Genomic DNA, 97,054 nt, shown 5'->3' with positions numbered 1-97,054 from the left:
CAGGGGTTGACTACAAAGACTAATGCAGGGAAAGGGGAAGCGTCCCCTTCCCCTGCACCCCATCCCCTCAACCTAGTGGAAGAGAAAGTGTCAGGTATGTGCCCGGTCTAAAGTGTCAGGGATCTGCCCGGCTGTTCAATCGCGCGAAATCGCCGTGATCGGAAACCGAAACCCACCGCCGAGGGCGGCGGCACATGAGCAGGATGGAATGCACACCCCATGGTGGGACACACTGGTGTGTTACACTGTTCGGCCTGTACGCCCCCATGCGAGTCCGGAGTCTTGCCATGAAACCGCAAAAGCCCTGGGACGGCCCGAAACGCAAGAAGAAAAGCAAGACCGGAGACATCTCCAAGCGCTATACCCTGCCTGCCGCCGCAGTGGAGGCGATACGGGAAGCCGCGGCGGAATATCGCTCACGCGGGCGCGTAGTGCAGGTGGCGGCCGAGCTGCTCACGCGCATGGACCCTCCACCCAGCCCGGAACCAGCGCTTGGAGAGATGCAGCGCATGACCTATCGCATTCCCCAGCGGACAGTTGACCTCATTGAAGAACTGGCCCGGACTAGCTACAACAACGACCGGGCGCAGGTGTTTGCCGCCGGCATAAAGGCCATCAAGATGAAGAAGATTAAGTGATCGGTAAAATCTTTGTAAACTTCAGGATGCGCGAAAGCCGCCGGATGGAATAAACTCTGGTGTCGGGGCCGCCGGCTTCCCTCTGAAACCTGCAACTTTCTGGTTGCCAAGGGGTTTACAGGGATGTGAGCAGCGTGGCCTTAAAGTCGGGTTTGTTCATGCCCACAGTTACCGGCAGGATGCAGGGTATTGCGGAGATGGCAGCAAGCCACGTTCCTTATGATTCGCTGACTGATGCGGAGGTGATGCTCCGCGCCGGGACGGACGATAATGCGGCCTACGAATATCTCGTAACCAAATATCACCGGCCCATGATCGCTTTCATGTACCGCATGTGCCATAACCAGGCACTGGCGGAAGAACTGGCGCAGGAAGTGTTTTTGCGCGTATATCGTTCGCGCAAGACCTATGCGGCGGAAGCCAAGTTCACGACGTGGCTCTACCGCATCGCAACCAACCTGGCGGTGAACCACGCGCGCGACCACAAGGTTGAGCGCAGCGGAAAAGTAGTAAGCCTGGATGAGCCGGATGAAGAATCCGGCACCACGATGGATGTTGCCGATCCGACGCTGAATGCGGAACAAAACATTCTGCGGCGAGAGAGGCTCCAGGCCATCAAGAAACACGTGATGGCGCTGCCGGAAAAACAGCGCGCCGCCGTGCTAATGCATAAATATCAAGGGATGGATTATCGGGAAATTGCGGGAGTTTTGAAATTAAGTGAGTCCGCCACCAAGTCTCTGCTGTTCCGCGCCTATGAAGTGCTGCGCGACCGGCTGAAGGAATTTGTATGAACTGCAACGATGTTCGGGAAAATTTGATCGAGCTTCTCACTGACGGTCCGGCCGACCCGCAGGTGAAGGCTCACGTAAGCCAGTGCAGCGCCTGCACAGAGGAGCTTGGCTCCATGCGCAAGACCATGGCGCTGCTGGATGAATGGGAATCGCCGGAGCCTTCTCCGTACTTTCTTACGCGCCTGCGGGCGCACGTGAAGGAAGAACGGCAGAAGGCGCCGGCCAGCATGTTTGGGTGGCTGCGCCGCCCAATGCTGGCTGCCGCGCTGGCCACGGTATTGGCAGCGGGAGGAGTAGTCTATCGGCTCGTTGTGGCAACGCCGCCACCGGATAATGGCGCATTGGCCGATATTGAATCTCTGGACAAGAACCACGACTTGATTATCGATACGGACCTGGTAAACGAACTTACCGGAGCTCCGTCAGACGATGTGGCTGAGCCTTAAACTTTGTGCTCGGGGGAGCGAATGGTGATTGGGGCCAAGGTTGTTTCGGCGGTTTTGCTCTCAGGGTTGATCACCCTGAATGTACCTTCGCGCGTAACCACTTCGGCCCATCGACCGGCGCCCGTACTGCTGTTACAAGCCACGCCGCAGAAAAGCCCGAATAGCGCCAATCATACTGCACAAAGAAATGGATACAAGATGGGCGCATGGCTCCAGGCCCACAAAGATCTTCCGCTGGACCAGCAACTCAAACTCCTGGAAAGCGAACCAGGATTCAAGAAACTCCCGGCCGATCGGCAAGCGGCATTGCGCGAGCGGCTGAAAAAATTCAATAGCCTAACGCCCGCGCAGCGCGACCAAGCCGTGAAACGCATGGAGTTCCTGTCAAAGCTGACGCCACAGCAGCGGCAGCAACTTCGTGACGCCAACCAGCAACTTAAGGGCTTGCCACCGGAGCGGCAGGTTGCAGTCCACACGGCGCTGCGACACCTTCGGCAGATGCCTCCGGCTGAGCGACAGCAGGTGATCCAGTCAGACCGTTTCCGCAGCACTTTCTCAGATCAGGAACAGAAGCTCATCAGCCAGCTGGCGGAGATGTCGCCTGAAGCGAGCGCAGCCCAGAGTTCGCAGCCAAAATAGATGCGCTGAAAATAATGCATGGGGCGCATGCAAGACGCAGTTCCTTCGCGGCTTCCCCCATCGATGAAACAAGGGTAACTGCCGCGCGCTTGCGCTATCATAATCACATCCGGCTTCGCCGCAGACGCCGATGGCTGCCGTTGGTCCACTGGGAATTTCGGCTGCGTGCACTGGTGGTCGAGAGGGAGTGACGATGAAAGGCTTTCCGCGCTTGCTTCGCGCCGCAGTTTTTTCCTGCTTCCTTATCATTTTTTTCAGCCTCGTTATGCTGATGGCTGGATGCTCTCCCAGCAGCGTCACCAGAGGCGGCCCAACGCCAACTCCATCGCCCGGCAATGCTTTTGTCTATACGGCAAACGCGGGCGGAAACAGTGTCTCCGGCTTTGCCAATGACGGCACCGGAGCACTAACAGCGGTTCCCGGTTCGCCTTTTGCCGTCGCCGGAGAGCCTTTTGGACTTGCCGCCACGCCGAACAACCAGTTTCTTTACGTAACGTCATTCCAGAATAACCAGGTGAGCAGCTTTTCCATTAGTCCTACCAGCGGAGTGCTTACGCCGCTGACCTGCCCGACCGTTGCCACTACTGACGTACAGCCATTGAAAATTACTATCAATCCCGCAGGCACGCTGCTTTATACGGCAAACCAGGTGGGAAGCGTTACCGGATTCACCATCAACACAACCACCGGCTGCCTGACGGCTATCTCAACCACGCTAACCGATGCCACGGCGCGCGGAATCACCATCGACCAAAGCGGCCAGTTCGTTTATGTGGTAACAGCCGGTGGAGGCATTGACGCATTCCAGATTGGAGCCACCGGCACGCTCACGCGGCTGGCGGTTGGCGCCTTTGATTCCGGAACCACCACCATGCTGGCCGTAAAAGCCGTGCCCACGTTTGAAGTGCTTGTGGCCACTGACGGCGGCAGCACCAATAATCTACGCACTTTCGTCATCAACACCGACGGCTCACTGACGCCCATCATCGTGACGCCCACAGGATCGTCACCGCCCAACCCCAGCGCCATTGCTTTTAACACGCCGCTGAATGCCACCACGCCACTGGTTTACATTGCCAATACGGCTTCCAACAATCTGACTGTCAACACCGTGAACAACGCCGGAACCACCGGCACAGCCAGCCTTACGGTGCCCGCAGGCACAGGTCCCATTGATCTGGCCGTGGATCCCTCCGGCAAATTTCTTTATGTGGCAAACAATGGATCGAGCACCGTGTCAGTGTTGAACGCGAACATTACCGCCGCGAATACCACTACGGCCCTGATCTCCACTTCGCCGACCGGCGGCGGGCCGGAGTCGATTGTGGTGGTCGGGCATCCGTGAGGAAGAGCGCGCAAAAACCTCACCACGGATGAACACGGATAACACGGATTAAGGAAGATCGGGTGATCGCGCGTGATCTGGTGATCAGGAAAACCTACCACAGAGACACAGAGAACAGGGACTCAGGCCAAATTACTAATTACAAATTTCACAGGCCTGCGTCTTTCGCAGAAAGTTTAGAAATCGCCGACCAGTCAAGCTCTCCCATGCCCTGACCCAGCGCGGCGAGAAAACGGTCACGAACGAGGCTCGCCATCGGCATGGGGACAGCGTTTTCTTCGGCGGCAGCCAGCAGCAGCCGATTGTCTTTGAGGCCGAGCGGCAATTTGAATCCAGCAGGCTCAAACTTCTGTGAGTTGATCAGCGCGCCGTATGTCTTATAGATCGGCGCGTTGAAGAGCGAGTTGGTCAGAATCTCATGGAACAGGTTCGCATCGAGTCCGGCTTTGCGCACCAGGGCAAAGCTTTCCGCCAGACCTTCAATCACGGCTGTGATCAGGAAATTTCCCGCGAGCTTCATCAGGTTCGCGCCGAAAGCGTCATTGCCCGCAAGAAAAGTTTTCTGGCCCATGGCGTCAAAGAGCGGACGGCAGCGCTCGATCTGCTCCGCAGGTCCGGCGGCAACGATAAATAGTTTTGCGGCGGCCGCGGCTTCCGGGCGACCAAAGACCGGAGCGGAGACGTAATGCTGTTTGCGCTCAGCATGCGCAGAGGCCAGCCGTCGCGAGAGCGCAACGCTGATGGTGCTCATGGAAATGTGGATAGCATTGGGCGGCAGCGAATCGAGAAGACTTCGCTTTTCAAATAGGACAGATTCAAGGGCGTGATCGTCGGCCAGCATGGTGATGGCGACTTCAGCGCCGACAGCGGCTTCTCCCGGAGTGGCGGCGACGCGCGCGCCTTGCGATTGCAATGCTTCGGCGCGACTGTGAGTACGGTTGTAGACGGTGAGTTTGTGTCTGGCTTTGATTAAGTTTGCAGCCATGGGAGAACCCATGTTGCCCAGGCCGATGAATGCGATGTTCATAATTTTATTGATGCGGAAGCGGGCATGAGGGATACAGATTGACGGATCAGGAAAGAGCCGGAGGGGTTACCACTGATTCACACTGATGACACTGATCAGGACGAAGCTCTGGTGATCGCGCGTGCTCGGGTGATCGGCAAAGGCTCTACCGCTGATAAACGCGGATGGTCGCGGATCAGGAAAGATCAAAACCTTACCACGGAACAACACGGATGGAACGGATCAGGAAGGAGCAAAATCGTCACCACGCAGGCACGGGAAAAAATTGCCAAACGCGCGTCTCTGCGCTCTACTCTTGCTGCTGTGCCCCTGCGGGGTTGTAGCCTGCCGGGATTTCAAACCGGGCTGGGTCTGGCTCTGAGCGATTTATACCTGTCACGGTCATGGTGACTCCGCCGGTGCGTGGATCGTTATGTTTCAGCACCAGGTTGATGCGAAGGTCTTCGGAGTACCAGTATTCGTCGGTGATCACCACGCCTTGGCCGCCGTTGTCAGCGGGAATGGTCTGGCTTTGACGAACGCCGTGCACGGGCAATCCTTCAATCAACTTGTTGCCTAAATCCTCTTCTTTGGTGAACTGGTTCTGGGGAAGAGTGTTCAGGCCGGAGGAAGCCGACAGAAAGGACGGTGGCACTGCTTCCGGCGGGCGATTCACGGTGCCTTTGCGGAAGGTATGCAGGCGATCATTCACCATGATGGTGACCCGCGTTTCCGGATCATAGATATGGACGCCCACAATTTCCGGCGACTGATTGCTTGAGGCGGGCACCAGCGTGCGCATCTCATTGAAGATGCGGCCGTGGCTGTCACGCCCAATCTCACGGGCGGTTTTGGACTTCACGATCTGGCCATCCTTCTGCACGAAGGACCGCTGCACGTTTACCGTGCCGGTGAAAGGATTGGCGGGAGTGGGCGTTACAAAGATGTCAGGGTTCTGCGCCTGCGCGGAAACCGCGGCGATGACGAACAACAGAACAGGAAGAGAGATAAGCTTGCGCATCGTGCCTCCAGCAGCTCTCGTTATGCGATACAGATTATTCCCATGAGCCGGGAATGGCAAGAGCGGGAGGAAGATCGGGGGATCTGGTGATCGCGCGTGATCGGGTGATCGGCAAGAGCTCTACCGCGGATTTGCGCGGATGATCGCGGATCAGGAAAGGAGCAAAAACCTTACCAGGATAGAGACTGATTACACGGATCGGCAAACAGCCAAATCTTCACCGCGGAGACGCGGAGGCGCGGAGAAAGCAGGAAAAACTGGCAATTGATAGAACACGATATACGGCTGACAGACAGGAAATAAGCCGGAATATGGAAATCCGTAGAAAGCCACCAGTTGGCCGAATACTATTGGCAAAAGGCCAAGAGCTGAAAACCAAGAGCTAATTGCCAAGTGCTAATTGCTAACTGCTAACTGCTGCTGCTCAGGCAACCAAAGTTCCGGGAAAAGGCTTCAATGTTTAGTCACGTGGGATTGGCAGCGGGGCTGGACGGGCAGAGAGCGCGACGTTATCTATAATGGAGCCGGAGAAGTTGGGATCTGGCAGAACGATCCCGACGGGGCCCAGGATATAGCCCGGAATGGGGTTCGGAGTCGGGACGGGCAAGGCCGGCGACCAAGGGAACTGAGCCGGAATTACAAGAAATCGGGCCAAAAAAGCAGGGGCAGAATCAAGCGGGATCAAGGCCAGAATCAGATAGATACGGGCACGGTGGGCCAATTATGGCGTCCGGGGCAACCCAGGCGGACAACGAAGCAGCTACACTGCCGCATCCAAAGGAAGAGCGGCCTCAAAAGGTCAAATTGACACAAGCAAAAAAAGTAATCGCATCCGGAATGACCGAAGCCGAAGCGATTGACAGAGCCAAGGCCGGTGATGCGGAGGCGTTTTCCGGGCTCTACGGGCTCCACAAACGCCGTGTGTACTCACTTTGCCTGCGCATGACGGGCAATACGGCCGAAGCGGAAGACCTGACGCAGGAAGCGTTCTTGCAGCTGTATCGCAAGATTGCGACGTTCAGGGGCGAGTCAGCGTTTTCAACGTGGCTGCATCGGCTGGCGGTGAACGTGGTGCTGATGCACCTGAGAAAGAAAGGCCTTCCGGAGATTTCTCTGGATGAAGCGCTGGAACCGCAGCATGAAGATGGGCCGAAGAAAGACATCGGCGCACGGGACAATGTGCTGGCGGGGTCAATTGATCGGGTGAACCTGGAGCGGGCAATAGAAAGCCTGCCGCCGGGATACAGAATTATCTTCGTCCTGCATGACGTTGAAGGCTATGAGCACAATGAGATTGCGGAGATGATGGGATGTTCGATAGGAAACAGCAAGTCGCAATTACACAAGGCGCGCATGAAGCTGCGCGACCTGCTGAAACTCAGTAGAGCCGAAAAGGCCGCCCGCAGGTAAGCAGAAGCGGCTGAGAGCAAGACCGAGTCCATAACGCGGCGAAATTGATTCGGGCAAGAAAAAGAATGCGCTGCGCGGTAAGCCCGACGAAAAACGCGTTTTGCGATTCCCTGAAAGCGAGTGGGAGAGGATGAAGAAAATGAATTGCCAGCAGTTCCAGGAAACACTGCCTTTTATCATAGAGAGCGGCGGCGGGGGCGAGGACGAATCGCACCTCCAGGAGTGTGAGTCTTGCGCAGCTTTGGTGCAGGACCTGCGCTACATCGCCGAGCAAGCCAAATTGCTTTTACCCATGCACGATCCGAATCCCCGTGTATGGAACAATATTGAACAATCTCTCCAGAGAGAGGGATTGTTGCCGGAGGGTCGAATGCCCCGGCTGGGGCACACACAGAAAAACTCGACCTCCCAAACACAAGCGAAAAACTGGACGCCCCTAGGCTGGGTGATGGCCCTTACGGCGCTGATCATCTTTGCCGTTGTACTTACCAACTACAAGCCCAGGCCCTTGCAGCAAACGGCATTGTCGGCGCAAAATAGCGCCACGGATTCAACACAATTTAATTCTGACGATCAGCAGTTGATCAGCCAGGTTTCGCAGCAGTCGCCGGAAGCGCAGCGCGCCTATGAAGCCAGCCTGCGGGACGTGAACGCATATATCGCGGACGCGGAGCAGGCGGCCAAGAGCGACCCCGGTGATGCATCCGCGCAAGCGCTGTTGCAGGATGCGTACGAGCAAAAAGAAATGGTGTACCAGATGGCGACCGCCCGTTCGTTACCCTGAGCGGATGAGGAGGCAGTAAACGGCCATGAAGTTTCGCACCGCAACACGCGCTCTGCTGTTTACAGCAAGCCTCGGCATTGGTCTCTGCGCGGCGCACGCCGCCGATTCTCGCAAGGAAGCCCGCATTGATATCGCTCCGGGCGGCACTCTGAACATCGTAAGCGGTGGCGGCTCGATCACTCTGCATTCTGGCGCCGGACACCAGCTTCTCGTCTCATACACAGTCCACTCGGCAAAAGTTGAAGTTGATCAGAGCAGCAGCGCCAACAATCAGCGCGTGGAGCTTCTCACTCACGCCCTCCCCGGTGAGAAGCCCACGGCTGATGAAGCCAAAGTTGATTACGATGTGACCGTCCCGGCCGGGATTTCCGTAGATGTAAGCACAACTTCTGCGCCCATCACAGCCGATGGCATCAGTTCAGAAATTGGCTTGTCGTCTGAGACTGGCCAGATCACGGTTCACAACATTGCCAGGTCGCATGTGCATGTTCGCAGCATGGCGGCCCCGGTTACGCTGCAGGATGTCACTATGAGCCGCGTTGATGTTCAATCCACGGGCGGCGCTGTGCAGCTAAAAAACGTCAACGGACAGCGCATTGCCGTGGGCACCGCCAGTGGAAATATTGATTACGAAGGTGATTGTTCCGGCGGCGGCAGCTACATTCTTACCACGCACAGCGGCGCTATCAACGTCACTCTGCCCGCCACGGCATCCGTTGATCTAACGGCCCGTTCCACCACCGGCGCGGTTGAAAATGATTTTCCTCTACAGCAAAAACCTCATACGTCTTTCGTCCCCCAGCAAGGACGTTCCTTCGCAGGTACCTCTAATTCCGGCTCATCTTCCGTTGAGCTCCAGTCTTTCAGTGGTAAAATCCGCGTGAAGAAGCAATAAATTCAGCAGCGCGTAAAAATATGATGGCCGTACCCCACGCCCGCCAGTCCGGCGCATGCCGCGATTCCCGCAACTGAATGCGATGCGTGGTCCTTATCGGGTTTATGGGCGCGGGAAAAACCACCGTCGGGCGTGCGCTGGCCAAAAGCCTGCGCTGGAATTTTCTGGACCTGGACGACGTGATCGAGCAGCGCGAGCGTAAAAGCGTAGCTGAGATTTTTGCTGCTTCCGGTGAGCCCGCGTTTCGACAAGCAGAAAGCGCGGCGCTCGCGGCTTTGCTGCAAGATCACCAGGCCGGCAGCGATCTTATATTGGCGTTGGGCGGCGGGGCGTTCGTGCAAAAGCAAAATCGTGACGCGCTGAATTCCGCCGGCGCAATCACCGTTCTGCTGGAAGCGCCGATTGAGGAACTGCGGCGGCGCTGCCAGGGTGAGCACAAAGTGCGTCCGCTGGCGCAGCAGGATGCAAGGTTTAACGAGCTGTTTGCCGCGCGTCGCGCAGATTACGCTCTGGCCCGCTTCACCGTGCAAACGCTCGATAAGTCGGTCGAGCAGGTCACGGCGGAAATCGAACGACTGCTGCAATCGGCAGACGTGCGAACAGAAAAGTAGAAGTAGAATTTCGGAGGTAGAAAAGTGAAAGCAGTAAAGCTCGCCATTCTTTTAAGCGCGGTGCTCGCCACATCCATCTCTCTTAACGCGGCAGACCAGACCAAGGACAAAGGAAAGAGCAGCTCCAAAGTGGCTGATTCCGGCAGCTTCGGCATCTTTATGAATGGCAAGCGCGTGGGCACAGAGACGTTCAACATCACGGAAACCCCGAACGCCGACCATGCCCGCTCTTATTCCACCGCCTCCTCTGAAATCAAGTTTGATGACGGCCACTTCAAGGCCACCCAGACCGCTGAAATGCAGGTCACGTCCAAGGGCGAGCTGCGCTCCTACAACTGGCACGCCACCGTTCCGCAGAAAGAAGAATCTTCCGTGGAGCCCAAGGACGAGATGCTGGTGGAGCACATCACGCCCGCCGACCAGAAAAAGCTCGATGTCCCCCACATGCTGCCGCTTTCCACCATGATTCTCGACGATAATTTTTTCTCGCAGCGTGAAGTTTTGTTGTGGTGGTATCTGGCCAACGGCTGTCGCCGCCAGGATAACGCTCTGGTCTGCGGCACCGGCAAGTTCGTGATTCTTGTTCCCCGCCAGCATCTTTCCGGCAACGCAACTCTTGAACTCATGGGCCCCGGCAAGGTGATGATCAAAGGCGTGGAGCGCGAACTCAACAAAGTGAAGCTCGATATGACCGGCCCGCAATCGCTCACCTGGCTCAGCGACCAGGGCCGCGACTCCGACTCCGCGCAATGGGTCCTCTGGGTTGACGATCAATACCGCGTCATCAAGATGACCGTCGCCGGCAGCAACGTGGAAGTGGTTAGAGACTAAAACGGAAAAAACTACCGCGGATCAACGCGGATCAACGCGGATCAACGCGGATTAGAAAAGAACAGAAAAATCTAACCACTGATTTGCACTGATGACACTGATAAGCAGCGTCAGAATTATCTTGTTGCAATTAGGCTCTTCGCAAACCCCTCGCGCCGATCCGCGTTCATCCGCGTTCATCCGCGTTGATCTGCGGTAAAGGTGTTTGAATTCCCGTTAGGCTCGACACAAAAATCGAATCGTCCCTACCACCCCGCACATCTAGCGTCATAAATGAAAATCATCGGCATGATCGGCGGTATTGGGCCTGAATCGACCATTGACTATTACAGGCGCTTGCTGGATGGCGCACAGAAGCGCAACCCCGGCGGCCCCGCGCTGCAGATCGTCATCAACAGCATTGACCTGCAAAAAGGATTGGACCTTCTAGAACGCAATCAACTGAACGAACTGACTGAATACATCGCTCCGGAAGTCGTGCGCCTGCAACATGCGGGGGCAGAATTTGGCTTTCTGGCGGCCAACTCTCCGCACATTGTTTTCGGCGATATCGCCCGGCGCTCTCCTATTCCTCTTGTCAGCATTGTTGAAGCCACCTGCGCGGAAGCCAAACGCCAGCAGCTCACACATCTGGGCGTGTTTGGAACGCGCTTCACCATGCATGGCCGCTTTTATCCTGATGTTTTTACCCGTGAAGGGCTTCAACTTACCGTGCCCACAGCCGAAGAACAGGATTACATTCACGACAAATACATCAATGAACTGATCCCTGGAAAGTTCCTGCCAGAAACGCGCGACGGCCTGCTGGCCATCGCCACGCGCATGAAGAAACAAGATGGCATCCAGGCCCTGGTCCTGGGCGGGACTGAATTGCCGCTAATCCTCACAGACAGCTCATTGCTTGGAATTCCCTTCCTGGACACAACGCAAATTCACGTAGATGCAATTCTGGAACGAGCGATGGTGTAAGCAGCGCGGCACGCTCTATTGGTAGCTATTCGTGTGGGTGCTTTTGCCGTTTGAAGAATGCGACCCACACATCGACTCCGCTGCGGTCTGTCGTCAGCACCACGCTGACGAGTTCCCACGCCTGCGTACCCAGACTCGTGGCTGCAGATTCAAGATCCTGCTCTGTCCTGGCCTTTTCCACGCGGTACTCCCACTGCGCCACAGGCATAGGCTTTACGTTCAGGGTAAAGTTCTGGGACTGCGGGTTGTTGCCGGACCTGGGTGGGTCAAAGCCGCTGGCAACGGCCGTCAACACGACGCTAAAGGAACCCGTGGCCGCCGTGGGCAGAGCGGTAAGAACAATCGTGGTGGAACCGGCGCGTCCGGTGGGCACCTGGGCGATGACGCCCGCGGGCAGGCCTGACAGGCTAAATTCAAAGCTGGGCCGCTCATTGATGGCGATATGCACGTTCAATGACGCTGAGCTTCCCTGCGTGACGGTGACGATGGAGGGACTGAGGCTTATTACAAACTCAGGATCTGTCTGGGCAGGCAGGCGGGATGCAAACCCGGTAATGAACAGCAACAACAGAGCTGCGCGGACGGCAGGTTGCGGCATAACAATTCCTCCACGTTATCTAGAACGTCCTAAATTGACCTTTATGCTGCTTATTAGGATACGGCTGGCGGGGCAGTTGTTCTAGCGTGATCGAAAAAAACTGCGGAATTGCACACTCCTGGACCCGTTGGGTTGGTGCATGCAGCCGCCAACGAGAAAAGAGGAGGCGCATGCTGCATACTGTACTATGTGTTATAGTACAGTAGTGATTCCATTTCGAGTCCAATTCCGGCCAGGCATATCGCTTTATGAGCAGGCAGTCTACGCCGCAAAGAAAGCGATTGTCTCCGGGGCGATGCAGCCGGGCGATACTTTCCCTTCCGTCAGGACATTGAGCAAAGAACTAAAGATCAATCCCAATACAGCCCACAAGATTGTGATGAAACTGGTGAATGATGGACTGCTGGAGACGCTGCCCGGCATTGGAAATGTTGTGGCGCATTTGCCGGAATCCAGCAAACTGGAGCGGACGGAGCTGCTGGGCAGTGAAATTGAGCAGCTCATGGTTGAGGCCAGAAAGTTGGGAATTGAATTCACGGAGATTGTGCAGGCAATGGAAGCGCATTGGAAACGGCTGGGGCAACCGAGGCGCCGCAAGGAGCACGGCAAGGAGGACCCAAGCAGTGAGTAGCACAATTCGAACAGAGAACCTGAGCAAACGCTTTCTAACTGTGCAGGCCCTGCGGCAGTTAAATCTGGAGATCCCACAAGGCGCGATCTATTCACTGGTGGGGCCTAACGGCGCCGGCAAGACAACAATGATCAAAGTGCTGATGAATATTTTGCAACCCACTCAGGGAACCGCCGAGGTATTGGGAACAGACTCCACCAAACTGAGGGGCGATTGGTTCGCGCAAATCGGCTACGTTTCTGAAAATCAGGAACAGCCTGAGTGGATGCGAGTTGACGAGTTCTTTGATTATCTGCGTCCGTTCTACCCCAGTTGGGACCGCGAGCTGGAAAGCGCGCTGGTCCGGCAGATGGCGCTGCCAATGGACAGGAAACTTCGGCATCTTTCGCGAGGAATGAAGATGAAGGCCGCTCTGGCAAGTTCACTGGCGTATCGGCCAAAGCTAATTGTGCTGGACGAACCGTTCTCAGGCCTGGATCCGCTGGTACGGGATGAGTTGGTGGAAAGCCTGCTGGAGCGCGCCAGTGAAGCCACGATCCTGATTTCGTCGCACGATCTGGCGGAGATAGAAAGCTTCAGCAGCCATGTGGGCTACATGGAAGAAGGGCGCCTTAAATTTTCCGAGGAGATGAGCAGCTTAACGAGCCGATTCCGTGACGTGCAAGTCACACTGAATGCGCCGGCTGGACCGCCACCCAACATGCCAGCCGCATGGCTGCAACCGGCAAGCTCCGGTACAACGTTTCAATTTATTGACAGCCAGTTCGAGCAGGAACGCACACGGGCGGCTATTCACTCTGCCTTCAGCAATGTGCGCGACATAACTTTTACTCCAATGAGTCTACGGGCAATTTTTGTGGCGATGGCCAAAATCGGACGCAAAGCGGTTTGAGGATTGAGAACGTTATGAGCCAGATCATCCACATTTTCAAAAAAGACCTGAAGCGGTTTTCATGGGAAATTGTGTTATCGATCCTCCTGCTGGCGTTATATGCATGGTGCCAGCCGGTGCTGTGGAAGCCCGTTGACCGTCTGAGCTATGACGGCGGAACAGTAACTGCATTGCGCTACGCCGGGGCATCCATTCTGGGCGTACTGCTGGTGCTGGGATGGATGGTGGTCCTCGTGCGCGTGATTTACGAAGAGTCACTTACAGGCGACCGCCAATTCTGGGTCACCCGGCCTTACCACTGGCAAAGTTTGCTGGCTGCCAAAATTTTATTCGTTTTCATTGTGATCAATGTGCCGCTGTTTGTGGCCCAACTCTGCCTGGTTGCAGCCGCTGGCTTCGCTCCCTTTCAGCATGTTTCCAGAGTGCTGGACCTGAACCTGACGCTGGCCGTTCTGCTGTTGCCGCTGGCAACACTCGCGGTGGTAACGGGAGGGAAAAGACAGATGACACGGGCCATCATTATGGTGTTGATATTTGTGCTGGCATCGGTGTGGCTGGCACAAAGCTTTTTCGGCTTCTTCTTCGTCTTCGATGTGCGAGGCGCTGGGTCCGGGAGGACGGGGAGCTGGCAATGGCTAGTATGGGCGGTGATGGTTGGCGTGGCGATTGTGGTTATTGTGCGGCAATACGCATTGCGCAAGACGGCCCAAGCCAGATGGATCCTGATAGGCGCTGGACTGGCACTCATTCTTATGGCCGCAGCCGAGCCCAAATATCGGTTTCCTGAAGCTGAATACCCGCTGCTGGGCGCCGGCGCGGACGGCTACTTTGAAATAAAGATGCCAGCACCGGAAAAGCCGCATGCAGGACACCTTTATGTGGGCCGTGGACCGGAACAGGGAAAAAAGACTGTCTGGATCACTCTTAAGTTCACCGGCGGCGAAGTGGCTGAAGGCCTGGTTGCACAGGCAGAAGCAATCAAACTGACTTTCCAGGCTCCGGACGGCGCACAGTGGAACTCAGATTGGCAGGCAGTAAGCGCGGTGCTCAGCCACAATGATAATGGCACGATCGATGCCTCGGGGCTGCAATCGCGCAGTCTTGGCACGTTCATCCAGGTAGACGGGACGTTCTTCGACAAATTCAAGGATGTCCCCATCAATCTTCAAGTGGAAGTCGCCTCCACGCTCTACCGTGACAATCGTAGTGTGGCATTCAATCCGAAGCAAGATGAGTTCAAGATCCAAAACGTGGGAACCTGTGTTGTTTCACAACTTTCTGAAATCTTATTATCGTGCCGCTCACCTCTGGCCGGTATCCCAATGGTTGGCGTGAGCGTTCGCCTATTCAAGAATTGCAGTGCAGAAGACGATTCGAATGCGCCCATCTATCAGAGCTACGCATGGTGGCCGGAATCCGAGCAATGGAGCGGTGAATTCGGACTCAACCCTTTGAGGCAATTTGAGCTTTCTGTGCCGCACGAAGCTAATGGACAGGCTTTAACCATCTGCGCCGGCTCCGCTTTTACGGTGCATCAGCCTGAGAAAATTCGCCGCTTCCACATACAAAAAGACTTCAGCGGTGTAAAGCTTGCAGAGCTAGTCCTGCAGCAGTAACTTTGCGGGTTGAGCACAACCATGGTTTGCACATTTGCACCAAAGTTCTGGCATTCCCCTTCCGAGATTTTTCAAGCAAAATGATGTGAAGCGTTCATGACCACTCTCAGCGACTTTAAGGAAACGGTGCGGCAGCAGGCGGACATTGTCCGCGTGATTGGCGACTACATCCAGCTCAAGAAAGCCGGCGGACAGAATTTTGTTGGCCTGTGCCCGTTTCACGGAGAAAAGACGCCGTCATTTTCTGTCCACGCCACGAGGCAGTTCTTCCATTGCTTTGGGTGCGGCAAGTCCGGCGACGTTTTTAAATTTGTGCAGGAGCGGGAACAGATCAGCTTTCCTGAAGCGGTGCGGCTGGTGGCGGAGAAGATGGGCATCCCGCTGCCCAAAATGCAATACAGCTCTGAGAGCGAAGCCGAGGACGCGGGCAAGCGCGGACGGCTGATCGAAATGCATGAACGGGCTTGCAAGTTCTTTGAAGAACAGCTGCGGAGGCCCGAAGGAGCGCAGGCGCGCGAATACCTTACGAGTCGCGGGTTGAAGGAAGAGACGATCAAGACATTCAGAATCGGGTTTGCGCCGGATTCAGGCTTTACGCTCAAAGACCGGTTGAAGGCCGACTTCAGTGAAGAGATGATGCGGGCATCGGGCCTGTTTTCTTTTAAAGAAGGGTCCGAGGGCAATACGGCAGCGATGTATTCCAAGTTCCGCAACCGGATCATGTTCCCGATCGCCAATGAAAACGGAAAGATCATTGCGTTCACGGGGCGGACGCTGGCGAAGGACGAAAAGTCCGGGCCGAAGTATTTGAATTCACCAGAGACGCCGATCTATTCCAAGAGCCGCGTGCTGTACAACCTTGACCGCGCGAAAGAGGCGGTCCGCAAGCTGGGCTACGTGATACTTGTGGAAGGGCAGATGGATTGTATTGCCGTGTATTCCGCGGGCTTTCACAACGTGGCGGCGAGTTCCGGCACGGCGTTTACAGAGACGCAGGTGCGGCTGCTGGGAAGGTTCAGCAAAGATATTGTGGTGAATTTTGATCCCGATACGGCGGGCGCGGCGGCCACGGACAAATCTCTGGGCATGCTGCTGGAAGAAGAATTCAATATCCGCGTGCTGCGGCTGGAGGCGGGATTCGATCCTGATTTGTTTATCCGGAAGAACGGCGCTGAAGCGTATGCGAAGGCGCTGAAGGGCTCGGCAAAATATTTTGACTATCTGGTTGAGCGCGCGTTGAAGCTGTTTCCAACGCGGAGCCCGGAGGGAAAAAAGAACGCGGTGAACTTTCTGCTGCCGCACATCCATCGCGTGCCCAGCAGGATTGTGCGCGACGAACTGGCCAATGATATAGCGCAGAAGCTGAACATCGATACAACGGTGCTGCGGCAGGAATTTAAAGCAGCAGCGGTGAGCAGGGCCGCCGGCAATCTGCGAAATGAGCCGGATGCCGACGTGACGCCGGCGGAGAAAGTGCTGGTGCGGGCCGCGACTTCCGTGGTCGGTGACGAAGCGGAGCTGCGTCACATGGCGCTGGATGCGCTGGCGGAAGAGCGCCTGCACTCTGGGCTGACGACGGAGACGTTGCTGGAGGCGATCCTGCAGAATGCGCTGGCAGTGGAGCGCGGCGAAGGCGCCGAAGACGTGATGGCGCTGCCGCTGAGCGATGCGGACCGGCAGAGGCTGGCGAAGATTGTGATGCGTGAAGATGATCCGCTTACGGCGGACCTGTTGGCCGGAGCGCTGAATGCGTTGCGGCATCGGCGGCAGATAAGCCAGCGTGAAGGCGAGATTAAGCGCGGAATTGTGGAGGCCGAGCGCAAGAATGACGTGGCGGCACTGCTGCGGCTGAAACAGGAAAAGCTGGAGCTGGATAGAAAGCTGGCCGGATTTTAGGAATCGCCGGGATCCGAACCCACTCCCCGCCAAAAAGCGGCACGGTCCTGGGCCCCCGTATCAGTGAGACCGCCGTCATCGGTAGCGGACCTAAAGCGCATTTCTTTTTTTGTTGCTAGAGATGCTCGTGTATTTCCCGCCACTCCGTCGCTGTTCTCTTTCGCCGCTGAACTCAGAGATTTATTCGCGTTTTCGCGTCCATCCGCGGCTGAAAAGACTTTGCTTCGATCTGCGTGTCCGCATAAATCTGCGGCGAGAGATTCCCCTGCACAAAATAACAAACCTCTCCTGAAAGACCATTGGTCCTTTCAAGGAGAGGCTGTGAGATCAGACCCTGAATGAGCGAGTTAAGCGACCTGCGTCTGGTGGGACCGCAGATATTCCTGCTCAATCATTTGCATCTGGTCTTTTAAACGAAGTTTAACCTTCTTGATACGCACTTCTTCCAGCTTTTCATCTTCCGTCAAGTATCTTTTTTCAATCAGGGAGTGAAGCCGCTGGGAGTGTTGAGTGTGTTCCTGGGCCAGCCTACGAAACTCTTCGTGACTGGCGAGAAGCTGTTCGCGAACGGAATCCACCATTCTTGAAGAACCTCCTGCGTGTTCTTTAACGGAACGTTAACACACGGTCAGGGCTGGTTCAATCAAAAAGGCCTCTTTTATGGAAATATAAATTTTAAGATCAGGGCATCCTCTGCCGGGTTTTGATAGTACATTTTTCTGCGTCCAACCTCGAGAAATGCCCATTTCTCATAAAGAGACCGTGCCGCGCGATTGGACTCCCGCACTTCAAGAAAAACACTCTTTCCGCCACGACTGCGCACCAGATCAAGCAGCTCACCCACCAGTCGTGAACCCAGGCCGCACCGCCGCGCCGTAGCCGTAACCGCAATGTTTTCAATCTCCCATTCGTCTGCAACCTGGTGGCCGACGATGAAACCCACGACGCTGCCCGACTGCTCCACAACCAAGGCAATTCGAGAGGCCTGGCTTTGGGGATCAATGATCTTCAGGTTAGCGACCTTCTGATTAACGATCTGCGGATCGACTTCGGGCTGGGACCTAGGCTCGTCAGGCGAAAACAGCTTCAGGTATTCAGCTTGGTTCCATTGCGCGGCGGTGGCTGAGTGCGACGCGATTTCCACAAGCCGAGGAAGATCGGCGGGCTCCGCAGGACGGACCCGGACGTTGCTCACGCGAACGTTACTCCGGTAATGCTTGTGCGGTGAATCAAGCTTAGCGGTTTCCTTTGAAGAAAATTTCAGCATCAGACCGGCGCAGATAGTTGGCATCCAGCGTTTCCACAGAGACTGTTTCACCCGCAAGCAGTTTTCCTGCGCCGATGCGCGCAATCAATTCACTGCCGGGCGCGGTAACGACTACGACGGCAGAGTGAGAGCTTGAAGCGAGTTCGGCCAGAGCAGGATCACTGGTGATGATCACCGCAGGACGTTCCGTGCCAAGCGTGGCCAGAAAATCCTGCTGCGTCAATAATTCTTCGCGCTGCATTAGTAATGTGGGATCAGAGTTTTGTCCGGATGCCTGATACAAGCCGAGAAAAACTTCTTTCCTGCCCGCGTCTATCGCTGCGGCAATTTTTCCGTCGCGATCCGCCAGAGAGGCCAGCGCCTCCAGCACGGAGACGGTGGCAATCGGCTTGTGCAAGGTTTCTGCCAGGCCTTTGATTGCGCTCAGTCCCACGCGCAGTCCGGTAAATGATCCCGGCCCTGACGCTGCCGCAAAACCGCCGAGGTCTTTCACGCCGTATCCATGTTTCTTGAGAAGCGCCGCCAGCGTGGGAATGAGCTGCGCGGAAAACGTCCCGCCGGCAATCGCCGCGGACTCTATTATGCGGAACGACCCTGCGTCCGCTTGGGCCAGCGTGATGCCGCCGGATTGGCCTGATGTGTCGATGGCGAGAAGGAGCATTGGTTTTTCTTTTTTAGTCCCGAGCGCAGCGAGGGAACCTATATCAAGAATAACGTATGGGCAGGTCCACAATTGCGATCAGTTGTTGGCTTCGGTCCATTTGCCCGGATGCTGTTCGTCATATTTCATGTCGTGCCAGCGTTCTTTCCAGAAACCAACCAGGCGCACCATGCCATTGCGATGGTCCACGGCGATTGTGCCGATCCCGCCTTTGCCTGTTTTGAGAACAGTGGCGACGGCCAAAGGCTGCATTTTCAGCAGGACAATCTCGCTCCCCCAGTCGCGGTCTGTATCCACCAGCACCCACGCCACGCGCGTCCTCGCCACAGCCGCGATTTCTCCATCCCTTGAGATTTCCTTTCCATCGACATAGAACCAATCCGGCACCACCGGCCGGAGCAGATTTGGAAAATAGGGAAGAGTAACCTGTTTTTGTAACCGTCCCGTCGGGTCAAGCAAGGCAACCTTCTGGATTGAACGCTGTCCCAGGATGCTAAGCAGTCCATTGTTGTCCGGCAAGAACGCGGGGCCTGTGGCAACGTCGGCTGGCAAGTTCAAAAAGCCAGCTTCCTGCGCTCCGGAAATTTTTATTTTTTTGTAACACGGCGAAGCGCATCTTCCGGGGACCCACACCAGGCCAAGTCCATTTGCAAAGATAGGGTGCCGTCCGCCCACACCGAAACCAAGATCTCCAAGGTCCAGCTCAGACAGCATTTCGCCTTCAATACTCCAGCGTTGCAGGTGCAAGTCGATATGTGAAGCATCGACAGGGTCTGCAACCGCCCGAGGAACGTATCGCCACACGATAAGGGAATCATCGGGAAGGAATCCACCTAAAAAGGAAGACTCATAGCTCCACTCAATAGGCTGATGAGCGACTTGCCGCCATTCCGAAGAAAACTGCTTGTGTATGCTCCCGGTCTTGCTGTCATGGATTACAACCGTAAGTTCACTGCCGGACACCACGGTCGCCAGCCACTTTCCGTCGTTGCTGAATGTTTCCTCGCAGCTTCTGGAATTGGGAACCGAGGTATGTGTGGTTACAACAGGCGCATCAGACACCTTCAATTTGATCTCAACTTCGTCTGTCTTGACTGTGCCTGTGGCCAGGGCCCCATCCGGAGCAAAAGCCACGCACGTGCGCGTTCGCATCCGTTGCCCGTGAGATTGTTCGCACAATGCGAGACTGAGCAGGAGAAAAAATAGAACACACGTCCGGCGGGAATGCATAGCGGAAGCCTACTTGCGCATCAGCGGCCCGTCAATCAGTCGTTCTGCTATGTTGCTCCATAGTCCCCCCGACGAGAATTCTAGGGCACGATGGAAACTTCCGGATGATTGGGCTTCACGCACACAATAAAGTGCGTAGCCGGAGGCAGATCACGAATATAAATCTCAGCGTTACTGGAGAACCAAAAAGGCTTTTTATCCATGCCTGAGTACGGCTCGCCATTCGAGCGATATGTATAAACAACTTCAGTCAGATGGCAGCTGGAAGTCTTATCATACCTGGCACTTACTACGATTGCTTTCGTCAATCGCGGCTACGGCGTCTCTTGATCGCGCGGCTCGTCACTCGAATCAGGTACTCCACAAGGATGTAAAGAAAAAATCCGCCCATGTGAGGCAAGATTGTAATAGGTGGAGCGTCATTCGATGTAGGAAATCACAGCCAGAATAAATTGCTGGGTCAAAGCCTGCTTGATGTGAACATGGCAATGTTTGGCCAGCCAGGGTGACAAAGCTGACCGTAGACAACATTGACGAATGATGACTACTGTTTCTTGAACCTCAGCTCATACTCTGCACCGTCGACTGAGCTGGTCCGCATGAGATACAGTACATCGGCCCAGGTTCGGCCTTCGTCCTTGCTTTCCTGTTCCACGCGGAAGAAGCCGTGATCGGTCCTGTTGTCATCCTGCGTTAATGTGATTGCGTTGCCCCGCAGAGTGTAGCTGCCGTTGCCGAAGTACGCTTGCGTTGTAGTGATCAGCTCATTCGTCCCGAGATGATGCTGCTGGGCCGCGGCGGCGTTGGCAAAGCGGCCATTGCCAGCGAAGGTAATCTTGTCGCCGGCCGTGGCGGTGGCGGCGATCCACTCTCCGGCCAGAAGCTTGCGCATGGTCTGAGTTTGATCGCCCGGCTGCCAGTTCCTGAAGCTGAGACTGTAAAAAAACTTGGGCCAGTTGGTGGTCCCTCTGTTCTCTCCCATGCAGGCGCTCACCAGAGGATCTTTGGAGAGACCGGAGATGACGGCGAGGCGGTTGTCCAGCTTGGCAACCATGACAAAGCCGAGGCGACTTTCCTGCGGATTATTAGGCTGAGCGATGCCGCGCCGGATGATGACGTACTCCCAGCCCTGTCCGGAATAGCCGTGAATGATCGATTCCGGAAAGGCGAAGCCGGCGGGTGTCTGGTTGCGCAGCACGAAATTGCGCAGCCATACGTCGCGAAAGGCGTTGGTGGCGTCCTGGAGCAGGTTGGCGCTGGCGGGGCGCATTGGCAGCAGGTAGAGCAGGCACTTTTCATTCGTCTCCGACGGAGGTGAAGAGATCATGATGGCATCGGAGAGCTTCTGCGCGGCCCATCCCGCTGGCGCGGTGAAAACATATTCATCGAGCGTGGCCAGACCGACTGCGCCGGGTCTGCCGGATGCGTTGCCGGCAGGCGCATTTCCATTTGGCGCATTTGAGACCGCAGGTGGCGCGGATGCGCCTTTCAGAGAGGCGCGAGCCAGCATGGCGTTGACAGCCGGAAAATTCCGGGCAAGCAGGTCAGGGCTTGTTGTTTCCAGGCCAACAGCCACGTATGTCGATCCAGTTTTAGCGCTGTACCAGACCATGGTTTCCGGCGGATTGTTTGGCATTTGCACGTCAATTTTTGACCAGATGAAGTTGCCGCTCACGCCGTTTTGCGGCGACGTGCCGGGCTTCATGATGCCGGCAAGGTTTCCTATGATCGTGGAATGACGCTGAGCCACGCTCTGCGTTGTCTCTTCCGCAGGAAGAAACTGGATCCGCAAAAACTGTTGCGGCGTGGAGCCCGGAGAATAATACTTGACGGTCCCGAAGAATTCCTGCTTGGTCCAACCCGGGGGGATGGTGACCGTGAGCGGCCCAACCGTCAGCGGGGCCTGCGGGAAAACAGCGGCGCTACTTGCCAGGAAAAAAGCGAAAAAACAGAGCCCGTGTCGCAGATGCCGTCTCGTCATATCTGGTGCTCCCGGGTGGGGATTTTACTGCCTAATCAATAGTGAATGCCAGACACAATCGTCACTTGTTGATGGACGAATTTGAGGGGTTTGCCCCGTTCTTGCAATGCCTTCATGTTCACGGGAGCAAAAGCCGAAGAGTTGGTGTCAAAACAATCCTACGGCCCGAAGTATAAGGCCCATCGCGACTGCCGCAGTTCGAGTGAATTTCAGCGGGAGTCCACCGGAGGATTGTCACTTATGCTTGTCGTTCATCTCGCCAGCTCCATCTTCGTAAAAGTGCCTATGGCCGCTCTGATACTGTTTCAATCCACCAGCGGCGGCGCACAGCGCTTTAGCTTGTGGGAAATGTGGCTGCACATGCAATGGCCGGCGCGCTCCATCGCAATTATCCTGCTTGGCATGTCAGCGTGGTCCATGGGCGTGATGATGGACCGCTGGCTCGCGTTTCAGGCGGCGCGGAAGCAGTCGCGGCAGTTTGCCCCGATTGTCGCCGGTGCGTTGCGTGAAGGCAAACTCGATGAAGCTATCCGCGTGGCGGAGCGCAACAAGAAAAGTCATCTGGCCAAGGTGGTGAACGCGGGGCTGTTGGAGTTTCGCATGCATGAGCAATCTGAAGAAATTCCGGGCGAAAAGATTGAAGCCAGCCGGCGGGCGCTGGAGCGGGCTGCAGCCATCGTCCACGCTGAACTAGAGCGCGGCCTGAGCGGACTCGCCACTATCGGATCAACCGCGCCGTTCGTAGGGCTGCTGGGCACGGTGATCGGCATTATCGATGCCTTCCGCGAAATCCAGGGCGAGAACGCCACAGGCATCAGCGCCGTGGCAGGCGGAATTTCTGAAGCGCTGGTGACGACCGCGCTCGGACTGACCGTCGCCATTCCCGCGGTGATGATGTTCAATTACTTCACCACCAAGATCAAAGCGTTTGACGTGGAGATGGACAACTCGTCGAGCGAGCTGGTGGATTATTTTCTGAAACGCGCGGTTGTGGTGAAGCGTTAACAGCGGTTGTGGTCGGCAAGGAGCGATATGGCAATTGTCTTACGCAATGACGGCGCAAAAATCAATTCCAACATCAACGTAACGCCCATGGTGGACGTGATGCTGGTTCTGCTGATTATTTTTATGGTGATTACGCCGATGCTGCATCCGGGTGTTCCTGTGGATTTGGTCAAGACCTTGAACCCCGCTACTATGTCCGATGCCGACAGAGCGGATGCTCTTATTCTCTCGATTATGCGCGATGGGCAAATGTTCCTGGGAAGCGAGAAGGTCACCTGCGAAATCCTGACGCAAGAACTCAGAGACCGGCTGAGTAATCGCGCCAACAAGATTGTTTATGTACGCGCGGACGCGCGCGCCAGGTATGGTTCTTTAGTTGAGGCAGTGAATGATCTGCGCTCGTCGGGAGTGGACCAGTTGGGGCTGCTGACGGAGCAGCGGCTGAAATGATGGTCATTTAGAGTTACGAATATCTTTCAGTCGGCTCTGCAAATACTCCTGAATTGGTTTGGCAAGACTATATTCACGCGTCGGTCCCAGCAGCTTTTCTTTCACTTTTTGCAGCATTGTCTCGGGGCGCACAGGTTTGAATTGGAAATATTTATTGCCTGCAATCTCTTGCGGCCACATCGCATGCGAATCCCATTCGGTTGAGCCGATGAGCTTAAGCTCAAATGTCGAACCCAAAAGTTTCTTAAGAGCTGCAAGGGTTTCATCTCTGCTGGCAGCATAAAATGAAGCAGTGTGAAAATAAAACATATCCTCTATAGTTATAAAAACCAGGAAATAATCATCGAACAGAGGGCCTTCGTTCGTGGTGTACTCGGCTATCAGGGCAATCGATGGGATCGGCAGAGACCAGAATACTCTGCCATCTTCGCCGGAATACTCCAGGTCAGAATCCTTGACTTGTAATTGGCTCTTCATCAAAGGTCTTTTGGTTTTCAATTGCCAATTTTGGGAGTCTCGGCGATTTTGGCAATTCCTCAGACCCCTTCTGGCACATCCTGCACCAGTTCCAGCAGCACGCCGCCGGTGCTGGAGGGATGAACAAAGACATAAAGATGTCCACCGGCGCCGATCTTGATTTCCTCCGACACAAAGCGCGTTCCGGTCTTCTTGAGGTTCTCAACCGCCTGCGTGAGATCAGGGACATGGATGGCGACGTGGTGCAGCCCTTCGCCCCGCTTCTCAAGGAATTTGGCAATCACTGAATCAGCGCTCGTGGCTTCCAGTAGCTCGATGCGGCTTTCTCCCAGAGGAATCATCGCTACCTTGACCTTCTCATATGGCACGGTCTCTTCACTCAGGACTTCCAGCCCCAGCTGTTCATAAAATTTGCGCGCCTGCGCCAGCGACTTAACGGCGATTCCTAGATGGTCAATGGTGTGGGACATGGTGTGTCGGGCTCCTATGCTTGCTGGCGGTGCGGTACTTGGTAGCTGGTACTTGGCCGTTCGCTTTTGGCTCTTGGCTTTTAGCTCTTGGCCTTAGCTCTGAATCCCACTCCTCAGACCAATCCTAATGCAATCTGTGAGTGATGGAGTGTTACTCGATCCTGACCTTTTCTTTTCTCCGCTCTAATCATGTCGAGAATCGCGAGATAACCGATGCGGCAAACCTAGAGACGTAGCATGCTACGTCTCTACAGCTAGCAGCATGTTAGTTGCCGCGGACTTCGTTTCTCTCCGCAGTAAAGCTGCTGACAATCTCCTCCACCAGCGAATAAGGATCGCGCTTGTGTTCAGCGATTTCGGCGGCGAGACGAGCGATCTCTTCTTCCGGAAGGCGCTCGCTGAGCAGCCGTTCCAGAAGGCCGTCGCGCAGCATTTCAATCAGGCGCTCGCGCCAGCTTGATATCTTCTTCTTCAACAGCAAAGCTTTTTGCTCAAGGAATTGCTCATAGTTCACGATTGCCGCCGCGAGTTCAGGAACTCCTTTGCCATCCATGGCCACGGTCTTGACGATCGGCGGAGTCCACTTGTCCGAGCGGATGGCCAGCGACTGCATAGAGCGTATCTCGCGCTCCACGCGGTCTGCGCCTTCGCGGTCGCTTTTGTTGATGACAAAAATGTCGGCAATTTCCATGATGCCGGCCTTGATGGTCTGCACGTCGTCGCCCATGCCGGGGACGAGGATCACGACGGTCACGTCGGCAAGGCGGACGATATCGATTTCATCCTGTCCCACACCCACGGTCTCAATCAGGACAATGTCTTTGCCCGCGGCGTCTAGCACCGTTGCGGCGTCAGTGGTGGCGCGGGCGAGCCCGCCCAGGTTGCCGCGCGTGGCCATGCTGCGGATGTAGATGCCCGGATCAGCATGGTGAGACTGCATGCGGATGCGGTCGCCCAGAATGGCGCCGCCCGTGTATGGGCTTGTGGGATCGACGGCGAGAATACCGACCGTGTGCTCCTGCTTGCGATATTCGCGGGCGAGTTGATCGACCAGTGTGCTCTTGCCCGCGCCGGGAGCGCCGGTAAGGCCGATCACGCGGGCGCGCCCCGTAAAGTTGAAGAGAGCTTTCAGCAGCGCGCGCGATTCAGGGCGGTTGTCTTCAATGGTGCTGATGGCGCGTGCCAGCGCGCGCACGTCGCCGGAGCGTACGCGATCGACCCAACGTTGGATTGTTTCCTGTGAGGGCAAATTCTATTTCCTATCCTCTTAATCCAAATATTTCACCGCAAAGGGCGCAAAGGACGCGAAGGGAGATTAGTCTTCAATTTCATCCGGAACCATCCCCCGAGTCCTACCAAGATTCATGAGGTCCAATCTTCTTTCTTTGCGCTCTTTTGCGGTCTTTGCGGTGGGATCGCCCGAAACTTACAAGCCATTCACCAATCGCTTAATGCCATCTTTCAACCTTACAACATTGAAATTAATGAGGAGGCCCAAACGTTTTTCACTGAGCTTGAGGTACGAAATCAATTGCGCTTGATGAATCGCTAACAGGGCGTCAATAGATTTGACTTCGACAATAACCAAGTCCTCTACAAGCAGGTCAAGACGATAGCCAACATCAAGCGTCACCTCGCGATAAACGAGTGGCAAAGGGACCTGCGTCAAAACGCTGAGTCCTTCGGCGCGCAGTTCGTAAGCAAGGCACGCTTCGTATGCGCTCTCCAACAGCCCCGGCCCTAACGCCGAATGTACTCTGAAGGCGGCATCCAGAATACCTCTGCTCAGCTCGTTTTCATCCTTGGCGCTCTTTGCGGCCGTTGCGGTGAAATTCATTGTCTTTTAATCCTTCAACAACTGACGCGCGATCACCAGTCGCTGGATCTCGCTGGTGCCTTCGCCGATGGTGCAGAGCTTCACGTCGCGATAAAACTTTTCTGCCGGATAGTCCTTGATAAAGCCGTAGCCGCCGTGGATCTGCACGCATTCATTGGCGCACCTGACCGCCACTTCGCCGGTATAAAGCTTGGCCATGGACGATTCCTGCGTTGTCTTCATGCCTGCATCTTTCATGGCGGCGGCGCGCATGGTGAGCAGGCGTCCGGCGTCAATCTCCGTGGCCATGTCCGCCAGCTTCCATTGTATGGCCTGGAATTCACTGATGGCTTTGCCGAACTGGCGCCGCTGCTTGGAATACCTGAGCGCCGCTTCATACGCGCCCTGCGCCATGCCCAAGCCGAGCGCGGCGATGGAAATGCGGCCGCCATCGAGCACGCGCATGGCGTCTACAAAGCCCTGGCCTTCAGCGCCTACCAGCGCATCTTCTGGGATATGGCAGTCTTCAAAGATCAGCTCAGAGGTATCACTGGCGCGCAAGCCAAGTTTGTTTTCTTTTTTGCCGGGACGAAAACCCTTGGTCCCTTTTTCCACGATGAACGCCGAAAGTCCGCGCGTGTGCGCGGTCTTGTCAGTCACGGCAACAACCACGGCGACATCGGCATGGTGGCCGTTGGTGATAAAAGTTTTGGTGCCGTTGAGCACCCAGCCGCCATTTTTGCCTTTGCGTACGGCGCTCATGCGCGCGCCGCCCGCGTCAGAGCCGGAGCCTGGCTCGGTGAGTCCCCACGCGCCCAGCCACTCTCCGGTGGCAAGCTTGGGAATATATTTCTTGCGCTGCTCTTCATCGCCCGCCAGGAAGATATGGTTGGAGCAGAGCGAGTTGTGCGCGGCCACAGTAATGCCGACTGAGCCGTCCACCCGTGAAAGCTCTTCAATGGCGATCACATATTCCACGTAACCCAGGCCGGCGCCGCCATATTCGACGGGAAAGATGGTGCCCAGCACGCCCATGCGACCGAGTTCCTTGATGGTCTCAAGGGGGAAGTGGTTGGCTTCATCCCACTTCATCACGTTAGGCAGGATTTCGCGTTCGGCGAAGTCGCGCAGGGATTTCTTAAGCTGTAATTGTTCGTCGGTAAGTTGAAAGTCCATAAATTATGTCGCTTCGCTCCAAACCGCTTTTGCAGTATCGATGTCTTGAAACGTTCTCAGCCCTGATGCAGGCGGCTCGGCGATTCGTGCCTTGCCGCCTATATATCCTTTAACTATGTCGCTTCGCTCCAAACCGCTTTCGCAGTTCGACCAAAGCAGCTTTGCTCTGCAGACAGCACAGGCAAGAGTGCCTGTGCCACATTTCCTGGATGCCTTGGGGCAAACCCACAATTATTTCACAAGCAGAGCGCCTATGGACGCAAAAGGTCCCTGTTCCCAATTCGGGCGCTGAAGAGAGCGCGCCCTCATTGACGGCGTCTGGGATGACGATGCGGTAAGGTTCGTCTTAACTTTCTCGCCAGAGTCTCTATCTGGCCGCCGACTCAAACTGCACCATTGCCGATGTTTGAGCTATTCGTCCACGTCCGCACCGGGACTGGAGGAAACAGCGAAAAGCCCGCGCCATAACTGCCGAAAATGAGGATTCAGACCAGTGGCATACCCAGACCAGAGAAGCGCATCCAAGAAAGTCGATGAGCCGCAAAATCAAGCAATCGTTTCTTGCTATCGCTTTCTCTATCGGCATGGCTTTTGCGCCGGTCTTTGGTGCGTCGAGCCAGGCCTTTGCGCAGACAACCGGCGGCGGGCTGCCGGACAATCAGCAATCGTCGCGGCCGCCACGAGATGACAACAAGTCACCGGCGGCGCGCGAAGTTACATGGAAGAGCCTGCCCAAGGACTTTCTTCGCGATCAAAAGAACATCTGGACATTTCCTGTGCAACTGGGCAAGGGGCATCACTGGCTGCCAACGCTGACGATCAGCGGCGTAACGGCGGGGTTGATCGTCGCCGATCCACATGTGATGCCGTATTTCCAGGAGCATGCGGTGAACCTGGACCGTCTGAACGATCCCTTCGATAGCACGATCACGACGGCGGAGGTAATCGCCATCCCGACGACTCTCATGATGTCAGGGTACATCCGGCATGATTCATATCAGGTGAGTACGGCGCTGCTGGCGGGTGAAGCTTATGCAGACTCCGCCGTGGTTGACCTGGCGGTGAAGGCAATCACGCGCAGGAAGCGGCCCAGCGACGTGCCTCCGGGAGGCGATTTTCACAACACGTTTTTTGCCGGCGGCAAGTCGCCGTTTAAAGGCAGCAGTTTCCCTTCCGGTCACGCGGCCGGAGCTTTTTCCGTGGCCACGGTGATTGCCAGCCGCTACCACAACCATCGCTGGGTGCCATGGGTGATGTACGGTATGGCCACGGCCATCAGCTTTTCCCGCGTGACCACAAGCTCGCATTTCCCGTCCGACGTATTTCTGGGAGCGGCACTGGGCTATACGGTTACGCGCTACGCCGTGCTGACACCGCGCTGAGCAGGGACGAAACGCACGCTCCCAGTTCGGCAACAGTCTGGCCTGACTTTTTTCCAGCAGATGCGGGACAATAAGTCCCTGCATGCACTCATCTTTAGATTCGTTGGCGACGCCCGCCACCTCAGCGAAACGGGCGCAACCCGGCACTCGCCTGCTGTCCATTGATGCCCTGCGCGGGCTGGTAATGATTATCATGGCGCTGGACCACGTGCGCGATTTCTTTCATGCCAGCGCAGCGGTCTTTTCTCCAACCGATCTCAGTCGAACCACACCGATCTTATTCTTTACGCGCTGGACCACCCATTATTGCCTGCCGGTGTTCATGTTCCTTGCGGGCACAGGAATTTATCTCTACGGACGCAACCGTACGAAAGGCCAGCTCTCGCGCTTTTTGTGGACGCGCGGACTCTGGTTCATTGCGCTGGAACTCACGGTGATGCAGTTTGCTTACAACTTTAATTTTTCGCTGCGCTTCCTGATTCTGCTTTTGATTCTCTGGATCTTTGGCATTTGCCTGCTCGCCATGGCGGCACTGGTGTATGTGCCCGTGCGCTGGCTGGCCGCGCTGAGTATCGTCATTATTGTCTTGCACAATTGCCTGGATGGAATCCGCGCGGCGCAGTTCGGCTCCGGCGCGTGGGCCTGGAACCTGCTGCATCAGCCCGGCGTTATTCCCGTGGCGGGCAAGATGGTGCTGGTGACTTATACGTTCCTGCCGTGGATTGCGGTGATGGCCGCGGGATTCTGCTTTGGCCGCATTTTCCAGATGGAGCCCGAAGCGCGCCGCCGAATCATGATCAGGCTTGGACTGGCGATGACGACCGCCTTTATCGCGCTACGGGCGTGGAACCACTATGGCGATCCGGCCCCGTGGGCGCACCAGAAGTCAGCGTTGTTTACCGCGCTCTCATTTCTCAATTGCACCAAATATCCGGGATCGCTCGATTTTCTGCTGATGACGCTGGGGCCCGCATTGCTGGTGCTGGCCTGGTTTGACCGGCTCGCATTCAAGCCCACAAATCCGCTGGTGGTCTTTGGGCGGGTGCCGATGTTTTATTTCATCCTGCATTTTTATTTAATTCATATTTTGGCAGTGCTTGGGGCGTGGCTGCGCTATGGAAGTTCGGCGGCCAGGTTCGTGTTCAATCCGCTGCCCTCCATGGGCGGACCGGCCAAGTTGTTTCCGGCGAACTTTGGTTATAGTTTGTGGACGGTGTATGGCGTGTGGTTGCTGGTGGTGCTGTTGCTTTATCCGGTCTGCCGATGGTTTGCCAACGTGAAAGCCACAAGGCGAAATTGGTGGTTGAGTTATTTGTAATAACGGAGTCAGCTCAGTAAGAGAGTACTGTTTAACTATTCGGAGGAACATGAATTCTGGTGTAACATTGCTGCCACGGGCCAACCCGAGGTTGCTATTCGCAAAAGGTACGAAAAAATGAAAGCTTCAGCAATTGCCCTGCTAGTAGTCCTGTTAGCACCGAATATCTTTTGTCAATCTCCAAGCCCATCGGCTGGCAACCGCATAGTCGGCGCGCGGCTGGACGCGCATTATAACGAAGACCGAACGTCAGCCACCGTCAAGGTAACAAATATATCTACAAAAGAAATCGCTACCGTTCGACTCTCATATTCTTATGAAGGCGCTTCACGCGGTAAATCAGTCAGCAATGGCGCTTTGAAGCCAGGCGAGATCCTGACGGAATCGATAAGTGGCGCAAAGCTAACTGCAATAGATCTGGATGCGATTACCTATGGGGACGGCAGTCAGGAAACGAGAAACGACGAAGTCACGACCGAACTAAAGGACGAAGCCAAGCAAGCCAATGATCGGCGACTCAAAGAGATGGAGTATGCCCGGGCCTTTGCTGTGGTTGATGCTTCCCTCCACATGTCACAGGAAGAGCAGATTATTCGCAAGTACTACTCCAAGCTAGGCTTTCTGCAGCAGATTAGTGTTCTCTTGAACGTTATCATGCGCCACGCGCCGGCGCTAACTGAAGCCAAAGCGCTTGAATTGTTGGATGGCGGCGCCCGATTCACCCTTAGCGATTTTCAAGTCGGAAATTTTTCAGAAATCGAAGGCCAGCCCTGGACGTGGTTGCTCAACCTTGACGCACCGCAAGATGTCATTGATGTCCATTCCGGGGGCGGGAATATAGGGATCAATGATCAGCATTTTTTCCTCAGCTGGTATGAACCGACATGGAACCAAGCCCATGCTTCGCGTGAGCAGCAGGCGAATCGGCGGGAACAAACTACTCAGTCGGCGCGGATAACCGGCGTGACCACAGTAAAAGATCTGGTAATGGTCGCCCATCCGGGAGAGTGGTCGCGCTATGGTGCTTTTACGGTGCACGCGATGCTTGAAGGGCATGAAATTAATTATCGCGCCACCTTTGTCTTTGGTCAGCACGGAACGAGGTTGGCAATCTTTGATCCGGCCATGCATGTGCCCGTTGAGATCAATGCTCCTTTGTATCCTTCAGTGTTCGTTGAGAGTGTGTATCGCGAACTGCCATTGATCAGGGAGTGGGTCAACGCGCACCAGTTAAGCGGCTGCAAAAAGCTCCAAGAACCGGAAACCTGCTGTGATCCTGCGACCGGCCAATGCGGACTAGCTAGTGAAGATGCGGCCCATTCATTGAACCTGCCGATCAATGACAAAGACCGCCGGGTTTTAAAGGGCCTAATGTATCTCGGCCCGATCGCCAGGGAACAGAGAGACGATACACATCCCACTTTGGCGCCGAGCAATGCCGAGAGGAAGTAGCCTTTGCGGCACTACGCATGCTTTTTTAAACCGTGAGGCGCGAATGAAACCGTTGCACCTCATACTTTTACTTCACCACGCAAAGGGCGGGATTGTTTCTGCACGACAACTCTTACCAGGTTATTGATCCGCACAGTGGATCTACTTCGCCCGCATTACCATCACATCCGTGGATTTTACCAGCGCAGCGGCGATGTGGCCTTTTTCCAACCGCATCTCCCGCACAGCGTCAGCGGTGATAATGGCGGTAAGGCGCTGGCCGGCGATGGAGAGCGTGACCTGCGCCATCAGGCCTTCAATCTTTAACTCGACGACACGTCCGACAAGTTGATTGCGTCCGCTGATAGTACGGAAACTTTCTCTGCGCGTTTGTACGGTGCCGCGTTGCGGAACGGCGGGCAGCAGTCGATCAATCTCCGTTTCTGGAATGCGATGATGGCCGCCAGGAGTTTTTACGGTCTTGATCTTGCCTTTGTAAATCCACTGCTTGAGCGCGGGATAGCTCACGCCCAGGACTTTGCAGGCATCGCGCAGCGGATAGAGTTTTTTTGGCGGTGCAGATTGCATGTGTCTACTCCTTCCTTCTGTAAATGATGCTCGGACCAGAAAGCACTTCCGCGCAGCCGGGGGCGGCTACGGTCCACGATTTCATTTATTTTCATAACGGCGCCAGCAATGATCCGAGCAGCGGCGTTGCCGGCGCGCGGTAAAGCTCAGTCCAACAGCAGCGCTGCACGATTTTGCCTTGCTCGATTACTATGGCCTGTTGCGGGCAAAGGCGTTTGAGCACTTCAGCCTGATGATCGACGGCGATCATGCTGAAGCCGATCTGCCGGCTCCAGAAGATGAGATCGTCAATCAGCTCGCGGACAAGCTGGCGGTCGAGCCCGGCAAAAGGTTCGTCGAGCAGGACGAGCGGCGGCTTGCGCGCGAGCATGCGGGCCAGAGCGACGCGGCGTGCCTGTCCGCCGGAGATCAGAGATGCGGGCGCGTTCCAAAGAGCGCTGAGCTGAAGGCGGTCACGCAAAGTGGCGATCCACTGCTGTTGTTCAGCGGACCCGGCTGTTTCCCGGGAGATACCGAATGAAATATTTTTGCTCACGCTCAGGTGAGGAAAAAGGCCGGGATCCTGCGTGAGATAGCCGAGCGGACGGTGGTGCAACGGCAGCGACGGCGGGAAGAGTTGCAGGCCGTTGAGTTGGACAAAGCCGCCATCGGGCTGCTCAATGCCGGCGATGCATGCGAGCACCGTACTCTTGCCCGCGCCGGAAGCGCCAAACAATCCCACGGATCTGCCAGGTTCGAGTTCAAGCGTGACGTTGACCTGGAGGTCGCGGCGTTTTTTGATGATGTGCGCTTTAAGCATGGCGATTTCTCTGGGCCAGCACATGCACCAGCCATGGCAGCGGAAGAGCCACGGCCAGAAAGACGACGAGCAGCGGCATCACGGCGGGCAATCCAAAGCTTTGCAGATTGACCCAGAGTTGCACCGGCATGCCTGAAGGATAATAAGCCGTCACGACGACAGCGCCGAATTCTCCGATGGCGCGCACCCATGCGATGCTGAGCGCCACGGCGAGTCCAAGACGGGAGAGCGGCAACGTGACGCGCAGAAAAACTTGCAGCGGAGTGAGACCAAGAAGCGCTGCCTGTTTTTGCAGGATAGCAGGAACGGAATCGAACGCAGCGACGGCGCCCAAAACATAATAGCCCATGCCGACATAAACCTGCGTGACGATGAATGCGGCGGCGCTGTTGGTCAAGCGCAGATCAAGATGCTCAAGCATCGCGCCGACCGATCCATAAGGCCCGAAGGCGAGAGTGAGCAGGATGCCGAGTGCCAGCGGCGGAAGCAAAATGGGTACAAGCAAAATGGCCTGCCACCAGAGACGCTCTCGGGTGGAGCAGCGCGCAATGTAGGCAGCCACCGGCGTGCCCACGGCGATGATGAGTAGCATCGCAACGCCAGTGAGGAGAAGCGAGACACGGACTGACGCGAGCGCGGGACCGCGAACGTCTGCGCCCCACTGCCATGGTCCGATGTGAGCAAGGAGCGCGGTGAATGGATACAACAGCGCAAGCGCGAACAGCGCTGCGCCAGTGCGGGCAATCCAGTGGCGTGGATTGCTCATGCGTGTAGTCCAGAGGCCGAACCCGGCGGATCATAGTTATAACCGCGGAAGATAGCTTGAGCTTCATCGCTTGTGAGCCATTCGACGAAAGTGGCCGCGCCGCTTTTGTTAGGCGCGTCGTTCAGTGCCACGGCGTAAAAGATCAACGGCTCAGGCTGATACGTTTTGCCGTTTACGGTCAGGCTGATCTCAGGATGATCGGTGTGAACGAGCTCTCCGCTCAGGTTGATCTCTGGTTGCAGAGTGACATAAGGAAGATTGAAAGGGCCGGGCTGGATCTTGTACGCGGACGCGGCGTCGAGTTCGCCGCTTTGCAGTCGAGCCATTACTGTGGGCTCGGTAAAGATCTGCTGCGGGTTGATTGTGGGGCCAAGAATTTTCTCTGCCAGTCCAGGACGCCTAAGCAGTTTCTCGGCCAGCATCAGCGTAAAAATAATGTTGCGGCCCTGAGGATCAGTAACAGGATCGGTGCGGCCGAAGCGCAAGCCGGGCTCCTGCAGCAGTTGCCACCACGCAACAGCAGGGGCAGGCCGGCGATCTTGCTTTATCCCGGCTGGGAGCGGGCCTAATATTTCGCTGCCCGCGATTCGCGCCGCGATGGCAAACTTCTCTGCGAATTTACTTTTCGGACTGTAGGCAATCACCATCTCTGTGCGAGCGATGGGATGCGCGCTTTCAGCTTTGCCGGCGCGCAGCACGGTCAGCACGGGAGCAGGTGTGACGGAGATAAAAACGTCCGGACGAATGCTGCCGCCGACGATCAACTGCGCCAATGCGTTGGAACCCTGGGCGCGGCCATGGAGATCGAGCTTCAGAGTTTGCGCTGCGGAAGATTTCAACGGGCCTTCCATCAGCGATCCCATTGAGCCAGCGTACGCCACGTCGAGCGGCGACAATGACTCCGCCAGAGCTGACAACGGTCGAAAGCCCAGGGCCGCGCCGACGCCGAAGGTCGCGGCATGAGCAAGAAGCCGGCGTCGCGTCAGGGCGGCGGATGATCGTGCAGGTAAATCGGCGGAAAGCTGCACTCGAAGTCGCTCCTTCTGAGATGTATGATTAAATACGATTCAAACCGATACTGTCAATCGTATCTAACCGTTACGAATCCAGCAGCCGCATTGCGATACACTTACTGCCGCCATGGAGTACCGTGAGAATTCCGCGTCTTTGCTTTTGCCCACGCCGCCTGGCCGACGCAAGGCTGGGCCGGGATGCGTGGTGCAGGTGCTGGGCGCGCTTGTGTTCGCCGTTGTGGTGCTAGGGGGCGTCATGGCGATTGTGGCTCCTTGGGGGTTCTACATGGGCGGCCATTTCCATATCATCCCGCAGTGGACGGGCTGGGGACAGATGCATTCCAAGCTCGCCGGCGACTACGCCGTGTTGGTGACCTTTTCTCCCAGGACGGGCAGGCACATGGGACTGACGCATGTTTCCGGCACCGCCGTGATTTGCACCCCGCGTGGAGAGCAATACAAGCTCCGCCTCGGCGGCGACTTTCAAAACCCTCACGGCATCGATCTCCAGGGCAAGACGGCGCATCTTTATGCTTCCTATTACTCGACCTTCAGCGGCAGGACCGATCCGTCACTTGAGTTCCGCGGCAAGTGGAACAACCCTGACCTTGTGCTTGACGACCATGGCTCGCTCAACCGCGCTTTCGATCCCGGCGGCGCTCTGGTCACCAACCACCATATGCGTCCTTACATACAGGAGGTGGTGCCGCTGACCCTGCATGAAGGCAGCAAGTCAGAGTTCAACGCCGCCTGCGCCGCGCTCAAAGCCAAATAAAAGGCATTCGATGAGGCGCTGTGAAATGGGCAGATCAGGTGGTTGAAATAATGCGATCAGCTTGACGGATTGAACGCGTTATCAGACTCTAAATAATTGAATTTAAAGAAGAAAACTATTGACTTGTTCGTGTCACATTCGCTATAGTAGGCAAAGCTAGCCGGGAGCGGCGCCGGCGAACCTCCGGAAGATTGGAGGACCGTGAAAAGCGGAAAAAGGCCTGCAACTCTGCGGTCAGTGGGCCACCGTTTCGTCCACAAGTTACCGCGGCCCCGAGGATCCTGGAGTGTGCCAGTTGGATGGGCACGCTTGGCTGCGACGGCCATCCTGGTTGGGGGCCGTGGTGTGGGTAGAAGCAGCTACTAGCTCCTAGCCTTTAGCTCTTAGCTTTTGTGTCCAGCTGCATTCGAAAAAGCAATTAGCAAATAGCAATTGGCCGTTAGCTTTTGTGTTTAAGCTGCGTTCATTGATCTGATTCCTCAAATTCAAGAAAAACGCAGGCGAGGCGTCTGCGGTCTACGTCAAGCTGTCTTTGGAATCCCATCGATTTGAATAGCTGACGCGTTGTTGGCTCACGCCATACAGTAGCGGGAGCAGATCCCTCACCACTGCGGTCTCACCGAAGGCTCGACCTTGGGGTTCGGGATGGCATGTTGAGGGCGAGGGCGCCTGCGCTCCACGTCATTCCAACTAAGTTCGCGTCATTTAAGTAAACGTCGGAAGTTAATTTTCACCGGCAAGAGTGCCGGTGCCACAAAACACAACAACAGCTCAAGGGCTGAAGCCCAATTCTTGTTAAGGCACTGACGGCGCGACTGAAGCCGCGCCCTGACACTTGCCTCGCGGGAGATGAGTGTTTGAGTTATTGACTCAAGAACAATTTTGAAATCGGGCCACCCAAAAATGGGTGGCCTTTCTTATTGGAGGCAACATGCACAAACGAGACGAGATTATTGCGGCGATCAAGAAATGCTCGGAGAGACTGGGACGCGCGCCGAGCCAGGCGGAGTTTCGGCGGGCGTCGAAGATCAGTTGGTATCAGGTGTACAAACATTTCCGTGGGATGAGGCAGGCAGTCCGAGCTGCGGGGCTGGAGCCCGGGCCGCGAGGCGGCGCGCTGGACGTAAATGCGCTGACGCTGGATTGGGCGCGCGTGGTACGCAAGCTGGGCCGGCTGCCGAGCCGCGCGGAGTATTCCGAATATGGGGTGCATCATGCGGGAACGCTGCACGCGCGCATCGTCTGGAGCCAAATGGCACACAAGTTTGTGTTGCTGGTGAGGGAATTTCATCTGGAGCGGGAGTGGGCGGACGTGGTGAAGATCGTGGTGGGGAAATTTCCGCTGTTAGAGCTAGCAGCCAAACCTTTTACCGCAAAGGACGCAGAGCGCGCAAAGGAAAAGGAAAGAAAAACCTACCACGGAGACACTGAGACACGGAGAACAGCGGGGACCGAATACCAACCACTGATGGCCACTGATAACACTGATCGGCAGCGGGGCGGGATGAGGTTGGGAAAAGTCGTGGCGGCGGCGCTGGCGATCGAGATATTAATGGCGGCACAGAGAAGCACGCAGCAATCGCAAAGAAGCATTCAGCCAGAGGAGAGCAGTTGGCAATTAGAAGGCAGCAGTTGGCAAGATCAAAACCAAAATCAAAACCAAGGGCAAGACCTTGAACCACAGAGGATCACGGAGGAAAGCATAGTTGCCGCAGATTCGCGCAGAGAAACGCAGATCGGAGCGGTTGGCCGCGAATTAACGCGAATGGACACGAATGACAACCGGGAACTGCAAAGGAGCGCAGAGGAAGAGGAAAGAAAAACCTACCGAACAGCGGAGACCGAATACCAACCACTGATGGCCACTGATAACACTGATCGGCAGCGGGGCGGGATGAGGTTGGGAAAAGTCGTGGCGGCGGCGCTGGCGATCGAGATATTAATGGCGACACAAAGAACGCAAATCGACGCGAATCAAAACCTTGAACCACAAAATCTTGAACCAACAAGGGCACAAAGCAACACAGAGGAAATGCATTCGCTGCTGGATAGAAACGGGGCATACGCCGGGCAAGAGCCATGCGGGCGTCCGGTGGTGTATGGCGAACCGCTAGGGCTGGCGGCGATGGCGCACGCGCCGACGAACGAGCTAGGAGTGTTGTTTCTGTTCGGGATTGTGGCGGCGGACCTAGGGTTCCGGGTGGAGCGGTTGCAGGCGGCGTTTCCCGATTGCGAGGCCAAACGAGAGGTGGCGCCGGGAAAGTGGGAACTGGTGTTTATTGAACTGGAGATCTACAGCCGGAATTTCAAATTGCATCGGCATAATCCCAGGGGATGCCATGCGATTGTGTGCTGGAAACATAATTGGCCGGATTGTCCGGAGTGGCTGGAGGTGATTGAGCTGAGCAAGGTGGTGAAAAAATTGGGCGATCACTCGTGACGGGAAGGTCTTCACCGCGGAGACGCGGAGAAGAGCGGGAGTGGCCGCGAATGACGCGAATGGAAACCCATCTTCACCACGGAGGCACGGAGACACGGAGAAGAGCAGGAGCGATGCGCGAATTAACGCGAAAATGCGCGAATAGAACAGAGAGAAAAAGCCGAGTACCGCGAGTTGCGAGTAATGGACGAAATAAATTCTGTCGCCTTGAAGTCACAGCCAGGGTAAACTCGCGCTGAAGGAATGCTCTGGTTTTCAGACGATTGCGGGCAAGTCATAACCAAGTGAGCAGGTCTAAATGACAAACTTATATTAAGTAGCATCGGAGCGCACCCAGACCGTGATACGTTCACACGATCCACGGTTCATGGAGAATTTGGTTGAGGTACTTGAAGGGAAGGCTGTTCATCCCACGGTACAAGATGAATTAAGGGCGTTGGCCAGAGATCTCCAAGATGTTCTTAGCGGACGCGTCGTGAGCCATATTAAAGAGCTTTAGCATGCAAATTTAGAAATGGTGGACGCAAGCCCTTGCGCGCCGAAGGAGATATTTGAGAAACCAGAACTGGACCCGAGAGCAAGCGTTAGCCTGCTTTAACCTCTATTGCCGGATTCCGTTTGGCAAACTCCATAGCACGAATCCGAGCATCGTCGCGTTTGCGAAGACGATTGGCCGGACTCCAAGTGCTGTAGCCATGAAGCTGGTCAATTTTGCGAGCCTTGATCCCGCACAGAAGAAAAGAAACATAAAAGGATTGGGGAACGTAAGCAGTTTGGACCGCGCGATTTGGGAAGAGTTTGAGGCTGCACCAAATAGTGTGGCCGAGCAGAGCGAAGAAGAGTTCAACCGCTTTTCCGTTCCGGTAGAGGCGGCGCTGGAAACGGAGCCTACTTTGCCCGAGGGGCCTACCGAAAAGCAATTGACCCGTCCCATGCGCTTGGTGCAAAGCTTCTTCAGCAGATCGGTCTTGGCAAGTTATGGATTTAAGTGCTCATTTTGCGGACTTGAAGTCCGCTCATTGCTCAACGCGAGCCACATTATTCCTTGGAAGGTTTCAGTCGAGTTGCGGGCCGATCCGCGCAATGGGTTTTGCTTGTGCGTCTTGCATGACCGCGCGTTTGATCGCGGATTGATCAGCGTGGATGCAGATAGCCGATTGCTAATTTCCAAGCGGCTGAAGAAAGCCAATCCTGTTCCGCTGCATCGTGTGGGTTTGCTGGATCTTGAAGGCCAGCGGATCAGTTTGCCGGGAAGATTTCTACCCGATGAAGATTGCTTGGAATATCACCGTACGTCTTTGTTTAAATAATTCTTCGGTTCCACGAGGGAGGCTCTCAGGTCTCACCACCGTATTCCTCCTGCCGCCTCATAGAAGTATGCCATTGGATGTTCTTTCAATATCTTGCGGCGTGTACTTGCAAATTTAGACCGAGAGCCTATTAAGCCGCCTATAGTGGCCGCAGCGCCAGCACTTGTAACAACATCTGGCATAGGCACTGCAACGTGGCCAGCCAATAAGCCTAGGGTGGCTATTCCGCCAATAACAGATAAGAGAACTTCCTTGCTAGTTAGAATTTGAGAGCCTTCAAGCTTTAGAGCTTCTTTCATCTCCCTGTAGTCATCTTTCATATCCTGTTGAAATTGTCGCTTGAGCTCTTCACGTGCCGAATCCTTGTGTGCCGCAAGCTTTTTTGCGTGGTCTTCCAATTTATCAAGAAGATTGTGCCGCAGCTGCCGAATTGAAGCTCCGTCCGAAGCGGATTCTTCCCTGCGCCGAAGGTCGAGCCATGTTTTTAAAGGAAGATCCTCAACATTGGCGATTTCAATACTTACGGGTAGGAGTTCTTCTCGCGCGCTGGCTACGTCACTTTCTTCAGAAGCTGTCAATAATCCTGCGAGGCCCGCATATGCTGCGGAACGATCCGTGATGCGGGCAAATGTTTCTCCGGCGCAGCAATCGGCTAAAAGGCCCATCAATGCGAGACCTGTTGGCTCCGCAGCCAAATATGTAGAACGACGGCGCATTACTTTGGTGTCTTTAGCAAGTCCGCGGCCTTGGAGTAGTTCCCAAGTCTTTGGCAAAAGCTTTTGCGGATATACTTCATAAATCTCATTCGGGTCTTGAACCGAGCGGTATGAGAAAGCGAGAGGTAGCGGCCTTTTTACGAAGTCTCGCACCATTTGATGCGTGGCTTCTCGTTCCGTCTGCGTCGGATAATGCCGAACTCCGATAAGCTCGAATGCTTCCTGTTCGACTCGAGAGTCGTAGTTGATATGATAAGTGTCCCAAGGTACGATGACTTTCACGCGGTCCCAAAGCATCAAGCATCTTTTTAAAAGATCAGGGCTTTTAATGGTGGTGTGTGGATAGTAAATCGCGCTTCGCATGTAACCTCCTTCTGGTTTGAAACAAATATATTGCGCGCCTGTCTTGCAAAAGAAAAGCGCCCTTGAAAGACTGAATGCATTTCCAAGAACCTGAAGGACGACGAGCGACGCAGACGGCAGAACCCAAGCTCCACTAAAAGGTTTACCAGGTACGGTAAGGGATTGAGGATAATTGCACGATGGCTGTCGTTAGTCCGTGAGTCATTAGCAATGCTTGTGCGGCTTCGCGCGCCAATTCAGGATGTGGAGTCGGTCCAACGACGAGCTCTTCAATGGGAAGTGATCCGTGATTGTCTGGGAAAAAGTGTTGATTGTACGGGATGAGCATGGATCTACCTTCTCGGAACTGCAATTTCCCTTCTTCAAAGGAAGAAGGCAGCCGGACGAGTCTCCATTCTTTTTCTTCAGCAAAACTGGCATCTTTAAGCGCTGGTGCGGTTAGAGGCAGCAGACGTCCCAACAGCTTAAAGGATTCTCGGAAAACGCGATCATGGTTCAGCCTGTTGTGAGCATTGCTTTCTTCGGCAAATTTCTCGACTGTGTTAATAAGGTGACTGATCAGGTCTTTTTGAGATAATGCCTCGTAAGTGCAAGGCGCCAAGAACCGATCCGGGTTTGCCTCCGTCAAGCCAGTGAGAGATTTGCTTCTAAACCCAATTGCGAACCCGCCAGTCGGCGGTGAGTATGCGCGCCACTGGCTTAGCTGATCTCCGTTTTCCGTAAAGGAACTTACATACACTTCACCGTGTCCCTCTTCACCGGCTAATCTCTCTTCGAGGACCTTATAGAGGCCGCGATCGAAGTTGTTGCCAGCGTCCTCAATTCTTCTCTGGATAACCTCTTGAGCGAGTTTGAGAGCGAGACTGTACTCAGTACTGTCATTCAAGAATCGAATGCTAGTAGCCCAGATCGATTTTGATTTAAGGATTCCTATCAGCCCGGAGCCCGAGGTGTAATGGTAAAGAATACGAGGCGGGCGCTTAGTGCTGAGGTTCTTTATCAGTTCAGATTGGATAGCCTCATGCATAAATTGTGTTAGTTTTAGTGATCTCGGAAGGCCTCATCGAATGAGGGTTACAGGATACCGCAATTTCCGCCTTGTTAGCAGGTGGCTATCGCTCTCCGCTGCGCTGCGCGCGGGCCGCAGGCGCGAGGAAGAATCTTTTAAATTGATCTTTTCGCGGCCCAAAAGGGCCGCTCTTCCACCCTAGAGTCGCCAATACAACATAAAGAGGCGCGGCTGTTAACCGCGCCTTTGCAGTCCAGAATCGAAAAAAGATCAGCGTGATCCTTGTAAATCAGCGGTAACTTCCCGCTGTAACTTCCCACTACTGTTTCGTGAGCGTGCCGGTGCCGGAGTCGCCGCCGCAGAGGCCGCCGGTAACCGTATAAGTGCCGGTGATCTGGGTGGGCGCCGCAGGATTATTCAAAGCGCCGATGAACTCCACGGTGCTGGTGTCATCGTTTTTAAGAAGAACGTCGGTAGTGCGTCCGGCCATGCCGCTGCCGGTGGCCGAGGTCCCCGTGGCGAAACAAGGCGAGCCGGTATAAGCTGCGCTGCCGGTGAGTACAAAGAGGCCGCTGGGGTCGGGCGCACCCTCAGTGATGGTGGCGCTTACGCCCACACTGGGATTGGCAACGGTGTTCGATATGAAAGTTCCTTTCCACGTCCCGCTGATGGAAGGAACAAGCACGCCCGCGATGTTGCCTTTGTCTCCGCCGGCGCAGCCTGTGCCGGTGACGGTATAACTGCCGGTGAGCGACGTGGCTGAGCCGGAAAGCGTGGCATTGATAGTTTGCGACGCGATCGCGGCAGAAGTAACGGTTGCCGTTTGCCCACTGATGGCGCCGGTAATGGGCACCGAGGTGCTGGGCGTGAAGCAGGCGGAATTAATTACGCGCAGCCCACCGGTGACGCTGGAGCCGGTTTGCACCACGTTGCCGCCGATCAGAAAGTTTGGTCCGCTGCTGGAAGCCGCGGCAAAATCCCAGTTGCCCGACGTGAGAGCGAGTTGCGGAACAGGAGTGGGCGTGGGGGCCGGAGTGCTGGAGCCTCCTCCTCCGCAGCCTGAAAGTAAGAGACAGAAAGTGGCGATGGCAATGCAGACAGGACGCAAATGCTTTTCCTCCGTGGGCGTGGTGAGTCTTAAGGGGCGGTAAAAATGCTCTTTTTACGATACTTGTTGCACGAGTGTACCGCAGGCGGTGCAGGCCAGCGCAAAGAAAAATTGGTTACGGAAGTAATACGGAAGCAGTCAGCATTATTTTCACCGCAAAGGACGCAAAGGGCGCAAACAAAAAGACGCTGCTCGTCGCAGCGCCTTGAATTTCATGATCGAACAACAAAGTTAGGCTTGATTAACCGTGGCTTAAAGCCCAGGGGTTCCGCAGTCGGAGCTACGCTTCCCGTATGCCATCCATGAACGCCTTGAGCTTGCGCGAGCGCGATGGATGCCGCAGTTTGCGCAGCGCCTTGGCTTCTATCTGGCGGATGCGTTCGCGCGTGACGGCGAAGGACTGGCCCACTTCTTCAAGGGTGTGCTCGGAGCCATCTTCAAGGCCGAAGCGCATCTTGATGACTTTTTCTTCGCGCGGGGTGAGCGTGCGCAACACCTGCGCGGTCTGGTCCTTGAGGTTGACGTTGATGACGGCTTCGGCGGGCGAGACCATGGAGCGGTCCTCGATGAAGTCGCCCAGGTGGGAATCTTCCTCTTCACCAATGGGCGTTTCCAGCGAGATGGGCTCCTGCGCGATCTTGAGCACCTTGCGCACCTTGGCCACGGGGATGTCCATGCGCTTGGCGATTTCTTCTGACGTTGGCTCGCGGCCGAGTTCCTGCACCAGCTGCCGCGACGTGCGGATCAGCTTGTTGATGGTCTCGATCATGTGCACCGGAATGCGGATGGTGCGGGCCTGGTCAGCGATAGCGCGCGTAATGGCCTGGCGGATCCACCACGTGGCGTACGTCGAAAATTTGTAGCCGCGGCGGTACTCGAATTTGTCCACGGCCTTCATCAGGCCGATGTTGCCTTCCTGAATGAGGTCGAGAAACTGCAGGCCGCGGTTGGTATATTTTTTGGCGATCGAGACGACGAGGCGCAGGTTGGCTTCAATCAGCTCGCGCTTCGCGGCTTCGGCGTCAACGTCGCCCTGGATGATTTCGCGCTGCGTGCGCCGCAGTTCCTGGTAGCTGACGCCGCAATCGGCTTCAAGTTTTTCCAGATCGTTGCGGTGCTGCCGCTGGATGCGCCGGTACTCGCGCCTGGTCTCCTCAACCCGCGTTGCCTCGATTTTTTTTTCCAGATTGTTGATCTGGCGGTCGAGCGAACGCATGGAGTCGACCGTCTTGTTGACGCGGTCAATCAGCCGCTTGCGCTCCGGGTTGGTGAACTTCAGCTTGCGAATCCCGCCGGAAACTTGCACGTGCGCGCGTCCCAGGGCCCAGCGCACCTTGCGTGACTCTTTTGGCTTTTTCTTCTGCTTTACCGCTTCAGCTTTTTCTTCAAGCTGCTGGACTTTTTTGTAGCTCTTGCCGATGTCGTCGATCTGTCCGACAAAATCTTTCAGTCGCGCCTGGACGATTTCGTCGGTGATCTCTTCTTCGTCGAACGCGACGAGTTCTTTGATCGAGCGCACGCCGCGCTTCAGGTCTTCACCCAGCGCAAGAATTTCCTTGATCACGATCGGAGAGCGAGAGAGCGCTTTCAGCACGCGCAGCTGCCCCCGCTCAATGCGCTTTGCGATTTCAACTTCACCTTCACGCGTGAGCAGCGGGACCGTGCCCATCTCGCGCAGGTACATACGCACCGGATCGTTGGTTTTCTCCAGCGCGCCGGGCGTCAGGTCAAGCTCGACGTCTTCGCCTTCTTCAATATCTTCAAACTTCTGCTCAGAAGGCAGGCCCTTGCCGCTTTCCAGAACATCAATGCCCTGGGTGCCAATTGTGGTCAGCAAATCATCGAGGTCATCGGGCGAATGAACGTCCCCAGGAATGAGGTCATTTACCTGGTCGTAAGTCAGGTAGCCTTTTTCCTTGCCGGCATCAATCAGCTTTTTTATATCGTCAAATTTATCTTCTAGAGCCAAACCATGACCTCATTTTTATGGCAATACGGGGCTGTACGCTTGTGTCCACTAAAGCATATCGGCAGGTATTTTGGTTTGGAATGCGCGCACGTCCCGAGAGTACTAAGGTTAGCATAAACTCGGTCAATAAGAAAAGAGTCTTTCCCTGCCACCCGCGCTAAAACAAAGAAGATACCGCCGCCGCTGCCCTGTGAATTGCCCTTGAAGATTAGATGCCCGGCGGCCTCTAAGGTTTCGCACTCTTTCCCGGGCTGGATGCAACAAATTTTCGCCTAGAACGTTGGGATTACGGACTTTGCCCAACACATGTATCCTCTGGCACTTGCGGGCTTTATCCCCTAAAGTATCCCTGACCGATATGCGCAAACTCTACTCAGTGCTGACTCTCTGGTGCGTGCTTTTGCTGGCGCCGGGCGTGTTTGAAGCTTGCGGGAACTCTACCCTCAACGGCACCCTGGCCGCTGTTTGGGTCGTCGGCTATCTAGCGCAGTTCAGCATCTTCATGTGGATCATGAATCTGGTTCCCGAGCAGAAGGTCCTCTGGTGGTTTGCCGCCTCGATGCTTCCCTGGTTCGTCGACTGGACAGTTCCGTCCTCGCGCTGGCTCCTTCTGCCTTGGACAGCCATCACTATTGCCGTCGCCACCTGGATCGGCCGCGTTACCAGCCGTGCTCAGGCGCTCCAGCAGCGGGGCATCCGCGCTACCGGCACGGTGCTTGAAGTGTTCAAGCCGTGGATGAACGTGGTCGTCAACAACGTTTATATTCGGCGTCGCCTGCGCCTGCGCATCCAGCCCGAAGATGGCACCGCAGCCTACGAAGCTATTTTCAAGGGCCTCTTCATGCTCGGAGAAATCCCTTCCGTTGGTGACCGCCTCACTCTGCGCGTTGATCCCGCCAACCCACAGCACTTCGACTACGACAAAGCATCCACCGAAATGGCCCAAGCCGCCTCCGCAGCATCCGATTCCGGCGACTCACGCTTTTCCGACGAACATTTGTCCCACGAACATTTGCCTCACGAACGCTTGTCCGACGAGCTGGCCCGGCTCGCCGACCTTCATAAACGCGGCGCTCTCACCGACTCCGAGTTTGCCGCCGCCAAAAAGAAACTCCTGCGCTGATCGATTTCCCGAAGTCTCGACCCTGAGCTGCGAAGAGAGATATCCATACCTGAGATATTGAGTGCTTCTCTGCACAACCGGTAAGTACTCGCCTGCTTTCCTGGCGGCTTTCGTGCTATCGTCCGCCGGCCTCAGGCTCTTTTACGGGCAAGGTCTTGGTAAAGACTTCCATCAGTTTTTGCATACCCGGCGCAATTTCATTATGCAGGATGATGATGCCGGTTTCCGCCGCGGGCTGGTACATGGCCATTGCCAGATAACCCGCGACGGCGCCCGAATGTCCGATGAAGACATGCCCGGCCTGGCGCTGGACCAGGAAACCGATGCCATAACCGAAATCAAGACCGCGGTTTCCCGTAATCAACCGCTGGGCGTTTTCTTCAAGCTCTTTTTTCGATAGCACGCTTTCCGGTCCACCCAGCATTTCCAACTGTTCAAACTTCGCCATATCGCCAACGGTTGAATAGATCGCTCCGTTAGGAACTTTGTATCCGCGCCCGCTCTGATGCTCTTTTTCGGCTGTCTCGGCATCCAGCTTGTTTTCCTTGTCGTCCAGGTCGTAGCCGATGGCGAGGTCCTTACGGATAGCCGCTGTCGCTTCAAAGTCGCTGTGCGTCATGCCCAGCGGCAGCAATATTTTTTCTTTCACATAGTCCGTGTATGGCTGGTGCGCGGCCCGGCTGAGCGCCGCCCCCAGAATGGCATAGCCGATGTTCGAATAGGAGAAGCGCGTTCCCGGTTCGTAAAGATATTTTGTGTGCGGCAACGCCGAGATCAAAATTTTTACCCAGTCGGAAACCGGGCCTTTAACATAGGTTTTCGTCTCTGCTGGTTCGCGGTCGAGCCCAGAAGTGTGCGTTGCCAGCTGGACAAGCGTGATGGGCGGCGCATTTTTGTATTCTCCGGTTACCTGGTGAATCTCTGGAAAATATTTTTCGACGGGATCGGAGAGATGCACTTTGCCGTCGCGCACAAGTTGCAGAAGCATGAGCGCCGTAAACTGCTTGGTGATGGAGCCGATGCGATAAACGGAATCGGCATTCGCCGGCTTCTTGTTCGCGATGTCGGCGTATCCATAACTTTTGGTCCAGACGAGGCCGCTCTTTTGCACCAGCCCAATGGTGAAGCTGGCGGCGTTGGGGTCTTTCACCAGCTCGGCAGCGGTCTTATCCAGTTGGTCGATCACGGGCTGCAAATCTGCAGGCGGCTTTTGCTGGCCCAGCGCAAGGATGCTGAATAACGCAAATTGCAAAAACACCACGGGGACACGAAGTTTCATCCGCGACTCTCCTGGTCAAGGTCTTCTCAGGGATAGAACTGGAGAATCATAATCAATCGTTGCCGGTGTTTGGGTGAAATCACGCGGTAGGAACAAAAGGGCGGGAATTATCCAAGACAAAAGTAAAAGGGGCATGGCTTCCGGGTCCATGCCCCTTTAATTATTGACGGATGAACTTGCCTCGTTAACTAAAAGAGTCAAAAGCAGATGGAAAAATATACCTCAGCTTAAAAATCTTTTGCAGCACTTTTTGGGCCATTCGGCTAACGGCCCGAGAATAAGCTTAAATAAGGATCTCTTTTATTTTCAGTAATTTATATATTTTATGAGTAATTGGCTGGCTATACAATTTAATAAGACTTAACCCCAAAAAGGCACATAACGGGCAAACTTTTTTGAGCCTCCGACACTCGGATCTGTTTTAATAAGGCCCGTCTCAACAGTTTGAGAAATGATTTGGGAAGCTGTGGCCCCCTGAGACTCATGTAATTTAAACCTTTGACGCAATGATTCATTTGTCATTCTCTCATTCATTACATACTTCAGTGCACAATGCTGAAAGCACGCCCTCACTCGATCATCGCGAGTCATGGCATGGAACGACTTGGGGCCAAAAATTGTGACGATTGTTCTAGTGTCATCAGCTCTGAATTCTGGTGCTGGTAGCTGATAGACTTCGACATTCTGAATGACGCGATCGATCCCTAGTCCCTGTTCTTCACACGCTTTCATTCTTCGCATTAGATCGGCGAGCCGCTCATTTCTCGACCTGTAGCCGTCAATAAACCTCTCTAAACGGACAACTGGAACCCCTGGATTGGATATGACTATGCGATCACTATAAACCTCTACCATGACCGAAGCACCTGACACCGTGAAGTCTTGATGGATTAGGGCATTTGCGACTAATTCGCGCATGACGATTTCTGGCACGAGGCTGACTTTCTTGCGCAGCGTGTTCTCGATGACCTCATTCTGCGGTAATTGGGCCATAATATATTTCACAAGCCCTTGATATCCTGAGGCATATCCGCGTCCCCCAACTTGATTCAGCTTAATTGAGAATCTGTCAGTACCCTCAAAGACTGCAAGTCTGGGGGCCTTTCGTTGTATGTCTGGGAATTCGTCCATTTTCTTAGCAAATAGAATGGCTGCTAGCCGCTTGATCAAGTACTTGTCACGGCTGCTTGTCTGGATGAGACGTTCTGCGCAGAATCGGTCAATGACATCGCCGCGAGTGCTTGGGTAAGGAAGACCGATTCGGTCGAAATAGAGTTGCGTATCGAGGAGAGATATTACTTGCTCTGCATCGACAGGACCCAATTCTGAGAATTCCTCCAACCAATCCGGCTTTCCCTCTTCAATGATTTTTCGGAGATGATCTGGGGTCATGGCAGTTAGTGACTCACCGCTACGCATGAGATAGCGGCCCTCCAGATGCAACGGCGGGCCCTTCGGACGGCTCGGAATTGTAAGAACGACAACTCTCCCGTGAGGATGTTGAACGACATCGACCTCGACTCGAAAAGCAAGCTTTTGCAAAACCTTATCCGCCATTCCGATCGGATCGTTAACAGCAGCTGTCCCGACCACCTCCCTTGGCGCTTTGTTCTTTATTCCCAGGAGAAGATGGCCGCCACCCTCATTTGCAATCGCAATACAGTACGAAAATAACTTTTCGCTGTCGTATTGATTCTTCGCTTCTTTGAACTCGAGAACCTGCGTTTCAGACTCACAGGCACGCCATTCATCCACTTGCTCCACGGTTATAGCCATACCGGCCAAGATTGTACATCGTAGGCGTACAATTCAAGCTGCCGATCGAGAAAGGTAGTCGAAATGACAGAAACATACAAACCTGGAGACGAGGTTCCTAAGTCTGGAATTTACAAGGTTACGCACGATCCAAACCACACACACGAGGAGCATGAAGTAACATGCGTCATCGGGGAACCGTTTCCCCCATGCAATCACTGTGGCCATCATCCTCGCTTCCAATTGGTAAGAGCAGCGCATCACTTAAAAAACCATAAGTACTTCAAGTAGGCGAATCGCTGCACTAATTTTGTCTGTTTGCCAAAAGTAAAACTCGCTGAAACGAAGTACCGCTCCGTTAGTTTTGGCCAGTATCGTCGCTCAGCTCCTGGGCCGGAAATACCACCCGCAAAGCGTTCAGGACGGCGGCTACGTCAATCACTTCCTGCATGACCGCGCCAGCCACCGGAGGCAGAAAGCCCGCAGCGGCGAAGCCCATCCCGATCATGCTTACGGCCATGCCGCCCACGGCGCTTTGCAGGGCAATCCTCCGCATCCGCCGCCCGATGTGGATTAGCTCATCGACTTTGCTGAGCGAAGTTTCCAGCACCACGGCATCGGCGGCTTCAGCAGTGATGTCACTATTTTGGCCAAAGGCCACGCCCACGGTGGCAGCCTGCATGGCTGGAGCATCGTTAATACCATCGCCCACGAACATGGTCTTGGCCAGCTTTGATTCGGCGGTTACGACTGCCACTTTTTCTTCCGGACTTTGGCTGGCCAGGATCTCTGAGATTCCCACTTCGCCCGCCAGGTAGCGGACTTCAGCTTCACGATCGCCTGAGAGCAGCAGCACACGATTAACACGGTGGCGCGGCCCCAGATGCGTAATAAACGACCGGCTCTCCTGCCGCGGCGTATCACGAAATTGCAGCGTGGCGGCATAGCACCCATCCACCAGCAGGATGCACTCCATGCCCGCCGTGGGCGGAGGAAGCTGGGAAGAGATGGCATCGCCCATGGTCAAAACTTTCTTCCTTCCGGTGATCAATACCTGGCGGCCGTCGATAGTTCCCTTCAATCCCTCGCCGGGCTTCTCACTGATCTCTGACACGGGCGCAAGAGAAATTCCTTCCTGCTGCGCGGCGCGGCTGATGGTGAGCGCCAGCGGATGCTTGGAGTACTGCTCCAGACTGGCGGCCATTTGCAAAATGCTTTCGCGAGTCTGTCCGGGCGCACACATCACATCCGTCAGCGCCGGCCGGCCATAGGTGAGAGTTCCTGTCTTATCGAAGATGAGGGTGCGGCAGGTATCAATGCGCTCCAGCATCCCCGGGTCTTTGATGATGATGCCGCGGCTCGCAGCCACGGACACCGCGCCGATGATCGCAATGGGAATCGCCAGCAGCAGAGGGCACGGCGTGGCAATCACCAGCACGGCAAGAAAGCGCGTAGGATCGGCGCCGAGAATCCATCCCACTGCTGCGACGGCCAGAGCGACCAGCGTGTACCACGATCCCAACCGGTCAGCAATGCGACGCATTTGCGGCCGATTGGCTTCCGCCATCTGCATCACGTGCATGATCTTGGCGTAACGGGAATCAGCGGGCAGACTTGCGACCGCGATGGTGAGAACGCTTTCACCATTCAGCGCTCCAGAGAGCACGGTTGCGCCATGCACCTTCTGGATCAAGAAAGGCTCGCCCGTGAGGTAGGCCTCGTCCATTGCGCCACGGCCTTCCACCACTATGCCGTCCGCGGGGCATATCTCATGGGGAAAAACCACCAGCCGCTCCCCGATTTGAATTTGGGAAACGTCAACGTCCAGGATTTGGTCATCTTGTTTGCGGTGCGCGATGCGCGGCATTCTTTTGGCCAGCGCGCTCAACACCGAAGAAGCCCGCCGCGTTGCATATTCTTCCAGCGCCGTGCCTCCGGAGAGCATAAGCACCACAATCGATCCGGCCAGATATTCACCCAGCACCACCGAAGCGACGATGGAAATTCCCGCCAGCAGGTCAGAGCCAAAGTTTCCTGCCACGGCCTTACGCGCCAGGTCGAATACAAGCGGCGCGCCGCCTATGACCAGCACTGCAATTAATATCCAGCGGCACTGATGCCACGGCAGATGCAGAAGATATCGCGTGACCAGATATGCCGCGATTCCCAGCGCGGTAAAAATTGCAATCACCGTAGTAAGCGTAAAGAAGTGATTTTTGGGAGTCGGCGGCGAAGACACCACGGGCGACGCAGGGGCGGCCCGCGCGGGCTTGGGCGGTTCGGCAATGGTGACGGTCGGCATCGCTGCCGGTGACTCCTGAGTCGGCTTGCATATTAAGGTTAGTCCTTGTTATGTCCCTGCTCTGTGAGGACGGTCACGGAAGGAGAATCTTCACATTTGGACGCGGCTGCGACCAACGCCTAGGTAAAATCTCACTCCGATTCATGGCGCTCATATTTTGCAGGTTGCCATTCAAGCAAGAGAGCCAGTCTGATAAATAGTCAAAGCCGTGTTGAAGGCATTCTGGAGACACTTTGCTGTCGTACGCTAACAGCCGCTACTCCGAGATTATCCCGAGCGTTCCCAGCCACGCCTCCACCAATTGAGGCCATCTTGTTATCGGGAACTTCGTACGCCGCAGTCCAAATGCATGTCCGCCCTGGGCATACAGATGCATCTCCACGGGAACACCAGCTTTCTTCAGCGCAATGTAGTAAGCCAGCGAGTCATTTACATTGTCCACGTGGTCATCCTGCGCCTGAAGCAAGAACGTAGGCGGCGTTTGACTGGTGATATGGAGATCCGGGTTCAAAGCTAGATCTTTGCCGGCGGCGGGCGGATGAGGCAGCACAAACTGTTTGGCGCCTTGCCTGGCATCCTGCTCCGCCGCGGAGAATGACAGATGGCCCGGATAAACAGCGACCGCAAAATCCGGCCGGCAGCTCTCTTTGTCGGCGGCATCGACAGCCGGATACAAACGCTTGGCAAAATGCGCGCTCATTGCTGCCACCAGATGACCGCCTGCCGAAAATCCCAGCACTCCGATCTTGTGTGGATCAATGTGCCACTCCGCGGCGTGAAAGCGCACCAACCCCACCGTCCTCTGTGCATCTTCCAACGCCATGGGTGATTCCGGATACGGCCCTGATTTCGGATATGTGGCGGGTTTTGGATATCCCGGCTCACCCGGCACTCGGTACTTCAACAGCACACAAGTGATCCCCTTAGCAGTGAGCCAGTCACAGACCTCTGTGCCTTCCAGATCGATGGCCAGAATCTTGTAGCCTCCGCCAGGAAACACGACGAACGCTGCGCCCGTATTCTTTCCTTCCGGCGAATAGACCGTCATCGTAGGCTGCGAGACGTTGCTGATGTAAGTCCACGGCCTGCCGCCGACGAAGTTGTCCTTCATTCTCGTCGTTGCGATTTCCGGCCCCGCGACAGACTGCGCGTCATGCACCGTCCCGGGCCATATTGGTATTTGCGTGTGTCCAGGCGATGGCTGCCAGGCGGCCTGCTGCGCGCTCAGACCGCCAAACGCAAACACAATAAAGAGAGCAAAAGGCAAAGGCTTCATTACAGTCCTCATAGCGTAACGGTGCTGTCGTACTTCTGCACAACGGGCGAGGTAGCCGATCAATCTCAATGTCCCGCCATGCTCCAGTGCGGAATTCCACACTCCATCTTTATAGAGCACCGTTCCAGCGCTCCAGAATGTATATGAGACTGGCTGCCCAGGCAAAGCAGCGCGAACCACGGAAATCGACAGCTCTGGTAAAGAACTAGGCGCGTTCCAGCACGTTCAATCGCTATAATCAGAGGGATGGTTCGTGACGGGATCTATTACGCCCTGGGGATGGCTGTGGTTGCCGCCGCGATTGGCTGGCTCACGCACTCACTCGCCTTTGCCGCTTTGCCTATCCTGCTGGGAGCTTTCTTCCTCTGGTTCTTTCGCGATCCTGAGCGTGCGATCCCTGCGGGCGAAGGACTGATCGTTTCACCAGCCGACGGAAAAGTTACGTCGGTGGAATCGACACAGCTGAACGGCGCGCCATGCACGCGCATCAGCATCTTCTTAAATGTGTTCGATGTACACGTAAACCGCTCGCCCATTACTGGCGTAATCAAGAGCGCGGTCTATAGGAAAGGCCAGTTTGGTAATGCCATGTCCTCGGCTTCCGCCGATGACAACGAGCAGAACATCGTCACCATGGAAGGCGACGGCATGACCATAGTCTTTAAGCAGATTGCCGGCTTGCTGGCGCGGCGCATTGTGTTCAATCACAAGCCGGGTGAAAAGCTTGTGCGCGGACAGCGCGTGGGGCTGATCAAGTTTGGCTCGCGTACAGACGTAATTTTTCCGCAGCCCGCGGAAATCAGCGTAAAGATGGGTGATCGAGTAAAAGGCGGCGAAAGCATTCTGGCGAAAGTAGCGCCGCGCAAATCGCCAACCACACCCAAGCGGGAAAATACAGGGGCCTTCCGATGAAAATGCCTTCTCCCATGCGGCGATGGGAAGACCAGCTTCCGCCGGTGGGAAAAAACCGCATGCGCAAAGGCATGTACATCCTGCCATCGCTTTTTACCGCGGCAAATATTGGCGCAGGCTATTACGCGCTGAGCCAGACGTTGCAGGGCACGGCGCAGGACTTCTGGCACTTTGACCACGCTGCCATGGCGATTGGCGTTGCCGTGGTGGCTGACGGACTTGATGGCCGCATTGCCCGCATGACCAACACCACCAGCGACTTTGGCCGCGAATTTGATTCCCTGGCGGACGTAATCACTTTTGGCGTTGCGCCCGCATTGCTGGCATGGATGTGGGGCTTCGGTCTGTTACCTGATCGCGGATTCCCTGCCGTGCACGACAAGATGGTGCAGCTGGGGCTGATCGCGACGTTCATTTTTCTGGTCGCGGGCGCAAGCCGCTTGGCGCGATTCAATATTCAAGTCAATCCGCAGCCATCGAATCCGGGGCGGCCCGGAAGAAAGTATTTTGTCGGCTTGCCCATTCCCGCCGGCGCCGGCGTGGTTGCCGCGACAATCCACCTGGTGCGCGGATATCCAATCTTGTGGCCGCAACTTGCGCCAATCTGGTTTGCGCTGCTCATTGCCGTGGGCTTTCTCATGGTGAGCACCTGGCGTTTTTACAGCTTTAAGGACCTCAACCTGCGCAATCGGCATCCGTTCCAGATCTTTATTCTTATCTGCGGATTTCTTGCACTGCTGGTGGCTTTCCACCATTACATGCTGTTCATCATTGCAATTTCTTATGCGATGAGTGGAGTTTTTACACGGCTCTCATACATGTTCAAGCGTAAGCCGCCGGAGCCAAAGCACGGATATAATGAAGCTCCAGAACCCAGATGAAAACAGAGACACAGAACCTCTTCCGCGTGGCGATTGTCGGCGCCGCTTCACTCAAAGGCAAAGAACTCAAGGACGTGCTGGAAGAACGCAACTTCCCGACGGCGGAAATCAAGCTGCTGGACGACGACGAGTCTTTGGGCCAGTTGGAGCGCATGCAGGACGAAGTGGCCGTGGTGCAGCCCGTGGGTCGCGACGAGCTGGCGCAAATGGACTTTACATTTTTCGCTTCAGAAGAAGATTTCACCCGCAAAAAATGGAAGTTGGCGCGTGAAGTTGGCAGCGCGATTGTCGATATGTCATACGCGCTGGAGAATGAGCCCGGCGTCCCCGTGAGCGCGCCGTGGATTGAGCGCGAACTGGGGGAGCTAACGCAGTTCACGCTGGAGTCGAGCTCGATCGTCATGGCTCATCCCGCAGCGGTGGCGCTGGCGCTTCTGTTGCTGCGCGCGCGCAAGGCCGGGTCGGTCCGCAACACTATTGCCACAATTTTTGAGCCCGTCTCTGAACGCGGACGCCAGGGCATGGACGAGCTGCATGAGCAGACGGTAAATCTACTTTCGTTCCAACAGTTGCCTACCGGCGTTTTTGATTCGCAAGTTGCGTTCAACATGCTTGACCGTTATGGTCGCGCTTCTGCCAAGCCACTGGAAGCGACGGAGCGCCGCATTGCCGCGCACCTGCGCAAGCTGTTGGGCGTTCACGCGCCAATGCCTGCGATGACGCTGGTACAAGCGCCGGTTTTTCACGCGCATACTTTTTCTATCTATATAGAGATGGCCGCTCCCATGGCCATCGGAGATTTTGCCCGCAGCCTTGCGGGTGAGCATGTGCAGATTGCGCGCTCTCCAGAGGATTCTCCCAGCAACGTAAATGTCGCGGGGAAGGACGAAATCATGGTCGCCGTGCGACGTGATGTGGTCCATGAAAACGGTTTCTGGCTGTGGGCCGCCGTCGATAATCTTCGCCTCGCCGCGCTGACCGCCGCCGACTGCGCTACGGCGCTGGCCGCTGTCCGGCCGCATGGAAAAGTTCAGTGAGAACAGCGCGTCACATTTTTTTGCTGGCGGCCATGGCCTTGCCGATATCTGGCTGCGGCTATCACACTGCCGGACACGCCACGCGCATCCCGGCCAGCGTGCGCACCATCGCCGTGCCGGTGTTTGTGAACCAGACGCAGACGTACCGTATTGAGCAGATACTCACGCGCGATGTTGTCCGCGAATTTCTGGCGCGCACGCATTACCAGATCGCCAATGACGCCGGAAAATCCGCCGATGCCGTGCTCAAAGGCACGGTCGTCTCAGCGCAGGCCGCGCCGCTGACTTATGACGCGCAGACCGGACGCATCTCCAGCGCCGTGGTTACCGTGTCAATGAAAGTTTCGCTGGTCGATCACACCGGCCACACATTCTTTGAGAACCAGAATTACACGTTTCGGCAGCAGTACCAGGTATCGCGTGAAGTCACCAGCTTTTTTGAGGAAGAGACTCCGGCGCTGCAGCGCATGTCGCAGGACTTTGCCCGCACTTTAGTAGGTGACATTCTGGAGGCCTTCTGATGCCCGGCCCGGGAAGAAGCTTTGCTCCGGCGGAAAAGTTCGCGTCTGAAGTCGCGGGCCGCAAGCTTCGTCCGGCGTATGTGCTCATTGGCGATGAAGTTTTCTTTCGTGACCAATGCCGCCAGGCGCTGTTGCAGCACCTTGTCCCTGCCGATATGCGCGACTTCAGCCTGCATGATCTTGATCTGGCGCAGGTGAGCGTTGCGGAGGTGCTGGACCGCGCGCGCACGCCTTCGCTCATGGCGCCTTTTCAGGTCTTCTTTGTCCGAGGGGTCAAAGAGCTTTACGGGCGCGGATCGCATGCCGACGAATTTGCCGCCATTGAAGCCTACATGAAAGATCCGAATCCGGACGCGGTGATCATTTTCGTCGCAGACCACATCAGCATTCCCTCCGACGTGCGTCGCATGGAGATGCAGGACAAAGACCGCTTTGAGCGCATCCGTGAAACCCTGGGCGAATATTGCGGCATCGTGGAGCTGGCGCGCGTGGAAGAAGCTGACGGCATGCGTTGGATCATCGACCAGGCGCAGAAAGAAAACGTAAAAGTTGATCAGGACGCGGCCCGCGAATTGATCGACGCGCTGGGCGCGGACATGATGCTGGTGAGCCATGAACTGGAAAAATTGGTTCTCTATGTCGCCGAGAAAAAACACATCACGCTGGGCGATGTGGAAACCATGGTCCTGGCAGCCAAGCAGCGGTCGTTATACGAACTCACTGATGCCATCTCCGCACGCGACAAGACGCGCGCACTCAGCGTGCTGGACGCGCTGCTCTCGACGAGCGAAGGCGATGACGCCGCCATCGGCCACCTTTATATGCTGGCACGCACCTTCCGCCAGATGCTGGTGATTCTGGAAAAAAACGTCCGCGACTCGCGCGCTATCTGGCAGGCGCTGTGGCAGGGCTTCCGCCTGCCTCCGTTTGCCGCGGAAGACGTGATCCGCCAGGCCCGCCGCTATAAATCCCGCCGCGATCTTACCCGCGCATTGAAGCTGATCGCCCGCGCCGATCTGGCTCTGCGATCAAATGCTCCGAGCAAGCGCCTAGTGCTGGAAAACCTTGTGATCCAACTCTGCGAAGAGCCCAAGGTTGTGCCGACAGAGTGGCAGCAGGAAGAATTGCCGGTTTAGGGCACACACCCTGATCGGGACGTAAAAATTAGCTGCGAATGAACGCGAAAAACGCGAATTTTGAGAAAGCCTGCGGAATGCGCTGCAGACCGGGTGGCTCAGGCAGGTTGAGATTTTGGGGCCGCGTTTGGGGTCATGAGCCGTTTCAGGGCATCCCGCAGTTGCTGGGGATCGCCGGATTTCACCAGAAAGTCCTTGGCTCCAAGATAGTTGCTGAACGTTCTTGAAAGATCATCAGTATGTTTCGTCCAGACCAGAATGGGAACCTGCTGCAACCGAGGCTCAGCATGGCATTTGCGCAACAGAGTAAAGCCGCTATCCAGGCCAAGGCCCAGATCCAGGACGATGGCTGCGGGCGCTTCGGTCAGGTTCGACACTATATCGTCGAGATGGTTCTCAGCTTCCTGTACACGGGTGATCAGCTGTACGCCGTCATAACCGAGCTCATGCAGGGCCCTGGTACAAGTGTCAGAAAAAGCGGGCTGGTCCTCAATAAGCAGGATGACCTTGCGAAACGCGCGCATCTGCTGGTTGAGTTGCGCCAGCGATGCCTGGGTAACGTCACCAGTTTTGTAGTTTACGATCTTTACCAGCGGCTGGGGCAGCAATTCATGATTGCGCTCACCGGCGGTCAACTCACGTTTTGTTATGCCCGGCTTCTCGCGCGTATCCTTGGTGAGCGCTGCAGCGTCTTCAGGACGGATCGCATTTTCAGGTTCATGCTTATTGGTCATTGATTGGTTCCTTATGAGGAGAAAGAACCGGTTAAACCAATAGACCGGAGCTACTCGCGAAAATCTACTTTTTGACCGCGGCCACGCGGGCACTAAGGCGGGATTTATACCGTGAGCCGGTGTTCTTGTGGATGACGCCCTTTTTCACGGCTTTATCGATCATGGAAACGGTGTTGCCGAAGGCTTCATTCGCCGCCTTGGAGTCGCCGGTGGCGAGGGTCTCACGCAGCTTGCGCAGCGCGGTGCGCAGACGGGAGGTGTTAGAGCGGTTGTCTTCCGTGCGTTTGGTGGTTTGGCGCGCACGCTTGAGCGCAGAAAAATGATTTGCCATTGTGACTGTATGGTTCCTATCAAAATAAAGAGTTTTTCGGAGGGTCAAGCCGAAGATGCTATTTTACTTGGGTTTATGCGGTTGGGTCAATGGCGGGAGCGGGGGAGGGCTTGCCGCGGATTAGGCAGAAGGGCAAGCCAGTTCGCCGCAGATTACGCAGATGGCCGCAGATCAGGAACAAAGAAGGACTTAGAATGAGCGGCATGAATGGCACGAAAAGAGCAGTGTTGACTTCGATTTCAGTGCTGATTGTGTGCTGGTTGATAACAGGATGCCGCTACAGGTCAACGGTCTGCAAGCAACGCGGTGTTGCTTATCAGGCACGAGTGAAGTCGCTGGAGCGAGCGGCGCTCGAACAATTGAAAATTGGCACGAAGAAGGAGGATGTAGTCCGGTTCTTCGCAGAAAATAAGTTTCCAATTACCTTTGATCGTTCCAGTGCAACCGGGACGATTTACACCACGGGATGCTCGCCGACAGGATGTGGAACCGACGAAGCGTTGATTGGACTCAGGGTCAATCTGGATAAAGCGGGCAATGTGAAGTCCAAGCCGGTAGTGGTTGGGATATATACGAATTGTCTCTAAGGTTTGTGGCTAAGATGAGCAGCCGGAGCGGTCAGACGTCAGTGGAAAAACGAGATGAGAGGACGCGGAGAAATTAAACGTCGTAAGTTAAGTCAACCTGGAGATCGAACTTAAGAGAGATGTAGAGGGATTAGCGCCTGTCCTAGCCACGTCAATTTGGAAATCGGAACTAAGAGACATACGCAGAGAGAATAACCCCGTAAACCACGTCAACCTGGACATCGGAAATGGGAAAAGGGCGGAGGCGCTGGATGCTTAATTCTGCTGCCGAAAGCGGCCGTCGAGCATCTAATGTTAAAGTGGTGTAAAAGCCGCATGAACTTTGTTGACTTGGGCAAATAACGGCGGTACTCTCAGGCCAATGGTATTACCTCCGCGTTCCGGTGGGCCAACGATCCTGCGTTTCCATGCACAAAGCAATCTTATGTTCTCTGTGCGCGAGCACGGAGTCTGGCGACTAGTGCGCCATGAGAGGGTAACCCCAAAAAACTGAATGAAGAAAAATATAGAAATCGTCCCGAATATACAGAAGCTGTTTGGTATCCGCGATGAGAATCTCCTGCTGATGGAGAGCGGCCTGAACGTAAACATTGACCTGAAATCCGATTCCGTACAACTGGAAGGCGCCGCCCGGGACGTGGCCCGCGCTGAGCAGATCTTTACCGACTTTGATCACCTGGGCAGTACTGGGCAGGAATTTACTGACGCTGATTTGAGTTCAATGCTGCGCGTTGTGGTGGCCGACTCGACGGCGACGCTGCGTGGCATGGCTGAGGCGGGAAAGCAGCGGTCGTTTGGCAAGCGGCAGGTGCAGCCTAAGAGCATGAATCAGCGTCGCTATATTGACGCCATTGAAAAATATGACATGGTGTTTGGCATCGGGCCGGCAGGAACGGGCAAGACGTACCTGGCCGTGGCGATGGCTGTGTCGGCACTCAACGCGAAGAAGGTAAACAGGATCATCCTGGCGCGGCCCGCGGTGGAAGCCGGTGAGCGTCTGGGCTTTCTGCCCGGAACTCTGCAGGAGAAAGTCGATCCGTATTTGCGTCCGCTGTATGACGCGCTGTATGACCTCATGGAGCCGGAGAGGGTTGATCGATTCCTGGAAAAGAACGTGATTGAGATTGCGCCGATTGCTTTTATGCGCGGTCGCACGCTGAATGATTCATTCATCATCCTGGACGAAGCCCAGAACACGACACCTGAACAAATGAAGATGTTTGTGACGCGCATGGGCTTCAACTCCAAGGCAGTAATCACCGGCGACGTAACGCAGATTGACCTGCCTAACGCCAAGCGCAGCGGCCTGCTTGAGGCCGCGGATGTGCTCAAGCCCGTGGAAGGAATTTTCTTCAACTATTTTACTGAGGAAGACGTCGTCCGCCATCACCTCGTCCAGCGCATCGTCCGCGCTTACGACGAACGGTCGCGCAGCCAGCAAATGTCGCTGGAACTGCCGCGCGAGGTGCAGCCGCAGCAGGAGCCCAACGAGCCCCCTCTGCAACAGTAGCAATTTAGTAGAATATTGGCGGGAGGGCGGCTGGCCCTCCCGCTTTGTTTTGACGGCCATGTTTTCCAATTTGCTTGTTTCACATTGCACGGTCCGACGATGGTAATTTTCGATCCACCTATCTCCGGCGCTTCTCCCCGCAGCGTAAGCGCTGCGCAGCTCCAGCGCTTTGCCCGACGCGCGCAAAAACTCGCGGAGGTCCAGGGCGAAGTCGATATTCTGATCGCTACCAACAAACGCCTGCGCGACCTGAACCGGCGTTTCCGCCGCAAAGACAAGCCTACTGATGTCCTCTCTTTCCCTCGACCATCCGGCGGTGACATCGCCATCTCCGCGCAAATCGCACTCGAAAACGCTCAGCGCTTCGGCCACAGCTTTGCCAATGAATTAAAAATACTCGTGCTGCACGGCATGCTGCATCTTGCTGGTTACGATCATGAGTCCGACAATGGACGCATGGCCCGCGTGGAATCTCGCATGCGCTCTCAACTCAAACTGCCTGCTTCGTTGATCGACCGCACGCATTCCAGCGGCACACCGACTAAAGCTAAACCAACGGTCAAAGCTCGCCGCAAACCCGCCGCCAAACGCGCAGCCAGCATCCGCCGCAGGAGCAAGCCATGACCCTCGTCGCTCTATACACGGTCGTTCTCCTGCTCTGCGCGCTGCTTGTACTCGTCTCGTATGTCGAGCGGCTCTACACCGAAAGCGGCAAGTTCCTGAGCCGTGAATTTCAGGAAAACATTGAGGCCTTTGAAAATCTTGTCGAGCCGCGTCTGCTTCGTTCCAGCCAGCGCGCAGCTCTTACTTTTTCTGTCCTCACGCAGCTCAGCACGGCATCTGTCGCCTTCATCATCGGCTATCTTGTCTTTCGAGACCCGCATTGGACCTGGCCGGAAACCGTGCAGGCGATCATCGGCATCATTCTGGTCATTATTGTTTGCAACCGCCTGCTGCCTTACATGCTGTTCACCCGGACGCGCGGCGTGTGGCTGGTGAAATTCATTCCGCTCTTGCAAGTCCTGATCTATCTCATGCTGCCCATCACCGTCGTTCTTGGTTTCGGGCTCTCCGTGGCCGCGCTGGCGGAGCCACATGAGCCAGAAGAACCTGAGCATCCTTCAGAAGCCGTGGACGCGCTGATTGAAGCCGCGGAAGAAGAAGGTATTCTGGAAGAGGGTGACCGCCAACTCATTCAGTCCGTGGTTGAGTTTGGCGACAAGACTGTTCGTGACGTGATGACGCCCCGGCCTAACATCTTTGCCGTACCGTCCACCACGACCATTGAAAAATTTACGTCCATGCTGCGTGACAAGCCGCATTCCCGCGTGCCCGTATTTTCCACCAGCATCGACCAAATTGAAGGCATGGTGCTGGCGCATGATCTCATCCAGCTTCCTGAAGCCGATGCTCGCACCACCACCGTCGCCAAGCTCGTGCGTCCAGTGCTCTTCGTGCCTGAAACCAAGATGACCTCACAGCTTCTCCGTGAAATGCAGAAAGACAACATCCACATGGCCATCGTCATTGACGAATATGGCTCCGTCGCGGGCCTGGTCACGCTGGAGGACCTAGTGGAGGAAATCGTCGGTGAAATTCGCGACGAGCATGAGTTTTCGCATGACATCATCCGTGAAGGCGACCACGCTTACGTGATGCAGGGCACAGTGGACGTTGGCCGCCTTCAGGACCTTTTTGATATGCGCCTTGACCAGCGCGATACCACCACAGTCGGCGGTCTGGTCAGCGCCATCGCTGGACGAATTCCCCAGCCCGGTGAAGTCGTTGAAGATGAAGGTCTCCGTTTTGAAATCCTTGAATCCACAGATCGCAAAATAGAAAAGGTCAGGGTTTGCCGGTCGCAGCCGGAGCAAGCTGATTCTTCTCCGCGACAGCGAGAGGCATAAATGCCGCAGCCGCACTCAGGTTTCGTATCCATCATCGGGCGTCCCAACGCCGGTAAAAGCACGCTGCTCAACGCACTGGTCGGTGAGAAAATCGCCATCGTCACGGAAAAGCCGCAGACCACGCGCATGAACATCCAGGGCATTCTCAACGTCAAGCCAAAAGGCAAGCGCCCCGGAGGTCAGATCGTTTTTATCGACACGCCCGGAGTCCACAAACCGGATAGCCGCCTTAACCGCAAGATGATGCAGGAAATTCACGCCGCTCTTGAGAGCCGCGACCTTGTTCTGCTACTGGTTGACGCCACGGACCGCTTTGGTCCCGCCGATGAACAAGTCCTTGAACTCGTCAAGCACTCCGGCGCGCCTGTCATTCTGCTGCTGAATAAAGTTGATCGCCTCCACAAAGAGCGCCTGCTGCCGGTAATCGAGCGTTACAGCAAGCTCCACGCATTCCAGGAAGTTATTCCCATCTCGGCCTTGAAGGGAGAAGGGCTTGAAGTGCTGCTCGATAAAGTCATTCGCGCGCTGCCGCAAAGCCCGCCGTATTTTCCTGAAGATCAACTCACTGACCAGCCGGAACGCTTCCTGGCATCAGAAATCATCCGGGAAAAAGTTCTGCTCCAGACCGGTAAAGAAGTGCCTTATGCCACGGCTGTCATCGTTGAGCGATTTGAAGATCTGCCCAAACTGCTGCGCATTGCCGCCGCCATCTTTTGCGAACGCGATAGCCAGAAGGCCATCCTCATCGGCAAAGGCGGCCAGAAGCTCAAGCAGATGGGCACCTCCGCGCGGATGGAACTGGAAAAGCGCTTCGGGAAAAAGGTCTACTTGGAATTGTTTGTAAAGGTCAAAGCCGGCTGGCGTCAGTCAGCGGCTTTCGTTGAAGAACTAGATTGGCGGCGGCAGTTGGAAAATCTTAGTACTCCTCAGAATGATTCGGAAAAATTTTAGCCGCGAATCAATACGAATAGAAACGAACCCAAAATCAGATTCGCGTTTGTTCGCGCAATTCGCGGCTAATGTCTTTCTCTGCGCTCTCCCGGCCTCTGCGGTGGCATTTTACTGCGGCGTGAAATCCTTCAAATTCGCCACGGTCTTTGCGTCCAGCTTTTGCAGCACCGCCACTAGCAGGTCCACCATCTTGTCAAAGTCGCCGCGGTTCATGATGCCGTTGTGCGAGTGCGTATAGCGCACCGGGACGACCATGTTCACGGTTGGCGCGCCGCCGTTGCTCTTCTGCATCTCGGACGAATCGTCGCCATAGCCCTGGATCAGGTCGCTTTGCAACGGGATGACTTTTTCTTTCGCTGTCTGCTTGATCAGCGAGACCAATTTCAGGTTTGGCAGTGCGCTGGAGTCATACAGAAAAATCGCCGGCCCGCCTCCGAGCAGCTCCTGAGCTTCTTCCGGGTGCACTCCGGGCGCGTCGCGCGTGACGCCGCCTTCAATGGCAATGCCAATCTCCGGCTTCACAATTTCACTGGAGGTATGCGCGCCGCGCACACCGATTTCTTCCTGCACCGTCGCCACCCAGAAAATCTGGTTCGGATGCGGGGCGTGCGCCAGCTTCTTCATGGCCTCAATCACCACGGCACAGCCCACGCGGTCGTCCCAGCCCTTGCCCAGGTAATTCTGGCTTCCGTTCATCACCGCGAACGGCGCGTCCGGAACCACAGGATCACCCGGCTCCAGCCCCAGCGCGGCAACTTCAGCCGCGTTCTTCGCGCCCACGTCAAGAAAGAGCGATTCACGCGGATAGACCTTGGTTCGCTCTTCCTGCGGAACGATATGAATATCGCGAATGCCGGTAATCGCCCGCACCGGCCCTTTCGATCCAATAATTGTCCAGCGCTGATCCACCAGCGCCTGGTCCAGCCAGCCACCCAGCATCTGCATAGTGAGATAGCCATCATTAGTCACGCGCCGCACCATCCCGCCCAATTCGTCCATGTGCGCGTCCACCATAATGCGCGGGCCGCTTGTGCCCTGCACGGCGATCACGGAGCCAAGGCCGTCATAGCTCAACTTTTCTGCCATCGGCTTCATGCGCTCAACCATGATCTTGCGCACTGGCTCTTCAAAGCCGGAAGGCCCGGGCGCATCGGCCAGCGCCTGCAGAAGTTGTTGCGTTTCGTCACCGGCGGCGGCAGGCCGCGATTGAGCAAAGCTTGCCAGCGAGAAGAGCAAAAACAGGAAAAGGCTAATTTTCATAGCGGGAGCATGGTACCAGACGCCATCGTGGAATCGAGCAGCAATGCTGCTAAAAAATACGCATTCTGCGCGACGGAGATCTGCTGGCAATGGCATAATAACAGCACTTTTTTCAGCCAAAAGCGCGGGTGTTCGGGAGGTGACCTTTGGCAGACTACGCTCAAGTTGCTCTTACAACCGATGCTGTTCAATCGGCGGAATCTCAGGCCTTTCCCCAATCCGAATCTCCCGCTCCGGTGGAGCATTGGGGGCTTGCTTCCCGCATCGCTTTTCGATTCTGCGTTGCTTATTTCATTCTCTTCAGCCTGAGCAACCAGATTCTGGGCGGGCTGTTTCTCATCCCAAAAGTAAATATTCCCGAGCTATCTTCTCTCTGGCCCTTGCGGCACATCACCTTCTGGACCGCCAGCCATGTATTTCGCGTCAAGCATGAACTCGTTTACACCGGCAGCGGCAGCGGTGACAAGACATTCGACTGGGTTCTGGCTTTCTGCCTGCTGGTGATTGCCTCGGTGATCACGCTCGTTTGGTCGATTCTGGATCGCCGTCGCCCCAACTACGTGACTTTCCACAAGTGGTTCCGATTGGCGTTGCGCTTCGCGCTTGCTTCAGAGATGTTTCTGTACGGCCTTGCCAAGGCGATTCCCTTGCAGATGCCCTTTCCTTATCTCACGCGCCTGCTGGAGCCTTACGGCAACTTCTCGCCGATGGCGGTACTGTGGTCGTCGATTGGAGCTTCACGTTCCTATGAGATTTTTGCCGGTTGCGCTGAAACTGTGGGAGGCATTTTGCTCCTGACCCCGCGGACCACGCCCCTTGGAGCGCTGGTCTGCCTGGCGGACATGATTCAGGTTTTCATGCTGAATATGACCTATGACGTGCCGGTGAAACTATTCTCCTTTCATCTGATCCTGTTTTCTCTCTTCCTGCTGGTCCCCGATGCGCGCAGAATGATCGACTTCTTCTTTACTGACCGCGCCGCAGCTCCTTCGCGACAATCCGCTCTATTTTGCTCCGCGCGCGCCAACCGTGTGGCCGTGGCTTTGCAGGTTGTATTTGGCTTGTACCTGCTCGGCATGGGTGTTTATTCGGGAATTCAGGCTTGGCACACCTATGGTGGCGGGCGACCCAAGTCCGCGCTGTATGGCATCTGGAATGTCGATGAGATGTCGGTTGACGGCCAGCTGCGCTCTCCGTTGTTTACTGACAAGGACCGCTGGCGTCGCGTGGTCTTTGATTTCCCTACCTTCACGTCATTCCAGCGGCCGGATGACACCTTTGCCGGATACGGATCAGCCATCAATGAGAAAGAACATACGATTGGCTTGACCAAGCCTGCGGACAAGAACTGGAAAGCCGCCCTAACCTACACTCGTCCTGCCCCCGACCAGCTTGTCCTGGCCGGCTCCATGGATGGCCATCAGGTTGAGATGAAATTGAAGCTCGTGGACCGCGACAAGTTCAATTTGGTGAATCGCGGTTTCCACTGGATAAACGAATATCCATTCCAGCGCTGAAGTGTCTCGCGACGCTCAAAATGCTCTTTGTGAATCCAGCATGATCGCTACCGGTCCTGCATTGACTCGTTCTGCGTCTATCATCCGCGGTGAAGAGATCTGCATCGGGAGCCGCTGAGCTTTGTTTCTGCCGTGTTTGATCCGCCTTGATCCGTGTTCATCCGCGGTAAGAATTTAGAATTGTTTCTCCGAATCCAGCAGGATCGTCACCGGCCCGCTGTTCACCAGCTCAACTTCCATCATGGCCTGGAATTGTCCTGTTTCGCAGCGCAGTCCGGCCGTCCGGATTTTGCCGACAAAATATTCGTACAGCCGCTTGGCCTCTTCGGGCCGTGCCGCTGCGTCAAACGACGGACGCTTGCCCCGCCGCACGTCGCCATAGAGCGTGAATTGTGAAACCACCAGCACCGCGCCGCCGGAGTCTTGTACAGAACGATTCATCTTGCCCTCAGCATCTTCAAAAATGCGGAGGGCCACGATCTTTTCCACCAGGTAATCCGCCGCGGCTTCATTGTCGGCCTTGCTCACGCCCAACAGCACCAGGAGTCCGGTACCGATTTCGCCGACAACGTTGCCCTCAACGGTCACGCGGCAGCGGCTCACTCTCTGGACTACGGCTCGCATGGGGATACTTTAGCACTCAGCAATCATCATTCAGCTAAACCCATTTACCGCAAAGGGCGCGAAGGACGCTAAGGAAGAAAGAATTTTGGGTTTCCGGTTCCTTTGCGACCTTTGCGTCCGTTGCGGTTAAGTGTTTTTAGTTGAATGCCGTCGGCCACTGCTTGCTGGGACGAAATGCACTTCTCAATTCCATTGCCAATTGCTATTTGCTCCCATAGAATCGCGGGTTCTTTCATTCCCTCCCTCGGAGTTCAAGCCTATGCCGCATCGCCCTCATCTGTATCGTGCGATGTTGCTGTCATTGTGTTGGGTGCTAAGCAGTTTTGCTTTTGCGCAGCAGCCCCAGAACACGCAGCAGCCTTCGCCCGCATCGCAAAACCCTGCCAGTCCGGAGCAAGCCACTCCCGGAACTGAATCCAAAGCCAACGCGGTCACCGACAACGCCACGCCCAACAAAAAGCCCGCGCCGGAAACGCCGGCAATTCACAATGACGTGGTCATCAAGGGCGGGACGATTCTCACGGTGACCCACGGCAAGATCGAAAACGGCAGTATCTACATCCACAACGGGAAGATTGCCGCCGTGGGGCAGAGCGTGGATGCTCCGGCCGGCGCAACCGTGATCGATGCCACCGGAAAGTTCGTGATGCCCGGCATTATTGACTCACACTCGCACATCGCGCTCGATGACGACGTGAACGAAGCCACCAGTCCCATCACGCCGCAGATGATGATGCGCGACGCCTTTGACTACAACGACAAGGCAATTTATCGCGCGCTGGCCGGCGGCGTTACCACATCACTGCTGCTGCACGGCTCAGCCAACATGATTGGCGGGCAGGCCATTGTGATCAAGCACAAGTATGGCCTCGGTCGCGACGAACTGCTCTTCCCAGGCGCGCCGCAGTCCATCAAGTTTGCCAGCGGCGAGAATCCAAAGCGCGTCTATGGCAGCAGGAACCAGCTGCCTTCCACACGCATGGGCAACTTTGAGGTGATGCGTGCGTCATTCATTGAAGCCCGCGAGTACATGCGCACATGGGACGACTACGACGCCAAAGTGAAAAAAGGCGACAAGGACGCCACGCCGCCCAAGAAGGACCTGAAGCTGGAAGCGCTGGCCGATATTCTTCGCGGCAAGCTGCTGGTGCAGATCCATTGCTATCGCGCCGATGAGTTCCTTACCGAAATGGCCATGGCCAAGGAGTTCGGCTACAAGATCCGCGCGTTTCACCACGCGCTTGAAGCATACAAAGTTGCCGACAAGATCGCCGCCAACGGCGTGGCCATTGCCACATGGCCAGACTGGTGGGGCTTTAAGTATGAAGCGTGGGACGGTATTCCCTGGAACGCCGCCATCTCCGCGCACAAAGGCGTCCGCGTTGCGCTCAAGAGCGATTCAGAAGACGTGACCCGCCGCCTCAATCAGGAAGCCGGCAAGGCCATCCATTATGGCCTTACGGAAGATGAAGCGCTGAGAGCCATCACGATTAATCCCGCGTGGATCATCGGCGTTGATGATCGCGTCGGCTCCATTGACGTGGGAAAAGACGCGGACATCTCAATCTGGAACAGCTACCCGCTTTCTTCTTCCGCGCTGGTCGATAAGGTTCTCATCGATGGCGATCTTTACTTTGACCGCTCGCTTCCCGGACTCGGGCTTACCCACTACAAGGAGGTACAGTAACCATGCTGAAAAAATTGATTATTATCATCGCCCTTGTAGCGAGCTTTTCCGCGCAAAGCCTTAGCGCACAAACAAAGAAAACTAAATCCGCGCCCGCTCCGGCACGATCGGCCCACTCAAACGCCGCCACTCCCGCTTCCAATGAGACGATTGCGCTGAAAGGTGGCAAGCTGCTTACCATCACGCACGGCGTTATTGAAAACGGCGTGGTGGTAATGCATAACGGACGCATCACTGCTGTCGGCGGCCCGGGAACGGCAATCCCTTCCGGCGCAAAAGTCATCGACGCAACCGGCATGACGGTCTATCCCGGACTGATCGATTCAGAAACTCACCTGGGCCTGACTGAGATTTCCGCCGAGCGCATGACTAATGATGAAATCGAGATGAGCGACGAGATCATGCCGCATATGCATGTTTACGATGCCTTCCATGCAGAGACTGCGCTGATTCCCGTAACGCGCCTAAATGGCATTACCAACGCCATTGTCGCTCCGGCCAGCGGTGACACCCTGCCCGGTCAGGATTCATTCATCCAGCTCGCCGGCGCATCCGCCTCAGAGATGCTGACGATCCGCGATATCGCCATGCCTCTCAACTTCACTGGCGCCCAGCGCCGCAACCAGAGCTTTGAGCAAGCCAAATTTCCCTTCACCCGCATGGGTATGGCAACGCAGCTGCGCCAGGCATTTATTGACGCGCTGGATTACGACCAGAAACTTGCGGCCTATGACAGGAAGAAGTCCAGTTCAGACGCGAAAGAAAAGGACAAGGCCGGCGCTCCTCCCAAGCGCGACCTGAAACTTGAGGCCCTTCTGCCTTACCTGCACGGCAAAAAACCTGTAGTGCTGGCGGCTGAGCAGCCAAACGACCTGCTCACGGCGCTGGATCTGGCGAATGAATTTCACCTCAAGGTAATTCTCAACCATGTGACGCATTCCGCCAGCCTGCTGGACAAAGTCGCTGCCACCGGCTTGCCCGTGATCGTCGGCCCCATTTACGAGCAGCCCAAAGAATCAGAGCGGTATGACGCGGTCTATAGCGTTCCGGCGCAACTGGCCAAGCGCGGCGTGAAAATCGCGTTTGCTTCTTATGACGCGCACCAGTCGCGCAACCTGCCTTATGCCGCCGGTTACGCTGTCGGGTTTGGACTGCCGCCCGATGAAGCGCTCAAGGCCTTGACTATCAATCCCGCGCAGATGTGGGGCGTGGACAAGGACCTCGGCTCGCTCGACGTCGGCAAGATGGGCAACGTCGTTGTGGCCAATGGCGATCCGCTGGACGTGAAGACTGATGTAAAACACGTCTTCATTCAAGGCCAGGAAATTCCTCTGGTCAGCAAGCAGACGCAGTTGCGCGACCAATACTGGAAATAATCAACAAAGCGGGGCCGGGACGTTCATGACTCGGCTCCGAGTTTTTTAGAATTATGAAAGCGGCAATCCGCAGAAAAGCGTTTGCGATAGCGGCCGGGATTCTTGCTCTCGTTCTTAGCCCCCCGCATCTCTTTGCCCGCGACACCAGCATTGCCGTAATCGTCAACACGCGAAATTCCACCCAGTCGATCTCTCTCGCGGAACTCCGCAATATCTTTCCGGGAACACAGCAGTTCTGGAAAGATGGCACGCAGATTGTCCCAATTGTGCGCGCTCCCAGCGCCAGGGAGCGGGACGTTCTTCTCCGCCGTGTTGTGCATATGAGTGACTTGCAGTTCCAGCAGTACTGGAGAAAAAGACGCGTCGCCCACAAGCCCGGTCACGAACCGATTGCCGTAGTGTCCAACGGCATGCAGATGCAAACTGTAGCCCTTGAGAGCGGCGCCATCGCTCTGGTCGGCACTTCCGATCTCAACAGCAGCGTGAAGGTCCTGAAGGTCGGCGGGCAACGCCCCGGTTCGGCGGCATACCCACTGAAGTCATCAGCTTTCCACTAGCTCGCAGCTGCTCTCGAACATTACTCAGGGCTACAATCATTCCAATGGGATTTGCCTCGAAAATAGATGTATAAGTCCCCTATTTTCATTGCTTGGGGTGTCCGCAGGTCATGAGTGTTTGAAAAATGAATGAGTTGGGAAAAATGCTGCTGGTGCTCGGCAGCCTGATCGTTCTGGTTGGCGCGGCCCTGCTGCTGGCAGGCCGTTTCAATCTGCCGCTGGGCCGCCTGCCGGGCGATTTTGTTTATCGCGGCAAAAACTCTGTCTTCTACTTTCCTCTTTCCACGTGCATCATCATCAGCGTGGTGCTGTCATTGCTTTTCTGGCTGTTTGGGCGCGGCCGCTGATACTCAAAAAAATCTTCTAACAGTTTCTTCCCTAAGCCGTTCAAACCCTTTATCATTTTCCTGCAAATTACCCTCACGTTTGTAGATGCTTATTTCTGGCTGTGCGCGGCAGCCGGAAAGACGGCACATCGGATTCCTCAATCCCGCCGGGCTCCGCTCGAAAAAGCCGCGAATCGAAAATCATTAAAAATTGAGACGAGGAGAAACCATGAAACGCAACCGATGGATTGGAATCATATTGTGCGTGGCGCTGCTGTGCACCGGCTTCGTGTTCGCTCAGAAGCCAGCGAAAAATGTCAACCCCAAGCGTCACCCCAATCTTGCCGCGGCACAGAAACTGTCCGCGCAAGCCTATGACAAAGTGATTGCCGCGCAGAAGGCCAACGAGTGGGACCTGGGTGGTCACGCTCAGAAAGCCAAGGACCTGCTGGAACAGGTGAATCAGGAATTGAAGCAGGCTGCGGAAACCTCCAACGCCAACCACTAGCTCTTCCTGCAAATCTAAAAGCGAAGGGGGGCCATGCAACAAGTTTCATCCTGGCCCCCGCTCGCGATGCTATTTCCGTACACCGTCTGGTGGAGGCGAAGGACCTTCCAATTGGCAAAGACCAGTAGTGCCGCTGACGATAAAACACATGCATGGCGCTGCGCAGGCCGTGGTCTTCACGAAGGCTCCCGCAGGCGGTCGTGCGGGAGAACCTGGTGGACTGAAAGCGCACTGACCGAGAACACCGCCATGAACATCGAGGCCAACAGAATTTTCGCACGTTCTTCTTTTTAATTACTTAGTTTTTTCGGGCAGGTGCTGGGCATTCCGGCTGGCAAGTGCCCACGGTGCCGCCGCCCACGCCAAAACAGCAGCCGCATGGACGTTTACAGATGTCGCCGGTAGTGCAGAAACTTCCACACGCCACAATTGCCTGCGTTCCGGTTCTCAATTGATGGATAGATATAGCGCTCGCCGAAAGAGCGGCTGCGAGCATCGCGGCCATAATGCTTCTTCTAAACATTGGTTCGCTCCTTGAGTAAAGGTGGTATAGTCCACTCCCTGCGTCCGAGACCAGAGAGTCCTACAGATTTCTGATCGTAACGCTGAAGGCTCACGCTGGCGCCAAATTTCTGATTTTTATGCAGCGTTCCAGGACCATTTTGGGACGCAGCTTTTTCCTTGGCTGGTTGTCCTGTCGCGCCTTCAGTAGACTTTAAAAAAGATTGGTATCCAACCCCGCAATAAAGTGAATGCCAGGAATAATCTTGTTCGTCAACGCAGCGTCATTCGTAAGAAAGAGATCCGTCGCAGCCTGGGAAGCGCACGCTAGATGGATGGCGTCGGCGGGTGAAACTCCATGGTTCGCCCGGATCCGCGCATAAAGGTCCGCGGTGGCCAGAGTGAAAGGCAGCACTTCTACGAACGGGCTTTCAAAAACGTCACGAATCTGTTTTGCGATTGCTGAAGCCTTCATCTTGTGCGGACCCACCAGGACTTCTCCAGCCGTAAACGCGCTGGTACAAAGCCGGTCCTGGCGCTCCTCCATTTTCGAGAGAATGTGCCGCACCCGTTTTGCATAGACTGGATGGTCCTCCAGCCAGTAAACAAACAGCATCGTGTCCCAGTAGATCCGGCTCATGGATTCGCCTTCTTTTAGGGATTTACTTTTCGGTAAAACTGCTGCGCTCTTGTCGAATGAAAGTCTCTCCGCCACCTAATTGCCGGAAGAGGTCCTTTGCTACGCCACGGAGTCCTGCCAAAGGGTTTGCTGGAGGCTGGGTCTTTGCATCAAGAGAAAGAATTTCATATGTGAACGTCACCGTTGTGCTTTGGCCGGAAGGCGGTCCAGTCTTCGACACGATCCGCAGTCGATTCTCTTCCAGCAGTTTTCTGGATTCCAGGGCCGCACAGACTTGGGGGACGCGATTCGCCAGCCGCAGCGCCTTATGCACTGCGCCAACGCTGACTGTGAAGGTCGTCTTTCCTTCCTGGATAGCGGTCTTCAGATAGGTTTCAGATACGTGATCTCTGATCAGATCGGAAACAGATTGCGTAAGATCTGACTTCATGCCCACCTCGATTTAAGCAATGCTAGCATAGCATGCATAGCTTTGCAAGCTAATGCTTCAGCTTCCCTTTTTGCTTAGGCTTCTAGTTCTGATTCCTTTCTAGAGTTTCCCATTCTTCGAGGTCCGCAAAGGCTCGCGGCATGCCCCTGCTAAACTGCCATGTTGTCTTCTGAAAGCCAACTCGGCTTCACCTTCGAGCAGACGCCCGCTCGCCGCATCTGGCGCGTTGCCGATCTGGTCAGCGCCGTTCGTACCACGGTTGAGCGGGCATATACCGACGTTTGGGTAGAAGGCGAGATTTCCAACTTCCGCCCGGCGGAATCAGGCCATCTTTACTTCACTTTGAAAGATGGCGACGCGCAGCTGCGTATCGTCATGTTCCGCAGCCAGGCCCGGCTGTTGCGCTTTCGTCCCGAGGCCGGCATGCAGGTGATCGCCCGTGGACGCGTGACCATCTATGACGCGCGTGGTGAGCTGCAACTTTCCGCCGAATTTCTGGAGCCCGTGGGCGCGGGCGCGCTGCAAGTAGCCTTTGAGCAGCTCAAAGCGAGGTTGGCGCAGGAAGGTTTGTTTGACGCTACTCGACGCAAGCCCATTCCGCCGTTGCCCCGGTGCATTGGCCTTGTTACTTCTCCGCGCGGCGCGGCCTTGCAGGACATGCTCAACATACTTGCCCGCCGCCATGAAAATGTGGGCATACAGATTTATCCCGCACAGGTGCAGGGCGAGACGGCGGCTGCGGAAGTCGCGGCAGGCATCAAGCATTTCAATCGCGCCAAAACCGTAGACGTGATCATCATCGCGCGCGGCGGGGGATCGATTGAAGACCTGGCCGCGTTCAACGATGAAACGCTGGCCCGCACGATTTTCGGCTCGGCAATCCCCGTCATCTCCGCCGTGGGACATGAGACTGATTTCACCATCGCGGACTTTGTTGCCGACCTGCGTGCGCCCACGCCTTCCGCCGCGGCTGAACTGGTAATTGAATCCAAGCACCGCTTGGCCGAGCACCTTGCGCATCTGCACCAGCGGCTGGGCCGTGCTACGCGCTATCGCCTGCTGATGGCGCGCAACCATTTACAGGAACTCGCGCAGCACGGCGCTTTCGCGCGCATACAGGACCTGATGGTCCGTCGATCGCAACGGCTGGATGAACTGTCCTACCGGCTGGCAGCCAACTATCGAACATTGCTGCATGACTACCATCGCCGGCTCGATATCGCCGCAGCGCGCGTGCGGCATTTTGATTTTCGACGGTCGCTGGCCGTGGTACGAAGCCAGATCGATGCTGGTACTGAAACCGTGGTGCATGCGTTCCAGTCATATCTGGCCGCGCGACGTTCGCGAATGGAGCGGCTCGCGGCGCAGCTCAATGCGCTCTCTCCGGTCAAGATTCTGGAACGCGGTTACGCGCTGGTCTTCGACGAAAGTGGCGCGTTGGTGAAAGACGTGTCACAACTTGCGGCGGGCTCTGAAATCTCCGCGCAGGTGGCGCGAGGCAGGTTCACTGCTGAAGTGAAGAAAACGATTCCTGATTGAGCTGCCGTCCCCCGCGGGAACGTTTGCAACCTGCGCGCAATTGCTAAATACTAAACACTAAGTACTAACTAAATCATGAGAAAACTTTTCGGTACGGATGGAATCCGAGGCGTGGCCGGCGAATATCCGCTGGACAAAAAGACCGTCTATGCGGTTGGTCGCGCACTGGGCGACCATCTTCCCGCCGGCCCGCGTCGCGTGGTTATTGGGCAGGACACGCGCGAATCAAGCGGATGGATGGCCGATACGCTGGCCGCAGGACTGCGTGCCTCCAAGGTTGAGACAGCCAGCGCTGGTGTGGTCCCTACACCGACCATCGCTTACCTGACGCACACTCATGGCTTTTCTGCCGGCGTGGTTATTTCTGCTTCGCACAATCCCTGGCGCGACAATGGAATCAAGGTCTTTGGCCCTGACGGCTTCAAGCTGCCAGACGAAGTTGAACTGGAAATCGAAACAGAAATCTTTGCGCTACTGAAAGAAGACGCCGCTCACGCGCCGGACAGCAAGGCAGAGTCTTCGCTTCCCGGCAACTCCGGGCTGCGCGATGACTACCTGAACTGGCTGGCGCGTACCATCGCGGGCGCTGAACGCCTGCATATTGTCGTGGACTGTGCCAACGGCGCGGCCAGCACCGTTGCTCCGGAAATATTCAAGCGCTCCGGAGCACACACTGAATTCACGCATCGCACGCCGGATGGCCGCAACATCAATGAAAATTGCGGTGCGCTAAATCCTGAGATTGTTGCGCGGGAAGTTCTGGCGCGTACCGCTGATCTTGGCATCTGTTTTGATGGCGATGCTGACCGCGCTCTGTTTGCCGATAGTGACGGCCACGTTGTGAATGGCGATGCCGTGATGCTTCTGCTGGCGCGCGACCTCAAACAACGCGACGAGTTAACAAATGAAACAGTGGTCGCCACCACCATGTCCAACATGGGACTGGAAGCGGCGCTGCGCGAATCCGGCATCAAGATGCTGCGCGCTCCCGTGGGCGATAAATATGTGCTGGAAGAAATGCGCAAGACCGGCGCTGTGCTGGGCGGCGAACAGTCCGGTCATATCATTCTTTCTCGCGAAGCCACCACCGGTGACGGCCTGCTCACCGCCATTCGCGTGCTGGGAATTGTTGCGGCGAGTGGACGCCCGCTGGCTGAGCTTGTTTCAGGCATGAAAGTCTTTCCCCAGACAATCAAAAATGTCCGAGTGAAAGAAAAGCGTCCTCTTGAGCAGCTTCCGCAAGTCATGCAGGCCATTGAACAGGCGGAGCGAGAGCTGAAAGGAAACGGCCGCGTGAATGTCCGTTATTCCGGCACGGAATCTCTGGCCCGGGTGATGGTGGAAGCGGAAACGGAAGAGATTGTCCAGCGTATTGCCGGCCAGATTGCCGCGGCCCTGGAATCCGCCATAGGACTGGGTGTGCCTTCTGTCCATTGAACTGGTGCCTCCGCAAAAAAAGCGGCTGTCACCTAAGGCCGTGGTTTTTGTCCTGATCCTTCTCGCGACATTTGCGTTTGTTCCCATGCTTCGTTCCGCGTTGCGCTCCGGCGTGGGAATTGCAGCCGGGGCAGTTTACGTCGTGGCCTATCTATTTGCGGTGGTCATGCTGCCGCTCATGTTCTTTGCGCTGGCGCGCTTTGCTTACTCAGTATTTCTCCGGCCTTATCTGCGCGCGTGGCATATCAATCGCATTCGCAATGCGCATTATATGAAGGATGTGATTCGCCGGAGCCAGCGCCGAGGTCCACAAGGATGAGGACTACTTCACGTCGCGCCAGTTAGGCCCCACGCCCAGTTCCACCAGCAACGGGACGCTCAGCTTGTGCACGTTTTCCATTTTCTCGCGCACCAGACCGCGCATCAGCTCGATTTCATTTTCCGGCACCTCGAACAACAAATCATCATGCACCTGCAGCAGCATGCGTGACTTCAGCTTGCGTGAGCGCAGCTCTTCATCAATCTGGATCATGGCCAGCTTGATCAGGTCGGCGGCGGTGCCTTGCAGCGGAGTATTCACGGCGGTGCGCTCGGCAAAGCCGCGCATGTTGGCGTTCTTGCTGTTGATGTCCGGGATGGGACGCGTGCGCCCAAATAGTGTTTTCACGCTTTGCTCTTTGCGTGTCTCTTCCAGCGTGCGATCAATGTAGCGGCGCACGCCGGCATATTTCTCAAAGTATGCGTCGATAAACCTCTTGGCTTCACGCTGGTCAATGCCGAGCTGCTGCGACAGGCCGAAGGCGGAGAGTCCATAGACGATCCCGAAGTTCACGGCCTTGGCGCGGCGGCGATGTTCTGCATCAATCAGCATGGGCGGCACGCCAAACACCTGCGAGGCAGTGAGGCGATGAATGTCATCGCCGTTGCGGAACGCCTCCACCAGCAGCGGATCTTCAGAAAAATGTGCCAGCAGCCGCAGTTCAATCTGCGAATAATCAGCAGAAAGCAGGGAGTAGCCCGGCTCGGCGATAAACGCAGCGCGGATCTCGCGGCCCAGTTCCGTGCGGATGGGAATGTTTTGCAGGTTCGGGTTGGTCGATGATAGCCGTCCCGTGGTAGTGCCGGTCTGGTTGAACGTGGTGTGCACCCGCCCGCTCTTCGGATCGATCAACGCCGGCAGCGCGTCAACATATGTGCTCTTGAGCTTGGAGAGCTGGCGATAATCCAGCACCAGGCGTGGCACTTCATGCGTTTCTGAAAGTTCTTCCAGCACGTCAACGGCGGTGGAAATGGTCTTGCCCTTACCATATTTGATCGGCTTGGGAAGATTGAGTTGGTTGAAAAGCACGTCACCAAGCTGCTTGGGAGAATTGATGTTGAACGTGACGCGGGCTTTCTCATGTATCTCACTTGCTTTTGCGGCGCACTGTTTTTCCAGATCGACGGATAAGGTGCCCAGCATCTTGCGATCGATCTTTACGCCCGCCTGCTCCATGCGTACCAGCACCGGAACCAGCGGCAGGTCGATCTCTTCATAGAGCCGCATCTGTCCGGCGGCTTCAACTTCTTTGCGCAGCACTGGAGAAATGCGACCAGTAACGTCCGCCGCTTCCGGCACGGCCAGGGACAATTTGAGGTTGAAGCTGCGCACGGCAATTTCCGCCAGCGAGTGGTTTGTGTACGTGGGATTGATGATGTAGGAATACAGCATGGGCTCGTCGCGAACGCCCGCAAGTTCTACGCCATGCGCCTCCAGTTGACGCAGCGCGGATTTGTAATCGTGAACAGCCTTGGGGATTTTGGGATCGCTGAGCAGCTTTTTTAATTCGGCGGAAATTTCGTCATCGCCCAACACGATGCTAAACGCCTTGCCGGGCTCGGCGGAGAGCGCCAGCTTGAGCGGCGCAAGAGCATTGCTTTCCGGCGATGGAGGACCGTCGAAAAGCAGGTCTCCGGATTTCTGCTCGCCTTCTTCAGGCTCTTCTTCTTCGACCTTGGATTTTGGAGCGGCTGTAAATTCAAACGCGATTGCCAGCGGTGCTTTTGATTTGGCCAGCGCTTTCAGTTCACTCAGGGATTTCAGCTCGCGATATTCGGTTTCTCGCACCTCCATCACCGGCACAAGTTCTTTCAGCAGCGTGGTGAACTCAAGCTCGCTGAAGAGCGAGCGCAATGCGTCCATGTCCGGCTCGCCGGCAATCATCTTGTCGAGATCCAGAGCGATATCCACGTTTTGGTCAATGGTGACGAGCTGCTTGCTCCACAGAATTGTGTCTTTATTGTTCAGCAGCGATTCGCGATAGGTTTTGCGCTCCACCTCCCCGGCGTGATCGAGCGCATTCTCAAGGGTGCCAAAGCGCTTAATGATTTCGACCGATCCTTTATCGCCAATGCCCGGCGCGCCGGGAATATTATCGATGGAGTCGCCGCGAAGGGCCATCACATCAATCACCTGCTCGGGACGAACGCCAAGAATCTCTTCAACCTTATTCGCATCGCAGATCAAATTATCTTTTGGTGGATTCAGCACGCAGACTTTGTCATTCACCAGTTGCAGCATGTCCTTGTCACTTGAGACGACAAAAACCTGATGGCCTTGCGCAGCAGCTTTGCGGCCGAGAGTGCCAATCACATCGTCCGCCTCAAAGCCCTGCGACTCGAGAATGGGAATGCGATAGGCCTCCAGCGCGCGCCGGATATAAGGCACCTGCTGCACGAGATCGTGCGGCATTTCTTTGCGCTGGGCTTTGTAACCCAGGTATTCGACATCCTTGAACGTCTGCGTCTTGATATCGAACTTGCGGACCGAGGTGACGGCTTTGGCCTGCTCGTCACGGAACGTAGGTCCGGCGACATCGAACACCGCTGCCAGGTATTCAGGATTGAAGTCCGCACGCAGCTTGCGCAGCATGTTTACAAAAACGAAGGTCGCAGCCGTCGGCACGCCTTTTTTTGTGGACATGGGCCGTTGCCGCGCCATGGCATGATAAGCGCGGAAGATGAAGGACATCGTGTCCATGAGAAAGACACGGCCCTTCTGTGCGGGTTGGGGGCTAGTCGCCAAAAGATTAGTGGACAATAGAAAATTCTATCCTAAACAGCGAGCGCAGAACTTTTGTTAGAATCGCCTCCGTGAGCGATCTCAATACCACCCTTGTCCGCGACTTTGAGCGCAATTACCGTGAAGCAGTGCAGAAGATACGTGCGCTGGTCGAGCCGCTGACCGACGAGCAAATCTGGACGCGGCCTTATTTTTACGGCAACAGCATCGGCCATCTGCTGCTGCACCTGACCGGCAACCTCAGTTATTACATTGGCGCTGAGATGGGCGGCACAGGATACGTGCGTAACCGTCCGCTGGAATTTACAGATACATCGCACGCCCCGAAAGCCGTGCTGCTGGCAGAATTTGATGCAGCGATAGCAACCGTTGCAGCGGTTTTACAGAAGCAGTCTGAGCAAGATTGGGGGGCCACATACGCCGCCAAAGGGTTTGAAGATTGCGGCGACCGCTTCACCGCCATCCTGCGCTGCGTCGCACACATTTCCCACCACACGGGGCAGATCATTTATCTGTGCAAAGAGTTGGAGCGACAAAGCCGCACATAGCTGTGCTGCATCGTTCAACGCACGCTCCAGGTGCTCTACTTACTAAATCGCAAAATCTCATCGGCAATCTTTGCCGCTTCCACCGCAGCTTTCACGTCATGCACTCGTACCATGTGTGCGCCGTTCAGAATGGAAGCTGTGGCAGCGGCGAGTGAGCCATTGAGACGCTGGTCGGGCGGCGCGTCTTTGCCATCGTGGGCAAGCGTGCGCCCGATGAAAGATTTACGTGAGGTCCCAACCAGCAGCGGAAAGCCGAGTTCCTGCAATTGGTCCAGACCGGCCAGCAGCGGATAGTTCTGATCAAATTTCTTGCCAAAGCCAATGCCCACGTCGAGCATGATGTGATCTTTGGCGATGCCGTGGTCCAGCGCGGCCTGCGCATAATCGCGCAGTTCGGTTTTCACCTCGGCCACGATATCGGCTGCAGGCTCGAGATTGCGCCACTCCTGCGGACGTCCGCGCGTGTGCATGAGGATGACGCCACAGTTCAGATCGACGGCGGCTGCCGCCATCTGCTCGTCCCAGCGCATGGCGCTCACGTCATTCACAATCTCGCATCCGGCATTTACGGCGGCGCGAGCCACTTCGGCTTTGTAGGTATCTACGGAGAGAATGGCATTCGGGCGCTCACGCAGCACGTCTTCAATCACCGGCAGGATGCGGCGCAATTCTTCTGCCGCGGGAATCCCACTTTCCGCCACCGGCGTTCCCGGCCGCGTGGACTCTCCGCCTACGTCCAGCAGGTCAGCGCCTTCGTCCAGCATTTTCAGCGCGTGGGCCACGGCGTGGTCGCGCGCCAGAAATCGGCCGCCATCGGAAAATGAATCCGGCGTGACGTTCAAGATGCCCATTACCAGCGTTCGCGGGCCAATATCCACGGTGCGCGTGCGCAGCCGCCATTGAAAGACAGGTCTCTGCATGGCGGCGATTGTATAATTTCCGGCAATCCCATGCTGCATCGTTCAGCAAGAGCGCTGTGTGCGCTGGTCCTGGTTGTGTCGCTTCACTTCTCCGCCGCCGGAGAAAAGAAGCCCGCGCCTAAAAAAGATTTGGCTCAAGAGATTGCCAGCGTACTCAGTCAGCCTCCGCTCAGCCGCGCGCACTGGGGCATCGATGTGGTTGATCTGGAAACGGGCAAGGCGCTTTATTCGCAAAACTCCGACCAGTTATTTCTTCCAGCATCCAACGCAAAGCTTTTTACCACGGCTGCCGCGCTGGCCATTGCCGGGCCGGATTATCACTTCCGTACCACGGTGGAAGCGGAAGGAAAAGTAGATGACAATGGCAGGCTGCTGGGCGACCTGGTGATTTTTGGCCGGGGCGATCCTAACATTTCCGGCCGCGTGATACCGTATGCGCTCAAGACGCAGCGAGTCGCTCCACATACGCAGATATTGGAAGAGATGGCCGATCAGGTAGCGCACAACGGCCTCAAGATCGTGGATGGCGACATCATCGGCGACGATACGTTTTACGCCTTTGAGCGCTACGCTGAAGGCTGGGCGTGGGACGACCTGCAATGGATCGATGGCGCTCCGGTTTCCGCGCTCACGTTTAATGACAACGTGGTGTTCGTCAACGTGCTTCCGGCCGAGCATCCGGGAGACAAAGCAGTCGTCACAGTCGAACCGGAGACCAGTTATTACGAACTGGATAATCGCGTGGTGACTTCGTCGCTGGGAGTGCCGAAGCGGGTTGGCATCCATCGCGATCTGGGATCGAAGAAAATTGTGCTCTGGGGATCGCTGCCGCTGGGCGATGCCGGCATGAAGGTGCCGATGTCCATTGAAGACCCGGCGGAGTTTGTGGCACAGCTTTTCCGCACGATGCTGGAACGGCGCGGGATTACCATTCGCGGCAAGACGCGGGCACGGCATGGAGATGACGCGCAGTTCTTTGATCAGCAGATTCCGCGACCATTAAACACGCCAGCAACAGGAGCAGCAGCACCGGTCGTTATTGCCCCTGCAGCTCAAGCTACACCGCCGCAAGAGCCTGACCTCAATCCAGCGTCTACCAATAAGATTCTGGCCGAGCATTTTTCCGGGCCACTTCTGGATGACATCCGCGTGACCAACAAAGTGAGTGAGAACCTGCACGCTGAGCTTGCGCTTCGTCTGGCAGGCAAGCTGCGCGGATATGGCGGATCATTTGAAGGCGGCGTTGCCGCGGTAAAACAATTTCTGTTGCAAGCCGGACTTAAGGAAGAGGAGTTTACCTTCCTCGACGGCTCAGGACTTTCGCGGCGCGATCTGGTCACGCCCGCAGCGACCGTGCAGTTGCTGATCTATGCAGCGCGCCAGCCCTGGGGACCGGCGTTTGAAGAGTCATTGCCTGTGAGCGGCGTAGATGGATCGTTGTCTGAGCGTTTTCAAAAAACGCTAGCCGCCGGTCTGATCCACGCCAAAACAGGATCGCTGAGCCATGTGAATGCGCTTTCCGGTTATGGACAGACGCGGACCGGTAAGCGGTTTGTGTTTTCAATTTTCTGCAACGATCACAATCAGCCCGCGAGCAAGGTGTTGGCGGCGATGGATGCGGTGGTGAAGTTGCTGGTGAGCGCGGATGATTCACCGAAAAAGTAATCTTGGGTGATGAAAATTCCACCACGGAGACACGGAGGAGGCTCAGGTGGTCGAAAACCGCGCAATCGATGAACAAGCCCAAGGTATCCTCACGCGCGCCGGCAACTTCAGATTTGATTTAAAATCCCGCGATGCAAAGTAAGCTGCCCCTCTCCGGTATCCGCGTCATTGATTTTGGGCGCTTTATAGCCGGCCCGTACTGCGCCATGCTGCTGGCGGATATGGGCGCGGACGTGATTCGCGTCGATCGTCGCCAAGGGAGTGAAGACCGCTATATTGCGGCGATCACTAAAAGCGGCGAAGGCGGAGGATTTCTTTCGCTCAATCGCAACAAGCGCAATCTTACGCTCGATACATCTAAGCCGGAGTCGGCTGAGGTGATTCGCCGTCTGGTGAAAGGCGCGGACGTGGTGGTGGCGAATCTGCCGAACAACGTACTGAAGAGCATGCGGCTGGATTACGATTCGCTAAAGGCGACCAAGCCGGACATTATTCTTGCCCGTATTTCTACTTTCGGTCCCGACGGGCCATATGCGAATCGAGTGGGCTTTGACACGGTGGCGCAGGCCATGTCCGGCGCTATGGGTCTTACGGGATTTGCGGGGACACCGGTACGCGACATTGTCCCTTTTGAAGATTACGGCACGGCTCTGCACACGGCTTTCGGCGTGATGGTGGCGCTGTATCATCGCGCACAGACAGGCGAAGGGCAAATCGTGGACGGATCGCTGCTGGCGACTGGCATCACCTATGTGCAGGGCTTGCTGGCGGAGCGATCGGTGCTCGGTATTGAACGGCGACAGTTGGGCAATACAAGTTTTTATGCAGCTCCTTCTGATTGCTACCAGACCAAAGACGGCTGGATTGTGGTTTCTGCCGTGGGCAATGACATGTTTGCCCGGTGGGCTCGGCTGGTAGGACACGAGGATTTCATCGGCGATCCGCGTTTTGCCAGCGACCAGCTTCGCGCTGACAATCGCGATACCATTACCGACGCAATGAACGCCTGGCTGGCAATACGAACCACGGAGCAGGCCATCGCCGAGTTGGAAAAGGCGCGTGTTCCCGCTGGACCGGTGATGGATTTACAGCAGGTGCTGGATGATCCGCAGGTGAAAGCACGAGAGTTGCTGCGTTACGTCGAACACCCGGGCGCAGCAAAGCCGGTGCCGCTGGCGGACACGGCTGTCAGACTGTCGGCGACGCCGGGCGGCATCCGCAGCCGAGCGGCGGCACTGGGGGAACATACGGATGAAGTGCTGCGAGAGATTGGATACAGCGATGCAGAGATCGACGGTCTTCGGGCGATGGCCGCAGTTTAAAAAGGTTTGTGGAAACCCCTCGAATGGCGAAAAAGGACACTAGATAGTAAGACGTCGATGGTTAGCCTCCCTGCACGAAATGAGAATCGGATGTGGAGCTAATTCAACTGCGAGCCCCTGCTACCGCAACAGGCTAATGCTACCCGAATTGGAGCAAGTTCCTTCTGTGGATGTATAGGTGCCATTGAATGCCATATCGCCAAAAGGCTCGCCGTCCATAGTTCCAGTCAGGATGGTCTTGCCAGTCTTTCCCGGATCGCTATCCAGGAGCACGATCTGGCTGTTCGGGCCGCTCAGGACGGTGGTAGATGGGTCGATGGTCGCATTGGTGAAACATGATGCTGTACCGGAAATGCCGACCAGTGTTCCCGAGCCCGTCGCCGAGAAAAAGCCGTTCACGTCTGGAGCGGTCTGGGTCGTGATGGTCAGTGTGAGCCGGGAAGAAGTTCCGCTGCTGGAGTTGAGGAAGCCAACATAAATGCCCAGGAAGTTAAAGCTCCCGGTGGTTATCGTTCCCTGGTCAGGCGTGGCGCAACCCGCGCCGGTAAGAGAATAGGTGCCGCCAAAAAAATCTCCGGCACGAACCAGGGTAAACGATAGTTTCTGCCCGCTGGGCAACGCCAAGAGCAGGTCCGAATCTCCTGTGTTGTCTTTCACCACGCCACTCAAAGGTATATCCGTATTGAAAGAAAAACATGGAGAATTATTGATATGCATAACACCGGAAAGAGCCGATGAAATGGGAAAGTTCCCATTTATGTTGCCATCGAGTCGAAAATTGAGACTTGGATTGCTGTTGGAAATGGCTTTGATCGTAGTGAAACCGCCGGGCGGCGGAGATATGACAGGGGTAGGCGTTGGCACCGGCATGGAATTATGGCCGCCGCAGCCGGACAAGACGGCACAGAGTAAGAGTGACAGGGTTAGAAAACTGCGGTTCATGGAGTAGGCTCCTTCCAGGAAAACGCCGTGCGGAATAATTCTAAACTAGCCCGTCTGCATTCTGACCACGCCGGTCTCCGAACACGCGCCCTGTGCAGAGGTATAGATTTCCTGCAAGCTTGCGCTTACCAAAAAGCGCCCGGAATAATGTCGCCTTGCAGCATCAGCTCGCCTGTGGTTCCGGACTGGCTGTTGTTCAGGACAAAGTTCGTTCCTAAGCCGGCGATCACGGTGGTCGCATTTACCGAGACGCTGCCGAAGCAGGTGCCGGGCAACTGTTCCAGTACCCGTCGCGGAAAAAATCCATGCGCGTCAGGGCCAGTCTAAGTCGGGTTGAGGCAGATGGAATTCGAGCTAACAAACAGCGTATACAGGCCGGAGGTAAATGGCGGAGGAGGAAGCTCGCGCATACTTCCGCCGCCGCAACCGGATAACGACAGATACAGTAATAACGCCAGGAGTAAGTAGAAGCGAGAGATAAGTTTCATGGATTTGCTCCTTCCAAGGAAACCTTCAGAACCGCAACTATTGTAAATATTCCAAAGCTACCATTGAACAGGCAGTGGGAGCATACATCAGATGAAAACAGCATGGCGCGCTGTCGAGGTAAGCTTATGGGGTATCCATAATGATGGTTCCCGACTCCGAGCAGGCGCCCTGGGTTGAAGTATAGGTGCCGACAAAGGACAGGCCGCCAAAGGCGAGAGGGCTAAATTTACCCTGCAGGATCGTCTTGCCGCTGGTTCCGGGCTGGCTATTATCAAGAATCAACTGGCTTCCCGTACCGATGAGAAGCGAGGCTGGATCTACCGTGGCTGAGCTGAAACATGTGCCTCCACTGATAGTTGCCGTGCCCGTTGCGGAGAAAAATCCATGAGCATCAGGACCGGTTTGTGTGAGCGCCAGGCTCATGTGCGAGGTGGTCCCTCCGGAGGAGGTGAAGGTCGCGCGCCAGGCGCCGGTCAAACCCATTCCGTTTAGCAGGGCCCCGCCCGAGTCAGGGACGCCGCAGTCCGTCCCGCCGGTAAAGGAATAAATCCCAGGAAAGAGTGTCCCGTTTGGATGGCTCATGCTGAAGGACAAATTCTGACCGCCGGGCAGAACCATCGCAAGATCCAACCGAAGACCGTCCGGATTGCTCAACGTTCCGGTCACCTGAATATCGGTATTAAACGAAACGCAGGAAAGCATAGCAAGATGCATGATTCCGGACATGCTGTTGCCGTTTTGCGTGAGGTTCCCCTGCAGCCGGAAAACGGGGAAGTCAGTGTTTGAAACTGCATCGATCTCAAAAAGGCCGGAGAAAAACGGGATAGGAGTGGGCGTGGGCGTAGGCATCATGCCGTTGCTGCCGCTGCATCCCGACAGCCCGATGCTAAGCAATACCAGTAAGAACAGTAGATAACCCGCAGCATGCTTCATGGGTGACCTTCCCTCCATGAATAGGTTCGGCGTAGGAAACGGAATTGTTCCCTTACCAGGCTATCAATTTTAACAGGATCATTGCCGGATAGTAGATCGTGGAACTGAGCGGCGCGCTGGGTGAGCATACGGATGAAGTGCTAAGAGAAATTGGCTACAAGGAAGAAGAGATTGACGCTCTCAGGGCGGCGGAAGTTGTTTGATGGATCTTCTGCTTTGGATGATCCAAGAGCCTACATTCAAGCTATCTCATCTCACCCTCTGAACTAGCCTCCGCATATTGGATTAGCTCTGTGGCGGACTTACGTCCGCCACAGTTTTGTTTTAGGGGGTCACTGGACCAGCAGTGAAGCGTCATCCAGCACAAAGGAAGTCTGTAATTCAAAGTCCTCCGTGCCTTTGAAGAATATTTGAACGGTCTTCCCGATATAAGCATTCAGGTTAAAGCTGTGTTGCTGATATCCGGTCGCCGCATTCAGGTTGGAGAAAGTAGCCAGCGTCTGCAGCACGGTACCGCTGGTGTCTCTGATCTGGACGGTCAAGGTGTCAAAGGCGCTTGTTTTGCTTGTCTCGGCGGTATTGATATGCAGCCAGAAGCTCAGCGTTGCCGAGATGGAAGTGGAAGGGATGGTCACGGTTTGCAGTATCGTGTCTGTATTGGTGGTGCCCCAGCCATCCAGCCATGCGTCGAAAGTGCCGGTGTGTGGAGGCTCGGAAGCTGAGCTGTTGATAATCTGAATCGGCGAATGAGTGGAAGTTAAAACCCAGGGCGATGGATTTGCTGCGCCGGCTTCGAATCCTTTATTGCCCAGAAGCTCAGTACCCGTTGGAGTTGGTGTGGGCGTTGGACTTGGGGTTGGGGTCGGAGTTGGCGTGGGACCACCGGCAACTGGAAGCTTGCTGGCCAGAAATTGCGCCAGGCGAACTCCAGCGCGCGCAATCTGCTGCCGCACAACGGGCTCCGCGTTAGAGATGTAGGTGGCGGAAAGCGTAGTAGTGGTTGTGGTGCTGGTGGGAATTCCGGCATAAGCAACATTTTTGGCAAACTGCCAGGCCTGAAGCGACCAGTTTTCCGGGGTAGTCTGGGCTTCCGCCTGTGCAGCCGCGATTTCCGGGCTCAAATTGGCGGCCAGCCCGACCGGATCAGAATTGATATCATTCACCAGGTTGAAATCCCATGCGTGGTGGAGGCTGGTTGTGCCGCCGTCAATCTTCACATTCTCCGCATTTCCACCGGCATCTGAGCCGCGCGTGGCGGAGTGCAAAGGCTGATGAACGTCGCCGATGAAATGGACCACGAAAGAGAGGGCCTGCAAACGTTCCGCGTTGGACTGGGTTGTGTCAGCCAGGACCGTACCCCAGCGATCAATCTCGGTAAGCACGCAGGCAGACCCACAAGCCGTGTTTACATCTGCGTCCGTCGGGCTCGTCAGCGAAACAGGGATATCAATGAAATGCCATCCACTGGTGCCTGTGGGAGGCGCTGGGTTGGTGAAAACCTGTGTGCAGGCAGCATCCATGGCTGTGCCGCTAGACTGGAATGCGCGTAATTCATCCGGGCAGACTGAAATCTGCGCCAGGGTAAGATTGCCAAGAATGGCCTGGACCGGAGCGAATTGCCCGGACTGCGTCAGCAAGTTTTGAGCGATATCAGCTACTGCTTCATGCCCTTCAGCGGACCAGCCAAAGAGGTTTGCACTGCCCAGGACAATCACGAACAAAGCGACCACCCTACGGAATCTTTGCATCTTCATCGTTTGCCTTTCCTCCAACAGACGGTTTGGCCGTCAAAAACCGAGTTGAACTCGATGACGGCTTGCATCAACATACAGGCGCACGCCTGAGTTAAGGCAAAGCTACAATGAAATTTCTGTGAATTAAAAAACTGGGTTTCAAATTGGAACTGATTGCGCATGCAAGCATCACCAGTGAACGGCGCATTCACATCCAGTTGGCCGTGGAAAGAGCGAGGCTGTAGCCTGCAATGCGGCTCTTCCTCTCGTTCAAAACTAACGCTTTTCCCTATTGATCGCAGTGCAGCGCAGGGTTCCGTTCTGGTTAGCAATATCACCGCCGCATTTCTGGACATCGCGCAGGCTGGCGCTGAGCCAATGATCCTTGCCGTCATTGCAGGTGGCGTACAGCGTGGTCCCTTGCAGCCGGACGTCTCTACAGGTGGCGATGTAGGAACCGGGCGGCAGCACGCCGCTGGCTTCACAGTTCAAAATGCCGTTGATATTGGCAACGCCCTCAGCGCAGCGATTAGCTTCCTTGAGCGAGGTCGGCATCTCCCGGCCATCCAGGCTCTTGCAGACGGCGTGCAGCGTGGTGTCTTTCATCTGGATATTTTTGCAGCTCTCTGTATAAGACCCGGCCGGCTGTGAAGGCGCCGCGGCCTTGGCTCCGCCAGCGCATTCCAGCTTGCCATTTTTGTTGGCAATGTCAGAGCACTTTTCATAATGCGAGAGTTTGGTGTCATGGGATTTGCCTGTCGTATCCTGGCAGTTGGCGTAGAGCGTCCCTTTCTTGACGGAAATATCACTGCACGTCTGCTGGTAAGAACCCTCTGGAGTGGCTTCTTGCGCGGCCATGAAACCGGCTGCGCAACCCAGAAAAATCATCATCGCCAAAAAGCTGGAAGTGCTGCTCAAACGCATGCGTTGTCCCTTCACTACTTGGGGTCCTTATTTGCCCAGTATAGTGGAGGTTCCAAGTGCGGCTGAGTGAATAATTTAGCCCACAGGACATGGACTTCTCATTTATAAACAAGGTTGGATGGGACGAGCACACGCGTGACAACTTCTACCAGGCCGGGGGGCCACGCCGGAGTGGGACGGCACGCCTTTCTGGTGGCGGCGGGAATCTTTCTCAGCCGCATTACCGGTCTGGTGCGCGATCGCATCTTTGCCCATTATTTCGGCATTACTTATGTTGCGGACGCATTTAAGGCGGCGCTGCGCATCCCCAACATGCTGCAAAATCTTTTTGGCGAAGGCGTGCTTTCGGCATCGTTTATCCCTGTCTATGCCAAACTGCTGGCCCAGAAAGACCGCGAAGAGGCAGGACGGGTGGCGGGTGCGGTCTTTTCCCTGCTGGCCGTCATCACTTCTGTGCTGGTGCTGGTGGGAGTGCTGGCAACACCCTACATTATTGATGTGATCGCCTTTGGGTTCAAAGGCGAAACCCGTCGGCTCACTATTCAACTGGTGCAGATTTTGTTTCCCGGCGTCGGACTGCTGGTAATGTCGGCATGGTGCCTGGGAATCCTGAACAGTCACGGCAAGTTCTTTCTCTCGTATGTTTCCCCGGTTATCGTGAACGCCACTTTTATCGTGGTAATGCTGGCGATGGGCCGACGCGCTGACATGTCTCACTTGGCCGTTTACACGGCCTGGGGATCGGTAGTGGGGAGTGGATTGCAATTTCTGGTGCAGATTCCGATGGTGCTGCGACTCGCGCCAGAGTTGCGAATCTTCTTCCGCTCGCTTACGGAAAACGTGCGCGTGGTGATCAGAAACTTTGTTCCTGTGTTCTTCAGCCGTGGCGTGCTGCAATTGAGCGCTTATATTGACGGGTTGCTGGCCAGCTTGCTTCCTGTAGGCGGTGTGTCAGCGTTGGCCAACGCACAGGCCCTTTATTTACTGCCCGTCAGCCTGTTTGGCATGTCGGTTTCGGCGGCCGAACTGCCAGCCATGTCCAGCGCGGTGGGAACAGACGAACAGATTGCGACGACCCTACGGCAAAGGATCGCCGCCAGCACCAAGCGGGTAGGTTTTTTTGTGGTGCCATCCGCCGTGGGCTTCATCGCGTTGGGCGACGTAATCACCGCAACCATCTACCAGACAGGAAAGTTTTCTCACGGGGACGCGGTGAAGGTTTGGACGATCCTGGCGGGATCCGGCGTGGGTCTGGTGGCTTCGACCGTGGGACGGCTGTATTCTTCAGCTTATTATGCTTTGCGCGATACGCGAACGCCTGTACGTTTTGCGGTTATCCGTGTGGTTCTGACCACAGTGCTTGGGTATTTGTGTTCGCAACAGCTGCCGCTGTTGTTGCACATTGATCCATTTTGGGGCGCGGCGGGGCTGACTGCATCCGCAGGCTTTGCCGCGTGGGTGGAGTTCACGCTGTTGCGTCGCGGGATGAACTTGAAGATAGGACGCAGCGAGTTCCCTGCTTCCTACTTTGCCAGGCTCTGGCTGGCTGCGATCATCGGCGCGGCAGTGGCGTGGGGAGTAAAGCTGGGATTACATCCACAGAGGCCGATTATCGGAGGCTTGCTGATTCTCGTTCCTTACGGCGCGGTGTATCTGGGCTGCACTGCGCTGATGGGAATCGAACAGGCAGGCGGGCTGGTGAGGAGAGTGTTCTCAAAATCCCGAGCATAGCGAGGGATCGCTATAGTCACGGAAAATCTGTCGGCTTGGGCAAGAACTAAGTCGGGGACGGTAAGAGTTGCTCTGGACGAGCAGCAACGAATCTAATGCCTCGGCAATCCTCTAAGACTTCGAAGGAGGTAGGGATCCCTCGCGAGCTCGGGATTTCAAAAAAGCCCTACTCGATCACCCTCATCTTTGCCCAGTCATATTGGAACTTGTGTCCGCAGTCCAAGCAGACGACGTAGTGTTCGCCGGCGGGAGTGGGGACGTCCCAGTCTGAATTGACGGCGCGGCGTTTGGGCGCTGCGGCTGCGGCAAAGGGCTGGGATATCTTTTTGTGCGAGCAGCGAATCGAGAGCAACTGGAGAATTTTATTGACCATGGACTTCTTTCCACCGAACCCGTTCCCGGGTGCTCCCCGGAGGAAGCACCCTGAAAGAGGGCAAATGGGACTGCCTTCCCAAGAAAAATTATGCAGTGGCCGTTGTCATGCGCGGCGAATCAGTGATTGAGGTGGCTTCTTTGCCGCCCAATTCCTTCGCGCCGGGCTTGCGAATATCAATCGAGCCCTTGAACCATGCGCCGTCTTCGATCGAAATTCTTTGGCAAACTACGTCGCCGCCAAGTGAACCTTCATTCCGGATGTCGACCCGGTCGCTGGCAGTGACGTTGCCCTTGACCTTGCCCAGGACCACGACTTCCTTGGCATTGATGTTGGCCTGGACCTGGCCGTTGCGGCCGACCGTTACTCGGTTGCCGGGCAGGTTGACGGAGCCTTCCACGCGGCCGTCGATATATAGCGATTCAGAGCCGGTCACTTCGCCCTTGATGACGAGCGATTTCCCGATGGTGGCTTGCTCCGTGTTGTTGAGTACGGCATTGCGAGGCGCGGCGACCGGCGTCGGCTCGCTAGGCAGGGTGGGGGTATTGCTCATAACTGGTTTCTCCGGTTCCGCTGCGGGTTTTTGGTTCGGATTCGTCGGTGTTGCGGTCGTGCCAGCAGGCTTCCACATTATTTTCTACATCCTTTCGATTCTGATGGTAATGCGCAGCCAGCTACTTTTCGCCCGCTGCTATATAAAACATATTGGCCGTTGGGGGGACAACCAAGTAAGGCGACGGCACGTTAATAACCAAACTCCCGGCTATTCCGCCAACTCCAGAAACTCTGGTTTGGCCATGCCTTCACGCAGTGCCCTCACGCATCCGTCTCCCCGGACACTGCTTGACTGGTGTAAATATTCCTCCGTTGTTGGCATTTCTTATATCGGGCAAGCCCCTTAGAAGGAAAATCCTTTTCGCGCTAGGATAGGATTAAGAGGAATCGGTGATTTTCGCATCCTCGCACCTGCTCCCCGCTAGCCGATTTCCCGATTTGCGGTTACCAATTTACCATTAACCAAATTGATAATGCCATGCTTTTAACCGATTCTTGCACCTAATCAATTGAATGCTGACTGAACAACAGATCCTCCATTACGTCTCCAAACAGCCTAAGCACATGGCCGGCTTCAAACAGCTCATCCATGACCTGGGCCTCAAGGGCAAGGACCGCCGCACCCTGCAGCAGCTCTTGCGCGACCTCACGCGCCGGCGCAAGCTCATCGCCATTGGCAAAGAGCGCTGGGGCCTGCCGACCTCCGCCAGCAACCAAGACCTCGTCGTCGGCAGGTTACGTATGCATCGCGATGGCTACGGCTTCGTCATCCCCGAACCCGGCTCGCTCCCGGCACGTGCCCAGGGCAAGCTCCAGGGCGATATCTTTATTCCTCCGCCCGAAGTCGGCAACGCCATGCATGGTGACCAGGTTCTGGTGGAAATGGGCCGTCTCCGCCATGACGGCAAGGCTGAAGGCAGGATCGTCCGCGTAATGGAACGCGAGCAGGAAACCGTCGTCGGCATCTTTCACTACGGCAGCGGCCGTAACTTCGTCACGCCGATCGATGAAAAGCTGGCCATGGAAATCATCATCCCGCCCGGCATGGAGTACCCCAAGCCGGAAGACGAGGAAGGCGGGCCATCCAAAGACGACCGCGATACCCGTGTGGCACAGCCGCCCTCGGCTGTGGGTTTTCATCATGATCGTGGACAGCAGGCGCCCTCGCCTGCGCACGAGAATCTCAAGGTTTCTGTGGCACAGGCACTCCTGCCTGTGCACGATAAAGCTCCCACTCCCAAACACCCCACCCGCCATAGTCCTCATCGAGTGTTAGGCGAAGAAGCCCAACGCAAAACCTGGGACGACCTGGATAACGTCGTCGTCGAAGTAGAAATAACGCAGTGGCCTTCCGCCACGCAGAGCCCGCGCGGGCGCGTCAAAGAAATCCTCGGCTATGAAGACGATTTCGGCGTTGACGTGGAAATGATTATCCGCAAGCACCATATCCCGCACATCTTCCCCGCGGAGGTGCTGGAAGAAGCGCAGGAGATCAACCCGGTCGTCCACCAAAAGGAAATCGCCGCGCGCCGTGATTTCCGCCATCTGCCTATCGTCACCATTGACGGAGAAACCGCCCGCGACTTTGACGATGCCGTGCTGGTCACCCGCCTCGACAACGGCAATTACGAGCTTCAGGTCCACATTGCCGACGTGGCCCAGTACGTGGACGATGGCTCAGCCATCGATGAAGAAGCGCGCAAGCGCGGAACGTCCGTTTATTTCCCTGACCGCGCCGTGCCCATGCTGCCGCTGGAACTTTCCACTGATATTTGCAGCCTGCGTCCTGATCTTGAACGCCTGGTGCTGAGCTGCATCATGGAAATCGAGCCCAACGGAGAGATCGCATATTACGAACTGGCTGAAGGCGTGATCCGCTCCGCCCAGCGCATGACCTATACCGACGTGAACGCCATCATTGAAGCGGGTAAAAAAGATCGTGGACCGCAGGCGCCAGGCACGGATTCTTATAAAAATCGTGGACCGCAGGCGCCCTCGCCTGCGCACGAGAATCTCAAGGGTTCTGTGGCACAGGCACCGGGGTCCCCAGAGCGCGCCGGTTCTGCACGCGCTGGGGTGGAGGCACTCTTGCCTGTGCATGGTCGCTCTCACGAATCACATGAGGGCAACAAAGGACGTGAATCCACCTCCGATCACCAGATCACCCGATCACCAGATCACCGGATAGCCGAAACAAATAAAGCGATCCGTGACCACTACGCCTCGTTGGCTGAAAAGGTTGATCTCATGTACGAACTTGCCCAGATCCTCAACCGCAAGCGCGTCAAGCGCGGTTCTATTGATTTCGACCTGCCTGAGCCGATCATCGAATTTGACGAGCATGGCCTCATGAAGAGCGTTGCGGCTTCAGAGCGCAACTGGGCGCATCGCCTGATTGAAGAATTTATGCTCGCCGCCAATGAGACTGTGGCTTCGCACCTGGAGCAGCGCGGTGTGCCCAGCCTGTACCGCATCCATGAAAAGCCGGACGCAAAGCGCATTTATGAGTTTGAAACCCTTGCCGCCAGCTTTGGCTATTCGCTCGGCGTGGGCGCGCTACCCATCAAGCGCGTGCAGACCAAAGGTGATAAACGCCATTTCCGCGAATCCGGCCGCCGCGCCCCGACCATTGAACTGCCGGAAGAAGTCCACGTAACGCCGCGCATGTACCAGAAGCTGGTCCAGAAGATCTCCGGCAAGCCGGAAGAGCGCGTGCTTTCTTTCCTGATGCTGCGTTCGCTCAAGCAGGCTCGCTATTCAGAGGTCAATGAAGGTCACTTCGCCCTGGCCGCAAATGCTTATACGCACTTTACCTCACCCATCCGCCGCTATCCTGATCTGATCATCCATCGCATTCTGAAATGGGTGCTGCGGAATGAGAATGAAACAACATCAAATAAGGATCGTGGATCGCAGCCGCCCTCGGCTGCGCAGGAAAGTCTCAAGGGTTCTGTGGCACAGGCACTCTTGCCTGTGCATGGTGAATCCCACGAGACACACAAGGGAAGAAAAGCTCGTGGGCACGAGTCCGATCACCAGATCACCCGATCACCCGATCACCCGATAAAATCGGCCAGTCACTCCCCAGGAGAAAGCGGCATTCCCCTCCGCTTCCGCGCCCAGCAATCTCATGAGGCTCATTCTCCCTGGTCCAAGCGCGCAGAAAAAGGCTCCTCGGCCCGCCGACGCCTCTCCTCCATTCCGCTTGCCGGCCCTATCTCAGAGCCTGAACTGCATGAAATTGCCGAAAGCTCCAGCACATCTGAACGCGCCGCCGCTGAAGCTGAGCGCGAACTGCTGGAATGGAAGAAGCTCAAGTTCATGGAGCAGCGTGTGGGAGAAGACTTTGACGGCCTGATCGTCAGCGTCACCAAATTCGGCTTCTTCGTGGAGCTGACGGAGCTGTTCATTGAAGGCCTGGTACCGCTGAACTCGCTCACCGATGACAACTACGGCTACCACGAAAACACCCGGCAGATCATCGGCGCCCGCAGCAAGAAAACCTACTCCATCGGCGACAAAGTTCGCGTCATCGTTGACCGCATTGATCACATGCAGAAGAAAGTCCAGTTTGCGGTGTTGGAAGACAAGCCAAAACGCAGCGAAAAGCGTCACAAGAAACGAGGATGAAGTTCAGATCACCCTCGGAAGTCTGTAGGGACAGTAGTTGAATTTTGCGGCACAGGCACTCCTGCCTGTGCAGCATAATCGCACGATGCTTACTGGGCACAAGAAGCCATCCCTCAAAAACATCGTGGACCGCAGGCGTCTTTCTTTGTTCCCAATCAACCGCTTCTTTTTCGCCCAATCAAACCGCTTCTTTCTTTGTTCCCATTCGGCAGTTTCTTTCTTCCCAAATGAACGGCTTCTTTACTTCGGTACCCATTTTGCGATCGCCCGCGGGAGCGAATGCGACTAAGGGCGAGAGCGAAATGGGTACCCACGCATGGGATGGTTCCCCGAAGTATTTAGGGCGAAATGGATGCTTAGACTATCGTACCCAGCGCCGTAGCCGCGTCGAGAGATTAGCCCACTCTGAAGGCGAGTGCATGCGAAGCCGCAAGGGTGGGAAAGTGTGAGGATGATTAGAGCCCCAGCCGGGGCGGCACAGGAATGGATATTCAATGGGAATACGGTGACAGAAGACATGTTTCCCGTACGCTCACTTCCCAAAACGTACAACCGCCGTTGTCTCGACATCGACTGGTTCGCCGTTTAAGAGATAAGGGTGATATTTCCACTGCTTCACCGCTTCCACCGCAGTCCGTGCCAGCATTGGATCTCCGTCTATTGCTCTCACATTTCCCACGGCTCCGCTCTTGTCGACCCAAAACAACAACGTCACATCGCCTAGCTTCTGCGGGGCTTCCGAATACACGGGCTTCACATAATGAATGCGCGATTGATCCATCACTCCCTGGCTTACGCGCAACGTTATTGGCAGCCGGACGGAGTTCGGCGACCACGAGGAAGTTCTGCCTCCACACCCTGCCAAAAGGCAAAGCAGGGCCACGGCGGCCATGCCGACGCTCTTCATGCCCAGAACCATACACCTATCCCTAAGATATGCAATCATCATTCTTCTCCGCGCCTCCGCGTCTCCGCGGTGCAAAAGATCCTACCCCAACCTCTTCACCAACCCCTTCAGCTCAATCACCGGCAGCGGACACTCCGGCCAATTGTGCGACCAGCACACAATGATGTCGGCTTTGCTCGCATCGTGAAAATGTTTCAGAAAATTCCGGCTCTCATACTCAAACTCAATCCACACTCTCTGCCATCGCTCCAGGCCCACCTGCCGCAACGCCTGGCAATCCGGGAACTCCGTCCTTATCAGCTCCACCACAAACCCCAGGTCTTTCGCCAGCAGCGCAAACAGAAACAGCACGCCCTGTTCGTTCGTCGGCCCGCAAGACATGTGCATCGATGTCAGCGGCGGCCCCAACACCGGACGGTCCGGCAGCTCATACGCGCCCGTGGCCTTTAAATCCACCGGCCTCTCCAGCATCCATGCCGACTCCGGTTCGCCCTTGTAATGCTCTCGAATCATGTTTATTACGTCCGCATACTCGACATCCAGTTTCTGCTGCCGCGCATATTCATGCATACCTCGCGGCATCTGCGCCCACCTCTTGAAACGCGTCGTCAGCGGACGCACGCTGTACTTGCTCTGGTGCTCGTACTCGGTCATGGTCGGGAGCTTCTTCATCTTGCGCACGATCACCGCCCAGTCGCGGAACAGTTCGTCCATCGGGACTTCAAATCCCGCGCCTAAACAATCCAGGCCGCTCTCGTGCAGCGCCAGCGTGTATGTCCCCAGATATTTTCGGATCGCTCCCATCTTGGCCGCGGGAAAGTGGTTGAGCAGTTCCGCGTACTTGGGAGCGCGGCCTAGATTTTGCGCGCACTCCTTGATGGCTGCAATGATGTCTTCCTTCTTTACTTGTGGCATGTTTTTCTCCAAATAAAAAAGCCACCCCTTCCGGGTGGCTCTTGATTTTCGATTCTTGACTCTTTCGGCTAAAACCGCATCGCGTCCATAGGCGACACAAGTGTCAGGGCACGAGTTCACTCGTGCCGTAACGGGCTAAAACAAAAAACCTCCTTGCGCCGCAGGCCAGCGCGCAGCGAAGCGGAGCGCCAATAACTATTTGTTGACACGCTTTCCCAGCCGACGAACCAATATGCGGCCCCATCTCTACAGGGATCGATGTGGTTAACTCCAAGCGCCGTTCGCGACGCCCCTTAAACTTGCATCCTGACGTCAGCTTTTACGGTCTGTAGGTAAGGCTGTTTTGTGGTTTGGTGGCAGACTTCGTTGTGGTTTTCTTGCTGGGTTTCATTTTCTCGTATTCTCCCACTGTGGGCATTATGGACCCCACAAGGGTACGCCGCTAAGAGAACTTTCCCCTTTACTTACTAGTGTCAAAAACGCCACCCTCCGGGACACTTTTTTTCAACTTTATTTTTGCCGCCTCCCTTAACCAGTCCATCCCATTGCGGTCAAAGCGTTTCCAGGCCGCCTGCAGCGCCTTCCGCGACTCTTCGTCCGGCAGTAGCCGCATGGCCTGCTCGCGGCTCATTCCGGCAAGTCGACACCTGAGCACCTTCATCTCCCATTCATCCAGGCCAGCCGCTGCTGCCCACTTGTTCCAGTCGGGCCTTACTGAAGGGCGCGCATCCAAATCAAGGCCTTCAAAGCTGTCATTCATTTCCCGGACTGTAGCTTTCCATTCCTCTGAGGGCGGCGTCACAATCGCAAGTTCCCGTGGCATTTCAGAAGCCAGCCAATCCCGATAACTGTCATGTTCATCAACGGGATCGTCCCAACCCCGCCCGCCTGCCGCTCCGGCCCGCCAGATCCCGTCTTCGCCTTTGGCCGCATCGCGGCTATCGTAGTGGTGGCCAAGGTATTCCAACGCTTCCTCGCCCGATATTTTTGCGCCATCACTCCTGCTGCTGCCCACCGGGACCAGGTTCCCGCTATCTTCCTTCACCAGCCCCATCTTCAACGCTTCGCGCTTGGCAACGGTCTTTATATAGGTCTTCGGGTTCTTCGCCGTTCGCCATCGTCCCTGCAGGACGGCTTCGCGGATGGCCAGAAAGTATTGCGGCCCCAGGCGTAATTCCTGCATGATCCACACCCACACAGCGCTGGATTGCTCCACTCCG

General features: G+C 55.8%; 92 protein-coding genes and 2 pseudogenes (1 of these 94 cut by a window edge). 50 read left to right on the top strand and 44 right to left on the bottom strand.

The window, feature by feature from the left end:
* Positions 1 to 287 precede the first annotated feature (287 nt).
* From LAO76_10035 to LAO76_10015, 5 genes are all read left to right on the top strand, one after another.
* Positions 288 to 638 (top strand): hypothetical protein, encoded by a 351-nt coding sequence (locus LAO76_10035; protein MBZ5491258.1) that lies wholly within the window; start codon positions 288 to 290, stop codon positions 636 to 638.
* A gap of 158 nt (positions 639 to 796) precedes the next feature.
* On the top strand, positions 797 to 1,432 hold the full coding sequence (locus LAO76_10030) for a sigma-70 family RNA polymerase sigma factor (protein ID MBZ5491257.1): 636 nt from the start codon (positions 797 to 799) through the stop codon (positions 1,430 to 1,432).
* On the top strand, positions 1,429 to 1,878 hold the full coding sequence (locus LAO76_10025; GenBank protein ID MBZ5491256.1) for a hypothetical protein: 450 nt from the start codon (positions 1,429 to 1,431) through the stop codon (positions 1,876 to 1,878). Before LAO76_10030 ends, LAO76_10025 begins: the two co-directional genes overlap by 4 nt.
* A gap of 21 nt (positions 1,879 to 1,899) precedes the next feature.
* Positions 1,900 to 2,517: a DUF3106 domain-containing protein gene (locus tag LAO76_10020; protein ID MBZ5491255.1), complete on the top strand. Its 618-nt coding sequence runs from the start codon at positions 1,900 to 1,902 to the stop codon at positions 2,515 to 2,517.
* Positions 2,518 to 2,710: 193 nt separating this feature from the next.
* Entirely contained in the window at positions 2,711 to 3,862 is a 1,152-nt protein-coding gene (locus tag LAO76_10015) for a lactonase family protein (GenBank protein ID MBZ5491254.1), read from the top strand.
* A gap of 148 nt (positions 3,863 to 4,010) precedes the next feature.
* On the opposite strand, the gene LAO76_10010 is transcribed toward LAO76_10015, so the two are convergent.
* Both LAO76_10010 and LAO76_10005 read right to left on the bottom strand, forming a co-directional pair.
* Positions 4,011 to 4,889: an NAD(P)-dependent oxidoreductase gene (locus tag LAO76_10010; GenBank protein ID MBZ5491253.1), complete on the bottom strand. Its 879-nt coding sequence runs from the start codon at positions 4,887 to 4,889 to the stop codon at positions 4,011 to 4,013.
* 289 nt (positions 4,890 to 5,178) lie between these two features.
* Positions 5,179 to 5,889 carry a hypothetical protein gene (locus LAO76_10005; GenBank protein ID MBZ5491252.1) on the bottom strand — a complete coding sequence of 237 codons (711 nt, stop codon included), beginning with the start codon at positions 5,887 to 5,889 and terminating at the stop codon, positions 5,179 to 5,181.
* An 837-nt stretch (positions 5,890 to 6,726) separates the two neighbouring features.
* Between LAO76_10005 and LAO76_10000 the strand changes: the two genes are divergently transcribed.
* The 6 genes from LAO76_10000 (at position 6,727) to LAO76_09975 (ending at position 11,389) form a co-directional block, all read left to right on the top strand.
* Positions 6,727 to 7,299 (top strand): sigma-70 family RNA polymerase sigma factor, encoded by a 573-nt coding sequence (locus LAO76_10000; protein MBZ5491251.1) that lies wholly within the window; start codon positions 6,727 to 6,729, stop codon positions 7,297 to 7,299.
* A 130-nt stretch (positions 7,300 to 7,429) separates the two neighbouring features.
* On the top strand, positions 7,430 to 8,083 hold the full coding sequence (locus LAO76_09995; protein MBZ5491250.1) for a hypothetical protein: 654 nt from the start codon (positions 7,430 to 7,432) through the stop codon (positions 8,081 to 8,083).
* A 25-nt stretch (positions 8,084 to 8,108) separates the two neighbouring features.
* Positions 8,109 to 8,978 (top strand): DUF4097 domain-containing protein, encoded by an 870-nt coding sequence (locus LAO76_09990; protein ID MBZ5491249.1) that lies wholly within the window; start codon positions 8,109 to 8,111, stop codon positions 8,976 to 8,978.
* Positions 8,979 to 9,064: 86 nt separating this feature from the next.
* Positions 9,065 to 9,589: a shikimate kinase gene (locus LAO76_09985; protein MBZ5491248.1), complete on the top strand. Its 525-nt coding sequence runs from the start codon at positions 9,065 to 9,067 to the stop codon at positions 9,587 to 9,589.
* Positions 9,590 to 9,613: 24 nt separating this feature from the next.
* A complete protein-coding gene (locus LAO76_09980) occupies positions 9,614 to 10,420 on the top strand; it encodes a hypothetical protein (GenBank protein ID MBZ5491247.1) in 807 nt (268 codons plus the stop codon).
* Positions 10,421 to 10,693: 273 nt separating this feature from the next.
* Positions 10,694 to 11,389 carry an amino acid racemase gene (locus tag LAO76_09975; protein MBZ5491246.1) on the top strand — a complete coding sequence of 232 codons (696 nt, stop codon included), beginning with the start codon at positions 10,694 to 10,696 and terminating at the stop codon, positions 11,387 to 11,389.
* A 25-nt stretch (positions 11,390 to 11,414) separates the two neighbouring features.
* On the opposite strand, the gene LAO76_09970 is transcribed toward LAO76_09975, so the two are convergent.
* Positions 11,415 to 11,987 carry a hypothetical protein gene (locus LAO76_09970; GenBank protein MBZ5491245.1) on the bottom strand — a complete coding sequence of 191 codons (573 nt, stop codon included), beginning with the start codon at positions 11,985 to 11,987 and terminating at the stop codon, positions 11,415 to 11,417.
* Between the two features lie 187 nt (positions 11,988 to 12,174).
* On the opposite strand from LAO76_09970, the gene LAO76_09965 reads away from it, so the two are divergent.
* The 4 genes from LAO76_09965 (at position 12,175) to dnaG (ending at position 17,022) form a co-directional block, all read left to right on the top strand.
* Positions 12,175 to 12,618, top strand: a complete 444-nt coding sequence (locus LAO76_09965) for a GntR family transcriptional regulator (GenBank protein MBZ5491244.1) — start codon at positions 12,175 to 12,177, stop codon at positions 12,616 to 12,618.
* A complete protein-coding gene (locus LAO76_09960; protein MBZ5491243.1) occupies positions 12,611 to 13,510 on the top strand; it encodes an ABC transporter ATP-binding protein in 900 nt (299 codons plus the stop codon). The genes LAO76_09965 and LAO76_09960 overlap by 8 nt, the downstream gene beginning before the upstream one ends.
* Positions 13,511 to 13,524: 14 nt before the next feature.
* Positions 13,525 to 15,126, top strand: coding sequence for a hypothetical protein (locus LAO76_09955; protein MBZ5491242.1), 1,602 nt, complete (start codon positions 13,525 to 13,527; stop codon positions 15,124 to 15,126).
* Positions 15,127 to 15,222: 96 nt separating this feature from the next.
* Positions 15,223 to 17,022, top strand: coding sequence for a DNA primase (gene dnaG / locus LAO76_09950; protein ID MBZ5491241.1), 1,800 nt, complete (start codon positions 15,223 to 15,225; stop codon positions 17,020 to 17,022).
* 347 nt (positions 17,023 to 17,369) lie between these two features.
* Here dnaG and LAO76_09945 read toward each other — a convergent pair whose 3' ends face one another.
* The 6 genes from LAO76_09945 to LAO76_09920 all read right to left on the bottom strand — a co-directional run bounded on the left by LAO76_09945 (position 17,370) and on the right by LAO76_09920 (position 22,161).
* Positions 17,370 to 17,603 (bottom strand): YdcH family protein, encoded by a 234-nt coding sequence (locus LAO76_09945; protein ID MBZ5491240.1) that lies wholly within the window; start codon positions 17,601 to 17,603, stop codon positions 17,370 to 17,372.
* A gap of 77 nt (positions 17,604 to 17,680) precedes the next feature.
* Entirely contained in the window at positions 17,681 to 18,217 is a 537-nt protein-coding gene (gene rimI, locus LAO76_09940; GenBank protein ID MBZ5491239.1) for a ribosomal protein S18-alanine N-acetyltransferase, read from the bottom strand.
* Positions 18,218 to 18,257: 40 nt separating this feature from the next.
* Complete coding sequence (gene tsaB / locus LAO76_09935; protein MBZ5491238.1) at positions 18,258 to 18,950, bottom strand: tRNA (adenosine(37)-N6)-threonylcarbamoyltransferase complex dimerization subunit type 1 TsaB; 693 nt, start codon at positions 18,948 to 18,950, stop codon at positions 18,258 to 18,260.
* A gap of 78 nt (positions 18,951 to 19,028) precedes the next feature.
* Positions 19,029 to 20,102 carry a hypothetical protein gene (locus LAO76_09930; GenBank protein MBZ5491237.1) on the bottom strand — a complete coding sequence of 358 codons (1,074 nt, stop codon included), beginning with the start codon at positions 20,100 to 20,102 and terminating at the stop codon, positions 19,029 to 19,031.
* Positions 20,103 to 20,260: 158 nt separating this feature from the next.
* Entirely contained in the window at positions 20,261 to 20,488 is a 228-nt protein-coding gene (locus tag LAO76_09925; GenBank protein MBZ5491236.1) for a hypothetical protein, read from the bottom strand.
* Positions 20,489 to 20,724: 236 nt separating this feature from the next.
* On the bottom strand, positions 20,725 to 22,161 hold the full coding sequence (locus LAO76_09920) for a hypothetical protein (protein ID MBZ5491235.1): 1,437 nt from the start codon (positions 22,159 to 22,161) through the stop codon (positions 20,725 to 20,727).
* Positions 22,162 to 22,401: 240 nt separating this feature from the next.
* Between LAO76_09920 and LAO76_09915 the strand changes: the two genes are divergently transcribed.
* A complete protein-coding gene (locus LAO76_09915) occupies positions 22,402 to 23,166 on the top strand; it encodes a MotA/TolQ/ExbB proton channel family protein (protein ID MBZ5491234.1) in 765 nt (254 codons plus the stop codon).
* A 27-nt stretch (positions 23,167 to 23,193) separates the two neighbouring features.
* Positions 23,194 to 23,616: a biopolymer transporter ExbD gene (locus tag LAO76_09910; protein MBZ5491233.1), complete on the top strand. Its 423-nt coding sequence runs from the start codon at positions 23,194 to 23,196 to the stop codon at positions 23,614 to 23,616.
* A 3-nt stretch (positions 23,617 to 23,619) separates the two neighbouring features.
* Here the strand turns inward: LAO76_09910 and LAO76_09905 are convergent, their stop codons facing one another.
* From LAO76_09905 to LAO76_09885, 5 genes are all read right to left on the bottom strand, one after another.
* Positions 23,620 to 24,093, bottom strand: a complete 474-nt coding sequence (locus tag LAO76_09905; GenBank protein ID MBZ5491232.1) for a hypothetical protein — start codon at positions 24,091 to 24,093, stop codon at positions 23,620 to 23,622.
* A 59-nt stretch (positions 24,094 to 24,152) separates the two neighbouring features.
* The gene (gene mce / locus LAO76_09900) at positions 24,153 to 24,563 is read right to left on the bottom strand and encodes a methylmalonyl-CoA epimerase (protein MBZ5491231.1); all 411 of its coding nucleotides are present in this window, start codon (positions 24,561 to 24,563) and stop codon (positions 24,153 to 24,155) included.
* Positions 24,564 to 24,828: 265 nt separating this feature from the next.
* Positions 24,829 to 25,794: a methylmalonyl Co-A mutase-associated GTPase MeaB gene (gene meaB / locus LAO76_09895; GenBank protein ID MBZ5491230.1), complete on the bottom strand. Its 966-nt coding sequence runs from the start codon at positions 25,792 to 25,794 to the stop codon at positions 24,829 to 24,831.
* Between the two features lie 195 nt (positions 25,795 to 25,989).
* Positions 25,990 to 26,400, bottom strand: a complete 411-nt coding sequence (locus tag LAO76_09890) for a GxxExxY protein (GenBank protein ID MBZ5491229.1) — start codon at positions 26,398 to 26,400, stop codon at positions 25,990 to 25,992.
* Positions 26,401 to 26,406: 6 nt separating this feature from the next.
* Positions 26,407 to 27,555, bottom strand: coding sequence for an acyl-CoA dehydrogenase family protein (locus LAO76_09885; GenBank protein ID MBZ5491228.1), 1,149 nt, complete (start codon positions 27,553 to 27,555; stop codon positions 26,407 to 26,409).
* 533 nt (positions 27,556 to 28,088) lie between these two features.
* Here LAO76_09885 and LAO76_09880 point away from each other — a divergent pair.
* From LAO76_09880 to LAO76_09870, 3 genes are all read left to right on the top strand, one after another.
* Positions 28,089 to 28,937 (top strand): phosphatase PAP2 family protein, encoded by an 849-nt coding sequence (locus LAO76_09880; GenBank protein MBZ5491227.1) that lies wholly within the window; start codon positions 28,089 to 28,091, stop codon positions 28,935 to 28,937.
* Between the two features lie 82 nt (positions 28,938 to 29,019).
* The gene (locus tag LAO76_09875) at positions 29,020 to 30,255 is read left to right on the top strand and encodes a heparan-alpha-glucosaminide N-acetyltransferase domain-containing protein (GenBank protein ID MBZ5491226.1); all 1,236 of its coding nucleotides are present in this window, start codon (positions 29,020 to 29,022) and stop codon (positions 30,253 to 30,255) included.
* A gap of 117 nt (positions 30,256 to 30,372) precedes the next feature.
* Positions 30,373 to 31,707, top strand: a complete 1,335-nt coding sequence (locus LAO76_09870; protein ID MBZ5491225.1) for a hypothetical protein — start codon at positions 30,373 to 30,375, stop codon at positions 31,705 to 31,707.
* A gap of 141 nt (positions 31,708 to 31,848) precedes the next feature.
* Here the strand turns inward: LAO76_09870 and LAO76_09865 are convergent, their stop codons facing one another.
* The 4 genes from LAO76_09865 to LAO76_09850 all read right to left on the bottom strand — a co-directional run bounded on the left by LAO76_09865 (position 31,849) and on the right by LAO76_09850 (position 34,702).
* Positions 31,849 to 32,274, bottom strand: coding sequence for a helix-turn-helix transcriptional regulator (locus tag LAO76_09865; GenBank protein MBZ5491224.1), 426 nt, complete (start codon positions 32,272 to 32,274; stop codon positions 31,849 to 31,851).
* 91 nt (positions 32,275 to 32,365) lie between these two features.
* Positions 32,366 to 33,073 (bottom strand): ABC transporter ATP-binding protein, encoded by a 708-nt coding sequence (locus LAO76_09860; GenBank protein ID MBZ5491223.1) that lies wholly within the window; start codon positions 33,071 to 33,073, stop codon positions 32,366 to 32,368.
* Positions 33,066 to 33,839, bottom strand: a complete 774-nt coding sequence (locus LAO76_09855; protein ID MBZ5491222.1) for an ABC transporter permease subunit — start codon at positions 33,837 to 33,839, stop codon at positions 33,066 to 33,068. Before LAO76_09855 ends, LAO76_09860 begins: the two co-directional genes overlap by 8 nt.
* Positions 33,836 to 34,702 carry a substrate-binding domain-containing protein gene (locus LAO76_09850; protein ID MBZ5491221.1) on the bottom strand — a complete coding sequence of 289 codons (867 nt, stop codon included), beginning with the start codon at positions 34,700 to 34,702 and terminating at the stop codon, positions 33,836 to 33,838. Before LAO76_09850 ends, LAO76_09855 begins: the two co-directional genes overlap by 4 nt.
* Before the next feature lie 277 nt (positions 34,703 to 34,979).
* On the opposite strand from LAO76_09850, the gene LAO76_09845 reads away from it, so the two are divergent.
* From LAO76_09845 to LAO76_09835, 3 genes are all read left to right on the top strand, one after another.
* The gene (locus LAO76_09845) at positions 34,980 to 35,627 is read left to right on the top strand and encodes a hypothetical protein (GenBank protein MBZ5491220.1); all 648 of its coding nucleotides are present in this window, start codon (positions 34,980 to 34,982) and stop codon (positions 35,625 to 35,627) included.
* A gap of 931 nt (positions 35,628 to 36,558) precedes the next feature.
* Positions 36,559 to 38,067 carry a hypothetical protein gene (locus tag LAO76_09840; protein MBZ5491219.1) on the top strand — a complete coding sequence of 503 codons (1,509 nt, stop codon included), beginning with the start codon at positions 36,559 to 36,561 and terminating at the stop codon, positions 38,065 to 38,067.
* A 551-nt stretch (positions 38,068 to 38,618) separates the two neighbouring features.
* Entirely contained in the window at positions 38,619 to 39,377 is a 759-nt protein-coding gene (locus tag LAO76_09835; protein ID MBZ5491218.1) for an HNH endonuclease, read from the top strand.
* 32 nt (positions 39,378 to 39,409) lie between these two features.
* Here the strand turns inward: LAO76_09835 and LAO76_09830 are convergent, their stop codons facing one another.
* From LAO76_09830 to rpoD, 4 genes are all read right to left on the bottom strand, one after another.
* Positions 39,410 to 40,456 (bottom strand): hypothetical protein, encoded by a 1,047-nt coding sequence (locus LAO76_09830; protein MBZ5491217.1) that lies wholly within the window; start codon positions 40,454 to 40,456, stop codon positions 39,410 to 39,412.
* A gap of 142 nt (positions 40,457 to 40,598) precedes the next feature.
* The gene (locus LAO76_09825; protein ID MBZ5491216.1) at positions 40,599 to 41,342 is read right to left on the bottom strand and encodes a DUF2971 domain-containing protein; all 744 of its coding nucleotides are present in this window, start codon (positions 41,340 to 41,342) and stop codon (positions 40,599 to 40,601) included.
* Between the two features lie 442 nt (positions 41,343 to 41,784).
* Entirely contained in the window at positions 41,785 to 42,573 is a 789-nt protein-coding gene (locus LAO76_09820) for a hypothetical protein (GenBank protein MBZ5491215.1), read from the bottom strand.
* A gap of 280 nt (positions 42,574 to 42,853) precedes the next feature.
* On the bottom strand, positions 42,854 to 44,542 hold the full coding sequence (gene rpoD / locus LAO76_09815; protein ID MBZ5491214.1) for an RNA polymerase sigma factor RpoD: 1,689 nt from the start codon (positions 44,540 to 44,542) through the stop codon (positions 42,854 to 42,856).
* 736 nt (positions 44,543 to 45,278) lie between these two features.
* On the opposite strand from rpoD, the gene LAO76_09810 reads away from it, so the two are divergent.
* Positions 45,279 to 45,665, top strand: a complete 387-nt coding sequence (locus LAO76_09810) for an SHOCT domain-containing protein (GenBank protein MBZ5491213.1) — start codon at positions 45,279 to 45,281, stop codon at positions 45,663 to 45,665.
* A gap of 115 nt (positions 45,666 to 45,780) precedes the next feature.
* On the opposite strand, the gene LAO76_09805 is transcribed toward LAO76_09810, so the two are convergent.
* Both LAO76_09805 and LAO76_09800 read right to left on the bottom strand, forming a co-directional pair.
* Positions 45,781 to 46,944, bottom strand: a complete 1,164-nt coding sequence (locus tag LAO76_09805) for a beta-lactamase family protein (protein ID MBZ5491212.1) — start codon at positions 46,942 to 46,944, stop codon at positions 45,781 to 45,783.
* 360 nt (positions 46,945 to 47,304) lie between these two features.
* On the bottom strand, positions 47,305 to 48,720 hold the full coding sequence (locus LAO76_09800; protein MBZ5491211.1) for a putative DNA binding domain-containing protein: 1,416 nt from the start codon (positions 48,718 to 48,720) through the stop codon (positions 47,305 to 47,307).
* A gap of 63 nt (positions 48,721 to 48,783) precedes the next feature.
* Here LAO76_09800 and LAO76_09795 point away from each other — a divergent pair, with 63 nt between their 5' ends.
* The gene (locus tag LAO76_09795) at positions 48,784 to 48,990 is read left to right on the top strand and encodes a YjzC family protein (GenBank protein ID MBZ5491210.1); all 207 of its coding nucleotides are present in this window, start codon (positions 48,784 to 48,786) and stop codon (positions 48,988 to 48,990) included.
* Between the two features lie 67 nt (positions 48,991 to 49,057).
* On the opposite strand, the gene LAO76_09790 is transcribed toward LAO76_09795, so the two are convergent.
* Both LAO76_09790 and LAO76_09785 read right to left on the bottom strand, forming a co-directional pair.
* The gene (locus LAO76_09790) at positions 49,058 to 51,001 is read right to left on the bottom strand and encodes a heavy metal translocating P-type ATPase (GenBank protein ID MBZ5491209.1); all 1,944 of its coding nucleotides are present in this window, start codon (positions 50,999 to 51,001) and stop codon (positions 49,058 to 49,060) included.
* A gap of 256 nt (positions 51,002 to 51,257) precedes the next feature.
* Positions 51,258 to 52,277: an alpha/beta hydrolase gene (locus LAO76_09785; protein MBZ5491208.1), complete on the bottom strand. Its 1,020-nt coding sequence runs from the start codon at positions 52,275 to 52,277 to the stop codon at positions 51,258 to 51,260.
* A gap of 246 nt (positions 52,278 to 52,523) precedes the next feature.
* Between LAO76_09785 and LAO76_09780 the strand changes: the two genes are divergently transcribed.
* From LAO76_09780 to holA, 5 genes are all read left to right on the top strand, one after another.
* Positions 52,524 to 53,189: a phosphatidylserine decarboxylase family protein gene (locus LAO76_09780; GenBank protein ID MBZ5491207.1), complete on the top strand. Its 666-nt coding sequence runs from the start codon at positions 52,524 to 52,526 to the stop codon at positions 53,187 to 53,189.
* A 71-nt stretch (positions 53,190 to 53,260) separates the two neighbouring features.
* On the top strand, positions 53,261 to 54,070 hold the full coding sequence (locus LAO76_09775) for a phosphatidylcholine/phosphatidylserine synthase (GenBank protein ID MBZ5491206.1): 810 nt from the start codon (positions 53,261 to 53,263) through the stop codon (positions 54,068 to 54,070).
* Positions 54,067 to 55,107 carry a segregation protein B gene (locus LAO76_09770; protein ID MBZ5491205.1) on the top strand — a complete coding sequence of 347 codons (1,041 nt, stop codon included), beginning with the start codon at positions 54,067 to 54,069 and terminating at the stop codon, positions 55,105 to 55,107. The genes LAO76_09775 and LAO76_09770 overlap by 4 nt, the downstream gene beginning before the upstream one ends.
* A gap of 32 nt (positions 55,108 to 55,139) precedes the next feature.
* The gene (locus LAO76_09765) at positions 55,140 to 55,628 is read left to right on the top strand and encodes a hypothetical protein (protein MBZ5491204.1); all 489 of its coding nucleotides are present in this window, start codon (positions 55,140 to 55,142) and stop codon (positions 55,626 to 55,628) included.
* The gene (gene holA, locus LAO76_09760; GenBank protein MBZ5491203.1) at positions 55,628 to 56,764 is read left to right on the top strand and encodes a DNA polymerase III subunit delta; all 1,137 of its coding nucleotides are present in this window, start codon (positions 55,628 to 55,630) and stop codon (positions 56,762 to 56,764) included. The genes LAO76_09765 and holA overlap by 1 nt, the downstream gene beginning before the upstream one ends.
* A 98-nt stretch (positions 56,765 to 56,862) precedes the next feature.
* Here holA and LAO76_09755 read toward each other — a convergent pair whose 3' ends face one another.
* Both LAO76_09755 and rpsT read right to left on the bottom strand, forming a co-directional pair.
* A complete protein-coding gene (locus tag LAO76_09755) occupies positions 56,863 to 57,498 on the bottom strand; it encodes a response regulator (protein ID MBZ5491202.1) in 636 nt (211 codons plus the stop codon).
* 64 nt (positions 57,499 to 57,562) lie between these two features.
* Positions 57,563 to 57,829 carry a 30S ribosomal protein S20 gene (gene rpsT, locus LAO76_09750; GenBank protein MBZ5491201.1) on the bottom strand — a complete coding sequence of 89 codons (267 nt, stop codon included), beginning with the start codon at positions 57,827 to 57,829 and terminating at the stop codon, positions 57,563 to 57,565.
* A gap of 194 nt (positions 57,830 to 58,023) precedes the next feature.
* Between rpsT and LAO76_09745 the strand changes: the two genes are divergently transcribed.
* From LAO76_09745 to era, 5 genes are all read left to right on the top strand, one after another.
* Positions 58,024 to 58,416 carry a hypothetical protein gene (locus LAO76_09745; GenBank protein MBZ5491200.1) on the top strand — a complete coding sequence of 131 codons (393 nt, stop codon included), beginning with the start codon at positions 58,024 to 58,026 and terminating at the stop codon, positions 58,414 to 58,416.
* Between the two features lie 493 nt (positions 58,417 to 58,909).
* Positions 58,910 to 59,926 (top strand): PhoH family protein, encoded by a 1,017-nt coding sequence (locus tag LAO76_09740; protein MBZ5491199.1) that lies wholly within the window; start codon positions 58,910 to 58,912, stop codon positions 59,924 to 59,926.
* A gap of 99 nt (positions 59,927 to 60,025) precedes the next feature.
* Entirely contained in the window at positions 60,026 to 60,550 is a 525-nt protein-coding gene (ybeY, locus tag LAO76_09735) for an rRNA maturation RNase YbeY (GenBank protein MBZ5491198.1), read from the top strand.
* Positions 60,547 to 61,833: a hemolysin family protein gene (locus tag LAO76_09730; protein MBZ5491197.1), complete on the top strand. Its 1,287-nt coding sequence runs from the start codon at positions 60,547 to 60,549 to the stop codon at positions 61,831 to 61,833. Before ybeY ends, LAO76_09730 begins: the two co-directional genes overlap by 4 nt.
* Positions 61,834 to 62,784, top strand: coding sequence for a GTPase Era (gene era, locus LAO76_09725; GenBank protein ID MBZ5491196.1), 951 nt, complete (start codon positions 61,834 to 61,836; stop codon positions 62,782 to 62,784).
* Positions 62,785 to 62,892: 108 nt separating this feature from the next.
* Here the strand turns inward: era and LAO76_09720 are convergent, their stop codons facing one another.
* A complete protein-coding gene (locus tag LAO76_09720; protein MBZ5491195.1) occupies positions 62,893 to 64,044 on the bottom strand; it encodes a M42 family metallopeptidase in 1,152 nt (383 codons plus the stop codon).
* Between the two features lie 146 nt (positions 64,045 to 64,190).
* Here LAO76_09720 and LAO76_09715 point away from each other — a divergent pair, with 146 nt between their 5' ends.
* Positions 64,191 to 65,561 carry a DoxX family protein gene (locus LAO76_09715; GenBank protein ID MBZ5491194.1) on the top strand — a complete coding sequence of 457 codons (1,371 nt, stop codon included), beginning with the start codon at positions 64,191 to 64,193 and terminating at the stop codon, positions 65,559 to 65,561.
* A gap of 174 nt (positions 65,562 to 65,735) precedes the next feature.
* Here the strand turns inward: LAO76_09715 and dtd are convergent, their stop codons facing one another.
* Positions 65,736 to 66,185 carry a D-tyrosyl-tRNA(Tyr) deacylase gene (gene dtd, locus LAO76_09710; protein ID MBZ5491193.1) on the bottom strand — a complete coding sequence of 150 codons (450 nt, stop codon included), beginning with the start codon at positions 66,183 to 66,185 and terminating at the stop codon, positions 65,736 to 65,738.
* Between the two features lie 289 nt (positions 66,186 to 66,474).
* Here dtd and LAO76_09705 point away from each other — a divergent pair, with 289 nt between their 5' ends.
* The 5 genes from LAO76_09705 to LAO76_09685 all read left to right on the top strand — a co-directional run bounded on the left by LAO76_09705 (position 66,475) and on the right by LAO76_09685 (position 70,639).
* Positions 66,475 to 67,872, top strand: a complete 1,398-nt coding sequence (locus tag LAO76_09705; GenBank protein ID MBZ5491192.1) for an amidohydrolase — start codon at positions 66,475 to 66,477, stop codon at positions 67,870 to 67,872.
* Between the two features lie 2 nt (positions 67,873 to 67,874).
* Complete coding sequence (locus tag LAO76_09700) at positions 67,875 to 69,248, top strand: amidohydrolase family protein (GenBank protein MBZ5491191.1); 1,374 nt, start codon at positions 67,875 to 67,877, stop codon at positions 69,246 to 69,248.
* 53 nt (positions 69,249 to 69,301) lie between these two features.
* Positions 69,302 to 69,805: a hypothetical protein gene (locus LAO76_09695; GenBank protein ID MBZ5491190.1), complete on the top strand. Its 504-nt coding sequence runs from the start codon at positions 69,302 to 69,304 to the stop codon at positions 69,803 to 69,805.
* Positions 69,806 to 69,930: 125 nt separating this feature from the next.
* On the top strand, positions 69,931 to 70,152 hold the full coding sequence (locus LAO76_09690) for a DUF2905 domain-containing protein (GenBank protein MBZ5491189.1): 222 nt from the start codon (positions 69,931 to 69,933) through the stop codon (positions 70,150 to 70,152).
* 208 nt (positions 70,153 to 70,360) lie between these two features.
* Positions 70,361 to 70,639 (top strand): hypothetical protein, encoded by a 279-nt coding sequence (locus LAO76_09685; protein MBZ5491188.1) that lies wholly within the window; start codon positions 70,361 to 70,363, stop codon positions 70,637 to 70,639.
* 715 nt (positions 70,640 to 71,354) lie between these two features.
* On the opposite strand, the gene LAO76_09680 is transcribed toward LAO76_09685, so the two are convergent.
* Both LAO76_09680 and LAO76_09675 read right to left on the bottom strand, forming a co-directional pair.
* Positions 71,355 to 71,780 carry a PIN domain-containing protein gene (locus tag LAO76_09680; protein MBZ5491187.1) on the bottom strand — a complete coding sequence of 142 codons (426 nt, stop codon included), beginning with the start codon at positions 71,778 to 71,780 and terminating at the stop codon, positions 71,355 to 71,357.
* Between the two features lie 22 nt (positions 71,781 to 71,802).
* The gene (locus LAO76_09675; protein ID MBZ5491186.1) at positions 71,803 to 72,210 is read right to left on the bottom strand and encodes a hypothetical protein; all 408 of its coding nucleotides are present in this window, start codon (positions 72,208 to 72,210) and stop codon (positions 71,803 to 71,805) included.
* 162 nt (positions 72,211 to 72,372) lie between these two features.
* On the opposite strand from LAO76_09675, the gene xseA reads away from it, so the two are divergent.
* The 3 genes from xseA (at position 72,373) to LAO76_09660 (ending at position 75,505) form a co-directional block, all read left to right on the top strand.
* Entirely contained in the window at positions 72,373 to 73,749 is a 1,377-nt protein-coding gene (gene xseA / locus LAO76_09670) for an exodeoxyribonuclease VII large subunit (GenBank protein ID MBZ5491185.1), read from the top strand.
* A 75-nt stretch (positions 73,750 to 73,824) separates the two neighbouring features.
* Positions 73,825 to 75,186 carry a phosphoglucosamine mutase gene (gene glmM / locus LAO76_09665; GenBank protein MBZ5491184.1) on the top strand — a complete coding sequence of 454 codons (1,362 nt, stop codon included), beginning with the start codon at positions 73,825 to 73,827 and terminating at the stop codon, positions 75,184 to 75,186.
* Positions 75,167 to 75,505 (top strand): hypothetical protein, encoded by a 339-nt coding sequence (locus LAO76_09660; GenBank protein MBZ5491183.1) that lies wholly within the window; start codon positions 75,167 to 75,169, stop codon positions 75,503 to 75,505. Before glmM ends, LAO76_09660 begins: the two co-directional genes overlap by 20 nt.
* Before the next feature lie 3 nt (positions 75,506 to 75,508).
* Here LAO76_09660 and polA read toward each other — a convergent pair whose 3' ends face one another.
* Positions 75,509 to 78,205, bottom strand: a complete 2,697-nt coding sequence (gene polA, locus LAO76_09655; GenBank protein ID MBZ5491182.1) for a DNA polymerase I — start codon at positions 78,203 to 78,205, stop codon at positions 75,509 to 75,511.
* A 113-nt stretch (positions 78,206 to 78,318) separates the two neighbouring features.
* Between polA and LAO76_09650 the strand changes: the two genes are divergently transcribed.
* Positions 78,319 to 78,795, top strand: coding sequence for a DinB family protein (locus tag LAO76_09650; protein ID MBZ5491181.1), 477 nt, complete (start codon positions 78,319 to 78,321; stop codon positions 78,793 to 78,795).
* A 35-nt stretch (positions 78,796 to 78,830) separates the two neighbouring features.
* Here the strand turns inward: LAO76_09650 and folP are convergent, their stop codons facing one another.
* Positions 78,831 to 79,646, bottom strand: coding sequence for a dihydropteroate synthase (gene folP / locus LAO76_09645; GenBank protein MBZ5491180.1), 816 nt, complete (start codon positions 79,644 to 79,646; stop codon positions 78,831 to 78,833).
* 99 nt (positions 79,647 to 79,745) lie between these two features.
* On the opposite strand from folP, the gene dacB reads away from it, so the two are divergent.
* Positions 79,746 to 81,380 (top strand): D-alanyl-D-alanine carboxypeptidase/D-alanyl-D-alanine-endopeptidase, encoded by a 1,635-nt coding sequence (gene dacB / locus LAO76_09640; protein MBZ5491179.1) that lies wholly within the window; start codon positions 79,746 to 79,748, stop codon positions 81,378 to 81,380.
* Between the two features lie 131 nt (positions 81,381 to 81,511).
* A complete protein-coding gene (locus LAO76_09635) occupies positions 81,512 to 82,702 on the top strand; it encodes a CoA transferase (protein MBZ5491178.1) in 1,191 nt (396 codons plus the stop codon).
* Between the two features lie 120 nt (positions 82,703 to 82,822).
* On the opposite strand, the gene LAO76_09630 is transcribed toward LAO76_09635, so the two are convergent.
* From LAO76_09630 to LAO76_09610, 5 genes and pseudogenes are all read right to left on the bottom strand, one after another.
* Complete coding sequence (locus LAO76_09630; GenBank protein MBZ5491177.1) at positions 82,823 to 83,644, bottom strand: hypothetical protein; 822 nt, start codon at positions 83,642 to 83,644, stop codon at positions 82,823 to 82,825.
* A 125-nt stretch (positions 83,645 to 83,769) separates the two neighbouring features.
* Complete coding sequence (locus tag LAO76_09625; protein MBZ5491176.1) at positions 83,770 to 83,919, bottom strand: hypothetical protein; 150 nt, start codon at positions 83,917 to 83,919, stop codon at positions 83,770 to 83,772.
* A gap of 337 nt (positions 83,920 to 84,256) precedes the next feature.
* Positions 84,257 to 85,066 (bottom strand): hypothetical protein, encoded by an 810-nt coding sequence (locus LAO76_09620; GenBank protein ID MBZ5491175.1) that lies wholly within the window; start codon positions 85,064 to 85,066, stop codon positions 84,257 to 84,259.
* A gap of 902 nt (positions 85,067 to 85,968) precedes the next feature.
* A pseudogene (locus tag LAO76_09615) lies at positions 85,969 to 86,820 on the bottom strand (S1/P1 nuclease).
* Between the two features lie 255 nt (positions 86,821 to 87,075).
* Positions 87,076 to 87,723 carry a CVNH domain-containing protein gene (locus LAO76_09610; GenBank protein ID MBZ5491174.1) on the bottom strand — a complete coding sequence of 216 codons (648 nt, stop codon included), beginning with the start codon at positions 87,721 to 87,723 and terminating at the stop codon, positions 87,076 to 87,078.
* Positions 87,724 to 87,912: 189 nt separating this feature from the next.
* Between LAO76_09610 and murJ the strand changes: the two genes are divergently transcribed.
* Positions 87,913 to 89,454 (top strand): murein biosynthesis integral membrane protein MurJ, encoded by a 1,542-nt coding sequence (gene murJ, locus LAO76_09605; GenBank protein ID MBZ5491173.1) that lies wholly within the window; start codon positions 87,913 to 87,915, stop codon positions 89,452 to 89,454.
* A gap of 166 nt (positions 89,455 to 89,620) precedes the next feature.
* On the opposite strand, the gene LAO76_09600 is transcribed toward murJ, so the two are convergent.
* Positions 89,621 to 89,827: a hypothetical protein gene (locus tag LAO76_09600; protein MBZ5491172.1), complete on the bottom strand. Its 207-nt coding sequence runs from the start codon at positions 89,825 to 89,827 to the stop codon at positions 89,621 to 89,623.
* A gap of 88 nt (positions 89,828 to 89,915) precedes the next feature.
* Complete coding sequence (locus LAO76_09595) at positions 89,916 to 90,458, bottom strand: polymer-forming cytoskeletal protein (GenBank protein MBZ5491171.1); 543 nt, start codon at positions 90,456 to 90,458, stop codon at positions 89,916 to 89,918.
* A gap of 779 nt (positions 90,459 to 91,237) precedes the next feature.
* Here LAO76_09595 and LAO76_09590 point away from each other — a divergent pair.
* A pseudogene (locus LAO76_09590) lies at positions 91,238 to 92,314 on the top strand (RNB domain-containing ribonuclease).
* 852 nt (positions 92,315 to 93,166) lie between these two features.
* Complete coding sequence (locus tag LAO76_09585) at positions 93,167 to 94,012, top strand: S1 RNA-binding domain-containing protein (GenBank protein ID MBZ5491170.1); 846 nt, start codon at positions 93,167 to 93,169, stop codon at positions 94,010 to 94,012.
* 532 nt (positions 94,013 to 94,544) lie between these two features.
* Here the strand turns inward: LAO76_09585 and LAO76_09580 are convergent.
* From LAO76_09580 to LAO76_09570, 3 genes are all read right to left on the bottom strand, one after another.
* Positions 94,545 to 94,919, bottom strand: a complete 375-nt coding sequence (locus LAO76_09580) for an energy transducer TonB (GenBank protein MBZ5491169.1) — start codon at positions 94,917 to 94,919, stop codon at positions 94,545 to 94,547.
* Between the two features lie 81 nt (positions 94,920 to 95,000).
* Entirely contained in the window at positions 95,001 to 95,834 is an 834-nt protein-coding gene (locus LAO76_09575; GenBank protein ID MBZ5491168.1) for a hypothetical protein, read from the bottom strand.
* 460 nt (positions 95,835 to 96,294) lie between these two features.
* Positions 96,295 to 97,054, bottom strand: the 3' portion of a protein-coding gene (locus tag LAO76_09570) for a hypothetical protein (GenBank protein MBZ5491167.1). 62 nt of this gene lie beyond the right edge of the window; the window shows 760 of its 822 coding nt (coding positions 63-822); its start codon lies off the right edge, out of view — the gene reads right to left on this strand; its stop codon occupies positions 96,295 to 96,297.

The organism is Terriglobia bacterium, assembly GCA_020072645.1.
GTDB lineage: Bacteria > Acidobacteriota > Terriglobia > Terriglobales > Acidobacteriaceae > Angelobacter.
This window is presented reverse-complemented; position numbering and strand designations above follow the sequence as displayed.

Excerpts from the sequence above, each read along its gene's own strand:
- LAO76_10035 (MBZ5491258.1), top strand. The coding sequence starts at position 288 with ATGAAACCGCAAAAGCCCTGGGACGGCCCGAAACGCAAGAAGAAAAGC.
- LAO76_10030 (MBZ5491257.1), top strand. The coding sequence starts at position 797 with ATGCCCACAGTTACCGGCAGGATGCAGGGTATTGCGGAGATGGCAGCA.
- LAO76_10025 (MBZ5491256.1), top strand. The coding sequence starts at position 1,429 with ATGAACTGCAACGATGTTCGGGAAAATTTGATCGAGCTTCTCACTGAC.
- LAO76_10020 (MBZ5491255.1), top strand. The coding sequence starts at position 1,900 with ATGGTGATTGGGGCCAAGGTTGTTTCGGCGGTTTTGCTCTCAGGGTTG.
- LAO76_10015 (MBZ5491254.1), top strand. The coding sequence starts at position 2,711 with ATGAAAGGCTTTCCGCGCTTGCTTCGCGCCGCAGTTTTTTCCTGCTTC.
- LAO76_10010 (MBZ5491253.1), bottom strand. The coding sequence starts at position 4,889 with ATGAACATCGCATTCATCGGCCTGGGCAACATGGGTTCTCCCATGGCT.
- LAO76_10005 (MBZ5491252.1), bottom strand. The coding sequence starts at position 5,889 with ATGCGCAAGCTTATCTCTCTTCCTGTTCTGTTGTTCGTCATCGCCGCG.
- LAO76_10000 (MBZ5491251.1), top strand. The coding sequence starts at position 6,727 with ATGACCGAAGCCGAAGCGATTGACAGAGCCAAGGCCGGTGATGCGGAG.
- LAO76_09995 (MBZ5491250.1), top strand. The coding sequence starts at position 7,430 with ATGAAGAAAATGAATTGCCAGCAGTTCCAGGAAACACTGCCTTTTATC.
- LAO76_09990 (MBZ5491249.1), top strand. The coding sequence starts at position 8,109 with ATGAAGTTTCGCACCGCAACACGCGCTCTGCTGTTTACAGCAAGCCTC.
- LAO76_09975 (MBZ5491246.1), top strand. The coding sequence starts at position 10,694 with ATGAAAATCATCGGCATGATCGGCGGTATTGGGCCTGAATCGACCATT.
- LAO76_09970 (MBZ5491245.1), bottom strand. The coding sequence starts at position 11,987 with ATGCCGCAACCTGCCGTCCGCGCAGCTCTGTTGTTGCTGTTCATTACC.
- LAO76_09965 (MBZ5491244.1), top strand. The coding sequence starts at position 12,175 with ATGTGTTATAGTACAGTAGTGATTCCATTTCGAGTCCAATTCCGGCCA.
- LAO76_09955 (MBZ5491242.1), top strand. The coding sequence starts at position 13,525 with ATGAGCCAGATCATCCACATTTTCAAAAAAGACCTGAAGCGGTTTTCA.
- dnaG (MBZ5491241.1), top strand. The coding sequence starts at position 15,223 with ATGACCACTCTCAGCGACTTTAAGGAAACGGTGCGGCAGCAGGCGGAC.
- LAO76_09945 (MBZ5491240.1), bottom strand. The coding sequence starts at position 17,603 with ATGGTGGATTCCGTTCGCGAACAGCTTCTCGCCAGTCACGAAGAGTTT.
- tsaB (MBZ5491238.1), bottom strand. The coding sequence starts at position 18,950 with ATGCTCCTTCTCGCCATCGACACATCAGGCCAATCCGGCGGCATCACG.
- LAO76_09930 (MBZ5491237.1), bottom strand. The coding sequence starts at position 20,102 with ATGCGAACGCGCACGTGCGTGGCTTTTGCTCCGGATGGGGCCCTGGCC.
- LAO76_09920 (MBZ5491235.1), bottom strand. The coding sequence starts at position 22,161 with ATGACGAGACGGCATCTGCGACACGGGCTCTGTTTTTTCGCTTTTTTC.
- LAO76_09915 (MBZ5491234.1), top strand. The coding sequence starts at position 22,402 with ATGCTTGTCGTTCATCTCGCCAGCTCCATCTTCGTAAAAGTGCCTATG.
- LAO76_09910 (MBZ5491233.1), top strand. The coding sequence starts at position 23,194 with ATGGCAATTGTCTTACGCAATGACGGCGCAAAAATCAATTCCAACATC.
- LAO76_09905 (MBZ5491232.1), bottom strand. The coding sequence starts at position 24,093 with ATGAAGAGCCAATTACAAGTCAAGGATTCTGACCTGGAGTATTCCGGC.
- mce (MBZ5491231.1), bottom strand. The coding sequence starts at position 24,563 with ATGTCCCACACCATTGACCATCTAGGAATCGCCGTTAAGTCGCTGGCG.
- LAO76_09890 (MBZ5491229.1), bottom strand. The coding sequence starts at position 26,400 with ATGAATTTCACCGCAACGGCCGCAAAGAGCGCCAAGGATGAAAACGAG.
- LAO76_09885 (MBZ5491228.1), bottom strand. The coding sequence starts at position 27,555 with ATGGACTTTCAACTTACCGACGAACAATTACAGCTTAAGAAATCCCTG.
- LAO76_09880 (MBZ5491227.1), top strand. The coding sequence starts at position 28,089 with ATGAGCCGCAAAATCAAGCAATCGTTTCTTGCTATCGCTTTCTCTATC.
- LAO76_09875 (MBZ5491226.1), top strand. The coding sequence starts at position 29,020 with ATGCACTCATCTTTAGATTCGTTGGCGACGCCCGCCACCTCAGCGAAA.
- LAO76_09870 (MBZ5491225.1), top strand. The coding sequence starts at position 30,373 with ATGAAAGCTTCAGCAATTGCCCTGCTAGTAGTCCTGTTAGCACCGAAT.
- LAO76_09865 (MBZ5491224.1), bottom strand. The coding sequence starts at position 32,274 with ATGCAATCTGCACCGCCAAAAAAACTCTATCCGCTGCGCGATGCCTGC.
- LAO76_09860 (MBZ5491223.1), bottom strand. The coding sequence starts at position 33,073 with ATGCTTAAAGCGCACATCATCAAAAAACGCCGCGACCTCCAGGTCAAC.
- LAO76_09855 (MBZ5491222.1), bottom strand. The coding sequence starts at position 33,839 with ATGAGCAATCCACGCCACTGGATTGCCCGCACTGGCGCAGCGCTGTTC.
- LAO76_09850 (MBZ5491221.1), bottom strand. The coding sequence starts at position 34,702 with ATGGGATCGCTGATGGAAGGCCCGTTGAAATCTTCCGCAGCGCAAACT.
- LAO76_09845 (MBZ5491220.1), top strand. The coding sequence starts at position 34,980 with ATGGAGTACCGTGAGAATTCCGCGTCTTTGCTTTTGCCCACGCCGCCT.
- LAO76_09840 (MBZ5491219.1), top strand. The coding sequence starts at position 36,559 with ATGCACAAACGAGACGAGATTATTGCGGCGATCAAGAAATGCTCGGAG.
- LAO76_09830 (MBZ5491217.1), bottom strand. The coding sequence starts at position 40,456 with ATGCGAAGCGCGATTTACTATCCACACACCACCATTAAAAGCCCTGAT.
- LAO76_09810 (MBZ5491213.1), top strand. The coding sequence starts at position 45,279 with ATGAACGTGGTCGTCAACAACGTTTATATTCGGCGTCGCCTGCGCCTG.
- LAO76_09805 (MBZ5491212.1), bottom strand. The coding sequence starts at position 46,944 with ATGAAACTTCGTGTCCCCGTGGTGTTTTTGCAATTTGCGTTATTCAGC.
- LAO76_09800 (MBZ5491211.1), bottom strand. The coding sequence starts at position 48,720 with ATGGCTATAACCGTGGAGCAAGTGGATGAATGGCGTGCCTGTGAGTCT.
- LAO76_09795 (MBZ5491210.1), top strand. The coding sequence starts at position 48,784 with ATGACAGAAACATACAAACCTGGAGACGAGGTTCCTAAGTCTGGAATT.
- LAO76_09790 (MBZ5491209.1), bottom strand. The coding sequence starts at position 51,001 with ATGCCGACCGTCACCATTGCCGAACCGCCCAAGCCCGCGCGGGCCGCC.
- LAO76_09785 (MBZ5491208.1), bottom strand. The coding sequence starts at position 52,277 with ATGAAGCCTTTGCCTTTTGCTCTCTTTATTGTGTTTGCGTTTGGCGGT.
- LAO76_09780 (MBZ5491207.1), top strand. The coding sequence starts at position 52,524 with ATGGTTCGTGACGGGATCTATTACGCCCTGGGGATGGCTGTGGTTGCC.
- LAO76_09775 (MBZ5491206.1), top strand. The coding sequence starts at position 53,261 with ATGTACATCCTGCCATCGCTTTTTACCGCGGCAAATATTGGCGCAGGC.
- LAO76_09770 (MBZ5491205.1), top strand. The coding sequence starts at position 54,067 with ATGAAAACAGAGACACAGAACCTCTTCCGCGTGGCGATTGTCGGCGCC.
- LAO76_09765 (MBZ5491204.1), top strand. The coding sequence starts at position 55,140 with ATGGCCTTGCCGATATCTGGCTGCGGCTATCACACTGCCGGACACGCC.
- holA (MBZ5491203.1), top strand. The coding sequence starts at position 55,628 with ATGCCCGGCCCGGGAAGAAGCTTTGCTCCGGCGGAAAAGTTCGCGTCT.
- LAO76_09755 (MBZ5491202.1), bottom strand. The coding sequence starts at position 57,498 with ATGACCAATAAGCATGAACCTGAAAATGCGATCCGTCCTGAAGACGCT.
- rpsT (MBZ5491201.1), bottom strand. The coding sequence starts at position 57,829 with ATGGCAAATCATTTTTCTGCGCTCAAGCGTGCGCGCCAAACCACCAAA.
- LAO76_09745 (MBZ5491200.1), top strand. The coding sequence starts at position 58,024 with ATGAGCGGCATGAATGGCACGAAAAGAGCAGTGTTGACTTCGATTTCA.
- LAO76_09740 (MBZ5491199.1), top strand. The coding sequence starts at position 58,910 with ATGAAGAAAAATATAGAAATCGTCCCGAATATACAGAAGCTGTTTGGT.
- ybeY (MBZ5491198.1), top strand. The coding sequence starts at position 60,026 with ATGGTAATTTTCGATCCACCTATCTCCGGCGCTTCTCCCCGCAGCGTA.
- LAO76_09730 (MBZ5491197.1), top strand. The coding sequence starts at position 60,547 with ATGACCCTCGTCGCTCTATACACGGTCGTTCTCCTGCTCTGCGCGCTG.
- era (MBZ5491196.1), top strand. The coding sequence starts at position 61,834 with ATGCCGCAGCCGCACTCAGGTTTCGTATCCATCATCGGGCGTCCCAAC.
- LAO76_09720 (MBZ5491195.1), bottom strand. The coding sequence starts at position 64,044 with ATGAAAATTAGCCTTTTCCTGTTTTTGCTCTTCTCGCTGGCAAGCTTT.
- dtd (MBZ5491193.1), bottom strand. The coding sequence starts at position 66,185 with ATGCGAGCCGTAGTCCAGAGAGTGAGCCGCTGCCGCGTGACCGTTGAG.
- LAO76_09705 (MBZ5491192.1), top strand. The coding sequence starts at position 66,475 with ATGTTGCTGTCATTGTGTTGGGTGCTAAGCAGTTTTGCTTTTGCGCAG.
- LAO76_09700 (MBZ5491191.1), top strand. The coding sequence starts at position 67,875 with ATGCTGAAAAAATTGATTATTATCATCGCCCTTGTAGCGAGCTTTTCC.
- LAO76_09695 (MBZ5491190.1), top strand. The coding sequence starts at position 69,302 with ATGAAAGCGGCAATCCGCAGAAAAGCGTTTGCGATAGCGGCCGGGATT.
- LAO76_09690 (MBZ5491189.1), top strand. The coding sequence starts at position 69,931 with ATGAATGAGTTGGGAAAAATGCTGCTGGTGCTCGGCAGCCTGATCGTT.
- LAO76_09685 (MBZ5491188.1), top strand. The coding sequence starts at position 70,361 with ATGAAACGCAACCGATGGATTGGAATCATATTGTGCGTGGCGCTGCTG.
- LAO76_09680 (MBZ5491187.1), bottom strand. The coding sequence starts at position 71,780 with ATGAGCCGGATCTACTGGGACACGATGCTGTTTGTTTACTGGCTGGAG.
- LAO76_09675 (MBZ5491186.1), bottom strand. The coding sequence starts at position 72,210 with ATGAAGTCAGATCTTACGCAATCTGTTTCCGATCTGATCAGAGATCAC.
- glmM (MBZ5491184.1), top strand. The coding sequence starts at position 73,825 with ATGAGAAAACTTTTCGGTACGGATGGAATCCGAGGCGTGGCCGGCGAA.
- polA (MBZ5491182.1), bottom strand. The coding sequence starts at position 78,205 with ATGGACACGATGTCCTTCATCTTCCGCGCTTATCATGCCATGGCGCGG.
- folP (MBZ5491180.1), bottom strand. The coding sequence starts at position 79,646 with ATGGGCATCTTGAACGTCACGCCGGATTCATTTTCCGATGGCGGCCGA.
- dacB (MBZ5491179.1), top strand. The coding sequence starts at position 79,746 with ATGCTGCATCGTTCAGCAAGAGCGCTGTGTGCGCTGGTCCTGGTTGTG.
- LAO76_09635 (MBZ5491178.1), top strand. The coding sequence starts at position 81,512 with ATGCAAAGTAAGCTGCCCCTCTCCGGTATCCGCGTCATTGATTTTGGG.
- LAO76_09630 (MBZ5491177.1), bottom strand. The coding sequence starts at position 83,644 with ATGAACCGCAGTTTTCTAACCCTGTCACTCTTACTCTGTGCCGTCTTG.
- LAO76_09620 (MBZ5491175.1), bottom strand. The coding sequence starts at position 85,066 with ATGAAGCATGCTGCGGGTTATCTACTGTTCTTACTGGTATTGCTTAGC.
- LAO76_09610 (MBZ5491174.1), bottom strand. The coding sequence starts at position 87,723 with ATGCGTTTGAGCAGCACTTCCAGCTTTTTGGCGATGATGATTTTTCTG.
- LAO76_09600 (MBZ5491172.1), bottom strand. The coding sequence starts at position 89,827 with ATGGTCAATAAAATTCTCCAGTTGCTCTCGATTCGCTGCTCGCACAAA.
- LAO76_09595 (MBZ5491171.1), bottom strand. The coding sequence starts at position 90,458 with ATGTGGAAGCCTGCTGGCACGACCGCAACACCGACGAATCCGAACCAA.
- LAO76_09580 (MBZ5491169.1), bottom strand. The coding sequence starts at position 94,919 with ATGAAGAGCGTCGGCATGGCCGCCGTGGCCCTGCTTTGCCTTTTGGCA.
- LAO76_09575 (MBZ5491168.1), bottom strand. The coding sequence starts at position 95,834 with ATGCCACAAGTAAAGAAGGAAGACATCATTGCAGCCATCAAGGAGTGC.